Source organism: Streptomyces sp. NPDC017991, assembly GCF_044328075.1.
Taxonomy (GTDB): domain Bacteria; phylum Actinomycetota; class Actinomycetes; order Streptomycetales; family Streptomycetaceae; genus Streptomyces.
The window spans coordinates 170,859-281,894 of record NZ_JBIRGP010000013.1 but is presented as its reverse complement, the minus strand read 5'-3'; the positions used below and the strand labels follow the sequence as shown (position 1 = coordinate 281,894).

Sequence of the window (111,036 nt, the reverse complement as noted above, 5' to 3'; positions counted from 1 at the left end):
GTGTCAGCGAACCGCTCGCGTCGATCCGGCCGAGCAGCGTGTCGGCGACCGCCTTCGGCTGCTCGGCGATCTCCTTGAGCATGAAGTAGTCGTAGCCGCCCTTCTCGGCGGCGGACACGTCCCAGTCGACGTGGTACGAACGGGTCTCGGCCGGCGATCCGTCGAACCCGGTGACGTTCACCCCGTCGCGCCGCAGTTCGACCACCTGGTCCTGCCCCAGCTCGATCGCGGACCGCGTGTGCGCGATGAACGCGGCGACGTCCGAGGCGAGGAAGGCCTCACCCTCCCCGACGCCCACGACGAGGGGCGAGTTCCGCCGGGCGCCGACCACCACGCCCGGCTCATCGGCGTGCGCGGCCACCAGCGTGAAGGCACCTTCGAGCCGCCGGCACACCAGCCGCATGGACTCGGCGAGATCGGCGCACGCGGAGAACTCCTCGGCGAGCAGATGAGCGACGACCTCGGTGTCCGTCTCGGAGGAGAGTGAGTGTCCCCTCTCGGCCAGCTCGGCCCGCAGCTCCGCGAAGTTCTCGATGATGCCGTTGTGGACGACCGCGACCCGCCCCGCGTTGTCGAGATGCGGATGCGCGTTCGCGTCCGTCGGTCCGCCGTGCGTGGCCCAGCGGGTGTGCCCGATCCCCGTCGAACCCGCCGGCAACGGCCGCTCCACCAGCTCCTTCTCCAGGTTGGCGAGCTTGCCGGCCTTCTTCGCCGCGGCCATCCCGCCGTCCGCGAGCACCGCGATGCCCGCCGAGTCGTACCCCCGGTACTCCAGCCGCTTCAGTCCGGCGACCACCACATCGAGCGCCGACTGCGACCCCACGTATCCCACGATTCCGCACATGACGGCAGCCTAGGGCGCGACCGGCGCCCCACCGAGGCACCGCGTGCCCGATATCGGAAATTCCCGAGCCGTGCGCCGGCTACTGCTCCCCGCACTCGATGCGGTCGATCGCGTCCTGCACCATCCCCAGGTACTCGACCTCCTCGCAGCGCGGCTTGCTGCCCATCCGGTACAGGTCGATGCAGTCGTAGAGGTACTCCCCCAGGTCCTCGTCCGGCAGATCGAGCGCCAGTTCGCTGCACACCTGGCCCGCCACGTCGGCCGGACCACGGCCGGATCCACGGCCGGACCCACGCCCGGATCTGCGCCCGGTTCCTCCCCGGGCTCTTCCCCCGACCAGGCCACGCACTCGGAAACGTACGGCCATGACGACCATCCCCACCACCGGCGTCCCGGAAGGCGGCTCGCTCCCGGGTGGGCGGCACGCTATGCCCGTACGCCCGGACGGTCCAGGGTCCGGACGCGCCCGAACAAAGGCCCGGCGTGACGGACTCCACCCGACGCTTCGTTCAAACTCCCGTAACAATGGACTGTGATCTCATCGGTCTCCTCGTTGCCGCGGAGCGCCCACCGGCCCAGGCCGGAGGCGACTCCCTACGTCGACCTCACCCGCGCACAGTGGAGCGCGCTGCGTGAGAAGACACCTCTTCCGCTGACCGCCGAGGAGGTGGAGAGACTGCGGGGTCTCGGCGATGTCATCGACCTCGACGAGGTACGGGACATCTATCTGCCGCTGTCCCGGCTCCTCAACCTCTACGTGGGCGCCACCGACGGCCTGCGCGGCGCCCTGAACACCTTCCTCGGTGAGAAAGGGTCGCAGTCCGGTACGCCATTCGTGATAGGCGTGGCGGGCTCGGTCGCCGTCGGCAAGTCCACCGTCGCCCGCCTCCTCCAGGCCCTGCTGTCCCGCTGGCCGGAGCACCCGCGCGTCGAGCGGGTCACCACCGACGGTTTCCTGCTGCCCACCAAGGAGCTGCAGACCCGCGGTCTGATGTCCCGCAAGGGGTTCCCGGAGTCGTACGACCGCCGGGCGCTGACCCGGTTCGTCGCCGACATCAAGGCGGGCAAGGACGAGGTGACGGCCCCGGTCTACTCCCACCTCATCTACGACATCGTCCCGGACGAGCGCCTCACCGTCCGCCGCCCCGACATCCTGATCGTCGAGGGCCTGAACGTCCTGCAGCCCGCCCTGCCCGGCAAGGACGGCCGCACCCGCGTCGGCCTCGCCGACTACTTCGACTTCAGCGTGTACGTGGACGCGCGGGCCGAGGACGTCGAGCGCTGGTACCTGAACCGCTTCCGCCGGCTGCGCGAGACGGCGTTCCAGAACCCGTCCTCGTACTTCCGCAAGTACACCCAGGTCTCCGAGGAGGAGGCCCTCGACTACGCCCGTACGACCTGGCGGACCGTCAACAAGGTCAACCTGCTGGAGAACGTGGCTCCCACCCGGGGCCGCGCCACCCTGGTGGTCCGCAAGGGCCCGGACCACAAGGTCCAGAAGCTGAGCCTGCGCAAACTCTGACCATCACCCGCTCACCGCCACCCGGCCACCCGGCCACCCGGCCACCCGGCCACCCGGCACGACTACCCTGCCCCCATGCTGCACCTGCGCCTGATCACCCCGTCCGACCGGACCGAGGCGGTGATCCGCCTGATCGAGAAGACCGTCGGCACGACCCATCTGGCGGTCGTGCCGGGCGCCGCCCGCAACCCCGCCGGCGACCTCGTGATGGTCGACGTGGCACGCGAGGCGGGCGACGAACTGATCGGCGGGCTGCGCGAGCTGGAGATCGACAGGGACGGCTCGATCGCCGTCGAGGACATCGACCTGTCGCTGTCGCGGCGCGCCGACAAGGCGGAGGACGACGCCCCCGGCGAGGGCGCCGACGCGGTCCTGTGGGAGCAGCTGGCAGAAGCCACGCACGAGGAGTCGACGCTCTCGGTCACCTACCTCGCCTTCATCACGCTCGCCACGATGATCGCCGCCTGCGGTGTGATCCTCGACAACGCGATCCTGATCGTGGGCGCGATGGCGGTGGGCCCGGAGTTCGGCCCGCTGGCGGGGTTCAGCACGGCCGTGGTCCGGCGCCGGCCACGTCTGGCCCTGCGCTCACTCATCGCCCTGCTGGTGGGCTTCGCCGTGGCGATGGCCGTCACCGTGCTCTTCAGTCTGCTGATGGACGGCCTGGGCCTGTTCACCGAGAACATGCTGGAGGGCGACCGGCCCAACACGGCCTTCGTCTACGCCCCCGACGCGTTCTCGTTCGTCGTGGCGGTCCTCGCGGGCATCGCCGGCACGCTCTCCCTGACCTCGGCCAAGTCGGGCCTCCTGGTGGGCGTGGCCATCTCCGTGACCACGGTCCCGGCCGCCGCCAACGCGGCAGTCGCCCTCAGCTACGGAGACACGTCCCAGACCGCCGGCTCCACGAACCAACTCCTCCTGAACCTGGCAGGCATCATCCTGGCAGGCACCCTCACCCTCCTGACCCAGAAATGGCTCTGGTCCAAGCAGAGCCGACGATCCCCCATCTCCTAGGGGCGCGCTTCAGGGGCGCGGAGAACGGCGCAGTTTTTCGCCTTCAGGGGCGCGGGGAACGGCGCAATCTTTTCGGGGGCGCAGCCCCCAGGGGCGCGGGGAACGGCGCGACCAGCCACAACGCGCCCGCACCCGCACCCGCACCCGCACCCCGCAACGAACCCCCGTCCCCACCCCGGACCCGGGCCGAGCCCAGAACAGGAACCCCGGTTCACCCAAGCGCGGACTTCACCGCATCAGCAAGCCGCCCCGCCACAGCCCGAGCCTGATCGATATCAGCCGCCTCGACCATGACCCGTACAAGCGGCTCAGTACCGGACGGCCGCAAGAGCACCCGCCCCGTGGCGCCAAGCTCCCGCTCGGCCTCGGCCACGGCGGAAGCCAGCTCCGCGGACGTGGACACCCGCGACCGATCGACGTCGGGCACATTGATCAGCACCTGCGGCAACCGCTCCATCACGGACGCGAGCTCCCGCAACGTACGCCCGGTCTGCGCGACCCGGGCCGCCAGCAGCAACCCCGTCAGCGTCCCGTCACCGGTCGTCGCGTGATCCAGGATGATCACGTGCCCCGACTGCTCACCGCCGAGCGCGTAGTCGTGGCTCTTCATCTCCTCCAGCACATACCGGTCACCGACCCCGGTCTGCACGAGGGACACCCCTTCACGCTCCATGGCCAGCTTGAACCCGAGGTTCGACATGACCGTGGCGACAACCGTGTCGGACCGCAGCTCGGACCGCTCCCGCATCGCGAGCGCGAGCACGGCCAGGATCTGGTCCCCGTCGACCTCCGCACCGGTGTGGTCCACGGCGAGGCACCGGTCGGCGTCACCGTCGTGCGCGATGCCGAGATCGGCGCCGTGCTCGATGACGGCGGCCTTCAGCAGACCGAGGTGGGTGGAGCCGCAGCCGTCGTTGATGTTGAGGCCGTCGGGCTCGGCGCCGATGGTGACGATCTCGGCGCCCGCGCGCGTGAAGACCTCGGGCGAGACCCGTGCGGCGGCGCCGTGCGCCTCGTCGAGGACGACCTTCAGACCGTCCAGCCGGTTCGGAACGGCGGCGAGGAGATGGGCCACGTACTTCTCGAAGCCCTCCTCGTACGAGCGGACGCGGCCGACGCCGGAGCCGGTCGGCCGTTCCCAGGGAGCGCCGGTGCGGTGCTCCTCGTAGACGGACTCGATCCGGTCCTCCAGCTCGTCGGCGAGCTTCTGCCCGCCGCGGGCGAAGAACTTGACGCCGTTGTCCGGCATGGCGTTGTGGCTCGCGGAGAGCATCACACCGAGGTCGGCGCCGAGGGCGCCCGTGAGATACGCCACCGCGGGCGTCGGCAGGACGCCGACGAGCAGCACGTCCACCCCGGCGCTGGCGAGGCCCGCGACCACGGCGGCCTCCAGGAACTCCCCGGACGCACGCGGGTCCCGTCCGACCACCGCCGTCGGCCGGTGGCCTTCGAAGGTTCCCGCTTCGGCCAGTACGTGCGCCGCCGCCACGGAGAGGCCGAGCGTGAGCTCTGCCGTCAGATCCGCGTTGGCGACACCACGTACGCCGTCCGTCCCGAAGAGTCGTCCCACTGGTGTCCTCCGAACTTGCTCAGGCTTTGATCAGGCTTTGATCACGCTTGATGAGAATGTGCGGCTCAGAATGTGAGGCTCCGGCCCAGGGTCCGGCTCCGACCCATGTCAGGTATATCCCCCGGGCCTGTATATCTCCCAGACCTGTTCCAAGGCTGTGGCCGAAAGGCCATGACGCCCGGCCAAGACGCCCGGCCTGACGCACGGCCGGGCGGCGCAGTCGTACCGCACAACCTGTGACCCACGAGGGGCACCACAGGTTGTGCCACAGATCGTGAGAATCGCGATAAACGAACGCCCCGGCGACACAGAACGTGCCGCCGGGGCGATTCGTGCAAACAGCGCGCGAGATCGAGCGAGATTTAGCGCTTGCTGTACTGCGGGGCCTTACGGGCCTTCTTGAGACCGGCCTTCTTGCGCTCGACCGCACGGTCGTCGCGCTTGAGGAAGCCGGCCTTCTTGAGGGCGCCGCGGTTGTTGTCCACGTCCGCCTCGTTCAGAGCGCGGGCCACGCCGAGGCGCAGGGCACCGGCCTGACCGGAGACTCCGCCACCCGTGATGCGGGCGACGACGTCGTAGCGGTCGTCGAGCTCAAGCACCTTGAAGGGCTCGTTGACTTCCTGCTGGTGCACCTTGTTGGGGAAGTAGTCCTCAAGGGTGCGACCGTTGATCTTCCACTTGCCGGTGCCCGGGACGATCCGGACGCGGGCGATGGCGTTCTTCCGACGGCCCAGGCCGGCGGCCGGCTGCGGGTCGCCGAAGCGGCCCGCGAGCGACTCCGAGGTGTACTCGCCCTCGACGACGGGGGCCTCGGACTCGGTGGTGTAGCTCTCGATGTCGACAGCCTCGGTCTCTTCGACCGGCTGCTCAACGGTGGTCTCGGCCACGATTTTCCTCAGATTCTGTTCAGTCTTAGGGGGGTGGTGGCCGGAACTACTGCGCGACCTGGGTGATCTCGAACGGCACCGGCTGCTGGGCAGCGTGCGGGTGCTGGTCGCCCGAGTAGATCTTCAGCTTCGAGAGCACCTGACGGCCCAGGGTGTTCTTGGGGATCATGCCCCGGATGGCCTTCTCGACGGCCTTCTCGGGGTTCTTCGACAGCAGCTCGTCGTAACGGACGGAGCGCAGACCACCCGGGTAACCGGAGTGGCGGTACGCCATCTTCTGGGTCCGCTTGTTGCCCGAGAGGTGCACCTTGTCGGCGTTGACGATGATGACGAAGTCACCAGCGTCGACGTGGGGGGCGTAAATCGGCTTGTGCTTGCCCCGCAGAATGTTCGCGGCAGTGGTGGCCAGACGACCCAGGACGACATCCTGGGCGTCGATGACGTACCACTGGCGAGTGATGTCGCCGGGCTTGGGGCTGAACGTACGCACGGTCATGCCTTCGCTTCTTCAGTGAGTGGGTCCTGACAATGGGCCACCACGGACGATGTACGACAGCCCTGGCGGACCTCGGGACGCAACCGAGTCCTGCCGCTGGTCATCGGCCCGGTGGACCGGTGTAAGGGCCCCTCACGTGAGAATGAGCAAGCCAATACACATAACGAACCGCAAGAATACCTTCGGTGGCCCGTACGGGTCAAAACGCGTGCCGGAGGGCAGGCGCTCGCCAGGTTCCGAGAGTACCCGAGGCCTCCGAGATGCCCCCTTGCTCTCATTTTGCTCTCATTCGGGCTTGACACATCGGCGCTTCGAGTGCTGTGCGAGAGGACCAGCGGATCCCTTGTCCCCTTGTCCCGTCTAAGATGCGGCCCATGAGCTTTGGGCAGGGGGGACCCCAGTGGGGTTCCGGGGGATCGGGTTCTCAGCCGCCGCAGTGGAGCAGTCAGTCTCCCGACTGGGCGGCGCTGGCCGAGGCGTCCGAAACGCGCAACCGGCGTCGCAGGTGGATGCTGGTCGGCGGCGGCGCCCTGGCCACCATCGCCGTGGGCGCGGCCGTCGCGGTGGCCATGGTCTCGGCGGACGGCAAGGAGCAGGCCTCCAACAAACCCGCCTCCGAGCTGCCCGCCTCCGCGGACATCCCGTCGGACACCGCCGGGACCGGCCCGTCCTTCGAGGCGACCTCGGCGCCGCCGCCGCTGGACCCGAAGGACTTCATATCCGATGTGAAGAAGGACACCGCGACGCTCGCGCCGGACATCCTCTTCCCGGGCACCCAGCTGACGATGGGCGAGACCGTCTACAAGAAGGGCGCGCTGGCGTCCACGAAGAACTGCGCGTCGGCCGCCCAGGGCACGCTCGGCCCGGTCCTCACCAAGAACGACTGCACCCGCCTCATGCGCGTCACGTACTCGAAGGACGGGGTGGCCGTCACCGTCGGTGTGGCCGTCTTCGACAACGAGGCCAAGGCTCTCAGGGCGAAGACCGACGCCGACAAGCAGAGCGTCGTCCAGTCCCTCTCCGGTGAGGGCGTCCCCGTCTTCTGCCGCTCGGCGATCTGCCGCTCGACGACGAACTCGTACGGCCGCTACGCCTACTTCACGGTCGCCGGCTTCACCAACGGCAAGGACGTGACCGAGAAGGACGCCAAGGTCTTCACCACCGGCGACGACCTGGCCGAATTCACCTTCCGCCAAATCCGCCGCCGAGGCGAGGCCCAGGCATCGGCAGCAGCCAACCAGTAGCCCCCAAGGGGCGCGGGGAACGGCGCAATCTTGCGTCTTTCAGGGGCGCAGCCCCTAAGGGGCGCGGGGAACGGCGCGACCAGCCCCCACCGACCCGCAGCCGACGAACCGCCCTCCGGCACCCCTCTCCCCAGCCGGAGGCCGAAGGTCAGCCCCTCTTGAGACGCAACTTCACCGGCACCAACGCCGACTCCAGCTGCGTACGAAGAGTCATCTTCGAAACCCCCTCGGTCCGCTCCTCGAACCGGATCGGAATCTCCACCGCACTGTGCCCGGCCCGCACAGCCTTGTACTTCAGCTCGACCTGGAAGCTGTAACCAGCGCTGTCCAGCGACCGCAGATCCACATCCTCCAGAGCCCGCGCTGACCACAGATTGAACCCCGCCGTGATGTCACGGATCTTCGTGCCGAGCACAGTCCGCGCGTACCGGTTGGCGAACCGCGACAGAAGCACGCGATGCGCCCCCCAGTCCTCGTCGAGCGAGCCCCCCTCGACGTACCGGCTCCCGATGACCAGCCCGACCCCCGAGGCCACGGCGGTGCCGAGCATCCGCGGCACCGCTTCCACGGGATGGCTGCCGTCGGCGTCCATCTGCACCACGTACGCGGCGCCCTCGTCGACCGCCGCGCTCATGCCCGCCACGTACGCGCGCCCGAGGCCGTCCTTCTCGGTGCGGTGCAGCACGCTCATCCGGCGCCGCCCGTCCGCGTTGTACTTCTCCGCCAGCTCCTCGGCGATCCGCCCCGTACCATCCGGACTGGAGTCGTCCACCACCTTCAAGTGCAGCCCGTTCAGAGGCAGTTGAAGCACCGCCTCGGCCATTCTCGGCAGATTGGCGGCCTCGTTGTACGTGGGCATCACGATCGTGACACCCACGTCGTCGAATGTCTCGTACGTCATGTCCTTACCCCTCCCCACCTGGCGCGGGTCTGCCCAGCGCCCGGAACTCCCAGCCCGCCGCGGCCCAGCTGGCCCCGTCGAGCGTCCCCCTGCCGTCCACGATCCGTGGACGGGAGACCAAGGTGCGGGCCCGCTCGGGAGCGAGCTCGCGGAACTGCGGCCATTCGGTCAGGTGCAGCACGAGATCCGCCCCCCGCAGCGCCTCCTCGGCCGACAGCGCGTACCCGAGCAGCGGAAACGCCTTGCGGGCGTTGTCCATCGCCTCCGGGTCGTAGACCGTGACATCGGCGCCGTCGAGCCGCAGTCGCGCGGCCACGTTCAGCGCGGGCGAGTCGCGGATGTCGTCGGAGTCCGGCTTGAAGGCCGCGCCGAGCACGGCGATCCGCGCCCCGAGCACCGCGCCCCCGCACAGTTCACGGGCCAGCCCGACCACCCGGTCGCGGCGCCGCATGTTGATGGCGTCGACCTCGCGCAGGAACGCCAGGGACACCCCCAGCTCGTCGGCGCGGTGCGCGAAGGCCCGGATGTCCTTGGGCAGACAGCCGCCGCCGAAACCGACGCCGGCCCGCAGGAACTTCTTCCCGATGCGGTCGTCGTGCCCGATCGCCTCCGCCAGGACGGAGACGTCGCCGCCCGTGGCCTCGCACACCTCCGCCATGGCGTTGATGAACGAGATCTTGGTGGCGAGGAAGGCGTTCGCGGCCGTCTTGACCAGCTCGGCGGTCGGGAAGTCGGCGGTGACCACCGGGGTTCCCGCGCCGATGACGGGCGCGTACACCTCGCGCAGCGACGCTTCGGCGCGCGCGGATCCGATGCCGAGGACCAGCCGGTCGGGCCGCAGGGTGTCCTCGACGGCGAAGCCCTCGCGCAGGAACTCCGGGTTCCAGGCGATCTCCACGGCGGTGTGGGTGTCCGCGAGGCGCTGTGCCGTCCCCACCGGCACGGTCGACTTGCCCACCAGGAGCGCGCCCTCGCTCGCGTACCGGGCCATCGACGCGAACGCCGAGTCCACATACCGCAGGTCGGCGCCCTCGGAGTCCCCCCGCTGCGGGGTGCCCACGCAGATGAAGTGCACCTCGCCGAAGGCCGCGGCCTCCTCGTAGGACGTGGTGAAGCGCAGGCGTCCGCTCGCCGTGTGCCTGGCGAGCAGTTCCGGGAGCACGGGTTCGTGGAACGGCACCCGCCCCGCCCGCAGCGCGGCGACCTTGTCCGGGTCGACGTCGACCCCGAGCACCTCGTGCCCGAGTTCCGCCATACAGGCGGCGTGGGTGGCACCGAGGTAGCCGGTGCCGATGACAGTGAGCCGCATGGCACTGCCTTTCGTACGGAAGAGTCAGCTGGTGGCCCCAGCGCGGGAAAACGGAAACGGAAAGCGGGACAGGGGGAACGCCCGGTTCAGGCCGTGTTCAGGACGTCTTGATCCAGATGCGGTAGGTCCCCGTGCCGCTGGAGTTGCGCCACGGCACATCAGCGAGCAGCCGGTAGTGCGGGTTGCCCCTGACGGCCCCGGCGATGACGTCGTCGACCCGCGGGTTGGTGATCCCGTCGAGGACGATCAGGTCGAACTCGCCGTCCCGCAGCGCCGCGCGGTAGGCCTCGTCGCCGGTGTAGTACTTGCCCTTCTTGGCCTTGTACTCCATACCGAAGACGCTCTGCCACTGGCTGTGGTCGGTCTTTTCGCGCAGGTAGTAGACAGGCACCTCGGGCGTGGAGCTGAGGTAGTGCCCCTTGTCGTCCACGTGCGACCGGATCGTCCGGATCATCTTCGAGGAGTCCGGCCAGACGCCGAAACGCCAGTCCGCCTGCGAGATGCCCAGGCACAGCACGGCCGTCCACAGCATGATTCCGAGCTGCGGATAGCGGAAGTGCGCGCCGACGAGCCGGGTCACACCCACCCCGGCCATCGGGGCGGCGAAGAGCAGCCCGAAGCCGACGTGCTTGAACAGCGAGACCACGGTGCCCAGATGGATCTGGTACGCGGATGCCAGTACGGCCGTGCCGCACAGGAGCAGCCCCGTCAGGGCACGCCAGCGCCAGCCGGGGTTGCCGAGCCGCTGAGCCAGCGGCGATTCGTTCATGCGGCTGCGCCGGACGTACGAGATCGCGCCACCGACCGCCGCCAGGAACATCAGCCCGCCCCACTCGACGGAGCGCTGCAGCAGGAACACCGCGCTGTCGGTGCCGTGCGCGCGGTTGGTCGTGGTCTGCTGGATACCCGCGAGCAGGTCGGTGGTGTACATGCCGATCCCGGCCAGCGCGCCCATGCCGAGACCGAGCAGCAGCATGCGGAGCACGGCCGACTTGGCACCGCGGTACGGCCAGGCGGTCAGCAGCGCCAGCACGACGATGGTCGGCAGATAGAGCGCGGCGGCGTACTTCACACCGACGGCGAGGACCGCGACGGGCGCGGCGAGCAGCACCGCGTAGGCCGGCGCCCGGTTCGTGCGGACGACGATCCAGACGGCGAGGGCCAGCAGGAACACGGCGGCGGCGTCGTAGGTGGCGAAGAAGCCCATGACGACGGTCGACTGGACCACCGAGAACAGCGCGGCGGCGGCGAGGGCCGCCCGCTCGTTGAACATCCGCCGCGAGAACGAGTACAGCAGGCCGGTGGTGAAGAGCATGAAGACCAGGCTGAGCACCCGTGCGCCGGTGAGTCCGAACTGGGCGTCCACCAGTGCCGCGAGCACCGGGTAGAGCTGCGGCGATCCCGAGAAGTACGCGGCGTAGTCGATGGGCAGCGGAGCGCCGTTGAGCAGGTGGTCGAGCTCCGCGTGCCCGGCGGCCAGATACAGCGCCTCGTCCTGGAACGCCGTGTTGGACAGCCGCAGCGACAGCACGGTCTGGATCAGCAGGATGCACAGCAGCACGGCCCGGCTGACCCAGGCCCGTCGCCTGCTCGCCGCCATGTCCCAGCCCGCTTCAGGCGTGACGGGTATGTGGTACGAGGGCTCGGCGGGCGTCTCCTCGACGGTGTGCAGCGCGTACGTCGGCTGGTCCTCGCGCTGCCGTTGCTCGGGAATCCCCGGCACGTAACGCTGCTGCTCCAGCTGCTGCGGGTACGCGGCCTGCGTGCCGTACCCATGGCCCTGCGCGGGCTGCCCGTCGGAGTTGAACCAGGAGGCCGAGTCGCTCTCCCCGTAAGGATCGCCGTAAGGATCGGCGTACGGATCGCCGTACTGATCCCCGAACTGGTCCCCGTGCTGCTGGTCGCCGTACAGCCGGCCGCCGTACCGCTGCTCGCCGTACTGCTGCTCGCCGTACGGACCCTGCGGCTGCGGCGGATGATGGTTCTGGCTGCGATTCATCACGGCTTCCGAACGTCGAAGCCGAACAGATCGTCGGCGGCCAGTCGCTTGAACTCCTTGAGGGCCAGCGGGCTGACCTTCAGCCGCCAGTCGGCGCGCTTCTTGTGGTCGAACCACACGAACCCGAGCATGTCGTCGTCCGCCTCGACCCCGGTGAACAGGTTCCGGACGTCGGCCCGGCGGCGCTCGCCCGGCTCGGCGGCCGTCTCCAGGATCAGCGTCGGCTTCTTCGTGAAGGTCCGGATCTCGTCCAGGGTCGGCCCGAAGACACTCTTGTAGGCGTTGTCCTCTTCGAGCGTGAAGTAGCCGATGACGCCCACCCAGTCGACGTAACCGTCGCCCGGGTAGTACGGCTCCAGCTCGACGCTCTTGACCGGGTTGACGATGTTGGGCGACCAGGCCCAGATCACGTTGGAGGCGCCGGCGTCCGTGAACGTGTCGTGGATGTGCTTCCACGCGGAGACGTACTGCTTGGGCGTGACGTTCTTGGTGCCCCACTTCTCCCAGTGGCCGTTCATCTCGTCGGCGAAGGAGATCACGACGGGCAGGTTCAGCTTGCGCACCGACGCCGCGTACTTCTTGAGGTACGCGTCCTTCTCACCGGCCGCGATGTCGGCGAGCGTGACGTCGAACGGCTCCCAGGAGACCAGGGTCAGCGCGCCCTCGGCCCAGGCGTTGCGCACGCCCTGGGCGTCGAAGCCGTCGCCCCAGGCCGCGTAGTACTCGATGAGGTTCGGCTTCTTGCCGGTCATCGCGGTGTAGGTGTCGACGCCCTTCATCGAGTTGGGCGCCCCGTCGACGGCCGCGCCGAAGTACTTCTTGTCGGGCTTGAGCAGGGGCGTCACGTCGTAGGGGATGTCGGCGTCCGTGCCCTGGGAGTCCTCGCCCGCGCCCTGCGAGCCGCCGCCCTCGGACGAGGCCGACGTACCGGAGTCGTCCAGCAGGGAGCAGCCGCTCAGCGTGAACAGCGCGGACAGGGCCAGCGCGCAGCCGGCCACGGTGGTACGTGCACGTGTCAGCAGCATCAGACGGCGCTTTCCGCTCGGGGCTGCACCAGGACACGTCCGACGACCAGGGCGTAGAAGAGTCCGGTGGAAAGGATGAGGGCGAAGTCGGGAGCGTTCATCGTGAACAGCCGCCACACCGCGGCGCCCACCCAGATCAGGGCGCTGCCGCCGCCCCAGACCCACATGCCGATCCAGAAGCGGCGGGTCTTGTTCTTCTTCGCGCCGGCGGATCCGGTGGGCTGCCAGCCCATACGGTTCTTGCGCAGGATGTCGTAGATCGCGAAGAAGTGCGCCCAGCCGTACATCATGCGGGCCGCCCACGCCTCCAGGCGGTAGGGGGCCTTGTGCCACATCGGGAAGATGATCGTGGTGTAGAGGATGCTCGGCAGCACCAGGAGCAGATGCTCGACCTTCAGCTTGTCCGGCATCATCAGCAGCAGCACGACGGGGATCACGGGCGCCGCGAACGTGAACAGCGCCGTGTGGATGTAGTAGAAGAAGCCCGACATGTAGCAGAGCCGGCTGGAGAACCTGATCTTCCGCTGCCAGAACTTCCTGCTGCCCATGAGGCTCATGGACCCCGAGCACCAGCGGTACTGCTGGTTGAAGAAGGCGCCCGCGCTGTCGGGGCACACGCCCGTGGACACGGCGACGGGGATGTACCGCAGGTCCCAGCCGAGGCCGCGCAGGTCGAACCCCGTGTGGACGTCCTCGGAGTGCTCGATCAGCGTCGTACCGCCGTTGTCGTCCAGGGCCGCCCGCCGGTAGATGGCACACGAGCCGACGCAGATCGCGCCGTCGCTGCCCTGCCGGGAGACCTGCACGGAGCGGTAGAACAGCTCCTGCACCGCGCCCGCACCGCGCTCGATCCAGTTCTGCGAGTCCAGGACACGGAAGTACTGCGGCGACTGGACGATCCCGGTCTTCGGGTTCTCGTCCATGTACGGCAGCATCTCTTCGAGCAGGTCCGCGCGCGGGGTGAAGTCGGCGTCGAGGATGAGGATGAACTCCCCGTCCGACTGCTCGAAGCCGAAGTGCATGTTGCCGGCCTTCTTGAACCAGCCGCGGTTCTCCCGGGTCCCGTAGCGGAACCCGAAGTCGTGGGCCATCGCCTCAAGGTCGGCACTCGCGCCGTCGTCGAGCACGAAGGGCACGCAGACGCCGGGATAGCGGTCGGCCATCGCCCGCACATGCGTCCAGGTGTTGTGCAGGACCTCGATGGGCTCGCCGCACACCGGCAGGAAGACGTCCACCGACGGATAGGTCTCGGGCCGCCACTTCGCCACGAGCGCCCGGTGGTGCTTGATGTCGAAGTCCCGGGTGAACCCGTTCACCCGCAGCGAGATCAGGTAGTAGATCACCGTGAAGACAAGGAGCGGTGTGTAGATCCACAGCACGGGAGTCGACTGCGCGAGCTTGAACTGGCTCATGATCAGGCAGCAGAAGCTGATCAGCGAGCTGATCGTCAGGATCCACAGGTGCCGTCTGGCGTAGGAGTACTTCTCCTTCTCCGTCGGCGGCAGAGGCAGCAGCCCGAGCGATGCCTGGCCGCCACGCCCAGCCCTCCGTTTCCCGGTCTGGCGCGTGCTGCGCCGCCCCCCGGTCCGCACAGGACCTACTGATGTCATGAAAAAACCCACCCCCGGGCATGCAGCAGCCCGATGATCCCCGCCCCTTTGCCCGGCCACCCCATTCGAACTACTGGCCGGGCCGCGAAATCATAACCGAGTTTCATGAGCTACGTAAGATTCGCGTGAGGAAGTAAGTCAGACATGACGGCTTACGTCCGTTATAAGACGCCAACATCCGTGTTACGGCTGGATTTCACCGAGGCCCATAAGGGGTGTTCTGCGAAGACGGGCCCGTCGGCGGCCGACAGAGGTCAGCAGCACCCAGCTCCCGGCAGCGTTCGCCGGTTCCGCGCCTCCTTGTTGCGCGCGGCCAGCAGTTCGTCGGCCGGATAGCCGACCTCTTCGAGGGTCAGCCCGTGCGGCCGCACCACGTGCACGGCGGAGTCCCGCACCCCCGCGGCCAGCACCTTCGCCGGCCAGTCGGCCCCCCGGTGCCCGTCCCCCACGAACAGCAGCGCCCCGATCAGCGACCGCACCATGTTGTGGCAGAAGGCGTCGGCCCGCACGGTGGCGGTGATCACCCCGTCGCTCCCCCGTTCCAGCCGCAGCTTCTGGAGCGTACGGATGGTCGTCGCGCCCTCCCGCTTCTTGCAGTAGGCGGCGAAGTCGTACTCACCGAGCAGCCCCTGGGCGGCCTCGTTCATGGCGTCGACGTCGAGCGGCCAGTCGTGCCACAGCACATGGCTGCGCAGGAGCGGGTCGACCCCGCCCGGGTTGTCGGTGACGCGATACGCGTACCGCCGCCACATCGCCGAGAACCGGGCGTTGAACCCGCTCGGCGCCTCGCCCACGGCCCACACCCGCACGTCCTTCGGCAGCCGCCCGGCCATCCGCTTGAGCAGCTTCTCCCGGTGTTCGGCCCACAGCTCCTCGGGCAGATCGACATGCGTCACCTGCCCCCGGGCGTGCACGCCGGCATCGGTCCGCCCGGCCACGGTCAGCTCGTAGTTCGTTCCGCCCGACCGGGTGACGGTCCGCAGCGCGTCCTCGATCTCCCCCTGCACAGTCCTGCGTCCGCCGGCCTGCTTGGCCCACCCGGAGAACTCGCTCCCGTCGTACGAGACATCCATCCGGATACGCACATGACCGGCCGCTACTTCGTCACTCACCTGGAAATCCTCTCAGGAACACGAAAGCGGGCCCGCTCCTGAAAGGAACGGGCCCACTCAGCGCGCCCCGAAGGGGCGCGGGGAACTGCGCGACCAGCCACGACGGCGCCGCAGTCGAAGGACAGCCTCAGGCGTCCTTGGACTCCTCGGCAGCCTCGTCACCCTTGGCCACGTCGACCTTGGCGTCCTCGACCTGAGTCTCCTCGGTCTTGGTCTCCTCGGTCTTGGTCTCGACCTCGGCGTCCTTCGCGGAGCGCTTCGTCGCCGCCTCGGCCTCACCGGTGGCCTGCTGGGCCACGGTCAGGGCCTCCACCAGCTCGATGACAGCCATGGGCGCGTTGTCGCCACGGCGGTTACCGATCTTGGTGATACGGGTGTAGCCACCCGGGCGGTTCTCGTAGCGCGGGCCGATCTCGGTGAAGAGCGTGTGCACGATGCTCTTGTCCGTGATGATCGACAGCACCTGACGGCGGTTGTGAAGGTCGCCCTTCTTCGCCTTGGTGACCAGACGCTCGGCGTACGGCCGCAGACGGCGGGCCTTCGCCTCGGTGGTCGTGATCTTGCCGTGCTCGAAGAGCGACTTCGCGAGGTTCGCGAGGAGCAGCTTCTCGTGCGCGGCACTGCCGCCCAGACGGGCACCCTTGGCAGGCTTCGGCATGGTGTTTCTCCTAGGTGTCTGCCCCGGCCGTATCAGGTACCGAGGTCAGTATCCGAGCAGACGGTTGTCTGTCGAAGATCCGGCCACCTCTTTCAAGGCCCCGGAGGACCCGCGCCCCTGACTTTTCGCCTTCAGGGGCGCGGGGAACTGCGCGACCGGCCACAGCGGCCCGCAGTCACATCTCAATCGGTCCGGCGAAGCGATCTCGCGGAGCGGCTCAGTACTGCTCGGTCTCGACGAAGCCCGCATCCACGTCGTCGTCCGCGCCGAACGCGTCAGCCGCAGCGGTGGGGTCGAACCCGGGAGGCGAGTCCTTGAGCGCGAGACCCATGCCGGCCAGCTTCGCCTTGACCTCGTCGATGGACTTCGCACCGAAGTTGCGGATGTCCAGCAGGTCGGCCTCGGAGCGGGCGACGAGCTCACCCACGGAGTGGATGCCCTCACGCTTGAGGCAGTTGTACGACCGAACGGTGAGCTCAAGCTCCTCGATCGGCAGGGCGAGATCAGCGGCGAGGGCGGCGTCCGTCGGGGACGGGCCCATGTCGATGCCCTCGGCGTCGATGTTGAGCTCGCGCGCCAGACCGAACAGCTCGACCAGGGTCTTACCGGCCGACGCCATGGCGTCACGGGGACGCATGGCCTGCTTGGTCTCGACGTCGACGATCAGCTTGTCGAAGTCGGTGCGCTGCTCGACACGGGTCGCCTCGACCTTGTACGTGACCTTGAGAACCGGCGAGTAGATCGAGTCGACCGGGATGCGCCCGATCTCCTGACCGACCTGCTTGTTCTGCACGGCGGAGACGTAACCGCGACCGCGCTCGACGGTCAGCTCCATCTCCAGCTTGCCCTTGCCGTTGAGCGTGGCGAGGACGAGGTCGGGGTTGTGCACCTCGACACCGGCCGGGGGCGCGATGTCGGCGGCGGTGACCAGACCCGGGCCCTGCTTGCGCAGGTACATCACGACGGGCTCGTCGTGCTCGCTGGAGACGACCAGCTGCTTGATGTTGAGGATCAGGTCGGTGACGTCCTCCTTGACACCCGGCACGGTGGTGAACTCGTGCAGGACGCCGTCGATCCGGATGCTGGTGACAGCGGCACCGGGGATCGAGGAGAGGAGCGTACGACGGAGGGAGTTGCCGAGGGTGTAGCCGAAGCCCGGCTCCAGCGGCTCGATCACGAACCGGGAGCGGAATTCGTCGACGACCTCTTCGGTCAGCGACGGACGCTGAGCAATAAGCATGCTGCGATCCTTCAGTCAGGGGCACCCACTATTTGATGCCCTACTGGTACTGCAAGGGTACGGGCGGCACGCCTCCGAAGAGCCGTACCGCCCGAACCCAGGAAAAACTAAGACAACCGTGCGTCAGACGCGACGGCGCTTGGGCGGACGGCAGCCGTTGTGCGGCGTGGGCGTCACGTCCTGGATCGAGCCGACCTCAAGGCCGGTCGCCTGCAGCGAACGGATGGCGGTCTCGCGACCGGAACCCGGACCCTTCACGAAGACATCGACCTTGCGCATGCCGTGCTCCTGCGCGCGACGGGCGGCCGACTCGGCGGCCATCTGCGCGGCGAAGGGGGTGGACTTGCGCGAGCCCTTGAAGCCGACGTGGCCGGCGGAGGCCCAGGAGATCACGTTGCCCGAGGGGTCCGTGATCGAGACGATGGTGTTGTTGAACGTGCTCTTGATGTGGGCGTGCCCATGAGCGACGTTCTTCTTTTCCTTGCGGCGCACCTTCTTGGCAGCGCCCTGACGACCCTTGGGGGGCATCTATAACTCCTACGGGGAGGTGGTCGGTCCTACAGCGAAGACCGCTGATGAAGCGTTGTCCGCTGAGGACTACTTCTTGCCCGGCTTCTTCTTGCCGGCGATGGCGCGACGCGGGCCCTTGCGGGTACGGGCGTTCGTGCTGGTGCGCTGGCCGTGGACGGGCAGGCCACGACGGTGGCGCAGACCCTGGTAGCAGCCGATCTCCACCTTGCGGCGGATGTCGGCCTGAACCTCACGGCGGAGGTCACCCTCGGTCTTGAAGTTGTTGTCCACGTACTCGCGGATCCGGACCAGCTCCTCCTCGGAGAGGTCACGGACGCGGGTGTTGGGGTTGACGCCGGTGTCGGCCAGCGTCTTCTGCGAGAGGGTCCGGCCGATGCCGAACACGTAGGTGAGGGCAACCTCCACGCGCTTTTCGCGCGGGATGTCAACACCGGAAACGCGTGCCATTCAATGGCTCCAGTTGTCGTTCGGAGGTCTTCCACAGAACCGGCTCCCGCCCGCCGTCGTCTCCTTCGGTGTACACCTCGAAGATTCGGTACGAACCGGGTCCCCGGCCTCCGACCGGGGGTGTCGGATCACTGCGAACAGTCGATCCGGGCTCTGCGTATGAACATGTTCCTGCGTCGCGCGAAGTTCTGCGGGTGCAGAAGGTGCGGTCGTGCGTCAGCCCTGGCGCTGCTTGTGGCGCGGGTTTTCGCAGATGACCATGACCCGGCCGTGACGGCGGATCACCCTGCACTTGTCGCAGATCTTCTTGACGCTCGGCTTGACCTTCATTGGTGAGGTTCTCCGGGTCAGTGCCACCACCCCGCGGAAGCGGGGCACAGGCAAGATCTACTTGTACCGGTAGACGATCCGGCCACGCGTCAGGTCGTACGGAGACAACTCCACCACGACCCTGTCGTCAGGGAGGATGCGGATGTAGTGCATACGCATCTTGCCGCTGATGTGTGCCAGAACCTGGTGGCCGTTCTGGAGCTCAACCTTGAACATGGCGTTCGGAAGAGACTCGACGACAGTGCCCTCGATCTCGATGGCACCTTGCTTCTTGGCCACGCTTCGCCCTTCGAATCGACTACCTTGATCGACTCCGCGCTTACCACATGCAGACATGCGGATGCACGAGAGCCGACGAGTCAGTCTACGCCAGGGCCCCCGGAAAGACGAATCGAGAAAGTCTGCCCCACGAGAAAGATCCCTAAGCAGAAACCCACCCCAAGAGGGACGCACACGAGGGGCGCGGGAACGGCGCAGCCTTCTGTCTTCGGAGGGGCGCAGCCCTCCAGGGGCGCGGGGAACGGCGCAGTCTTTCGTCTCCAGGGGCGCGGGGAACGGCGCAGTCTTTTGTCTTCAGGGGCGCGGGGAACGGCGCAATCTTTCAGGGGCGCGGGGAACTGCGCGACCAGCCCCCACCGAACCCGCACCCGCAAGGGGAACCCACTCCCCCAGGAGTCGCTACGCCAAGGGATCAGGCGCAGCAGTGATCCCGTACTCGGCGAGCTTCGCCCTACCCCCGTCGGGAGACGTAAGAACAAGCGGCCCCTCATCGGTCAGAGCGACAGAGTGCTCCCAGTGCGACGACCACGTCCCGTCCGTCGTGATGACGGTCCAGTCGTCGGACAGCACCTCCGTCCGGGGCGTCCCCAGCGACACCATCGGCTCGATGGCGAGGCAGAACCCGGCCACCAGCTTCGGCCCCTTGCCCCGCCGCCGCTCGACATAGTTCAGCAGATGCGGATCCATGTGCATCTCGGTCCCGATGCCATGGCCGCCGTAGTCCTCGACGATCCCGTACTTGCCGCCACCGGGCTTCGGCTGACGCCGGATGTACGTCTCGATCGCCCGGGAGACGTCGACGAGCCGGTTCCCCAGCTTCATCGCCGCGATCCCGGCCCACATCGACTCCTCGGTCACCCGGGACAGCTCAAGGAGCTCCGGGGCGTGACCGGAACCCACGAAGGCCGTGTACGCCGCGTCCCCGTGCCAGCCGTCGATGATCGCGCCGGCGTCGATCGAGATGATGTCCCCGTCCTTCAGGACGACGTCATCGGTCGGAATGCCGTGGACGACGACCTCGTTCACCGAGGTGCAGATCGTTGCGGGGAAGCCGCCGTAGCCCAGGAAGTTCGACTTCGCGCCGTGCTCGTCGAGCACCTTGCGGGCGACCTGGTCGAGATCCCGGGTCGTGGCACCCGGTACCGCGGCTTCCCGCGTCGCGCGGTGGACGGCGGCGACGACCAGGCCCGCCTCACGCATCTTGGCGATCTGCTCGGGGGTCTTGATCTGCACCATGGGGGCCCGCGCTCTCCGTCTTCTCTGCCTACTGGGTTACGTACACAACAGTACGGCCGCGGCGCCCATGGAGGGCACCGCGGCCGAACCGGTCGGGACGACTACTTGGCGCCGTCGCCCCGGCTGTCGCTCTTGTCCTTGTCGCGCTGGTCCTTGCCCTCGGCCTGACCCTTGAGGGCGTCCATCGCGCGCTTGGTGACCTCGTCCACCTTGCCGAGCGCCGAGATCGTCACCACGAGGCCCTGGGCCCCGTAGTAGTCGATGATCGGCTCGGTCTGGGTGTGGTAGACCTCCAGGCGCTTGCGGACGGTCTCCTCGGTGTCGTCGTCACGCTGGTACAGCTCGCCGCCGCAGACGTCACAGACGCCTTCCTTCTTCGGCGGGCTGTACGTCACGTGGAAGACGTGACTCGACTCGTTGCGGCAGATGCGGCGGCCGGCGATGCGCTTGACCACCTCGTCCTCGGGGACCTCCAGGTCGAGCACCCCGTCGAGCTCCACACCATCGGCCTTGAGGGCCTGGTCCAGCGCCTCGGCCTGCGAGACGTTCCGCGGGAAGCCGTCGAGCAGGAAGCCGTTCGCGGCGTCCGGCTGCTCCATGCGGTCCTTGGCCATCGCGATGGTGACCTCGTCCGGCACGAGGTTACCCTCGTCCATGTACGACTTCGCCAGTTTGCCCAGGTCGGTCTGCTGGCTGATGTTCGCACGGAAGAGGTCGCCCGTGGAGATGTGCGGGATCGACAGGTTCTTGGCGAGGAACGCGGCCTGCGTTCCCTTGCCCGCCCCGGGCGGCCCGACGAGGACGATTCGCATCAGCGGAGGAACCCTTCGTAATTGCGCTGCTGGAGCTGGCTCTCGATCTGCTTCACCGTCTCCAGACCGACACCCACGATGATCAGGATGCTGGTGCCACCGAACGGGAAGTTCTGGTTTGCCCCGAAACCAACCAACGCCATCGTCGGTACGAGAGCGATCAGGCCCAGATACAGCGAACCCGGCCACGTGATCCGGTTGAGTACGTATCCCAGGTACTCAGCGGTCGGCCGGCCGGCCCGGATGCCCGGGATGAAGCCACCATACTTCTTCATGTTGTCCGCGACTTCTTCGGGGTTGAAGGAGATGGCCACGTAGAAGAAGGCGAAGAACACGATCAGCAGGAAGTAGGTGGCGATGTAGATCGGGTGGTCGCCCTTGGTGAGGTTCTGTTCGATCCAGGTCTTCCAACCCGAGGTCCCACCTGCGAACTGAGCCACCAGCGCCGGAATGTAGAGCAGCGACGAGGCAAAGATCACAGGGATGATGCCCGCCTGGTTCACCTTCAGCGGGATGTACGTGGACGTGCCGCCATAGGACCTGCGGCCGATCATCCGCTTCGCGTACTGGACCGGGATGCGGCGCTGGGCCTGCTCGACGAAGACCACCAGGCCGACCATGACGAGGCCGACCGCGATGACCGTGCCGAACTCGATCCAGCCGTCCGCCAGGTTGCCCTGCTGCTTGATGGCCCACAGCGCCGACGGGAACGTGGCGGCGATCGAGATGAACATGAGGATCGACATGCCGTTGCCGATGCCGCGGTCGGTGATGAGCTCACCGAGCCACATGACGACGGCCGTACCGGCGGTCATGGTGATGACCATCGTGATGGTGACGAAGATCGACTGGTCCGGCACGATCTGGTTGGCCACCGGGCAGCTGGTGAAGAGCGCGCCGCTGCGGGCGGTGGCCACCAGGCCGGTGCCCTGCAGGATGGCCAGCGCGACCGTCAGATAACGCGTGTACTGCGTGATCTTCGCCGTACCCGCCTGGCCCTCCTTCTTGAGGGCTTCCAGGCGCGGGATCACCACGGTCAGCAGCTGCAGAATGATGCTCGCCGTGATGTACGGCATGATGCCCAGTGCGAAGATCGTGATCTGCAGCAGAGCGCCACCGCTGAACATGTTCACCAGACCGAACAGGCCCTGGTTCTGGCTCGCGTTGTCGATACAGGTCTGGACGTTCTTGTAGTCGACACCGGGGATCGGGACGTGCGTACCCACCCGATAAACCACGATGATGCCGAGCGTGAAGAGCAGCTTCTTGCGCAGGTCGGGCGTCTTGAACGCCCGGGCGAACGCGGTGAGCACGGTGCCTCCTGCGACCCCCGCGCAAGTGCGCCAGAGGTGACGGTCTTGAGGTTCGACGAATAAGTAACGGACAGCTAACTAACAGTCAGAAGCCACCTGGAGTTCCCTGACGGCACACCGGGCGAAAATTAGCAGCGCAGGCCACCTTACCGGCGACACCGCTCCCCTAGGAACGACCAACCGGGGATGCCCCTTTTGTGGGGCACCCCCGGTCGGGATCGCTCAGTCATCGAATCGCCTGAAGAGATCAGATCAGCTCGGTGACGGTACCGCCGGCGGCGGTGATCTTCTCCTTGGCGGAGCCGGAGACGGCGTCGACCGTCACCTGCAGTGCCACGGAGATCTCGCCCTGGCCGAGGACCTTGACGAGGCTGTTCTTGCGAACCGCACCGTTGGCGACGAGTCCCTCGACGGTGACCTCGCCACCCTCCGGGTACAGCGACGCCAGCTTGTCGAGGTTCACGACCTGGTACTCGGTCTTGAACGGGTTCCGGAAGCCCTTGAGCTTCGGAAGACGCATGTGGAGGGGCATCTGGCCACCCTCGAAGCGCTCCGGAACCTGGTAACGGGCCTTCGTGCCCTTGGTACCACGACCGGCCGTCTTACCCTTGGACGCTTCACCACGACCGACTCGCGTCTTCGCGGTCTTGGCGCCCGGGGCGGGACGGAGGTTGTGGATCTTGAGCGGGTTGTTCTCCGCCATGATCAGTCGACCTCCTCAACCGTCACGAGGTGGCGGACGGTGTGAACCATTCCGCGGAACTCGGGGCGGTCCTCCTTGACGACCACATCGTTGATCCGCTTGAGACCAAGCGAACGAAGGGTGTCACGGTGGTTCTGCTTGCTGCCGATGAACGACTTCTTCTGCGTGATCTTGAGCTGAGCCATGATTACGCACCCGCTCCCGCACGTGCACGCAGGAGAGCCGCGGGGGCGACGTCCTCAAGGGGCAGACCGCGGCGGGCCGCGATCTCCTCGGGACGCTGCAGGCCCTTGAGGGCCGCCACGGTCGCGTGCACGATGTTGATCGCGTTGGAAGAGCCGAGCGACTTCGACAGGATGTCGTGAACGCCGGCGCACTCCAGGACAGCACGCACCGGGCCACCGGCGATGACGCCGGTACCGGGGGAGGCAGGCTTGAGCAGGACGACGCCCGCGGCCTTCTCGCCCGTGATCGGGTGCGGGATGGTGCCCTGGATACGGGGGACCTTGAAGAAGTGCTTCTTGGCCTCTTCAACACCCTTGGCGATCGCGGCCGGCACCTCCTTGGCCTTGCCGTAACCGACACCCACGGTGCCGTCACCATCGCCCACTACGACCAGCGCAGTGAAGCTGAAGCGACGACCACCCTTCACAACCTTGGCGACACGGTTGATCGCGACGACACGCTCGACGTACGCGGTCTTCTCGGCAGCTGCGCCGCCGTCACGGCCCTTCCGGTCCCGCCGCTCGCCGCCACCGGCACCGCTTCCGCGGCGCTGGGGTCCAGCCATTGGAATTACCTCTCTCTGTTTCCGCTAGCTACGCAGCGTCAAATAGTCGCTGCGCGAACGGGCAGGACTCAGAACTTGAGTCCGGCTTCGCGGGCGGCGTCCGCCAGAGCGGCAATGCGCCCGGCGTACTGGTTTCCACCACGGTCGAATACGACAGCCTCGACACCGGCGGCCTTGGCGCGCTCGGCGACCAGGGCGCCGACCGACTTGGCCTGCTCGGACTTGTCGTTCTCGCCGCCGCGGATGGACGTGTCCAAGGTGGACGCGGACGCGAGGGTGTGACCCTTCACGTCGTCGATCACCTGGGCCACGATGTGGCGGTTCGAGCGCGTCACGACCAGGCGAGGCCGCTCAGCCGTACCGGAGATGTGCTTCCGGATGCGGATGTGACGTCGCTTGATGGCAGCACGCTTGTAAGCGTCGCCCTTAGCAATCTTGACACCGTATGCCATGGCTTACTTACCCGCCTTTCCGACCTTGCGCCGGACGACTTCGCCCTCGTACTTGACGCCCTTGGCCTTGTACGGGTCGGGCTTGCGCAGCTTGCGGATGTTGGCCGCAACCTCGCCGACCTTCTGCTTGTCGATTCCCTCGACCGAGAAGTGTGTCGGGTTCTCGACCTTGAACGAGATGCCCTCGGGCGCCTCGACCGTGATCGAGTGGCTGTAGCCGAGCGAGAATTCCAGGTTGGAACCCTTCGCCAGGACGCGGTAACCGACACCGCTGATTTCGAGCTTCTTCACGTAACCCGTGGTCACGCCGGTGATCATGTTCGCCACCAGCGTGCGGGACAGGCCGTGGAGGGCCTTGTTCTGACGCTCGTCGTTCGGGCGGGTGACATTGAGAATGCCGTCCTCGCCCTTGGCGACCTCGATCGGCGCCGCGACGGTGTGGGAGAGGGCGCCCTTGGGGCCCTTCACCTGAACCGTACGGCCGTCGATGGTGACGTCCACGCCGGCGGGAACCGTGATGGGGAGCTTGCCAATACGCGACATAGCTGTTTCCTCCGTTCCCTTCCGCTACCAGACGTAGGCGAGAACTTCTCCGCCTACGCCCTTCTTGCCGGCCTGCTGTCCGGTGAGGAGACCGTGCGACGTGGAGATGATCGCCACGCCGAGGCCACCGAGCACCTTGGGCAGGGAGGTGGACTTCGCGTACACACGCAGACCCGGCTTCGAGATCCGCTTGATGCCCGCGATGGAGCGCTCACGGTTCGGACCGAACTTCAGCTCAAGGACGAGCTTCTTGCCGACTTCGGCGTCCTCGACCTTCCAGCCGGTGATGAAGCCCTCCTGCTGGAGGATCTCCGCGATGTGCGACTTGATCTTGCTGTGGGGCATCGCGACGTCGTCGTGGTACGCCGAGTTCGCGTTACGCAGACGAGTAAGCATGTCTGCGATGGGATCAGTCATGGTCATGAATTGGCCTTCGGCCTCTCTCGCCGGGGTTTCCTGTATGCGCCATCCCTCTCCCCACTCAGTGGCGGGACGGGTGCGGTGCGGGGACCTACGGCGTAGTAAGCGTTAACTAGTGGGCTGTACCCACGTGCGTTCGGGCGGCAGACGCCCAACCCTCCTAGCCTAAGCCATGAAGGAGAGGGCCTCTGCCAACCCACTGCTTACCGAGAGCGTCCGGATCGTCCCGAGTAGGGGACTACCAGGAGCTCTTGGTCACGCCCGGGAGCTCTCCACGGTGAGCCATCTCACGAAGGCACACGCGGCAGAGACCGAACTTGCGGTACACGGAGTGCGGGCGGCCGCAGCGCTGGCAACGGGTGTAGCCACGCACACCGAACTTGGGCTTACGAGCAGCCTTGGCAATCAGAGCCTTCTTCGCCATCTCGCTTACGCCTCCTTGAAGGGGAAGCCGAGGTGACGGAGAAGGGCACGGCCTTCGGCGTCGTTGGTCGCCGTGGTGACCACGGTGATGTCCATACCCCGGACGCGGTCGATCTTGTCCTGGTCGATCTCGTGGAACATGACCTGCTCGGTGAGACCGAAGGTGTAGTTGCCACGACCGTCGAACTGCTTGGGAGACAGACCACGGAAGTCGCGGATGCGCGGAAGCGCCAGCGACAGGGTGCGGTCCAGGAACTCCCACATGCGGTCGCCACGAAGCGTGACGTGGCAACCGATCGGCTGTCCCTCACGCAGCTTGAACTGCGCGATGGACTTGCGGGCCTTGGTGACGGCCGGCTTCTGACCGGTGATCGTGGTGAGGTCGCGGATGGCGCCCTCGATCAGCTTGGAGTCGCGGGCGGCGTCGCCCACACCCATGTTGACCACGATCTTGACGAGGCCCGGGGTCTGCATGACGTTCTCGTACGAGAACTCTTCCTGCAGCTTGCCCGCGATCTCCTCGCGGTACTTCGTCTTGAGACGCGGAATGGTGGTGGTAGCCATCAGATGTCCTCACCCGTCCGCTTGGCAACGCGGATCTTGTTGCCCTCGTCGTCGAAGCGGAAACCGACGCGCGTGACGACCTTGTTGCCGTCCTTCTCAACGACCAGCTGGACGTTGGAGACGTGGACGGGCGCCTCGGTCGTGACGATGCCACCGGCCTGCGAACCGCGAGCGGTGGGACCGGCCTTCGTGTGCTTCTTGACCCGGTTGACACCCTCGACCAGGACGCGCTCGTCGCGCGGGTAAGCGGCAATGACCTTGCCCTGCTTGCCCTTGTCCTTACCGGTGATGACCTGAACCAGGTCGCCCTTCTTGATCTTCATGCTTACAGCACCTCCGGCGCGAGCGAGATGATCTTCATGAACTTCTTCTCGCGCAGCTCACGGCCGACAGGGCCGAAGATACGGGTGCCACGAGGGTCGCCGTCGTTCTTCAGAATGACGGCGGCGTTCTCGTCGAAGCGGATGTACGAGCCGTCGGGACGGCGACGCTCCTTGACGGTGCGAACGATGACCGCCTTGATGACGTCACCCTTCTTCACATTGCCGCCGGGGATCGCGTCCTTGACGGTGGCGACGATGACGTCGCCGATGCCCGCGTAGCGGCGACCGGAGCCACCGAGCACACGGATGCAAAGGATTTCCTTCGCACCAGTGTTGTCGGCGACACGCAGTCGCGACTCCTGCTGGATCACGTCTATCTCCTGATTGTCTGCCGGTTCCCGGCGAGAAGCGTGAATGTTTCACGCTTCTCGCCGAGCCTGGCGGAACCAACCTGCGGGAAACCCCTCAGGTACTTACTACTTGGCCTTTTCGAGGATCTCGACGATGCGCCAGCGCTTCGTCGCAGACAGCGGACGGGTCTCCATGATGACAACCCGGTCGCCGACGCCGGCGGCGTTCTGCTCGTCGTGAGCCTTGAGCTTGTTCGTACGGCGGATGACCTTGCCGTACAGCGCGTGCTTCACGCGGTCCTCGACAGCGACGACGACGGTCTTGTCCATCTTGTCGCTGACGACCAGACCCTCACGGGTCTTGCGGAAACCGCGGCTCGTCTTGGTCTCTTCGGTCACGTTGTTCTCGCTCATCAGGCGCTCTCCACCGTCTCGATGCCCAGCTCGCGCTCACGCATGAGGGTGTAGATCCGCGCGATGTCCTTGCGGACGGCCTTGAGCCGCCCGTGGTTTTCGAGCTGACCGGTCGCCGCCTGGAAGCGGAGGTTGAACAGCTCTTCCTTGGCTTCGCGGAGCTTCGCGAGAAGCTCCTCGTCACCCAGTTCGCGCAGCTCGGACGCCTTGGTACCGGCCGACATCACGCTTCACCTGCCTCGCGCTTGACGATCCGGCACTTCATCGGCAGCTTGTGGGCTGCGCGAGTGAGGGCCTCACGGGCGATCTTCTCGTTGGGGTAGGACAGCTCGAACATGACCCGACCCGGGTGCACGTTCGCGATCCACCACTCGGGGGATCCCTTACCGGAACCCATGCGGGTCTCGGCGGGCTTCTTGGTCAGCGGGCGGTCCGGGTAGATGTTGATCCAGACCTTGCCGCCACGCTTGATGTGGCGGGTCATCGCGATACGAGCCGCCTCGATCTGGCGGTTCGTGACGTACGCCGGCGTGAGGGCCTGAATGCCGTACTCGCCGAACGAAACCTGCGTACCGCCCTTGGCCTGACCGCGGCGCTTCGGGTGGTGCTGCTTGCGGTGCTTGACCCTACGAGGGATCAGCATTTCGGTCAGGCCTCCGTTCCGGTGCTCTCGGCCGGAGCGGCAGCGGCGGCGGGAGCGTCGGCCTTGGGGGCCTCGGCTGCCGGCGCGGACTGCTGCTGCGGCTTGCGGCCACGGCCGCCACGCTCGCCACCACGACCGCCACGTGCCGGGCGGTCGGCGCCGCCACCGGCTCCACCACGGGCCGGGCGGTTACCCGCACGGGCCGCGGCGTTCTCGGCGCGGACCTCGGCGATGTTCTTGACATCGCCCTTGTAGATCCAGACCTTCACACCGATACGGCCGAAGGTCGTCTTGGCCTCGAAGAAGCCGTAGTCGACGTTCGCGCGGAGCGTGTGCAGGGGCACACGGCCCTCGCGGTAGAACTCCGAGCGGGACATCTCGGCGCCGCCGAGACGGCCACCACACTGGATCTTGATGCCCTTGGCGCCGGCCTTCATCGTGCCCTGCATGCTCTTACGCATGGCGCGACGGAAGGAGACGCGGGAGGACAGCTGCTCGGCGACGGCCTGGGCCACCAGCTGAGCGTCCGTCTCCGGGCTCTTGACCTCAAGGATGTTCAGCTGGACCTGCTTGCCGGTCAGCTTCTCCAGGTCACCGCGGATGCGGTCGGCCTCGGCGCCGCGGCGGCCGATGACGATGCCCGGGCGCGCGGTGTGGATGTCCACACGGACGCGGTCACGGGTGCGCTCGATCTCCACCTTCGAGATGCCGGCGCGCTCCATGCCGGACGTCATCATCCGACGGATGGCGACGTCTTCCTTGACGTAGTCCTTGTACAGCTTGTCGGCGTACCAACGGGACTTGAAGTCCGTGGTGATGCCGAGCCGGAACCCATGCGGGTTAACCTTCTGGCCCATTACCGGGTTCCTTCCTTGCTGCTGACGACCACGGTGATGTGGCTGGTCCGCTTGCGGATCCGGTAGGCGCGGCCCTGGGCGCGCGGACGGAACCGCTTCAGGGTCGGACCCTCGTCGACGTACGCCTCGGAGATGACGAGGCTGTCGGCGTCGGTGTGGTCGTAGTTGTGTGCGGCGTTGGCGATGGCGCTGTCAAGCACCTTGCCAACCGGCACGCTCGCGGCCTGCGGGGCGAAACGCAGGACCGCCTGAGCCTCCGTGGCATCCATGCCACGGATAAGGTCCACCACACGGCGGGCCTTCATGGGCGTGACGCGGATGTACCGCGCCTGGGCCCTGGCTTCCATGGTTGTCCTTCCAGTGTCTGTCATGGTCGATTCCACCCCGCGTTAGCGGCGCTTCGACTTCCGGTCGTCCTTGACGTGACCCCGGAAGGTGCGCGTCGGCGAGAACTCGCCGAGCTTGTGGCCGACCATCGACTCGGTGACAAACACCGGAATGTGGGTCTTGCCGTTGTGCACCGCGATCGTGTGGCCGAGCATGGCCGGGATGATCATCGAGCGACGGGACCAGGTCTTGATGACGTTCTTGGAACCGGCTTCGTTCTGTACGTCCACCTTCTTGATCAGGTGGTCGTCGACGAAGGGCCCCTTCTTGAGACTGCGCGGCATCTAAACCCGCTCCTAGCGCTTCTTGTTCGTCTTGCGGCGGCGGACGATGTACTTGTTCGATGCCTTCTTCGGCGAACGAGTACGACCCTCCTTCTGACCCCACGGCGAGACCGGGTGACGTCCACCGGAGGTCTTGCCTTCACCACCACCGTGCGGGTGGTCAACCGGGTTCATCGCCACACCGCGAACGGTCGGGCGGACGCCCAGCCAGCGCTTGCGGCCGGCCTTGCCCCAGTTGATGTTCGACTGCTCGGCGTTGCCGACCTCGCCGACGGTGGCGCGGCAGCGCACGTCGACCAGGCGGATCTCTCCGGACGGCATGCGCAGGTGGGCCATCTGGCCCTCCTTCGCGAGCAGCTGCACGGAGGCACCGGCGGAGCGGGCGAACTTGGCACCGCCACCGGGACGGAGCTCGATCGCGTGGATCGTGGTACCGACCGGGATGTTGCGGAGGGCCAGGTTGTTGCCCGGCTTGATGTCGGCCCCGGGACCGTTCTCGACGCGGTCGCCCTGCGACAGGTTGCGGGGGGCGAGGATGTAGCGCTTCTCGCCGTCCGCGTAGTGAAGCAGCGCGATGCGCGCGGTGCGGTTGGGGTCGTACTCGATGTGCGCGACCTTCGCCGGCACGCCGTCCTTGTCATGACGACGGAAGTCGATGACACGGTAGGCGCGCTTGTGTCCACCACCCTGGTGGCGAACGGTCACACGACCGGAATTGTTACGGCCGCCCTTGCTGTGCAGCGGGCGAACCAGCGACTTCTCCGGCGTGGACCGCGTGACCTCGACGAAGTCGGCGACGCTGGAGCCACGACGGCCCGGCGTAGTCGGCTTGTACTTGCGGATTCCCATTTCTCAGTCCTCGTCCGATATTCGGACCAGGGCGCTCCGTTAGGAGGCCTGGCCGAAGATGTCGATACGGTCGCCCTCAGCGAGGGTCACGATGGCGCGCTTGGTGTCAGCACGCTTGCCGAAACCGCTCTTGGTCCGCTTGCGCTTTCCCTGGCGGTTGATCGTGTTGACCCCGGTGACCTTGACCGAGAAGACCGCCTGGACGGCCTGCTTGATCTGGGTCTTGTTGGCGCCCGGCGCGACGACGAAGGTGTACTTGCCCTCGTCGAGCAGCGCGTAGCTCTTCTCGGAGACGACCGGCTTGATGAGGACGTCACGGGGGTCCGTGAAGCTCTTGCTGATCGGCGTCTCAACGGTGTTCTTGCCCTCGGCCTCGTGGCGCTTCGCCTTGGCGACGCGCGCGGCCTTGGCGGCCTTGGCCGCCTTGGGGGCAATGCTCGGGTGACGCGTAGCCATCAGGCTTCGCTCCCTTCGGTGTCAGCGGCCTGGGGGCCAGACACGAAGGACTCGAAAGCGGCCTGGGTGAAGACCACGTCGTCCGAGACGAGAACGTCGTACGTGTTCAGCTGGCCCGGCTCCAGGATGTGGACCTGGGGCAGGTTGCGCGCGGAGAGCAGCGCGGCCTCGTCGGCACGATCGATGACCAGGAGCACGTTCTTGCGCTCCGAGATCTTGGCGATCAGGACCTTCGCGGCCTTGGTGTTCGGGGTGTCGCCCTCGATCACGCCGGAGACGACGTGGATACGAGCGTTGCGGGCCCGGTCGGTGAGGGCGTGGCGCAGGGCCGCGGCCTTCATCTTCTTCGGGGTCCGCTGCGAGTAGTCACGCGGCTGCGGGCCGTGGACGACGCCACCGCCGACGAACTGCGGGGCGCGGGTCGAGCCCTGGCGCGCACGGCCGGTGCCCTTCTGACGGTAGGGCTTCCTACCGCCACCACGAACCTCGGCGCGCGTCTTGGTCTTGTGCGTGCCCTGGCGGGCAGCGGCCAGCTGGGCGACTACGACCTGGTGAAGCAGCGGGATGCTGATCTTCTCGACGTCGAAGATCTCCGCGGGGAGCTCGACCGTCCCGGTCTTGTCGCCTGCCGGCGAAATGATGTCAACAGTGCTCATCGTTACCTCAGGCCCCCTTGGCCGCGGTGCGGACCAGGACGAGGCCGCCGTTCGGACCGGGGATGGCTCCCTTGATGAGGAGCAGTCCCTTCTCCGCGTCAACGGCGTGGACGGTCAGGTTCTGGGTGGTGACCCGCTCATGACCCATGCGACCCGCCATGCGCATGCCCTTGAAGACACGGCCGGGGGTGGCACAGCCACCGATGGAGCCGGGAGAGCGGTGCTTGCGCTGGACGCCGTGTCCGGCGCCGAGGCCATGGAAGTTGTGACGCTTCATGACACCGGCGAAGCCCTTGCCCTTGCTCGTGCCGGTCACGTCCACCTTGACGCCGGACTCGAAGGTCTCAGCGGTGATCTCCTGGCCGAGGACGTACTCGCTGGCGTCAGCGGTACGGATCTCGACGAGGTGACGACGGGGGGTGACGTCGGCCTTGGCGAAGTGGCCCTTGAGGGGCTTGTTCACCTTGCGCGGGTCGATCTCGCCGAAGGCGATCTGGACCGACTCGTAGCCGTCGGCAGCGTTCGTACGGACCTGGGTCACGACATTGGGGCTGGCCTTGACGACGGTGACCGGAACAACACGGTTGTTCTCGTCCCACACCTGCGTCATGCCGAGCTTCTCGCCCAGGATGCCCTTGATCTGCTTAGCCATTCTCAGACCACATCCCTTAGAGCTTGATCTCGATGTCGACACCGGCCGGGAGGTCGAGTCGCATCAAAGAGTCAACGGTCTTGGGGGTCGGGTCGAGAATGTCGATCAGGCGCTTGTGCGTGCGCATCTCGAAGTGCTCGCGCGAGTCCTTGTACTTGTGCGGCGACTTGATGACGCAGTACACGTTCTTCTCAGTGGGCAGCGGCACCGGGCCCGCGACCGACGCACCAGTGCGCGTCACCGTCTCGACGATCTTCTTCGCCGAGGAATCGATGACCTCGTGGTCGTAGGCCTTGAGCCGGATGCGGATCTTCTGTCCCGCCATGGCTACTCAGTAGTCCTTTGTCTCGTAAAAACCGCTCTGCGACCCGGGGGTTCGCGTTCCCGCTCTCCGACCCACGCGGTCGGGTGTGTCGCGTCCTCACCGCAGAAATATCCACCTTCGGATTTCCCTACCAGGGACACGGCCCATCCCAAAGACGACCGCAGGACCGGGGGCCGAACACCCACCGGGTGCCTGGTCTGCACCCCGCTGACACTTCCCGGAAGATTCCCGTACGTCCGCCCCAGCGCTGCCCTGGGGCAGTTTGGGCGACGAGTACTGTGGGACTCGCTTCCGGTCCTCCCGGCGGGAGGCGCGCAGCATCGGCACTCAACCGAGCAACCCCGACAGTCTGCCACACGGGGTGCGGAGCTGGCGAATCGAGCCGGAGAGGATACCCCCGGGGGGACGCTGGTCAAACACAGGCTCGCCCGGACGCCGCCGGTGCCGCCTCCTGCCGTACCGGCTCGGTCGACGCCTGGGCCACCACCACACCCGCCGCACAACATCCGTGCGGAATTTCCTCGCCGCTCTCCTCCTGTTGGCCTGGTCTGGCTACCTTCGCCCCGCCCGGTCCGGTACAGGAGAGGTACGTCCATGAGCACCCCGATCCACCGCACCTCGACACGGCAGTCCGCGGCCGTCCAGACGTCGGCACAGCAGCGTGGCCGAGGGAGCAGGACCGGGAACACGTCCGCACGCTCGCCGGAGCGCGCCCTCCTGGAGATGCAGTCCCGCGCCGGAAACCGGGCCACGACCGCGACGGTGCAGCGCGCCCGGGACACCGCGGGCGGCGGTGCGGCGGAGAACGGCGGCGCGTCCGCCGGAGCGAAGAAGAAGAACTACCGCGACCGGATCGCCGCGCTCCTCGACAGGTTCAAGAAAAATCTCGAACCCATCGACACCTTCATCAAGGGCTTCCAGACCCCCACCAACGCGGCCTTCACCCAGCAGGCCGCCGTCGCCGCCAACGAGGGCGTCAAGCACTCCGCCGCCGCCTCGGGGACCTCCGCGGCGTCGGGGAACCTCCTCACGGAGGCCGCCGGCACCGTGGTCAGTGGCATGGACGCGTACAAGAACATACAGGACGCCAAGCAGCACGAGACCGGGGCCAAGCACCACACGGCGAAGAAGAAGGCCAGAACCAAGGGGACCGACGCGGTGGTCGGCGCCACCAGCTCGGGAAGCTACAGCGCCGCCATCGCCAAGGAGGCGACCAAGGTCCAGAAGGCGGCGGACGCCGCGGTGGCGTCCGAGGTGAGCGGTGCCGCCAGCGCCTCCATCGGCCTGATCAAGGGCGCTCGGGCCGCCTTCCGCGTCGGGAAGACGGCCCGCAAGTACCACGAGGTCAAGAAGCTCGGCGATCCCCACCTCGTCCACGCGGCGTCACTGGCCCGGCTGAACGAGTCGCGGGAGCAGGCCGGCTGGGCCGCGGCGGAGGCGTACGTCTCGCTGGACGCGTACTGGGCCCATGCGGACGGGGGCCAGGGACGGCTGGAACTCATCTCCGAGGCCATCGACGCCGCCTGGGACTCGATGGGCGAGGCCCGCGACGCCGCCGAAAGCCTCCAGCAGGCCGAAAAGGACGTGGAAAAGCTGAGCACGGTGCAGGGGTACGCGAAGAAGAAGCAGCTCACCAAGATCGGCAAAGAGACGGTCGGCGGCGCGGTGGGCGAGTCCACCAAGGCCGCGGCCGGCATCGTGACGGCGGTCGCGGCGGGAACGGCCGGGCTGGCGTCCAACCCGGTCGGATGGGGTCTCGCCGGGGCAGGGGCGGGCCTCGTCCTCAGCGTCACCCTGTACAAGGCGCTCCGCGCCGCCACGAAGCGTTACGAAGAGGTCCACCACCCCGAGCGCTGGGCGCCGCAGGGCGAGACCCCGGCGGAGGCCGCGTCCCGCAAGGAGTCACTGAAGCACGCGCTGAAGTTCTGGAAGAAGGTGTCGAAGGGCGAACGCCAGGCCATGGCGCGCGAGATCTACGCCCTGGCGGCGGGCCCCGACATCTCAGGGAACACGACGGAGGAGATGCGGGAGTCCGCGAGGTCCCTGCTCACCGCCCTCAAGTCCGGCCCCGCCAAGCACAAGCTGGAGCCGGACGCGTGGGCCGAGACCCTCAACGACCCGGCGAAGACCTCCGGTTGGATCGCGGAGATAGCGGAGCAGCTGGCTTCGGGGTGACCCGGTCTACCGGACCGACGACAGGGGCGCCACGAAGGCCGCCCACGCGGCGGGGCCGAGGGTGAGCCGGGGGCCGTCGGCGTTCTTGGAATCACGGACGTGGATGGCGGCGGGGGCTTTGGCTGTTTCGACGCAGTCGTTGATATCGCCGCTGTCGCTGTAGCTGCTTTTGAACCAGCGAAGTTCCGTAGTGCTCATAGCTCTCCTAGCGTGCGTTCGATGAAGGCCAGCGACTCCCTCGGCGTGAGAGCCTGCGCCCGAATCATGCCGTAGCGGAGTTCCAGGATACGAAGGGCCCGGGGATCGGAAACCGGGCGACCGTTGAACGCGCCCGGGCACCGACCCACGGCCGTGCCGTCGGCGAACTTCAGCACCTGGATCAAGCCGTGCACTCCGCCGTGCTCCTCGCACTGGGTTGGCATGACCTGAAGCGTGACGTGGCGCATCTGCGCTACCTCCAGCAGGTGCTCAAGCTGCCGTCGCAGCACCATTTTCCCACCTAGTGGGCGCTCCAGTGTTACCTGTTCCTGGACAAAATTGACCGTCGGCGGGGACTCGCTCTCGAAGATCGCCTTCCGTGCCATACGCCCGGCGATGCCTCGCTCCACCTCATCCGGCGAGTACGCAGGCAGCACCATCTCAAAGAGCGCCCGCGCGTACTCCGGTGTCTGCAACAACCCCTGGATGTTGTGGTTGCTGTACTGCAGCAACTCGACCGCCCGGTCCTCCAACTCCTTGAGTTCGCGCACCTTCTTCGGGTACCGGGCCCTTTCCACATCCTCTCTGAACGCCTTGAGGTGGCCGCTCGCATTCAGGACCTCGTCCGCCCGATCCAGGAACTCCGGTCGGGGAATCCGCGCGCCGCGCTCGATCTTGCGGATCATGTCCTCGCCGTACCCCAGGGCCGCACCGAGGTCGGCGACCCGCATCCCGGCCGCCTCCCGGCAGATCCTGACCAGCCGCCCGACGGCCTCCACCAACGGCGCGCTCTCATCCCCCCGGTTCGAGGTCCCAGCCCGCCTCGTCCACACCTTCACCACTCATGCCCACCCACCTCCAACGCCGACCCGTACCCGCACGGCACCCAAGACAGCCAAGACAGAACGGGACAACAGCGCGACAGTCCCGATACGCACAGTCGCGATCTCTTCGCAGAATACGCACGCTCGGCCACGCTGAGTGACGTGAATCAAGAAACCGTCCGCAGCTTCAGCCTGCTCCTGTCCGCCACACCGCGTGGCGCCCGCCTGGCCCGCCGGTTCACGACCGAGCAAGTGCGCTCCTGGGGACTCCCGTTGGACCCCGATCGCGCGGAGCACATCGTGGCCGAGCTGGCGGCCAACGCCATCACGCACGGCCGCGTACCCGGCCGCGACTTCCGCCTCACGCTGTACGTGATCGGCGGCACCCTCCGCATCGAGGTGACCGACACCCGCGGCGACCGGCGAACGCTGCACCCGCAACACCCGGGCCCCGCCGACGAGTCGGGGCGCGGCCTCGTCATCGTCGAGGCGCTTTCCGACCGTTGGGGCGTCACACCCGGCAGACCCCCGCGCAAGACGGTCTGGGCCGAGCTCAACTTCGTACCGCAGCCGCCTCCGAACGCGATGCTGACGCCGACGCCGAACCCCGCCCTCACCGGCCCCCGGATTCTGCCGTCCCGGTAAACGGCCGACCGGTGCCGCACGGCATCAAATGCTTTTCAAGAACTCCGGGAGAGAACCCACCGAACCCAACCCCACCCAGCCCTCCCGCGGCCTCTCGTCAGCACCGTGAGCCCGCGTCGCCCACAAGGGTGACAAATCCCAAATCATCTTCATTTACGTCCAGTTGCCGGGCATATGCTCGCCCCGCGACAACCCGAACAACCCGAACGCAACACTCCAGAACATGCGACGGCCCCCGGCCGGGACTGGACTCCCGATCGAGGGCCTGACCACCTAGGAAGAAGGAAGCTTCCCAATGGATACGCAGCACCCTAGCGCGCCCCCGTGCGCCCAGCCCTGGATTCCGCATCAGCTTGCGCAGCCGCATGCACGAGGCATCACACACGTCACAGTCCGCCACACCGCCCGCTTCACGGTGATCGGCAACCACCTCGCGCAGCACCCGCGGCTGTCAGCGCTCGCGATCGGGCTCGGCGTCCACATCCAGTCGCTGCCCACGGGTGCCCGCGCCGACATCAGGACGCTCGCGGACCGCTTCCCCGAGGGCGAGACGAGAATCGCGTCGGCCCTGCGGGAGCTGGAGGCCCACGGTTATCTGGCCCGCACCCGCCACCGCCTGCCGAGCGGGCATCTCGTCACACGAACGGTGTCGTACAACCAGCCGGGAGCCACGGCGGTCACGGTCGAGAGGCCCCGCCCCACCCCGCCGCCGAGGCCCGCGCCCGCGCCTACTCCTGCCGTGGCCCCCACCCTCGTACAACCGGCCGTCGAAACTCCCCCGCCCCCGGCCACACCGGCCGCCACTCCCCCGGCCCCGGCTCCGGCCACAGCCGCCCACCGCACAGCCACCGCCCTCCTGGCGAGCCTGCACCGCGACGACCCCCGCCTGCTCCTCCCGGAGCGAGTCGTCCACCACCTCGCCCCTGCGGTCACCGCCTGGCTGGACCGCGGCGCCGCCCCCGAAGCCGTACGCCGCACCCTGACGGCGGGCCTCCCCGAGGGCACCCTCCGCCACCCGGCCGGCTTCCTTGCCCACCGCCTCGCGGAACTGCTCCCGCCCCGGCTCCCCACCATCACGACAGCCAGGACCACACCACCCGAGCAGCCCTCCCCCCTGCGGAACTGCGACGGCTGCGACCGTGCCTTCCGCTCCCCGGAACCAGGACACCGCTGCCGTGACTGCCGATCCGATCCCCAGGAGGCCGCCTAGCATGAAGGGGACGATCCCTACCCCCGGGCACACCACACGAGGAGCGAGCGCCATGACCATCGCCTCAGACGACACACGGCCCGGCGCTCACCACCGCTACCAGGCAATGCGCGAATTCCTTGAGTCGATGGACGACACGCTCCCCGGGAAATTCGAGATCACCAAGGAAGGGATCGTCCACGACATGATGTCGCCGGGAGGGCCGCACGAAGTGACGGCAGCACTCGTCAGCCGCCGACTGGAGAAGGTCATGCCGGACGAGCTACTGGCTCACACCGGCACGCCAGATGTGGAGGACGAGCCGGAGGGCATCATGCGCCACCCGGATGTGATGCTGATCGCGTGGGACGACCTCAACGTTGAGGGCTCCATCGACTCCCGAACCCTTATCGCCGCCATCGAAGTGGTCTCCCGTTCGAATCCCGAGAACGACTGGGCCGGCAAGGCGCGTGATTACCCACTACTCGGCATCCCCATCTACGCGATCTTCGACCCCCGTACGGGCACGGGCGCCGTTCTCACCGACATCCACCCCACCCCCGACGGCCCCCGTTACGCGACCCGCAAGGACTTCCTGTACGGGGAGGACGTCACCATCGCCGAGTGGACCATCTCCACCGCCGACCTGCCGCGCTACCCCGCCAAGGACTGACGGCGACACCGGAATCTCCCCGGGCCCAGGGCAGGCCGGCTGGCCGGCTCAGCACAAGGCGAGCTCAGGTGAGCGCGCTCAGAGCACACGCCGACTCTCCCGCGGCCCCAGATACGTCGGCGTCAACCCACCCGTGTCGATCACCAACCGCTGCACCACCACCGTCGGATCGACCGCCCAGAACTTCAGCCGGTGCACCCCCGCAGCCCCGATCATGTGGCGCGTAGACGTGCGGTTGACGTTGTCCGATGTGTTGCGGGCCCACTCCACGTTCATCAGCCCGTCGTCGGCCCCGGTCACCGCGTGGATGTCGACGATCTGCGGCGCTTCCCCGTCGAACGAGACCCCGTACCGCAGCCCGGCACCCGTCGACAACGCCGGATTCCGCGGCGACAGATACACCCACACAACGGCCGCCCCCGCCGACAGCAGACTCACCTCGTACTCCAACCGCGGCGACGAACCTCCCGGGGTCCAGCCGGGAGCCGTCACCGGCCACGGCGTCACGCCCGCCCCCGTACGCCCGATCCCGTCGATACGCCGCCACGTCCCCACCGAGCGCGCGAAGTGCCCGGCGTCGACGGCGACGTAACCGCCCGCCTCGACGAACCCCCGCAGCCCGCGCGCCACACGTACCGACGGCTGCTCCGCGATCACCCCGATCTCCACCACCTCCCCCGCCCCCTCCACGGTCACCGACGCCTCGGTCCGCCCCCGCGGAGCCCTCGCCCAGTCCACCCTCAGCACGACCCGTACCTGCTCCCGGACCCGCCCCCGCGGCCGGTCGGCCACGAGCCACGGCACGGACGGCGTGATCCGGTAGTCGAAGGCCGTACGCCCCCGGTTGAACACCTCGATGTACTGGTCGGGCCGCGTCTGATACGGACTGAACACCGGCAGCACAGCCGAAGCCACCCCCGAACCCGCCCCCGGCCACCACCCCTCCGCCCCATCCACCGCCACCCCCAGCTCCGCCCCCGCCGGCACCTCGATCCGCTTCACCGCCGGGAAGATCTCGTCCGGCAACGCCACGTTGTCCCGCTCGGGCTGCTGCCAGGGCGCGTTCGGGCCGTAGCGCTCCACATCCCCGTACCCGATGTGCGGCTGGGTCTGGAAGCCCCGCCATTTGCCGCCCGCCACCCGCGAGTTGAAGCGTTCGGCGAGCGCGAGGTCCCGGGCAAGACCCGCCTCCGCCTCGGCGGCGAGGCCGTTCGTCGCGGCCCGCCCCTGCCCCGCGTACAGCAGGTTCGTGAACTCCGCCGCCCGCAGCCCGTACAGGTTGGCCGTCGCCGCCACCTCGTACCCGACCAGCTCGAACCACGCGTCCTGGTCCGCGGCCGGCAGCCGTCGCCCGATCCGCGCCGCCTCCTCGCCCAGCCGCCGCCACTCCTCCGTGACCCGCTCCAGTTCACGGTGGCCGAAGTGGAACGGCGTCTGCTGGTCGTCGTACACGACCCGCCCGTCCACCAGCGTGATCCTGCGGTTCAGCAGCTCGGGCTTGCGCCGCGACTGGAGCCGCCCGTACGCCGCCAGCACCTCCGCGATCGCCTGCGCGGTGTCTCCCGACCGCGCGCCACCGAAGTTCTGCCGCGCAAACCGCCGCTCCCACTCCCCCAGCCTCTCCAGCGGCCACCGCCCCGGGTCCCACGCGCAGTCGAGGAAGAACTCCGTCGGCAGCTCGTTGCCCTTCAGATCACCGACGTTCGTGACCCACAGCTCCCGGTTCCCGTACGCGATCGCCTGGTGGAGCTGGTCCCACAGATTCGGCAGCGACGTGGTGTCCACCCACTTGTAGTTGCGGCCGACGCCGACATAGTCGAAGTGGTAGTAGAGGCCGTATCCACCTCCCCGCTCCCCCTCCGCCCGCGACGGATGCTTGCGGATGTTGCCCCAGTTGTCGTCCGTCAGTACGACGGTCACGTCGTCCGGCGCCCGCAGCCCGCGGTCCCAGTAGCGCTGGACCTCCTTGTAGAGCGTCCACACCTGCGGGGTCTCGGCGGCGGCCCGGCCGGTGACGTCCTCGATGATCGACCGCTGTGTCGCGATGATCTCCCGCATCAGCTCGATGCCGTCGCCGTCCGGCAGGCCGGTGTCCCCGTTGCCCCGCATACCGAGGGTGACGACCCCCTCGAAGTCCTGGTCGACCATCCGCTCGACGCCGTCGCGCCAGTACGCCTTGACCGCCTCCGCGTTCCGCCGGAACGACCACTCGCCGGTGCCGCCGTACGGGTCCCGCCCCGGTGTCACGATGTTCCCCGCGCTGTCGCGCACGGCCGGCACGGCATGCCGGTTCCACTCCTCGATGCCCCGCATCATCGGCGCCTCGTGAGACGTGCCCATGACAATCCCGTACGCCTTCGCCCGCGCGTGGTTCTCCGGGTCGTCCTCCGCGAACGCCCGCCCCCACACCGCCGGCCACAGACAGTTCGCCTTCAGCCGCAGCAGTACCTCGAAGACCTTCGCGTAGAAGTCCGCGGTGAAGCCGCCGGGGTGGCCGGGAGCCTTACCCGGCCCGAAGAACCCGGGCGCCCAGGTCCCCAGCGCCGGATTCTCGTCGTTGATGAAGACACCCCGGTACTTCACGGCCGGCGTGCCCTGACCGAAACGCCCCCGCCGCACATACACCTCGCGGCGCCGCACCGGCCGCACGTCGTCCCACCAGTACCAGGGCGAGACCCCGATCCCGTACGAGACGTCGTACGCCCCGAAGATCGTGCCGCGCTGGTCGCTGCCGGCGATCACGAACGCCCGCTCCACCCCGGGCATCGGCCGTTCGACCACGGTCTGCAGCGAGGTCTCCCACCTGCCCCGGATCCCGTCGACGTCGAGCTTCCCGGCCGCGACCAGCCCGTCGATCAGCGGACTGCGCCCGATCGTCCCCACCAGGACCACCTCGCGTGCGGCCGAGCCCCCCGGCCGCACCCCCGTGACCCGCTCGATGTCGTCCCGCAGATCCCCCGCCACCCGTACGACTCCGGGGTGGTCGTCCGCGCTGACCACGACCGGGGCGCCCACGAGCCGAAAGGCCCCCGGCTCCGGCGAGAAGGAGATGTACGCGCCCCGCTCCGACGAGGTCCGTGACGCGTCCTCCGCCCACGCGACCCCCGACAGTCCGGACAGCTCCGACAGCGCGGGCAGCGCGGCCCCCGCCCCGAGAACGGCTCTACGGCTGACTCCTCCGGACATGCCACACCCCTCGAACGTCTCGTCCTGTCATCCCGAATGCACCCACCGGCATGACAAACGGTGACGGGAGTGACCCCTGAGGGGGAACCGGTCGTCACCGCCGAACACTTTCGTGACGAATCATTTCGACGCGCGCGGCAGAGCGCACGACAGCCCGCACGGCAGAGCGCACGACAGCCCGAGACCGCACAGCAAAGGGCCCGTACGACCGAAGTCGTACGGGCCCTTCAGGAGCTCTTCGCGGAGCAGTACCGCTATGGAGCTACCAGGCGTTCAAGCCCAGCAAGCAGCCGAGACTACTTGTTGATCTTGGTGACCTGGCCGGCGCCGACGGTCCGGCCACCCTCACGGATGGCGAACTTGAGGCCCTCCTCCATGGCGACGGGCTGGATGAGCTCAACGGTCATCTCGGTGTTGTCGCCCGGCATGACCATCTCGGTGCCCTCGGGGAGGGTCACCACGCCCGTCACGTCCGTCGTACGGAAGTAGAACTGGGGACGGTAGTTGTTGAAGAACGGCGTGTGACGGCCGCCCTCGTCCTTGGACAGGATGTACGCCTGCGCCTCGAACGAGGTGTGGGGCGTGACCGAGCCCGGCTTGATGATGACCTGGCCGCGCTCGACGTCCTCGCGCTTGATGCCACGGAGGAGCAGACCGACGTTCTCACCGGCCTGGCCCTCGTCGAGCAGCTTGCGGAACATCTCGATGCCGGTGACCGTGGTGGTGGTCTTCTCGGTCTTGATGCCGACGATGTCGACGGTCTCGTTGACCTTGAGGACACCACGCTCGATACGACCGGTGACGACGGTGCCACGACCGGTGATCGTGAAGACGTCCTCGATCGGCATCAGGAACGGCTTGTCGACGTCACGCTCGGGCTGCGGGATGGACTCGTCGACGGCCTTCATCAGGTCGAGGACGGACTTGCCCCACTCGGCGTCGCCCTCAAGAGCCTTGAGCGCCGAGACCTTGACGACCGGAAGGTCGTCGCCCGGGAACTCGTACTCGGAGAGGAGCTCACGGACCTCAAGCTCGACGAGCTCCAGGATCTCCTCGTCGTCCACCATGTCGGCCTTGTTCAGCGCGACGACGATGTACGGAACGCCGACCTGGCGGGCCAGGAGCACGTGCTCCTTGGTCTGCGGCATCGGGCCGTCCGTGGCGGCGACGACGAGGATGGCGCCGTCCATCTGCGCCGCACCCGTGATCATGTTCTTGATGTAGTCCGCGTGACCGGGGCAGTCGACGTGGGCGTAGTGCCGCGTCTCGGTCTGGTACTCGACGTGCGCGATCGAGATCGTGATACCGCGCTGGCGCTCTTCGGGAGCCTTGTCGATCTGGTCGAAGGCCGAGGCCTCGTTCAGGTCCGGGTACGCGTCGTGCAGCACCTTGGTAATGGCGGCCGTGAGGGTCGTCTTACCGTGGTCGATGTGACCGATGGTGCCGATGTTGACGTGCGGCTTAGTCCGCTCGAACTTTGCCTTCGCCACTGAATCCTCCTGCGGAGTGGTTCTGGTACGCCTTACTCATCGGCGCCAGGGTGATCTTTGCTGGGATGCCGCCCGCCGAGGTCCTCGCCGGTCCGGGACGATCCCTCGTCCCCTGCCGGTTCGCGACCCGGGCGGTCGGTGTCAAGCCTAAAGCGTGTAAACGGTGTGTGTTACTCGCCCTTGGCCTTCGCGATGATCTCCTCGGCGACGTTCCGGGGAACCTCGGCGTAGGAGTCGAACTGCATCGAGTAGCTTGCGCGACCCGAGGTCTTGCTGCGGAGGTCGCCGACGTAGCCGAACATCTCCGAGAGGGGCACGAGGCCCTTCACGACGCGGGCACCGGCACGCTCCTCCATGGCCTGGATCTGGCCACGGCGGGAGTTGATGTCGCCGATGACCTCGCCCATGTAGTCCTCGGGCGTGGTGACCTCGACGGCCATCATCGGCTCAAGGAGCACGGGGCTGGCCTTGCGGGCAGCCTCCTTGAAGGCCTGTGAACCGGCGATCTTGAACGCCAGCTCGGAGGAGTCGACCTCGTGGTAGGCACCGTCGAGAAGCGTGATGCGGACACCCGTCATCTCGTACCCGGCGAGGATGCCGAACTGCATGGCCTCCTGCGCACCGGCGTCCACCGACGGGATGTACTCCCGCGGGATACGGCCACCGGTCACCTTGTTCACGAACTCGTACGCCGGGCCGTCGGCCTCGGTGATGGGCTCGATCGCGATCTGCACCTTGGCGAACTGACCGGTACCACCGGTCTGCTTCTTGTGGGTGTAGTCCACGCGCTCGACGGCCTTGCGGATCGTCTCACGGTAGGCGACCTGCGGCTTACCGACGTTGGCCTCGACCTTGAACTCACGGCGCATACGGTCGACCAGCACCTCAAGGTGCAGCTCGCCCATACCACCGATGATGGTCTGGCCGGTCTCCTCGTCCGAGTGAACCTGGAAGGAGGGGTCCTCCTCCGCGAGACGCTGGATGGCTACACCCAGCTTCTCCTGGTCACCCTTGGACTTGGGCTCGATGGCGACCTGAATGACCGGCGCCGGGAAGTCCATGGACTCCAGGATGACCGGGTTCTTGTCGTCGGAGAGCGTCTCACCGGTGGTGGTCTGCTTCAGGCCCATCACGGCGACGATGTCGCCGGCGCCCACCGCCTCGATCTCCTCACGCTTGTTCGCGTGCATGCGGTAGATCTTGCCGATGCGCTCCTTCTTGCCCTTGACGGAGTTCAGCACAGCAGTGCCGGACACCAGGCGGCCCGAGTAGACCCGGACGAAGGTGAGCTTGCCCAGGTGCGGGTCGCTCATGATCTTGAACGCGAGGGCGGACAGCGGCTCGTCCACGGACGGCTTGCGCTTGATGACGACCTCGGGGTCCTTCACGTCGTGGCCCTCGATGGCCTCGACGTCAAGCGGGGTCGGCAGGTAGCGCACGACCGCGTCGAGCAGGGGCTGGACGCCCTTGTTCTTGAACGCGGTGCCACAGAACACCGGGGTGACCGTGGTGTCGTTGGACTTGCCGGACGCGATGGTGATGCGACGGATCGCGGCGTACAGCTGCTCCTCGGAGGGCTCTTCGCCCTCCAGGTACAGCTCCATGATCTCTTCGTCGTTCTCCGCGACGGCCTCGATCAGCTTGCCGCGGTACTCCTCGGCGGCCTCGGCGTGCGTGGCCGGGATGTCGACGACGTCGTACATCTCGCCCTTGGCGGCCTCGACGGGCCACACGAACGCCTTCATGGTGACGAGGTCGACGACGCCCTTGAAGTCGGCCTCGGCACCGATCGGAAGCTGCATGACCAGCGGCTGCGCACCGAGGCGGTCCGAGATCATGTCGACGCAGCGGTGGAACTCCGCGCCGGTCCGGTCGAGCTTGTTCACGAAGCAGATGCGCGGCACGCCGTAACGGTCGGCCTGACGCCACACCGTCTCGGACTGCGGCTCGACACCCGCGACACCGTCGAACACCGTGACGGCACCGTCGAGGACGCGGAGCGAACGCTCCACCTCGACCGTGAAGTCCACGTGCCCCGGGGTGTCGATGATGTTGATGGTGTAGTCGTTGTCGTCGAGCGGCCAGTGACAGGTGGTCGCAGCAGAGGTGATCGTGATGCCACGCTCCTGCTCCTGCTCCATCCAGTCCATGGTCGCGGCGCCGTCGTGGACCTCACCGATCTTGTAGCTGACGCCGGTGTAGAAGAGGATCCGCTCGGTGGTGGTCGTCTTACCCGCGTCGATATGCGCCATGATCCCGATGTTGCGGACCTTGGCCAGGTCAAGTGAAGTGGTAGCCATAAGGCTTCGGTCTTCTCTCGGTCTCGATGTGGGTGACGACTACCAGCGGTAGTGCGCGAAGGCCTTGTTGGACTCGGCCATCTTGTGGGTGTCCTCGCGCTTCTTCACAGCGGCACCAAGGCCGTTGGAGGCGTCGAGAAGCTCGTTGAGCAGACGCTCGGTCATGGTCTTCTCGCGGCGGGCGCGGGAGTAACCGACGAGCCAGCGCAGCGCGAGCGTGCTGGCGCGACCGGGCTTGACCTCGATCGGGACCTGGTACGTCGCACCGCCGACTCGGCGGGACTTGACCTCAAGGGTCGGCTTGATGTTCTCCAGAGCGCGCTTGAGCGTGATGACCGGGTCGTTGCCGGTCTTCTCGCGCAGGCCCTCCATGGCGCCGTAGACGATGCGCTCGGCGGTGGAGCGCTTTCCGTTCATCAGCACCTTGTTGATGAGCGACGTGACAAGAGGAGAACCATAGACCGGGTCGATGATGACCGGGCGCTTCGGGGCGGGGCCCTTACGAGGCATTTCTACTTCTCCTTCTTGGCGCCGTAGCGGCTGCGGGCCTGCTTGCGGTTCTTGACACCCTGGGTGTCGAGAGAACCGCGGATGATCTTGTAGCGAACACCGGGCAGGTCCTTCACACGGCCGCCGCGCACGAGCACGATCGAGTGCTCCTGCAGGTTGTGTCCCTCACCCGGAATGTAAGCAGTGACCTCGATCCCGCTGGTCAGACGCACACGCGCGACCTTACGCAGGGCCGAGTTCGGCTTCTTCGGGGTGGTCGTGAACACACGCGTGCAGACGCCGCGCCGCTGGGGCGAACCCTCTAGCGCGGGCGTCATGTTCTTCTTGACCTTGTCCTGCCGGCCATTCCGGACCAGCTGCTGGATCGTAGGCACTACTTCTCCGGTTTCTGTGTGCCGAATGGTGAAGCTAACCTGGAACACCGCCGACCCACGCGGTCGGGTGTGTCGAACACTGCGGATTCCCGCCGCGAAGCGGGAGGGGCGCAGATTGCGGTGGCCGGTGTTGACTCCCCTAGTGCGGTTGAAGGCACGCACGGGAGCCAGGGCACACCCCAGGCACAAGGTCTGAGCGTACCTACCTCATAGGCTGCGGTCAAAACAAATGGACCGCACTGGCATCCCTGAGCGGACCATGCCAAACCGCAGCCCCTTCGACGATCTTCGTCAGGACGTCACCACGGCGACGAACAGCAAGGTCACCAGCAGCGCCCAGCCCGCGGTGGACAGCCAGCCGAAGACCAGTCCCGTGAGCGCGAGACCTTCGCCGCCCTCGCCCGTGTGCCGCATCTCGGAGCGGGCGCTGTGGCCCAGGATCACCGCCGGAATGCCGGTGAGGCCGACGGTCACCAGACAGAGCACACCGCAGATCGCCGCCCCGACGGCCTTCTCGTTCGTCTTGGGCGGCACGGAGACGGGCAGGAACGTCCGTGGCACGGGCCCAGAGGCCGCCGGAAGCGGTACGGGCCCCTGCGGGAGGTCGGACACCAGCAGGGCCAGCTCGCCCACCGTACGGGCCGCGTAGGCCCGCGCCACCCGCTTCTCGAACTCGGGCTGCTGCATCCGCCCCTCGCCGAACCCGGCTCTGAGCACATCCACGGCCCGCTCCCGATCGGCGGTAGACGCGAGCATCGAGTGCCCGGCGGCCTGCTGCTCCTGCCAGGCACGCGGCTGATTCCACCCCTGCCCCGACTGCCCCGGCTGCCACGGCGACGGATACGACACGGGAGCACCTCCCCCGACGACTGGGTCTCCACGGATCTCCATCATGCTCCAACGCGGCAATACGGGCACAGGTTCCCGCTGCACTCATGTCAGGAATTCCCGACGCCGCGAAGACCGGCCGGCCGGCCCCGGAACGCCGCCGGGAACGCCGAGGGACGGCTCGGGAACGCCGAAGGGCGGTCACCCCGGAAGGTGACCGCCCCTCTGCACTCAGGCGCCTTGTTCAGGCGACCCGCCTACTGGTTGTACGGACCGTAGTCGTAGTCCTCCAGCGGAACGGCCTGGCCGGAGCCCGTGCCGAACGGCGAGTAGTCGATGTCGTCGTAGCCGACGGCCGAGTACATCGCGGCCTTGGCCTCCTCGGTCGGCTCGACCCGGATGTTGCGGTAGCGGGACAGACCCGTACCGGCCGGGATGAGCTTACCGATGATGACGTTCTCCTTGAGGCCGATCAGGGAGTCGGACTTGGCGTTGATCGCCGCGTCCGTCAGAACCCTGGTCGTCTCCTGGAAGGACGCCGCCGACAGCCACGACTCGGTGGCGAGCGAGGCCTTGGTGATACCCATCAGCTGCGGACGGCCGGAGGCCGGGTGGCCGCCTTCCTGCACCACACGACGGTTCTCGGTCTCGAACTTCGACCGCTCGACGAGCTCGCCGGGCAGCAGCTCCGCGTCGCCCGACTCGATGATCGTCACGCGGCGCAGCATCTGCCGGATGATGATCTCGATGTGCTTGTCGTGGATCGACACGCCCTGCGAGTTGTAGACCCGCTGGACCTCTCCGACCAGGTGGACCTGGACGGCACGCTGACCCAGGATGCGCAGCACGTCGTGCGGGTTGGTGGCACCCACGGTGAGCTTCTGGCCCACCTCGACATGCTCGCCCTCGCTGACCAGGAGTCGGGCACGCTTCGAGATCGGGAACGCCGTCTCGTCGCTGCCGTCGTCCGGGGTGACGACGAGCTTCTTGGTCTTCTCGGTCTCCTCGATCCGCACGCGGCCGGAGGCCTCGGAGATCGGGGCGACACCCTTGGGCGTACGAGCCTCGAAGAGCTCGACGACACGGGGCAGACCCTGGGTGATGTCGTCACCGGCCACACCACCGGTGTGGAAGGTACGCATCGTCAGCTGCGTGCCGGGCTCACCGATGGACTGGGCGGCGATGATGCCGACCGCCTCACCGATGTCGACCAGCTTGCCGGTGGCCAGCGAACGGCCGTAGCACATGGCGCAGGTACCGACGGCGGACTCGCAGGTCAGGACCGAGCGGGTCTTGACCTCCTTGATGCCGTGCTTGACCAGCTCGTCGATGAGGACGTCGCCGAGGTCGGTGTTGGCCGGGGCCAGCACCCGCCCGTCGACGGTGATGTCCTCGGCCAGCGCACGTGCGTACACGCTGGTCTCGACGTTCTCCGCCTTGCGCAGGACTCCGTCGGCGCCGACCTCGGCGATCTCCAGACGCAGACCGCGGTCGGTGCCGCAGTCCTCCTCGCGGATGATGACGTCCTGCGAGACGTCCACCAGACGACGGGTGAGGTAACCCGAGTCGGCGGTACGCAGGGCGGTGTCCGCCAGACCCTTACGGGCACCGTGCGTGGAGATGAAGTACTCCAGGACGGACAGGCCCTCACGGAAGGACGCCTTGATGGGACGAGGGATCGTCTCGTTCTTGGCGTTCGACACCAGACCACGCATACCCGCGATCTGACGCATCTGCATCATGTTTCCGCGAGCACCGGAGTTCACCATCATCGAGACCGGGTTGGTCTTCGGGAAGTTCGCGTTCATCGCCTCGGCAACCTCGTTGGTCGCCTTGGTCCAGATCGCGATGAGCTCCTGCGTGCGCTCGTCCTTGGTGATCAGACCGCGCTCGTACTGCTTCTGGACCTTCTCGTCCTGGTCCTCGTAACCCTTGACGATCGCGCGCTTCGCGTCGGGAACGACGATGTCGGAGATGGCCACGGTGACGCCGGAACGGGTCGCCCAGAAGAAGCCGGAAGCCTTCAGGTTGTCGAGCGTCGCCGCCACGATGACCTTGGGGTACCGCTCGGCGAGGTCGTTGACGATCTCGGAGAGCTGCTTCTTGCCGACCTCGTAGTCGACGAACGGGTAGTCCTCGGGCAGCAGCTCGTTGAAGAGCGCGCGGCCCAGGGTGGTGTTCAGGCGGAAGGTGTCACCCTGCTGCCACTCCGGCTCGCCCTCCTCGCGGGCCGGCGGGGTCCAGCCGCGCGGCGGGATGGTGCCCACCGGGAAGCGGATGTCCACGCGCGACTGCAGCGAGAGCTCGCCGGCGTCGAACGCCATGATCGCCTCGGCCGTGGAGCCGAACGACCGGCCCTCGCCCTTGACGTCCCGCAGCTCGCCGTCGGTGGTGAGGAAGAACAGACCGAGGACCATGTCCTGGGTCGGCATCGTCACCGGACGGCCGTCGGCGGGCTTGAGGATGTTGTTCGAGGACAGCATCAGGATGCGGGCCTCGGCCTGCGCCTCCGCGGAGAGCGGCAGGTGCACGGCCATCTGGTCACCGTCGAAGTCCGCGTTGAACGCGGTGCAGACGAGCGGGTGGATCTGGATGGCCTTGCCCTCGACCAGCTGGGGCTCGAAGGCCTGGATGCCGAGGCGGTGCAGGGTGGGAGCACGGTTCAGCAGAACCGGGTGCTCGGCGATGACCTCTTCGAGGACGTCGTACACGACCGTGCGGCCGCGCTCCACCATGCGCTTGGCGCTCTTGATGTTCTGCGCGTGGTTCAGGTCCACCAGGCGCTTCATCACGAACGGCTTGAAGAGCTCCAGCGCCATCGCCTTCGGCAGACCGCACTGGTGCAGCTTGAGCTGCGGACCGACGACGATCACGGAACGCGCGGAGTAGTCCACGCGCTTGCCGAGCAGGTTCTGACGGAAACGACCCTGCTTGCCCTTGAGCATGTCGCTCAGGGACTTCAGCGGGCGGTTGCCGGGACCGGTGACCGGGCGACCACGACGACCGTTGTCGAAGAGGGCGTCCACGGCCTCCTGGAGCATGCGCTTCTCGTTGTTCACGATGATCTCGGGCGCACCGAGGTCGAGAAGCCGCTTCAGACGGTTGTTGCGGTTGATCACACGGCGGTACAGGTCGTTCAGGTCGGAGGTCGCGAAGCGGCCACCGTCCAGCTGCACCATCGGGCGAAGGTCCGGCGGGATGACCGGGACGCAGTCGAGGACCATGCCCTTGGGGCTGTTGGAGGTCTGCAGGAACGCGGACACAACCTTCAGCCGCTTCAGCGCACGGGTCTTCTTCTGGCCCTTGCCGGTACGGATGATCTCGCGGAGCCGCTCGGCTTCCTCGTCCAGGTCGAAGGACTCCAGGCGCTTCTGCAGCGCCGCGGCACCCATCGAACCGTCGAAGTACGTACCGAAGCGGTCCCGCAGCTCGCGGTAGAGCAGCTCGTCGCCTTCGAGGTCCTGGACCTTGAGGTTCTTGAAGCGGGTCCACACCTCGTCGAGACGGTCGATCTCGCGCTGCGCACGGTCGCGCAGCTGCTTCATCTCGCGCTCGGCGCCTTCGCGCACCTTGCGGCGCACGTCGGCCTTGGCACCCTCGGCCTCAAGCTCGGCCAGGTCGGTCTCAAGCTTCTTGGCGCGGGCCTCAAGGTCGGAGTCGCGACGGTTCTCGACCTGCTGACGCTCGACGGAGACGTGCGCCTCCAGCGAGGGCAGGTCACGCGTACGACGCTCGTCGTCGACGTACGTGATCATGTACGCGGCGAAGTAGATGACCTTTTCGAGGTCCTTCGGGGCGAGGTCGAGCAGGTAGCCCAGCCGCGACGGAACGCCCTTGAAGTACCAGATGTGGGTGACGGGAGCGGCCAGCTCGATGTGGCCCATCCGCTCACGACGCACCTTGGCGCGAGTGACCTCGACGCCGCAGCGCTCGCAGATGATGCCCTTGAAGCGGACGCGCTTGTACTTACCGCAGTAGCACTCCCAGTCCCGGGTCGGACCGAAGATCTTCTCGCAGAAGAGTCCGTCCTTTTCGGGCTTGAGGGTGCGGTAGTTGATGGTCTCCGGCTTCTTGACCTCACCGTGGGACCACTGACGAATGTCGTCAGCGGTAGCAAGGCCGATCCGCAGCTCGTCGAAGAAGTTGACGTCGAGCACTTGTCGTCAATCCCTCTTTCGGGGTCGATTCTTCACTGGTCTGACTGGGGTCCGGGGTTGGTTAGCCGGGGCTCGTGTTCAGCGAGCCCCGGCCAGACCCGTCAGACCTCTTCGACGCTGCTCGGCTCGCGCCGGGACAGGTCGATACCGAGCTCCTCCGCGGCGCGGAAGACGTCCTCGTCCGTGTCGCGCATCTCGATGGACATGCCGTCCGAGGACAGCACCTCCACGTTGAGGCAGAGCGACTGCATTTCCTTGATGAGCACCTTGAAGGACTCGGGAATGCCGGGCTCAGGAATGTTCTCGCCCTTGACGATGGCCTCGTAGACCTTCACGCGGCCGGTCACGTCGTCGGACTTGATGGTCAGCAGTTCCTGGAGGGCGTAAGCGGCGCCATAAGCCTCAAGCGCCCACACCTCCATCTCACCGAATCGCTGGCCACCGAACTGGGCCTTACCACCCAGCGGCTGCTGGGTGATCATCGAGTACGGACCGGTCGAGCGGGCGTGCAGCTTGTCGTCGACCAGGTGGTGGAGCTTGAGGATGTACATGTAGCCGACCGAGACCGGCTCCGGGAACGGCTCGCCGGAGCGGCCGTCGAACATCCTGGCCTTGCCGGACGGGAGGACCATGCGGTCGCCGTCGCGGTTGGGAATCGTGTGCTGGAGCAGACCCGCGAGCTCGTCCTCACGCGCACCGTCGAAGACGGGGGTGGCGACGTTGGTCCCCGGGGCGACCTGGTCGGCCCCGATGCCCTGCAGGCGCTGCGCCCACTCCTCACCGAGCCCGGAGACGTCCCAGCCGCGGCTGGCGAGCCAGCCGAGGTGGATCTCCAGAACCTGTCCCGGGTTCATTCGGGACGGGACACCCAGCGGGTTGAGGATGATGTCGACCGGCGTGCCGTCCTCAAGGAAGGGCATGTCCTCGATCGGAAGGATCTTGGAGATGACACCCTTGTTGCCGTGCCGGCCGGCGAGCTTGTCGCCGTCCGTGATCTTGCGCTTCTGCGCCACGTAGACACGAACCAGCTGGTTCACGCCCGGCGGCAGCTCGTCGCCCTCTTCACGGTCGAAGACGCGGACGCCGATGACCTTGCCGATCTCGCCGTGCGGCACCTTCAGCGAGGTGTCGCGCACCTCGCGCGCCTTCTCACCGAAGATCGCGCGGAGCAGGCGCTCCTCCGGGGTCAGCTCGGTCTCGCCCTTGGGCGTGACCTTGCCGACCAGGATGTCACCGGCGACGACCTCGGCACCGATACGGATGATGCCGCGCTCGTCGAGGTCGGCGAGGACCTCCTCGGAGACGTTCGGGATGTCCCGGGTGATCTCCTCGGGGCCGAGCTTGGTGTCACGGGCGTCGACCTCGTGCTCCTCGATGTGGATCGAGGAGAGGACGTCGTCCTGCACGAGGCGCTGCGACAGGATGATCGCGTCCTCGTAGTTGTGACCCTCCCAGGGCATGAAGGCGACGAGCAGGTTCTTGCCCAGCGCCATCTCGCCTTCCTGGGTGGCCGGACCGTCGGCGAGGACCTGGTCCTCGACGACCCGGTCGCCCTCGTCCACGACGACCTTCTGGTTGACCGAGGTCCCCTGGTTGGAGCGGGAGAACTTGGCCACCCGGTAGGTGGTGTAGGTGCCGTCGTCGTTGGCCACCGTGACGTAGTCCGCGGAGACCTCCTGGACCACACCCGTCTTCTCGGCCTTGATGACGTCACCGGCGTCGACGGCGCAGCGGTACTCCATGCCCGTACCGACGAGGGGGGCCTCGGCGGTGATCAGCGGCACGGCCTGGCGCATCATGTTCGCGCCCATGAGGGCACGGTTGGCGTCGTCGTGCTCCAGGAAGGGGATCATCGCGGTCGCGACGGACACCATCTGGCGCGGCGAGACGTCCATGTAGTCGACGTCGTCACCGGGGACGTAGTCGACCTCTCCGCCACGGCGGCGGACCAGGACGCGGGCCTCGGAGAAGCGCATGTCGTCGTTGAGCACGGCGTTGGCCTGCGCGATGACGAAGCGGTCCTCCTCGTCGGCGGTCAGGTAGTCGACCTCGTCGGTGACGACACCGGCGGTGACCCGTCGGTACGGCGTCTCGACGAAGCCGAACGCGTTGACCCGGCCGTAGGAGGCGAGCGAGCCGATCAAGCCGATGTTCGGGCCTTCGGGGGTCTCGATCGGACACATGCGGCCGTAGTGCGAGGGGTGCACGTCACGGACCTCGAAGCCGGCCCGCTCACGGGAGAGACCACCCGGGCCAAGAGCCGACAGACGGCGCTTGTGGGTGAGACCCGACAGCGGGTTGTTCTGGTCCATGAACTGCGACAGCTGGCTGGTGCCGAAGAACTCCTTGATGGAGGCGACGACCGGCCGGATGTTGATCAGGGTCTGCGGCGTGATCGCCTCGACGTCCTGGGTCGTCATGCGCTCGCGGACGACTCGCTCCATACGCGCCAGACCCGTACGGACCTGGTTCTGGATGAGCTCGCCCACGTTGCGCAGACGGCGGTTGCCGAAGTGGTCGATGTCGTCGGTCTCGACGACGATCGAGGTGCCGTTGTTCCCGACGGTCTCGGTCTCACCGGCGTGCAGCTTCACCAGGTACTTGATCGACGAGATGATGTCCTCGACGGTCAGGATCCCGGCGTCGAGCGGGGCTTCGCCGCCCAGCTTCTTGTTGACCTTGTAGCGGCCGACCTTCGCGAGGTCGTAGCGCTTGGGGTTGAAGTAGAGGTTCTCAAGCAGCGTCTGCGCGGCCTCACGGGTCGGCGGCTCGCCCGGACGCAGCTTGCGGTAGATGTCGAGCAGCGCGTCGTCCTGGCCCTGGGTGTGGTCCTTCTCCAGGGTGGCGCGCATGGATTCGTACTCGCCGAACTCCTCAAGGATCTGCTCGGTCGTCCAACCGAGAGCCTTGAGCAGGACGGTGACGGACTGCTTGCGCTTGCGGTCGATGCGGACACCGACCATGTCGCGCTTGTCGATCTCCATCTCCAGCCAGGCACCCCGGGACGGGATGACCTTCGCGGAGAAGATGTCCTTGTCGGACGTCTTGTCGATGGAGGAGTCGAAGTAGACACCCGGCGAACGGACCAGCTGCGACACCACGACACGCTCGGTGCCGTTGATGACGAAGGTGCCCTTGTTCGTCATGAGCGGGAAATCACCCATGAAGACGGTCTGGGACTTGATCTCGCCGGTCTCGTTGTTGGTGAACTCGGCGGTGACGAAGAGCGGCGCGGCGAACGTGAAGTCGCGCTCCTTGCACTCGTCGATCGAGTTCTTGGGAGGCTCGAAGCGGTGGTCGCGGAACGTCAGGGACATCGACCCTGAGAAGTCCTCGATCGGGGAGATCTCCTCGAAGATCTCCTCCAGACCGGACTTCCTGGGGACGTCCTGTCCACTGTCCAGAGCCGCCTCGACACGAGCCTTCCACGCGTCGTTGCCGAGCAGCCAGTCAAAACTTTCGGTCTGCAGCGCAAGAAGGTTCGGAACCTCAAGGGGCTCCTTGATCTTTGCAAAGGAGATGCGCAGCGGGGCGGTGCTGGCGCCGTTGTTCGTATTCGCGGTCGAGGCAGTGCGCGAGGCGGCCAAGAGGGGGTCCTTCCGAGGGCTCGGACTCACTACGCGCGTACCGGTCCCAAGCGGGGCACCAGGAAGGTCATCTTCCGAACCGGTCGAATACGACCAGGTCAGAGTCAGTTCCATCCACGATGCTCAAGCGAGGGTATGCCCCTGGTGACGGGCAGGAGGCAGCTAACAGGCAGCGCAAAGGGTCAGTGTAGCCACTAGGCCCACTGATGTCCAGTGCGGGTTTTTGAAGACCCTCGTTGTTCTCAACCCCTGCTGCAAGCCACGCCCTCGATGCACATCGATACTGCCCTCTTCGCCGCCGATCCATGCCTCGGATCCGGATCGTTGTGACGACGCGTCCTGAGAATTGCGCGCTGCGTGCGGTTCGTCAAGGCCCCCCAAGCCCGAACCGGGTGCTGCCACCGTCACTTGCAACCTGTCGTGCAGCCCGTCACGGGCGGCTGGAGGCACGAACGAAGATCACCATACTCGTCGCGACCGACAGCGCAAGGCAGTCGCCGCACGGCCCCCTCGAACGCCGAAGAGCGACCACCCAGATGGGTGATCGCTCTTCGGTGCGTCAGCGTTACACCGCTACGAAAGCGGCTCTACGCGGCTCGCAGGAGTCCTGGCGGACTCGTCGGGTCACTTGACCTCGACGGAGGCGCCGGCGCCCTTGAGGGACTCGGCAGCCTTCTCCGCGGCGGCCTTGTCGACCTTCTCCAGGACGGGCTTCGGAGCGCCGTCGACGAGGTCCTTGGCCTCCTTCAGACCCAGCGAGGTGAGCTCACGCACGACCTTGATGACCTGGATCTTCTTCTCGCCGGCACCCGTGAGGATGACGTCGAACTCGTCCTGCTCGGCCTCGGCCTCGGCCGGGGCGGCAGCGGCGGCGGGGCCGGCGGCGACCGCGGCGGCGGCGGTGACGTCGAACTTCTCCTCGAAGGCCTTCACGAACTCGGAGAGCTCGATGAGGGTGAGGTTCTCGAACTGCGCGAGCAGCTCTTCCTGGGACAGCTTCGCCATGATGGCGTCCTTCCACTAATTCGGCAGGTGCCGGGATGTACTGGTGAGGCGGGCGTACGTTCGGCCCGCTGCGACCGTCGCCTCAGGCGGCGGTCAATGCGCGAGCCGAGTTACTCGGCACCGCCCTGCTCTTCGAGCTTGACGCGAAGCGCTTCCGCGGTGCGGACGAACTTCGACGGGAGCGCCTGGAAGAGGGAGGCAGCCTGGGACTGCTTGCCCTTCATGGCGCCCGCCAGCTTGGAGAGCAGAACCTCGCGGGACTCAAGGTCCGCGAGCTTCTTGATCTCGTCGGCGGACAGCGCCTTGCCGTCAAGGACACCGCCCTTGATGACGAGGTTGGGGTTGTCCTTGGCGAAGTCACGAAGACCCTTCGCCGACGTCACCGGGTCACCGGAGATGAAGGCAACCGCTGTCGGACCGTTGAACAGGTCGTCGAGCGTGGAGATCCCGGCCTCGTTGGCCGCGATCTTGGTCAGCGTGTTCTTCACCACGGCGTACTGGGCGTCTTCACCGAGCGAACGACGCAGCGTCTTGAGCTGCGCCACGGTGAGACCCCGGTACTCGGTCAGCACAGCGGCGTTCGAGCTACGGAACTGGTCCGCGAGCTCGGCTACCGCGGCAGCCTTGTCGGGCCTTGCCATAAGCGTGGCCTCCTTCCGGGTGATGAGGACCGCTCAGAAGGAGACTGGGAAAACGAAACGCCCCGGCGCAGGCGCACGGGGCGTGGCTCTACCAGACGGAATCCGTACGAAGTACGGGACTGTCCGGGAGCTCATCCACAGTCACCTGCGCGGGTCGTCCGCAATTCAGCGGATCCTTCGGTCACCGCGTCCTCTGATGAGAGCACGGCAACGACCAGCGGTCTTTGGCTTCTGTGGAAGATTACGTGAACGGGGCACTGTCAAGCAAATCCGTGCCCCCGGGGCCGTCAGCCCTCCAGGTCACCCATCATCTCGGCCAGGTCCATGACGTCCTTGGCCGGCGGGGCCTCGACGGTCACGGGCTTGTTGTAGTCGAGGAAGGTGATGGTCATGTCGAGCTTGCCCTTGTCGGCGTCGCCCTGCATACGGAACTGCTTGGTGTGGTCCTCGCCGTCGACCCACATGTCCATCGTGAGCGCGTCCAGGCCCAGCTTCTCGTACTGCTCAAGGCTCTTCTCCCGCTGCTCACGGGTGGCCTTGCTCTCGGTCTTGAGGGACTTGCGGAACTCGTCGAGGGTGACCGTGCCCTTGTAGTGGGTGGTCTCGACGCCCTCGACCTTCTCGGTGCCGACCTTCTTCACATCCTTGGAGCCGGTGAGGAAGGTGGACTCCTGCGCCGGGTTCTTGTCGGCCGTCCCCGCGCCCGGGGCCCCGCCGCCGCCCAGCGCGTCGTCACCCAGCGTGGACATGTCGAACTTGATCCAGCTCTTGCCGTCCATCTCCTTGGCCGCCGCGGCGCCCCCGCCGATGTACATCGCCTCGTCGACCAGGCGGATCTCGGCGTTGCCGTCCTTCCCCTGGTCGAGGGCGGTCATCTTCATGCTCATGGCGACGTCGGGCTTCATACGCATCTGGGCCTCGGCCTTGATGCGCCCCTCCTCCGGGGTCCTGCCGGTCATCCGGTAGCTGAGGGAGGTGATGTCCTCGGTCTTCTTCGCCGCCTTGGCAACGGCCGCGGCGGGCGTCATCTCGGGGGACTTCTCGTCCCCCTTGGAACAGCCGACGGCTCCCCCGCCGAGGACGAGCGCGGCGACGACCGCGCCCGTCGCCCTGTGACCTGCAGATGTGTGCACAGAAAGCTTCATGGTTCCCCCCAAGGAACAGACAAGCGACTCACAGACAAGCCGCGAGCGTATCCCAGCGGGGTTCGGCCGGTCCTGCGAGTTATCGCGTGACCTGTGTGACGCCTGTGACGCCTGTGACGGCCGCGGAGGGAGGCGAGTCGGATGCCGAACCGGCCGGTGCGGGCGGCGGCCGGGCGGCCTCAGCCTGTCGGTTGGCTCCGCATGAGGTCCTTGAAGTCGGCGGTGTCGCCCGCCGCGGGCTCCTCGGCGGCGACCTCGACGCCGTAGTCGCTGTAGTACGCCGTCGAGGACATCGAGCCGGTCGCCAGTTCGCCCTTCTCGGCCTTCTTGACCAGCAGGTCCTTGTCGTTCACCCAGATGTCGATGGTCTCGGTGGTCACACCTGCCTGCTCCAACTGGCTTTTCAGGTCGGCCAGTTGACGCGCGGAGAGGGATGAGCTCCGGCCCGCGAGATCCGCGACGTCGACCGTGCCCGAGTAGTGCGTGGTGTCCTCGCCGCGCACCTTCTCCTCGCCGACCTTCTCGACGTCCCCGGAGGCCAGCAGCAGCTTCACCGACTGGTTCGGCGTGGTGTTCTGCATCTGGTCCTTCATGTACGCTCCCGATCCGCCGGCGAGCTCCGCCAGGTCGTCGTAGTCGTACTTGATCCAGTGCTTGCCGCCGGACTGCTCGGCGAACTTGTCGCCCATCTTCGCGTAGTAGGCGTCCGGCAGATAGCGGGCCTCCATGGAGGTGGTGCCCAGCTGGCGCATCTGGTCGGCCATCGTGCCGCCGGTGTACGTGATCGTCAGGTTTCCGGTGAGCCCGTCGGCCCAGCCGAGGGCGCCGTCCGCCTCCATCGACATCATCGTGCCCATGGTCGTGGTGGACTCGACCTTGGCGGAGTCCGCGCCGTCGGTGCTCTTCTCCACGGAACGAAGGGCCACGATCGCGTCCGTCAGGGTCCTGGCCCCGCCGTCGCTCCTGCCGTCCCCCGCCGAAGCCTCGCTGTCCCCTCCGGAACCCCCGTCGGAGTCCGAGCCGCTACAGGCCGCGACTCCGGTCAGAGCGGCGGCCACCGCTATCGAGACGGTCACCCGGCGCACGATCGAGCTCATCAGTCGTCCCCCTATGCGATTCCTGTGCCCCGCACGCTAGCGCAGGCCACCGACATCCGACCCGGAAACGGGCACTGGGCACTGGGCACCGGACGCCGGACTCCCGTCACCCGGCCCCTTCCCCGTCCCCGCCCCCGTCCCCGCCCCCCGGACACAGAGACGGGCCCCGCACCTCGAAAGGTTGCGGGGCCCGTCCTGAAATCGCGTCTGCGACGCGGCTACCGGTGAGCGTCAGGCTCAGACGGCGGCCGGGTCCTCCTCGACGAGGAGGTTGCGGGTGCGGTTCGAGTCGATCGTGATGCCGGGGCCGATCGTGGTGCTGATCGTGGCCTTCTTGATGTAGCGACCCTTGGCGGCCGACGGCTTCAGACGAAGGATCTCGTCGAGCGCGGCGCCGTAGTTCTCCACCAGCTGCGTGTCGTCGAACGACGCCTTGCCGATGATGAAGTGCAGGTTCGAGTGCTTGTCGACGCGGAACTCGATCTTGCCGCCCTTGATCTCGGTCACGGCCTTGGCCACGTCCGGGGTCACGGTGCCCGTCTTCGGGTTCGGCATCAGACCACGCGGGCCGAGGACACGGCCCAGGCGGCCGACCTTGCCCATGAGGTCCGGGGTGGCGACGACGGCGTCGAAGTCCAGACGCCCCTTCGCCACCTCGTCGATGAGTTCGTCGGAACCGACGATGTCGGCGCCGGCGGCAGTCGCGGCCTCGGCACGGTCACCGGTCGCGAAGACCAGGACCCGGGCGGTCTTGCCGGTGCCGTGCGGGAGGTTCACGGTGCCGCGGACCATCTGGTCGGCCTTGCGCGGGTCGACACCCAGACGGAAGGCGACCTCGACGGTGCCGTCGAACTTGGAGGTGGAGGTCTCCTTGGCGAGACGGACGGCTTCGAGCGGGGCGTACTGCTTCTCCCGGTCGATCTTGGCGTCCGCAGCGCGGAGAGACTTGCTGCGCTTGCTCACTACTGCTCCTGTGTGCTCTGAGGAGTCGTGGTAGGGGCCGAGCAGGCCCTGCCACGGTGTTCTGCGAAGGTGGGGATCAGCTCTCGACCGTGATGCCCATGGAACGGGCGGTGCCGGCGATGATCTTCGACGCGGCGTCCAGGTCGTTGGCGTTGAGGTCGGCCATCTTGGTGGTGGCGATCTCGCGGACCTGGGCCTGGCTGATCTTGGCGACCTTGGTCTTGTGGGGCTCGCCGGAGCCCTTCTCGACACCAGCGGCCTTGAGGATCATCTTCGCGGCCGGCGGGGTCTTGGTGATGAAGGTGAAGGAGCGGTCTTCGTAGACCGTGATCTCCACCGGGATGACCCAGCCGCGCTGCGACTCGGTCGCCGCGTTGTAGGCCTTGCAGAACTCCATGATGTTGACGCCGTGCTGGCCCAGCGCGGGGCCGACCGGCGGCGCCGGGTTGGCCGCACCGGCCTGGATCTGGAGCTTGATAAGCCCCGTGACCTTCTTCTTCTTGGGAGGCATTGCTCTCTCCGGGTCCTAGTGAGAGTTTCCGGCCATCCATTCCGGATCATCCGGATGGAGGCATACCGCACAACGATAACGGGTATCGGTGCGCAGCCTGAAACCGAGCAGGTCAGACGGTCCCTCGCAAGCGGGAGATACTCCCAGCGAGAGCCTGTCTGACCTGGTCGGAAGCGTACGGTCCGAAAGAACGTCAGTTCTTCTGGATCTGGTCGAAGCTGAGCTCCACCGGAGTCTCGCGGCCGAAGATCTCGACGAGGCCCTTGACCTTCTTCGAGTCGGCGTTGATCTCGTTGATGGTCGCCTGCAGCGTCGCGAACGGGCCGTCGGTGACGGTGACCGAGTCGCCCACCTCGAAGTCCAGCACCTGGACCTCAAGCTTGCGGGACGGCGCGGGCTTGCCCTCGGCCTCGGCGGCCTCGCGGGCGGCCTTCTCTTCGGCCTCGGGGGCGAGCATCTTGACGATCTCGTCCAGCGTCAGCGGGTACGGGTCGTAGGCGTTGCCCACGAAGCCGGTGACGCCGGGGGTGTTGCGGACGACACCCCAGGACTCGTTCGTCAGATCCATGCGCACCAGCACGTAGCCGGGGAGCTTGTTCTGCTTGATGGTCTTGCGCTCGCCGTTCTTGATCTGCGCGACCTCTTCTTGCGGCACCTCGGCCGCGAAGATGAAGTCCTCGACGTTCAGCGAGACGGCACGCTGTTCGAGGTTGGTCTTCACGCGGTTCTCGTAACCGGCGTACGTGTGGATGACGTACCACTCGCCGGGCAGTGCGCGCAGTTCCTCACGAAGGGCGGTGACGGGGTCGACCGGCTCGGCCTCCTCCGCCTCCTCCTCGTCGGACTCGGCGCTCTCGTCCTCGTCGACCGCGGCGTCGGCAGCCTCGACCTCGTCCTCGACGGCAGAGGGAGCCTGGGCGGTGTCGCCCTCGACGTCCCCGCCGGACTCGTCCTCGACGTGCAGCGCGGCCTCTTCGGCGGGCTCGCCCGCCGCGGCGTCGGCAGCCTCGACCTCGTCCTCGACGTCCGCGCCCTCGACGATGTCGAGTTCGTCGTCACGGGACTCGACCGACTCGACGGCATCGTTCAGGTTCGGGTCAGACACGGTGGCTGCTTCTTCCTGGATCATGGGGGTGGAACACGCGAAAGCGGGCGCCGGGTACGGCGCCCTTCGCGCTTGGCCTAGCCGAAGACGTACTTGGCGGCCTTGTCGAGTCCGAAGTCAATCACAGTCACCAGACCGATCATGATGACAACGAACACAATCACCACTGTGGTGTACGTCGTCAGCTGATTACGGGTCGGCCAGACAACCTTGCGGAGTTCCGCGACGATCTGGCGGTAGAAGAGGGCGAGGCGCTTCAGCGGGCCCTTCTTGGCACGCTTACCGCCCTTGCGGCCCTTCTTCTGGGACTCCGGCGCCTCATCCTGGGCATCAGGCATGTCGATGGAGCCCACGGCGTCCGTCACTCGTCCTCACCTGATTCCGGGTCGTGGCCGTGCCGCGCCCGGTGTGAGCCGCACGACGGTGCAATGCAGTACGTACATGTGCACACATCCTGGTGAAAGGAGTGTGTAGCAGGGCCGGAGGGACTTGAACCCCCAACCGCTGGTTTTGGAGACCAGTGCTCTACCAATTGAGCTACGACCCTTTGCTTCCCCCACAACGTACCGCATCCGCCCGGGTGCTCGGAGTGCACCGGAAGAGTGCGGCCGGTGAAGGCCAACGAGGTGAGAGTGTACGTGGTCGGCGGCCGGTCGTCGAACAGAAAGTGTCCGTACGGACTTTGTGCGTGCCCGGCCCCGGGTCCGTCCGGCGTTGCCCAGTCTGTGAAACCGGTGTGCCGGGGACGTTTCCGGTCTGAAACGATGGGCCCATGAGCGCTGCAATCCCTCCCACCGAGCGCCGGGTCTCCGCCCGAGTCGGCGCGATTTCCGAGTCCGCCACCCTCGCCGTGGACGCCAAGGCCAAGGCCCTCAAGGCCGCCGGACGTCCGGTGATCGGCTTCGGCGCCGGTGAGCCCGACTTCCCGACCCCGGACTACGTCGTCGACGCCGCCATCGAGGCATGCAAGAACCCGAAGTACCACCGCTACACGCCGGCCGGCGGGCTTCCCGAGCTGAAGGCGGCGATCGTCGCCAAGACGCTGCGTGACTCCCACTACGAGGTGGACGCCTCCCAGGTCCTGGTGACCAACGGCGGCAAGCAGGCCATCTACCAGGCGTTCGCCGCGATCCTCGACCCGGGCGACGAGGTCATCGTCCCGGCCCCCTACTGGACGACGTACCCCGAGTCGATCCGTCTCGCCGGCGGTGTCCCGGTGGATGTCGTCGCGGACGAGACGACCGGCTACCGCGTCTCGGTCGAGCAGTTGGAGGCGGCCCGTACGGAGAAGACCAAGGTCGTCCTCTTCGTGTCGCCCTCCAACCCGACCGGTGCCGTCTACAGCGCCGAGGACACCGAGGCCATCGGCCGCTGGGCCGTCGAGCACGGCCTGTGGGTGATGACGGACGAGATCTACGAGCACCTGGTCTACGGGGACGCGGAGTTCACCTCGCTGCCCGCAGTACTTCCTGAGCTGCGCGACAAGTGCATCGTGGTCAACGGCGTAGCGAAGACGTACGCGATGACCGGCTGGCGGGTCGGGTGGCTCATCGGCCCCAAGGACGTGGTGAAGGCCGCGACCAACCTGCAGTCCCACGCCACGTCGAACGTGTCGAACGTGGCCCAGGCCGCTGCGATCGCCGCCGTCTCGGGCGACCTGACGGCCGTCGCCGAGATGCGCGAGGCCTTCGACCGGCGCCGCAAGACGATCGTGCGCATGCTCAACGAGATCGACGGCGTGCTCTGCCCGGAGCCCGAGGGCGCTTTCTACGCGTACCCCTCGGTGAAGGCCCTCCTCGGCAAGGAGATCCGCGGCAGGCGCCCGCAGGACTCCGTCGAGCTGGCCGCGCTGATCCTGGAGGAGGCCGAGGTCGCGGTCGTCCCGGGCGAGGCCTTCGGTACGCCGGGCTATCTGCGGCTGTCGTACGCGCTGGGTGACGAGGACCTCGTCGAGGGCGTCTCGCGGATCCAGAAGCTCCTGGCGGAGGCCAGGGCCTGAACCCGCACACGACAGTAAGTACTGCGAGCCGCTTCCCTACGGGGAGGCGGCTCGTTTCTTCGTGCGAGCAAGACCACGTTCAGGGAAAGCGCTACCGATACGGCGCCGCCGTGCGGCAGGATCCTTGAATGGAGCACGTACGTAAGGTCTCTGAGCTGCCCAAGGCTCATCTGCACCTGCATTTCACCGGTTCGATGCGGCACACCACCCTGCTGGAACTGGCCGACAAGCACGGGATCCACCTGCCCGACGCGCTGACGAGCGGCGAGCCGCCCAAGCTGCGGGCGACGGACGAGCGCGGCTGGTTCCGCTTCCAGCGTCTGTACGACGCGGCGCGGTCGTGCCTGAGAGATCCCGAGGACATCCAGCGGCTCGTGCGCGAGGCCGCCGAGGAGGACCTCAAGGACGGCTCGGGGTGGCTGGAGATCCAGGTCGACCCCACGTCGTACGCGCCGCGCCTGGGCGGTCTGATCCCCGCCCTGGAGGTCATCCTGGACGCGGTGGACACCGCCTCGCGCGAGACCGGGCTCGGTATGCGGGTCCTGGTCGCCGCGAACCGGATGAAACACCCCCTGGACGCCCGCACGCTGGCCCGTCTGGCCGTGCGGTACGCGGACCGGGGCATCGTCGGGTTCGGGCTCTCCAACGACGAGCGGCGGGGCATGGCGCGGGACTTCGACCGGGCCTTCGCGATCGCCCGGGAAGGCGGGCTGCTGGCCGCGCCGCACGGCGGTGAGCTGACGGGCCCCGCGTCCGTCCGCGACTGCCTGGACGACCTGCACGCCTCACGGATCGGACACGGGGTGCGGGCCGCCGAGGACCCGCGGCTGCTGAAGCGGCTCGCGGACCGCGGCATCACCTGTGAGGTCTGCCCGGCCTCGAACGTCGCCCTGGGGGTCTACGAGAAGCCGGAGGACGTCCCCCTGCGCACGCTCTTCGAGGCGGGCGTGCCCATGGCGCTCGGCGCGGACGACCCGCTGCTGTTCGGCTCCCGGCTGGCCGCCCAGTACGACATCGCGCGCCGCCATCACGGCTTCTCCGACGCCGAACTGGCCGAACTGGCACGGCAGTCGGTACGCGCCTCGGCGGCCCCGCCCGACATCAGGCAGAAGCTGCTGTCCGGGGTCGACGACTGGCTGACCGCCCCGGTCGCCTGAAGCGGCCACGGGGCGGGCGTGGGCGGCGGCCTCGGCGCCTCAGAGGCTGACGCCCACGGTCACCGGTTCGTTGACGAGCGTGATCCCGAAGGCCCCGTGGACTCCGGCGACGACCTCGCGGGCGAGCGCGAGGAGGTCCTCCGTGGTGGCCCCGCCCCGGTTGGTGAGGGCCAGGGTGTGCTTGGTGGAGATACGGGCGGGACCGGTGCCGTACCCCTTGGTGAAGCCCGACTTGTCGATCAGCCAGGCCGCGGAGGTCTTGGTGTGTCCGTCGCCCGCGGGGTAGGCGGGCGGGATCACTCCGTCGCCCAGCCGCTGTGCCACGCGCGCGTGGAAGACGGCGAACTCCTCGTGCGTGAGGATCGGGTTGGTGAAGAACGAGCCGGCCGACCAGGTGTCGTGGTCCTCGGGGTCGAGCACCATGCCTTTCCCGGAACGCAGCTTCAGGACGGTCTCACGGGCCGCGTCCACGGGCACGCGGTCACCGGGTCCGACCCCGAGCATGCGGGCCGTCTCGGCGTACCTCAGCGGCGCGGACAGCCCGGCGGCGTCCTCCAGCTCGAACCGGACGCGCAGCACGACGAACCGCTCGGGATCGCTCTTGAAACGACTGTGCCGGTACGAGAAGGCGCACTCGGCGTTCGACATGGTGACCGTCTCGCGGCTCTCACGGTCATAGACGATCACTTCGGTGATCGTCGACGACACTTCCTGGCCGTACGCGCCCACGTTCTGGATCGGTGTCGCACCGGCGGAGCCCGGGATTCCGGCGAGGCACTCGACGCCCGCGAGCCGGGCCTCGACGGTACGGGCGACCGCGTCGGTCCACACCTCCCCGGCGGCCAGCTCCAGCCGCGTGCCGTCCAGCTCGAAGCCGCGCGTGGCGATGCGCAGGGCGGTGCCCGGGAAGCCCTTGTCGCCGATGACGAGGTTGGATCCGCCGCCGATCAGCAGCAGCGGCGTACCGGAGTCGTCGGCCTCGCGGACGGCGGCGATCACCTCGTCGTCGGTGGTCGCGGTGATCAGCCGGGCGGCGGGGCCGCCGAGCCGGAAGGTGGTCAGCGGGGCGAGGGGGGTGTCGTGGAGTTCCTGCACGTGCCCAGAGTACGAGAACGGCCCCGCCGGGTCGGGCGGGGCCGTTCTCAGGGGGTGCGGGTGCCTCCGGTCACCGGTGTCGCGTGTCCGTGCGGGCCGGTGGGGGCGGAAGCCGGGGCGCAGCCCCGCTTGTGAGGGGCGCGGGGAACCGCGCGACACGCGCCCCCACCGGCCCGCAGACTCAGCGCGGCGCCGTCTCCGGTACGGGTGCGGGCGCCTCCGTGACCTCCTCGGACCCGGCCTCGGGCCGTCGGCTCGGGATGTACAGCGCCCCGAGGGCCGCCAGGGCCACCGCTGCGGAGCCGACCCACAGAGCGGGCCGGATGCCGTCCACGAAGGTCTGCGCGCTCTCGTAGCCGCCCTGCGCGGAGAAGATCGAGGCCATCACCGCGATACCGAGCGCCCCGCCGACCTCACGCAGCGCGTTGTTGGCGCCGGACGCGATCCCCTGCTCCTGTGCCCGGACGCTGGACATGACCAGGCTGGAGGCGGGGGCGAAGAAGAGGGACATCCCGATTCCGCTGATGATCAGGGCCGGCAGCTGCGCGGCGTACGAGGTGTCGGCCTCGACCACGACAGCGAACCACCCGAGCCCGACGGCCTGCAGGAACAGCCCCGCCGCGACGACGGGACGTCCACCGATCCGGTCCGACAGATAGCCGGCGACCGGCGCGACGAGCATCGGCATACCGGTCCACGGCAGCATGCGCAGTCCCGCCTCGGTGGGCGAGTAGCCGAGCACGCCCTGCATGTACTGGCTGAGCAGGAAGATCGAGCCGAACATCCCGAGGAACATCAGCAGGCTCGCCGCGTTGATCCCGGCGAAGGCACGGCTACGGAAGAGCCGCATCGGCAGCATCGGGTTCTTGGCCCGCATGCCGTGGAACACGAAGCCGGTGAGCAGAGCCGTACCCCCGGACAGGGCGAGCAGGACCACGACGTCGCTCCAGCCGACGACAGGCGCGCGGACCAGTCCGTACACGATTCCGAAGAGTCCGCCGCTGGCGAGCAGGGTGCCGCGGATGTCGAGCGGGGCGCCGGTGCCGAACGACTCCGAGAGACGCAGCCGGGCGAGCGGCAGCAGGGCGAGACCCAGCGGAACGTTCAGCCAGAAGATCCACTGCCAGGACAGGTGTTCGGTGAGGCTGCCACCGATGAGCGGTCCCGAGGCGACCGCGAGACCGTTGACGGCACCCCATATCCCGTACGCCATCCCGCGCTTGGCGGCCGGGACGGCGGCCGTCAGCAGGGTCAGGGTCAGCGGCATCATGATGGCCGCGCCGACGCCCTGGACCGCGCGGGCGGCGATCAGTGAGTCGATGCCGGGCGCCATGGCCGCCGCGGCGGACGCCCCGGTGAAGACGGTGATGCCGACGAGGAAGAGCCGGCGGCGGCCGAACCGGTCGCCCAGGGCCGCGCCGAACATCAGCAGCACGGCGAAGGTGAGCGTGTACGCGCTCACGGTCCATTCCAGATCGTCGAGCGCTCCCCCGAAGTCCTTGCGGATCGAGGGCAGAGCGGTGGTGACGACGAGGTTGTCGAGGGCCGCCATGAATCCGGCGACGCTGGTGATGACGAGGGCCCAGACGGCTCCCCCGCGACGTTCGGTCTGCTGTGACATCGCTCCCCCAGCGGGTTATCGCTAGCTTCGGTTGGTGCTTCGGTTGATGCTTCGGTTAGTTATTGCTGACTAACTTTCGAGGTCATGAAAAGGCGCGGGTCCCCGCCGCCTTCCGCTTCAGTGTTCGAGTCGGCCCTTGACCTGGGCCGACGGATAGAGCCCTTCCCACACCCGGTGCTGGGGCGGGAACCCCATGGCCACCAGGCAGTTGATGAGCATGCCGTGGGCCAGGAAGGTCGTGGTCTCGCCCATGTCCGCGCCGAGCGGCAGGTGAACGGTGTCCCACAGCCGCATCCAGCCGGCGCGCACCGCCTCACCGAGTTCGTGATCACCGGCCTGTTCGGCCGCGGCCACCGCGACATACAGCTGCATCTGCATGAGCAGCCGCTCCGGCTCCTCCGCGATGACCCTGGTGTACGCGTCCGCCATGGAGTGCAGGGCCTCCTCGCCCCGCAGCCCCTCGGAGGCCGCCTCGAACGTGCGCCTGGTGTCGTCCAGACAGCGCTCCGCGGCCGCGAGGAAGATCGCTTTCTTGCCGGGGAAGAGCCGGAAGAGGTACGGCTGCGAGACCCCCACGCGCTTGGCGATCACCTCGGTGGACGTGCCGTAGTAGCCGCCCCGGGCGAACTCGCTCATCGCCGCGCGAATGACGCTCTCACGCCGTTCCTCTGCGCTCATCCTGACCATACGACGAAGTTAGTACTCAATCACTAACTAAGTCAAGAGGGCGGCTCGGAGACGCAGAGAGAAGGGGCGGAGGTGCGCAGAGGATGTGCGCGGGAGAAGAGTAAGGAGCGCCCGCAACGGCGGGCGCCCCTTACTCGCAGTGCTGCTGCCTGAGCCTGGTCAGGCCAGTCGCACGACGGCCCGGGACATGCCCAGCACCTTCTGGCCCGCGCTCATCGCGACGAGGTCGACGCGGACGGTGTTGTCGTCGAGCTTGACGGCGACCTTGCCGCTGACCTCGATCGTGGCGCCCTCGTCGTCGTTCGGGACGACGACGGGCTTGGTGAAGCGGACGCCGTACTCGACGACCGCGCCCGGGTCGCCGGTCCAGTCGGTGACGACCCGGATCGCCTCGGCCATGGTGAACATGCCGTGCGCGATGACGTCCGGGAGGCCGACCTCCTTGGCGAACTTCTCGTTCCAGTGGATCGGGTTGAAGTCCCCCGACGCGCCCGCGTACTGCACCAGCGTGGCGCGGGTCACTCCGAAGGTCTGGGCCGGCAGCTCCGTGCCGACCTCGACGTCGTCGTACGCGATCTTCGCGGTCATCGGTTCACGCCCCCTCTGCCGCACGGGACACGAGCTTGGTCCAGGCGGTCACCACGTGCTCGCCGGACTCGTCGCGGACCTCGCCGCGAATGTCCAGGATGTCGTTGCCCGCCATCGACTTGATCGCCTCGATGGTGGACGTGACCGTGAGCCGGTCCCCCGCGCGCACCGGGCGCCGGTGGACGAACTTCTGGTCGCCGTGCACGACCCGGCTGTAGTCGAGACCCAGTTGCGGGTCCTGGACGACCTGTCCCGCGGCTTTGAAAGTGATCGCGAACACGAAAGTCGGCGGCGCGATCACATCGGGGTGACCGAGGGCCTTGGCCGCGTCCGGGTCCGTGTAAGCGGGATTTGGATCTCCCACCGCTTCCGCGAATTCACGGATCTTCTCCCGGCCGACCTCGTACGGGTCGGTGGGCGGGTAGGACCGCCCTACGAAGGACTGGTCGAGCGCCATCGGCTCGGCACCTCCTGGTTCGCACTGGTTCGCAGCTGGTGTTCAACGACGCGAGGCCGCCCCCCGATTACAGGGGACGGCCTCGTGAACGAGCCTTTTTTATCGCGTTTCGCGGTGCGCAGTGTGCGAGTTGCAACGCGGGCAGTGCTTCTTCATCTCCATGCGATCCGGGTTGTTACGCCGGTTCTTCTTGGTGATGTAGTTCCGCTCCTTGCACTCCACGCAGGCCAGCGTGATCTTCGGGCGGACGTCGGTGGCAGCCACGTGAGTGCTCCTTGCCGGACGGATGGGACATGGATTAACGCATAGAAGAGTAACCGATCGAAGGACCGACCCCGCAATCGGCTACCGTCAGTAGCGGTGACCGGACTTGAACCGGTGACACAGCGATTATGAGCCGCTTGCTCTACCGACTGAGCTACACCGCTTTGATGTGATCAGTTCCCGTCTTTCGACGGGAACCTCCCACACCAGAGCCCCAATACGGAATCGAACCGTAGACCTTCTCCTTACCATGGAGACGCTCTACCGACTGAGCTATTGGGGCGAGCGATGAAGACATTACACGCTGGGCAGCCGATCGCCCAAATCCGTTTCGCGGCACCGGCCCCGGCCCGTTCCCGGGTCCGCACCGGCTGTTCCACCCGCCTCTCCGGCACGACGGACCACACCGGTACGACTATTCCGCTCCTCCTCGATGCGCGCCGATCGTCACCCTAGGCTCGACTCACGCTGCGTGATCTTGTGCCCCTCCTGCGCAGCCGCCGAGTCACAGGAGCGCGATGCCAGACAGTCAGCCGCAGCCGCACCACTCCTCGTCGAGCTCCTCGTCGTCGTCGGGCTCCTCGGGTCCCTCGGGCTCGCCCGGCCGGGCCAACGGCTCCGACCTGCTGCTCTGCGGTGCGCGGCTCACCGACGGCCGGCTCGTGGACGTACGGCTGGCCGACGGACGCATCGAGGCGGTCGGCACGGCGGGCAGTCTCACCGCTCACATCGCGCGCGTGGACCTCTCCGGCCATCTGCTCCTGCCGGCCCCGGCCGAGCCCCACGCCCACGGCGACACGGCCCTGTCGGCCGACGGCGAGGGCCCGGTCTCGTACGAGGGCCAGGAGGTCCAGCGCCGTACGACCGAGGCCGCTCTCCTGCAGCTCGGGCACGGGGCGACCGCCGTCCGCTCGCACGTGCGCGTGGGCGACGTGCAGGGGCTGGGCCCGATGGCGGCGGTGCTCCAGGCGCGGCGCGCGCTGCGAGGGCTGGTCGAGCTGACGGTCGTGGCGATGCCCCGGGTACTCACCGGACTCGCCGGGGCCGACGGACTGGCGATGCTGCGGGACGCGGTGAAGATGGGCGCCTCCGTAGTGGGCGGTTGTCCAGATCTGGACCCGGATCCGACGGGATATGTGGAAGCGGTCCTGGAGGTCGCCGCGGAGCAGGGCTGCCCGGTCGATCTGCATACGGACGGTGACGATCCGGCCCGGCTCGGGCGCCTCGCGGCGATGGCGGGCGGGTTGCGGCCCGGGGTGACGCTGGGCCCCTGCGGAGGGCTGAGCCGGCTGCCCTCGGAGGTGGCCTCGCGATCGGCCGACCAGCTCGCCGCGGCCGGCGTGACCGTCGTCTGCCTGCCCCAGGGCGGCTGTTCGGGCGTGGATCGCCGAGGAACGGCTCCGGTACGGCTGCTGCGGGCGGCCGGCGTACGGGTCGCGGCCGGGAGCGGCGCTCTGCGGGACCTGTCGAATCCCGTGGGCCGCGGGGACCCACTGGAGGCGGCGTATCTGCTGGCCTCGCGGTACGGGCTGCGGTCCGCCGACGCGTACGACGCGGTGAGTTCGTCGGCGCGGGCGGTGCTGGGGCTGCCCGAGGTGCGCGTGGAGGCCGGCTTCCCGGCGGAACTGCTCGCGGTGCGCGGGGACCGGCTCGACGGTGCGCTGTCGCTGGCGTACAGCCGGATCGTGGTGCACCGGGGGCGCGTGGTGGCGCGGACGAGCGCGGTGCGGGAGTACTGCAACTCGGCGGCGACCGTGGCGCTGGACCTGCCGCGCCAGGGGCGTACGGGGCAGGCGTGAGCTGCGGAACGCGGTGGGGTGCGCGGTGGGGTGAGCGCGCGGCACGCGCGCGTGGGGGCCGTTGGCCTTCACGCGCGCGCGCGTGCGGGCGTCTGCTGTTGCGGCGAATTCAGAGGCCGGCGAACAGAGTGTCAGAAGCCGCCCAGCAGACCACTGGTGAACGGGTTGCCCGGACCGCCGAACTCTCCAGCGGGCAGCTTCTTGGCGCCGGAGGGGGCGCTGATGTCGCCGGCTTCGCCGAACTTGACGACCAGGGGGACCTTGGCGCCCTTCGGGTCGTCCGCCAGGGTGGCGAGGTCGATGGAGACGCGGGTCAGATCACCGTTCTTCAGGGTGAAGTCGACGGCGACCTTGTTGTCCGGAGCGTCCTTCAAGTTCTCGTCGGTGGGCAGTTCGACGCCTGCCGGGAGTTCGTCGGCCAGCGGTCGCAGCTTGTCGAGGATGCCGGTGAGCAGGTCGCGGAACGAGGCCTTGGCGACGACCCGTTCGACGCCGTCGCTGCCGCCCTTGTCGCTGAAGGTGACCTCACGGGCGACGACCGAGCGGACGGCCTTGAGAATCTTCTGCTGGGTCCCACTGTCGATCTCGTCGGCCTTGCCCTTGCCGTCCTCGCCGCCCTTGCCGGGGGCGTCCTGCGCGGCGCGGTCGAGTTCGCGGTTGTCGATCTTGACCCACTTGCCCTCAAGTACCGGCCTGAGCTCCTTCTCGCTCCCGGGGAGCTCGTCGGCGGTCGGCAGGGGGAAGCCCATCGCCTCGCCGAACGCCTTCATGTCGGCCCGGTAGTACGTGTAGTCGCCGACGAGGCGGTATTCGGCGAGGACACCGTCGGGCCCCGAGACCGACATTGCCGTACCGACGAGATCCTTCTCACCCGAATCGGCGAGCCGCTTGCGCGACTCGACGGACACCTTGACCCGTACTCCGGTGAACAGTTTCGCGAGCTCGGGCGGCATCTCCTCGCCGGGCTCCTCCTCTCCGGCCAGCTTCACGAGTGCCGAGGGCTTGGCGTCGAGCCCCAACTCGAAGGCGAGTGACTTCTTTTCGCCGAGCCCGTCGACGGCCTGGTCCACCTTCTGACCGGCGGTGAGGTTCTCCACCGTGCCGCAGGCGGCCACTCCGGAGAGCAGGGCGGTGCTGCAGCCGACCGCGGTGAGAGTCCTGCGTATGACAGGGCTCCTGCGGGCGGCGGGGCTCATGCGTGTGGCGGTGATGACGGTCTCCTTATGACGCCTGACGGCGTCCCCCTCGTGCAACGTGATCTCTCAAGAGACTCACGAGTTATCCACAGGGTTGTGCGGCGAGTGTCCCCGTCCGGGCGTACGGTCGGAAACATGCGCATTGTTATCGCTGGAGGTCATGGTCAGATCGCGTTGCGGCTTGAGCGGTTGCTCTCCGCGCGCGGTGACGAGGTCGCGGGGATCATCCGCCGAGCCGAACAGGGCGACGATCTGCGGGCGGCCGGCGCCGAGCCGGTGCTGTGCGATCTGGAGTCGGCTTCGGAGGAGGAGGTCTCCGCGCATCTGCGGGGCGCGGACGCCGCGATCTTCGCGGCGGGCGCGGGCCCGGACAGTGGGGCGGCCCGCAAGGAGACCGTGGACCGGGGCGCCGCGGTGCTCTTCGCGGACGCGGCGGCCCGGGCCGGGGTACGACGCCATGTGGTCGTCTCCTCCATGGGCGCGGATCCGGAGCACCCCGGGGACGAGGTGTTCGACGCGTATCTGCGCGCCAAGGGCGAGGCCGACTCGTACGTACGCGCTCACCGCGGCCTGGACTGGACGATCCTGCGTCCTGGAATGCTGACGACCGACGCCGGCACGGGCCTCGTCCGTCTGGAGGCCGCCACGGGCCGCGGGCCGGTCCCGCGCGACGACGTCGCCGCGGTCCTCGCGGAGCTGGTGGACACCCCCGCGACAGCCGGTCTGACCCTGGAACTGATCAGCGGTTCCACACCGGTGTCGGTGGCGGTCAAGTCGGTGGCCGGTAACTGACGGGCAGGTGGCCCTGACCTGAGCTGGGACGCCGCGCCGCCGGTGAGGGGCGGGCCCGGCAGGCACGGCCGCTCAGAAGCCGGCAGACCGCAAGAACGCAAGAACGTACGAGTCCGAAGAGCGCAGGAGTCAGAGAGCGCAGGAGTCAGAAGAGCGGAAGCTGGCCGGGGAAGTCCGCCACGACGTACCCGTCCAGCGCCGGCTGAGAGGCCCCGAGCTCCGCATGCCTGCGCGACCCCGGGCAGGACACGAGTTCCCCGCTCCCCCGGGCCCCCGCCGGGTCGTGCCGAGCGAACCGCCCGGCGACGACAGCGATCTCGCGACGGCACTCGGGGCAGATCCGGCGACGTGAGGACATGGGTTCAGGGTACGGAGCGAACGCGGGGCACCGGTGCGGGGGCGCTCCGCGTTCCCGTGGTTCACAGCCCTGGAACGGTCGGGCCGCCGGCCACCGGGCCCGGGGCTGTCCGAACACGAAGAAACCCTCTCTGAAATGCGTACTCGCATTTCAGAGAGGGTTTCTTCTCTCAGCGTGGCGGCGCCAGGGTTCGAACCTGGGTAGGCTGAGCCGGCAGATTTACAGTCTGCTCCCTTTGGCCGCTCGGGCACACCGCCGGGTTTGCTGCCGTTCGAACCGTCTTTCGACGGCGCTCTGTGGCAACGACGTAAACGATACCCGATGCTCGGGGGTGCTTCGCCACTCGATTGATCGGTGCCCGGAGGGGAGGGGGTGGCTAGGCTTATGCGGATGCGGCCCGGAACCGAAGCGGGTTCGGCGGCCGCCACTACGCACCCCGATACAAGGAGCCACAGGACATGGCCGACTCCAGTTTCGACATCGTCTCGAAGGTCGAGCGGCAGGAGGTCGACAACGCCCTCAACCAGGCCGCCAAGGAGATCTCGCAGCGCTACGACTTCAAGAACGTGGGCGCCTCCATCTCCTGGTCCGGCGAGAAGATCCTCATGGAGGCGAACTCCGAGGAGCGGGTCAAGGCCATCCTCGACGTGTTCGAGACCAAGCTGATCAAGCGCGGTATCTCGCTGAAGGCACTGGACGCCGGTGAGCCGCAGCTCTCCGGCAAGGAGTACAAGATCTTCTCTTCGATCGAGGAGGGCATCTCCCAGGACAACGCGAAGAAGGTCGCGAAGATCATTCGCGACGAGGGCCCGAAGGGCGTGAAGGCGCAGGTACAGGGTGACGAGCTGCGGGTCAGCTCGAAGAGCCGTGACGACCTGCAGGCCGTGCAGGCCCTGCTCAAGGGCAAGGACTTCGACTTCGCACTGCAGTTCGTCAACTACCGGTGACCTGCCGGTCGTTCCACGGGCGCCGGCCGCGCGTACGAGAAAGGGTGGGCACCTCGGGTGCCCACCCTTCTCGTCTGCCGGCTGCGGCCTTGGAGGCGCGCACTCAGTCGCGCGAGTTGCCGAACAGGATGCGGTAGCCGATCAGCAGAACCAGCGCGCCGCCGATCGCGGCGGCCCAGGTGGCTCCGTCGTAGAAGTCCTTGGCGATCGGGTGGTCCAGCCAACGGGCGGATATCCAGCCGCCGATGAACGCGCCCGCGACGCCGATCAGTGTCGTGCCGATGAAGCCACCCGGATCGCGTCCCGGCAGCAAGAACTTGGCGATGGCTCCGGCCAGCAGCCCCAGAATGATCCAGCTGATGATGCCCATGCCGTGAACCTGCCCCTTCGCGCTGTACCTGTGCTGTGATCCTGCTCGCACAACCCTGTGGTCATACCGCTCTCGGCTGTTTCTGTCGTTCTGTGTTTCGCTCTTCTGTTCACCCCTTGTTGGTGAGGAGGACGTCGGCACGACGGTGACCGGTTGCACTGATCAGTAGGGTGCAATTCATGACACAGTCCGATCCCGCCCGGCCGGGTTCGTCCGGGTCCGGTTCTGGATCCGCTTCTCGATCCGCTTCTGGATCCCCGAGCGGCGCGGCGGAACTGCGGCGGACCCTCGGCGTCGGTGACGCCGTGGTCATCGGCCTCGGCTCGATGATCGGTGCGGGAATCTTCGCCGCGCTGGGGCCCGCGGCAAGGGCCGCGGGATCCGGACTGCTCCTTGCGCTGGGGATCGCCGCCGTCGTCGCCTACTGCAACGCGACCGCTTCGGCACGCCTGGCCGCCCGGTATCCCGCGTCGGGCGGAACGTATGTGTACGGCCGCGAGCGGCTCGGCGAGTTCTGGGGATATCTGGCGGGCTGGTCGTTCGTCGTGGGGAAGACCTCCTCGTGTGCGGCGATGGCGCTCACCGTGGGCACGTACGTGTGGCCGGGTCAGGCGCACGCGGTGGCCGTCGGGGCGGTGGTGGCCCTGACCGCGGTGAACTACGGCGGTGTGCAGAAGTCCGCGTGGCTGACGCGGGTGATCGTCGCGGTGGTCCTCGCGGTCCTCGCTTCCGTCGTGGTCGTCTGCCTGACCTCGGGGCACTCCGATGCCGGGCGGCTCGGCACGGGCGCCTCCGGGGGCGCCGGAGGCGTGCTTCAGGCGGCCGGACTGCTGTTCTTCGCCTTCGCCGGATACGCGCGGATCGCGACCCTCGGCGAGGAGGTACGGGATCCGGCGCGCACCATTCCGCGCGCGATCCCGCTCGCTCTGGGTATCGCACTGGTCGTGTACGCGGCTGTGGCGGTGGCTGTCGTCTCCGTGCTGGGGCCGGCGGGTCTCGGGCAGGCGACGGCTCCGCTCGCCGAGGCGGTGCGCGCCGGCGGGGCACCGGGGCTCGTCCCGGTCGTACGGGTGGGCGCCGCGGTGGCGGCGCTCGGCTCCCTTCTCGCGCTGATCCTGGGGGTGTCGCGGACGACGCTGGCCATGGCCCGCGACCGGCATCTGCCGGGCGGGCTGGCCGCCGTGCATCCGCGCTTCCGGGTGCCCCATCGGGCGGAGCTCGCCGTCGGGGCGGTGGTCGCGGTGCTGGCCGCGACGGTGGATGTGCGGGGTGCGATCGGCTTCTCCTCCTTCGGGGTGCTGGTGTACTACGCGATCGCCAACGCCGCGGCCTGGGCACTGGGTCCGGCGGCTGTGTCACGGGTCCTGCCCGTGGTGGGGCTGGCCGGGTGCCTGACACTGGCTTTCGCCCTGCCGTGGATGTCCGTGGCCGTGGGGGTCGGCGTGCTGGGGTTCGGGGCGGTCGCGTACGGGGTGCGGTGGCGGCTTCGCGCGCGTTGATCGTGCGCGCGTCGCCTTCACGGGCGGGGGGGAGTGCCGGGGATCGTCGGTGAGTGAGTGCTGGCCGGTAGGGGCCGAGTGTGCAGTTCCCCGCGCCCTTGAAGGGCCGGAGGCCGGAAGTTTGGAGGCCGGGAGTTTGGAGCTGGGAGCCGCACGCTACGACGCTCGTGCCGCTCCCGTCCGTATGCGGAAGTCGTCCCAGGGCTCCAGGTCCGTGTCGTCGTTCAGCTCGTCGTACCAGCCGGTGCCTTGGAGCCACGCGTCGAGCCAAACCGTGAGGGTGGGTGCGTCCACGTACCAGGCGTGGTCGGCGTCGTCGGCGTTCGGCTCGAACAGGAGCACCGTGGCGTCCGGCGCACGGCAGTCCACGCATGCGTACATTCCGCAGCCCCAGTGGGATATCGGCAGGATGCCTTCCGGCCAGGGCCAGTCGGGATCCTTGCGGCCGCTCTCGCGGAGGGCGAGGTACTGCGCGACGACCGCCGGCTCCCCCGAGGGCGGGCTGTCGAGCAGCGGAAGCAGACCGTACTCCGGGCCGAATCCTCCGTCCCCTATCCGCAGATAGAGCGCGGCGAGCAGCGGCGGTACGGAGAAGCCGAGGGCGGACTCGGCGCGGGCAAGCGTGGCGGCGTCCACGGGCTCGGGGAGCGAAGGCCAGCCCCACGGCCGGGAGTTGCGTGCCTCAGCGAGGACACGTACCAGCAACTGCTCGATCTCGGTCATGCGTTCATGATGCAGCGCGCCTCTGACAATGGGACCGGCCTGTGGATAACCCTCGGACGAGCGGCTCTCAGGCGGGACGGACGTCGGTGCCCTTGTCCACGAGGAAGGCGAGGAGTTCCTCGAACGTCCACGGGCGGCGGTCGGTGCGCGGGACGAGGCCGAGGCCGGTGCGGGCGACCTCCGCGTCGTGCCAGATCAGGGTGAAGGGCCGTCGGGTGCCCCAGCGGCCACGGAGGCAGTCGTCGAGGGCGTCGAGATTCCGGCCGAAGTAGCCTCCCGGTGCGTTGACCGCCTCGCCGAGCGCGCAGAAGAAGCCCGGCTCGTCGATGATGTGGTGGCCGTCGAGGTGACAGGTACGGCCGGGTTCCGCGTTGGGTCTGTCGGCGTCGGGTCTGTCGGCGTCGTAGCGGTCCAGTGCCGTCGTCAGCCAGTGGCGGCGGCCCTCCGCACCGGGCCCAGAGAGCGGGCTCGGCGGGCCTGCCGGTGTCCCACAGCTCCCCTACCTCCTCGGCCGCGGTCGGCGGCCGGTCCGATCAGGGCTCCAGCGTGAGGTCCACCGGGCCGGGGCCGCGTGCCGAGGGAATTACGCGACGAGTTCGCCCTCGACGGCGGACTGGACGGGACGGCCCGCCCTGTCGACGCGTATCAGCTTGGCGTGTCCGAGGTCCTCCTCGCCCGCGTCCAGGGCCGTGCGGAGGGCTCCGCCGGGGGGGGGAGCAACCGAGCAGCCGCACGGGTGGTTCGAGAAGGTCCGGCCGCCTGTCCGGAATGTGCGCCAGGTCCCGGCAACCGCCCCAGGGTTCGGCCTCCGTACCCCGGGCGCCGCCCTACCGGACCGACGACGTGAACGGCTGGTCCGTACGCACGATCTCGCGTCCCAGGGGGAACAGCGAGACCGGGATCAGCTTGAAGTTGGCGATGCCCAGGGGGATGCCGATGATCGTGACGCACTGGATGAGGCCCGTGACGATGTGCGCGAGGGCCAGCCACCAGCCGGCGAGGATCAGCCACAGGACGTTGACGACGAAGGACGGCGCCCCCGCGTCACGGCGCTCGACCGTCGTCCGGCCGAAGGGCCACAGCGCGTAGGTGCCGATACGGAACGCGGCGACGCCGAACGGGATCCCGATGATCGTGATGCAGAGCAGCACGCCCGCGAGCAGGTAGCCGAGGAACAGCCAGAAGCCGCTCAGGACGAGCCAGATGATGTTGAGGATTGTCTTCACTGGTGGCGACCTGCCATCTGTTCGAGCCGGGCGATGCGCTCCGCCATGGGCGGGTGCGTTGAGAACATCTTGGAGAGTCCCTGGCCCGGGCGGAAGGGGTTGGCGATCATCATGTGGCTCGCAGTCTCGATGCGCGGCTCCGGAGGCAGCGGCAGCTGCTTCGTGCCCGCCTCCAGTTTGCGCAGGGCGCTCGCCAGGGCCAGCGGGTCGCCGGTGAGCTGGGCGCCGGACGCGTCCGCCTCGTACTCCCTGGAGCGGCTGATGGCGAGCTGGATGACGGACGCGGCAAGCGGGCCGAGGATCATGATCATCAGCATGCCGAGCAGGCCGGGACCGTCGTCGTCGTTGGAGCGGCCGATCGGGATCAGCCAGGCGAAGTTGACCAGGAACATGATGACGGAGGCCAGGGCGCCGGCGACGGACGAGATGAGGATGTCGCGGTTGTAGACGTGGCTCAGTTCGTGGCCGATGACGCCGCGCAGCTCCCGCTCGTTCAGGATGCGCAGGATGCCCTCGGTGCAGCACACGGCGGCGTTGCGCGGATTGCGGCCCGTGGCGAACGCGTTCGGTGCTTCCGTCGGGGAGATGTACAGGCGGGGCATGGGCTGGCGGGCCTGCGTGGAGAGTTCGCGGACCATCTTGTAGAGCGCCGGGGCCTCGAATTCGCTCACCGGGCGCGCGCGCATCGCGCGTAGAGCCAGTTTGTCGCTGTTCCAGTACGCGTACGCGTTCGTGCCGATCGCGATGGCCAGTGCGACGACGAGGCCCATACGCCCGAAGAAACTGCCGATGACGATGATGAGTGCGGACAGTCCCCCGAGGAGTACGGCGGTCCTGAGCCCGTTGTGCCGGCGGTGCACGGTACGCCCTCCAAATCGTGCGGCAGGGGAACCCTTGCTTGTCGATCTCTGACGTCACTGGTTCCGTGACTCCACGGTCCAGTGGACCCTCCCTCACTGGTCAACGCCAGGCGGGGAGCACTAGTTCCCTTGTGCGCACGGGGTCGCGCGTCGGCTGTCCGGGTGATGTGCGACCACACGCACGCGCGTGTGCGGGGCTGCTGACCCGCACACGCGCGTGAAGGCTGCGGGAATGGCGTCAGAAAAGACCGGTGTCCGAGAAGCGCAGAATGAGCTGAGGTGCCCCCGAGAGCGCGACGCCGAGGACGGCGGTCAGGGCGATCGCCGCGGTGAGGGGGGCCGGGACGCGGTGCGTCTCGGGTTCGCCCTCGGGTGCGCGGAACAGCAGGGTCGTCCACTGGAGGTAGTAGAAGAGCGCGATCACGACGTTGACGGCCATGACCACGGCGAGCCAGCCGAGGCCCGCCTCGACGGCCGCCGAGAAGACGGTGACCTTCGCGAAGAGGCCGATGATGCCCGGCGGCAGACCGGCCAGGCAGAGCAGGAAGAAGCCGAGGACGAGCGCGGCGAGGGGGCGGGAGGCGTACAGGCCGCGGTAGTCGCTGATCCGGTTCAGCGGCTTCGTACGGGCCACCAGGGCGGCCACCGCGAAGGCTCCGAGGTTCACGGCGGCGTACATGAGGGCGTACGCGACGGTGGAGCCGATGGCTTTCCGGGCGTCCTCGGAGTACGCGGCGGCGGCGATCGGCACCAGGAGGTAGCCGGCCTGTCCCACGGAGGACCAGGCGAGGAGCCGTACCGCGCTGTACGCGCGCGTGGCCCGCTGCCGCAGGGCGCCGACGTTGCCGATCGTCATGGTGAGGGCGGCCAGGGCGGCGAGTGCCGGGCCCCAGACGTCCGCGTACGACGGGAGGGCGATCACGGTGACGAGGATCAGGCCGGAGAAGCCGACCGCCTTGCCGACGACCGACAGGTAGGCGGCGACCGGGAGAGGGGCTCCTACGTAGGTGTCGGGCACCCAGAAGTGGAACGGCACGGCGGCGGTCTTGAAGGCGAAGCCGACGAGGGTGAGGACGACGCCCGCCTGGGCGAGCGTGTGCAGTTGGGCGTCGACGTCCTCGATCCTGGTGGCGATCTCCGTGAGGTACAGGGTGCCTGTCGACGCGTAGACGAAGCTGACGCCCATGAGGCTCACGGCGGTCGCGGTGACCGAGGACAGGAAGAACTTCAGGGCCGCTTCGGAGGACTTCCGGTCACCGTGCTTGATGCCGACGAGGGCGAAGGCGGGGAGGGAGGCGACCTCCAGGGCGACGATCAGTGTGGCGAGATCACGCGAGGCGGGCAGCAGGGCGGCACCCGCGGCCGAGGAGAGAAGCAGGAACCAGAACTCCCCTTCGGGGAGTTCCTTGTCGGTGTCTCCACCGGCGTCCTTGCCCGCGTCCTTCAGGGTGGTCATCGACAGGAGTGCCGCGAGGAGCGCGCCGCCGAGGACGAGGAACTGGATGACCAGCGTGAACCGGTCCGCGGTGTAGCTGCACACGTCCGCGTCGCCCGTCAGGCAGAACGTGGAGCGGTCGCCGTCCAGGAGGGGCAGCAGGGCGAGCCCGGCGAGGGCGAGCCCCGCGACGGAGACCCAGCCGAGCAGGGCCTTCTTCTTGCCGTCCACGAAGAGGTCGGCCACGAGCACCGCGAGTCCGACGACCGCCGCGATGGTGGGCGGGGCGATCGCGAGCCAGTCGACGGACTGGACCAGGGACTGGGCCTGGGGGCTCATCGGTTGCCTCCTGAGAGGAGCTGCTGCACGGCCGGGTCGGTCAGGCCGAGGAGTGCCTTGGGCCAGAGCCCGGCGACGACGGTGAGGACGACGAGCGGGGTCCAGGCGGCGAACTCGTACGTCCGGACGTCGGCGAGCTTCGGGCTCCCCTGCTCCGAGTGCTCCGCGTGCTCCGGGTGCTGCGAGGTGTCGCCCATGCAGACACGGCGGACCACGACGAGCATGTACGCGGCCGTGAGCAGGGTGCCGAACGCGGCGATCGCCATGAACGTCAGGAACGCGGGCCGGCTGAGGCCGTCGGCGGGGTCGAACGCGCCGAACAGCGTGAGCATCTCGCCCCAGAACCCGGCGAGGCCCGGCAGTCCGAGCGAGGCGACGGCGGCGAAGGCGAGCAGGCCGCCGAGGCGCGGGGCACGGCCGTAGAGCGCGGCTCCGGTCGTCTTCGCGAGAGCGTCGAGGTCGGTCGTGCCCGTGCGGTCCTTGAGCGCGCCGACGAGGAAGAAGAGCAGGCCGGTGATGAGGCCGTGGGCGATGTTCGCGAACAGCGCGCCGTTCACGCCGGTCGGGGTCATCGACGCGATGCCGAGGAGCACGAAGCCCATGTGGCCGACCGAGGAGTACGCGATGAGGCGTTTGAGGTCGCCCTTCGCGCCCTGCTTGGCGAGCGCCAGGCAGGCCAGCGAACCGTAGATGATCCCGACGACCGCGAAGGCCCCGAGATACGGGGCGAAGGTGCTCATGCCGTCGGGCGTGACGGGCAGCAGGATGCGGACGAACCCGTACGTGCCCATCTTCAGCAGGACCCCGGCCAGCAGGACCGAGCCGACGGTCGGGGCGGCGGTGTGCGCGTCCGGCAGCCAGCTGTGGAGCGGCCACATCGGCGTCTTGACCGCGAGCCCGATCCCGATCGCCAGAACGGCGATGACCTGCACCGATGGGGTCAGCGCGGGGTGATTGTCAGTGGCGAGTGCCACCATGTCGAAAGTGCCCGCCTTGATTCCGATCAGGAGCAGGCCCAGCAGCATGACGACGGACCCGAGCAGGGTGTAGAGGATGAACTTCCAGGCCGCCTGGGTTCGTTGCTCACCGCCCCAGCGGGCGATGAGGAAGTACATCGGGATGAGCACCATCTCGAACGCGAGGAAGAACAGCAGCAAGTCGAGGACGGCGAAGGTCGCGAGGGTGCCGGACTCCAGCACGAGGACGAGCGCCACGAATGCTTTCGGGGACGGGCCCGACGGCATTTTGAAGTAGGAGTACAGCGCGCACAGGAAGGTCAGGAGCGCGGTCAGCACGAGGAGAGGGAGGGAGATGCCGTCGATGCCGAGGTGGATCCGTACGTCGAGTGCGGGGATCCAGCTGATGTCCGTCGTGGCCTGCATCCGCTGTGCCTTGACCGGAGTGTCGTGGTCGAAGCCGAGCGCGAGGACGATGGCGGCGATGAGTACGGCACCGGTGACGGTCGTGCCGTGCCGCAGCACGGCCTGCTCGGGCGACTTCCCCTTCAGCCCGGGCGGGGCCGGCAGGAGAGCGGCGGCGGCCCCGATGAGCGGGGCGACGACGATGAACGCCAGAAGAAACTGCATCACGGACTCGTTGATATCGATCACGCCTGCTCACGCTCCCGCGGTGGCGACGAGGAGGGCGGCGACCACCAGGACGACGGTGCCGGCGAGCAGCGCGCTCACATAGGTCTGCAGATTGCCGGTCTGGGCGCGCCGGACGGCCGCGCCCAGCCAGCGGGGCAGGGCTCCCGCGCCGCGTACGTAGGTGTCGACGACCTCGCGGTCGAGGAACCGGACGAGGGTGGCCGCGGCCTGGACCGGGCGGACGAAGAGCGCCGCGTACACCGCGTCGAGGTGGAAACCGACGGCCGCGTGACGGTGCAGCGGGCCGAGCAGCAGGCGGCCCGGATCCGCCGGGTCGGGTGCGGAGGCCACGTTCCCGTAGGCGGGTTCGTGGCTGGCGATGGCCTCGGCCTCGACCAGGCCGCCGTCGGCGTCCGGGTGGGCCGCGACCGCGCCCAGCGGGACACGGCCGGCCATGGCGGTGGTGTGCCGCCACGCGCCGTACGTGACGATGCCGCCTACCAGGGCGACGCCCGTACCGAGGACGGCGGTGGTGAGGGTCGGGGTCAGGTCCCGGCCGTCGAACCAGTCGGGCAGCAGGCCCGTGGCGAGTCCGAAAGCGAGTGAGGGGAGGGCGAGCAGCCACAGCACGGAGTTCATGGCGACGGGCTGCTTGCCGTGGTCGGGGGCCTCGGTGCCGTGGCCGTGGAAGGCGAGCAGCCACAGGCGCATCGCGTAGGCGGCGGTGAGCAGGGCGGTCACCAGGCCGGAGACGAGGACGATCCAGCCCGCGGCTCCGGGGACGCTCTCGGCGTGGCCGACGGCGGCGTGCTCGGCGGCTCCGAGGACGGACTCCTTGGAGAAGAAGCCGCTGAAGGGCGGGATCGCGGCGAGTGCGAGGAGCGCCACGGTCATCGTCCAGTAGGCGTCGGGGACGCGGGCGCGCAGGTCCTTCATCCGGGACATGGCGGCCAGCGAGTTGGTGCCGGCGGCGTGGATGATCACGCCGGCCGCGAGGAACAGCAGCGCCTTGAAGGCGCCGTGGGCGAGGAGGTGGAAGACGGCGGCACCACGGTCGCCGACGGCGAGGGCGCCGGTCATGTAGCCGAGCTGGCCGATCGTCGAGTACGCGAGGACACGCTTGATGTCGTCCTGGGCGAGCGCGGCGAGGGCCGAGCCCGCCATCGTCACGGCGGCCATGACGGCGAGGACGACCAGTGCGGCCGCGGAGGCGGCGAAGACCGGGAGGAGCCGGGCGATGAAGTAGACACCGGCGGCGACCATCGTCGCGGCGTGGATCAGCGCGGAGACGGGTGTGGGGCCCGCCATCGCGTCGGGGAGCCAGGTGTGGAGCGGGAACTGCGCCGACTTGCCCGCCACACCGGCGAGGAGCAGCAGGGCGATCAGGGTCGGGTGGTCGAGTCCGCCGCTCGCGACGTTGCCGAGGATCTTCGTGATGCGGAACGAACCGGTGTCGGCGGCGAGCGCGAACAGACCGATCAGGAAGGGGACGTCGCCGAGTTTGGTGACGAGGAAGGCCTTGATGGAAGCGGCGCGTGCTTCCGGGGTCTCCCAGTAGTGGCCCACGAGGAAGTACGAGCAGATGCCCATGATCTCCCAGCCGACCAGCAGCACCATCAGGTCGCCGGAGTAGACGACGAGCAGCATGGCGGAGGTGAAGAGGGAGACGAGAGCGGCGTACGAGGTGTAGCGCGGGTCGTCGCGCAGGTAGGCCGTCGAGTAGATCTGCACACAGGTCGCGACCAGGCCGACGAGGATCGCGACGAGGGCGGCGAAGCCGTCGATGTGCAGGGCGAGTTCGACGGGGACCGAACCGGTGGGGGTGAGCTCGGTCGCCGCGTCCACGGCCTGTCCGCCGCCCTGGCGTACGGCGACGACCGCGGCGAGTGCGAGGGCGGCGACGGAGGGCAGGACGGCGAGGGGACGTGCGAAGCCGGGGGCGGTGCGGCCCAGGAGCAGGCCGGCCGCGGCGCCCAGGAACGGGAGGAGGGGGACGAGGACGGCGAGGGTGGTCGTGGTCACGCGGTGGCCTCAGCCTTCTCGGCCGGTTCGCTCCGGGCGGTCTCGGAGTCGCCGTCGAAGCCGTCATCGGAGTCGTCGTCGGGGTCGTCGTCATCGCCGGGCTCGGCGGTGTCGCGGAGCCTGTCGATGTCCGCGGTGCCGCGGTTGCGGTGGACGGCGAGGACGATCGCCAGGCCGATGCCGATCTCGGCGGCGGCGATGGCGATGGTGAACAGGGTCAGGGCCTGGCCGGAGTGCAGGGTGTCCTGGGCGGTCTTGCTGAGCCAGACGTCGAAGGCGACGAGGTTGAGGTTGACGGCGTTGAGCATCAGCTCGACGGACATCAGGACCAGGATCGCGTTGCGGCGGGCCAGGACGCCGTAGAGGCCGGTGGAGAAGAGGAGGGCGGAGAGTACGGCCGGGTAGGCGAGGTGCATCAGCGGGCGCCTTCCTTGTCGCTCCGGGGGGCAGCGCTTCGGGTGGCGTCGGTTCGCGGGGTCAGGGGGGTCAGGGGGCGCGCGGTGGTCGCTCCCCCGGCCGCTTCCTTCGCCTTCGTCCTCGCCTTGCGGGAGAGGACGATCGCACCGACCAGCGCGGCGAGCAGCAGGACCGAGAGGGCCTCGAAGGGGAGCACCCAGCTCTGGAAGAGGCTCGCGCCGGTGACCGCGGTGGAGCCGGCGGCGGCGCCGTCCAGGTCGATCCACGTCGTCCGGAAGGCGTCGACGACCACCCAGACGAGGGCGGCGGCCGCGGCGAGCGCGACGGTGAGGGCGGCCCAGCGGTTGCCGGAGTCGGCGTCCGGGGAGCGGCCGATGGGGGCCCTGGTGAGCATCAGACCGAAGAGGAGGAGGACGACGACGGAACCGACGTAGATGAGGACCTGCACCCAGGCGATGAACTCGGCCGTGAGGAGGAGGTATTCGACGGCGAGGCCGCCGAGGGCGACGACCAGCCACAGGGCGGCGTGCACCAGTTGCTTCGTGGTGACCGTGACGACGGCGGCGCCGAAGGTGACCAGGCCGACGAGGAGGAAGGCGATCTCGACGCCGGTCGGGGAGAGGAAGCCGTGGGCCTCGGCGGCGGTGGTCGTGGCCTGTGCCGCCGAGACGGTGGCCGCGGCGGGAGTCACGATGCGCCTCCCTGCGGAGGATCGGTGGGGTCGGGCTGCGCCTGCGTCTGTCCCTGCCGCGCCGCCTGTGCCGCTTCCTCAGCGTCTGCCTGGGCCTGGGCCTGGGCCGTGGCGAGTTTCTCGGCGGTCTTGCGGGCGGCGGCGATCTCCTTGGGTTCCTCGGCGCCGGGGTCGAGGGCCGGCGGGGCCGGGACGGTCCACATCCAGTCGCGGAGCTTGTCGCGTTCGTGGGTGAGTTCGTGGATGTCGGTCTCGGCGTACTCGAACTCGGGGGACCAGAAGAGGGCGTCGAAGGGGCAGACCTCGATGCAGATACCGCAGTACATGCAGAGGGAGAAGTCGATGGCGAAGCGGTCGAGGACGTTGCGGCTGCGTTCGCGGCCACCGGGAGCGGCGGCCGGGACCGTCTCCTTGTGGGAGTCGATGTAGATGCACCAGTCCGGGCACTCGCGGGCGCACAGCATGCAGACCGTGCAGTTCTCCTCGAAGAGCCCGATGACGCCGCGGGTGCGGGGCGGGAGTTCGGGCTGCGCGTCGGGGTACTGCGCGGTGACGGTCTTCTTCGTCATCGTGCGCAGGGTGACGGCCAGGCCCTTGGCCAGGCCTGAGCCGGGAAAGGGGGACATGGTTACGCGATCACCACCTTGACGATGCCGGTGAGGGCGATCTGGGCGAGGGAGAGGGGGACGAGGACGGTCCAGGCGAGTTTCTGGAGCTGGTCCTCGCGCAGGCGGGGATAGGTGACGCGCAGCCAGATGACGACGAAGGCGAGGACGGCCGCCTTCAGCAGGGTCCAGACCCAGCCGAGGCCGTCGGCGCCCCACGGGCCGTGCCAGCCGCCCAGGAAGAGCACGGTGGTCAGGCCGCACAGGACGACGATTCCGGCGTACTCGGCGAGGAGGAACAGGGCGAAGCGGAGGCCCGTGTACTCGGTGTAGGCGCCGAAGATGATCTCCGAGTCGGCGACCGGCATGTCGAAGGGCGGGCGCTGGAGTTCGGCGAGGCCCGCCACGAAGAAGACGATCGCGCCGACGATCTGCCACGGCAGCCACCACCACTCGAAGGCGTCGACGATGCCGGGGAGGGAGACCGTGCCGGCCGCCATGGCGACCGAGGCGGCGGTCAGCAGCATGGGGAGTTCGTAGGCGAGGAGCTGGGCGGCGGTGCGCAGACCACCGAGGAGGGAGAACTTGTTGGCCGAGGCCCAGCCCGCCATGAGCGAGCCGAGGACGCTGACGCCCATCACCGCGAGGACGAAGAAGATGCCCGCGTCGACGACCTCGCCGACCGCGCCCTCGCCCGGGCCGATCGGGATGACGAGGAGGACCATCAGGTACGGGAGGAGAGCCACTGCGGGGGCGAGCTGGAAGATACGGCGGTCCGCGGCTGCCGGGACCACGTCTTCCTTCTGGGCGAACTTCACGCCGTCCGCGACGAGTTGGGCCCAGCCGTGGAAGCCGCCCGCGTACATGGGGCCGAGGCGGCCCTGCATATGGGCCATCACCTTGTGCTCGGCCTGACCGACGATCAGGGGGAACGTCAGGAACACGACGAAGACGACGAGGAGTCGCAGGGCGACGTCGAGCGCGTCGTTCACTGCGCGCCTCCTGTGGGGCTTTCGGAATCGTCGGGACCGTCGGGGTGCTCTGCATCCGGCGCCGGTTTCGGCTCCGGTGCCGGCTTCGGCTCCGGTGCCGGCTTCGGCTCCGGTGCCGGCTTCGGCTCCGGTGCCGGCTTCGGCTCCGGTGCCGGCTTCGGCTCCGGCTCCGGATCGTCGGGCTGTGGGTTCGACGGTGGTCCGGGCTCGTCGAAGGCCGGGCGGGCCTGGTGCCACGGGGCGTCCGCACCGCGTGACGCCGTGGGCGGCTTCGGTTCGGTGGGCGCCTTCGGCCCGGTCGCAGCGGTCGGCTCGGCCGGCGCCGTGGGTGCGGGCGCAGGCGTAGGCGTGGCCGAAGCCGTCGGGGGCGGCGGCGGTGGCGCGTCCGGCGTGGGGCCGGTGGGCAGCGCTCCCGTGCCGCCGGCCCCGGACTCCGGCGCCGGCGCGGATTCCGGCGAGGCGGGCGTCGTCGTCCGGCTCGCCGAGCCGTCGGCCGCCGTGCGGGGCCGTCGTGCCGGGCGGTCGCCGGTCGCGGCGGGTCCACCCGCCGCTCCCCTCGCAGCCCCTGCTCCTCCCGCCGCTCCCCTCGCAGCCCCTGCTCCTCCCGCTCCCCTCGCACCCGCCGCGCGGCCCGCGCCTCGGACCGGGCGGGCGGGGGCCGGGGGGAGTTGGCCCTTGAGGGGGCCCCATTCGTTCGGGTCGGGGACTCCTGGCGGGAGCATCTGGCGGCGTTTCGGGCCGCCGTGCTCCGACTCCCCCGGCTCCTTCGCGCCCGGCCAGGCCTTCGCCACGCGCGCCGCCAGGACGAAGTCCTTGCGGAGGGGGTGGCCCTCGAAGCCCTCGGGCAGGAGGAGCGGGTCCAGGCCGGGGTGGCCCTCGAAGGTGACGCCGAACATCTCGTGGGTCTCGCGTTCGTGCCAGGCGGCGCCCGCGTAGACCTCGACGGCGGAGGGAAGGGCGGGTGCGGAGTGCGGAACCGTCGTGCGGACGAGGAGACGGCGTACGGGGGCCAGCGCCACGACGTGGGCCGAGACGCGGAAGCCGCCACCCGGTTCCGTACCGGGCTCCGAACCCGGTTCCGTACCGGCAGCCGAGCCGGACGCCGCACCGGAAGCCGCGCCGGAAGCCGCGCCCGGTTCGTCGACGGCGCTCAGCCAGTCGAAGTAGGTGCAGCCCAGGGTGTCGCGCGCGCTCCGCAGGGAGGCGAGCCAGGACTGCGGGGGCACGTCGACCGTCAGGAGCTCGTACGACTCCTCGGCCGTGGCGTCGGGGCCGAAGAGTTCCTCCACGGGAGCGGGGAGCCATCCGGTCGTCCCGGTCATCGGGCGTCCCCCTGGGCCGGCGGCTGGACGAGGCCGCTCTGCAGCGCGGCCACGGAGGGACGGCCGGCGCCGGAGGACGCGTACCGCTCTCCCAAAGACTCCTGGGCGATCTTCTCCTGGAGCTTGAGGATGCCCTGGAGCAGCGCCTCCGGGCGGGGCGGGCAGCCCGGGACGTACACGTCGACGGGGATGATCTGGTCGACGCCCTTCGTCACGGAGTACGAGTCCCAGTACGGGCCGCCGCAGTTCGAGCAGGCGCCGAACGAGATGACGTACTTCGGCTCGGGCATCTGCTCGTACAGGCGCTTCACGGCCGGGGCCATCTTGTCCGTGACCGTGCCGGAGACCACCATCAGGTCGGCCTGGCGCGGGCCCGGGGCGAACGGGATGACGCCGAGGCGGATGAAGTCGTGACGGGCCATCGACGCCGCGATGAACTCGATCGCGCAGCAGGCGAGTCCGAAGTTGAAGACCCAGAGCGAGTAGCGGCGGCCCCAGTTCAGGACCACCTTCATCGGCTCGGGGGCCAGCCGGGCGAGCGCGCCCAGACGCTTCGGCTCCGGCAGCAGCACCGGCTCCGGAGCGGAGGGGACCGAGGACGTCGCGGAGACCGGGGACGTCGACGGGGTCGAGGCGGCCCTGGGGGTCACGTCCATGTGAGGACGCCCTTCTTGTATGCGTACAGCAGTCCGACGGCCAGGAAGCCGAGGAAGATGAACATCTCCACGAGCGTCGCCGCGCCGTATCCGGGCGCCGCGAAGACCGTCGCCCAGGGGAAGAGGAAGATCGAGTCGACGGCGAAGATCACGTACAGGAACGCGTAGACGTAGTAGCGGACCTGGGTGTGGGCCCAGCCCTCGCCGACGGGGTCGACTCCGCACTCGTACGTCAAGAGTTTCTCGGGGGTCGGGACGACGGGGCGCAGCAGGCGGCCCGCTCCGAAGGCGACGGCGACGAACAGCACGCCGACCACGGCGAGCAGTCCGACGACCGAGTAGGACTGGAAGTAGTCGGCCGCGAGGGAGGTACCGGTGGCCGCGGTATCGGCCCCGGTTCCCGTGGTTCCGGTCGCCGCGACCATGGTCGGTTCCGGCACGTCCGCCCTCGCTCCCTGGCCTGGATGACCTCGTGTGACCTGGTGTGATCTCGTACAACAAGTGCGTACGACCACGTACGACGGGCCCGTACGAGTCCGTAGGACCACGCGTGCGCCTGCGTGCGCGCCGTGCGATGCGCCGCGTTCGACGATCTGTACGCACCGGAGTCTAGGGCCTGCTAAAGAGACCGTAAGCAGCCCGTCACGGTTAGGCATGGTGCAGTTGGGTTCCCCGGCCGCGGTCGACGAGGGCCGGAGCCGCCGATGGTGGGGTTTTCCCCCGGAGACGGAGGCGGCCCACCTCATGGCGCCGCGGGCCGCGGTTGGGCAAGGTGGCGCCTATGACCGAACGCATTGCGGCCGTCGACACCCTGGGCACCGGCACCGACAGGCCGCCACCCCCGCGCTTCGCCTACGACCGGCACACCTGGAAGGAGATCTCGCATCTCCTGGCCAACCTGCCGTCGTCCCTCTTCGGGTTCGTCTACGTCGTCACCGTGCTGTTCCTGGGAGCCGGGCTGACGGTGACGGTGATCGGGTTGCCGGTACTGGCGTTCGGGCTCCTGGGCGCGCGCCAGATCGGGAAGTTCGAGCGGATGCGGGCCAGGGGCCTGCTCGGGGTACGGGTGGACGAGCCGAGCCCCCTGCCGTTGCGCGGGCGGGGCGGGTTCTTCGGCTGGTTGTGGATGGCGTTGAAGGATCCGGTCGGCTGGCGGACGGTGCTCTACGAGTTCATGCGGCTGCCGTGGAGCATCGTCACCTTCACCCTCACGCTGACCTCGTTGTTCGTGCTGTGGCCGGTGCTGCCGTTCATCGCGCGCGGCCTGGCCAACGCCGACCGGGCCATGGTGCGCGCCCTGCTGTCGCCCTCCGACGAGCTGGAACAGCGGATCGCCGAGCTGGAGTCGGACCGGGGGGTGGTCGTCGACACGGCCGCGGCCGACCTGCGGCGCATCGAGCGGGACCTGCACGACGGGGCGCAGGCCCGGCTGGTGAACCTCGCGATGGGGCTCGGCCTGGCGAAGGAGAAGCTGCTGGAGGGGCAGGCCGACGAGACCGTCGCCGCCATGGTCGACGAGGCGCACGGCGAGGTGAAACTGGCGTTGCAGGAACTGCGGGACCTGGCACGCGGTATCCACCCGGCCGTGTTGACCGACCGGGGTCTGGACGCCGCGCTGTCCTCGGTCGGCGCCCGCTGCACGGTGCCGGTGAAGGTGACGGCCGACCTGCCGGCCCGCCCGGCCGCGGCCATCGAGGGCATCGCGTACTTCACCGTCTCCGAGCTCCTGCAGAACGTCAGCAAGCACAGCGGTGCGCGGTCCGCCTCGGTCGACGTGTGGCGTGCGGAGAACCGCCTGCTCATACAGGTCTGGGACGACGGCCGCGGTGGCGCCTCCCTCGACGGCGGTACGGGGATGGCGGGGCTCGCGGACCGGCTCGGCGCGGTGGACGGCCTGTTCGTCATCGACTCGCCGGTCGGCGGGCCTACGACGATCACGGCGGAGCTGCCCTGGCGGGACCGGACGGGGGGCGCCGGAGGGAAGCCCTGAGCTGCGGGTTTCCCTGAGGAGGGCGACGCCCCCGACCGCCTCTGACGAGGGCGCGTTCGGGGGCGTACGTGTGTACACCCAGGTCACTCGGGTCACTCGGGTCACTCAGGCCACCGGGCCATCCGGCCACCCGGATCGCTTCGTCGCCCGTCCGCCGCCGCCGCCCGTCCGCCGCCGCCCGTTCGCCGTCGCCCCCGGCCGGGGTAGGGAAAACCCCCGGCCCTAGACGCCGACGCGCTGCATGTTCCGCGGGCGCCGCACGCAGCACAGTGGAGGTACACCAGCGGACGAAGCAGCTGAGCGAACTGCAGCGGCTGACGAACAGAAACGGACGGCGGCCATGGCCACGGAGTACGGACAGGGATACGGGTGGGACGACGGCCCCGGATTCCGGGGGGAGGGCACCGGGGAGCGGTGGCACCGGCTCCCCACCGCGCTGCGGGCGCCGATCGAGCCCCGCAGCCTGCGTGAGTTCGCCTATCTGATGCTGAGTCTGCCGATCAGTGTCTTCATGTTCACCTTCGCCGTGACGATGATGTCGCTCGGCGCCGGCCTGCTGATCACCTTCCTCGGCGTCCCGGTACTCGCCGCGGGACTCGCCGGCTGCCGCGGACTCGGCGCGCTGGAACGAGCGCGCGCCCGCGGCCTGCTGGGGCTCGACGTCGCCGCGCCGGAACCGCTGCGGATGCGCAAGCAGACCCCGATGGGATGGATAGGGGCCACGCTGAAGAGCGGCGCGTCCTGGCGCCACCTCCTCTACACGGTCATGCACTTCCCGTGGGCGGTGTTCGCCTTCTCCGTGGCCATCACCCTCTGGACGACCGGCTGGACGCTGCTGACATATCCGCTGTGGTTCTGGGTCTTCCCCATGTCCGGTGGACAGGACGGACTGCAGCTGTACGGGGACGAGGGGCACCGGGTCTATTTGGACAACCCCTTCGAGATCACCGTCACCGCGCTCGTCGGGCTGCTGCTCACGCTGGCGACGCCGTGGATCGTACGGGCGCTGACCCTGGTGGACCGGGTTCTCGTGGGCGGGCTGCTGGGCCCTTCGAAGCTGGCCACCCGCGTGGTGGAGCTGGAGTCGGACCGGGGTGTCGTGGTCGACACGGCGGCGGCCGACCTGCGGCGCATCGAGCGCGACCTGCACGACGGGGCGCAGGCCCGGCTGGTGGCGCTGGCGATGGATCTGGGGCTCGCGAAGGAGAAGCTGACGGAGGATCCGGAGGAGGCGGCGCGGATGGTGGGCGAGGCGCACGGTGAGGTGAAGACGGCGCTTCAGGAGCTGCGGGATCTTGCCCGCGGGATCCATCCCGCCGTGCTGACCGACCGCGGGCTGGACGCGGCGCTGTCCTCGGTCGCCTCCCGGTGCACCGTGCCCGTGCAGGTCGAGGTCGATCTGCCGGCCCGGCCGGCGCCCGCCATCGAGGGGATCGCGTACTTCACGGTGTCCGAACTGCTGCAGAACGTCAGCAAGCACTCGCGGGCCACGCGGGCGACGGTCGATGTCTGGCGGATCGAGAACCGGCTGATGCTTCAGGTCGTCGACAACGGGGTCGGGGGGGCGGACGCCGGGGCGGGGTCCGGGCTGGCGGGGCTTGCGGGGCGGCTCGACGCGGTGGATGGCATTCTCGTGGTCGATTCGCCTGCGGCGGGGCCTACTCGGGTGACCGCGGAGCTGCCCTGGCGGGCGGCCTGAGTTTTCGCGGGGCCGGGGAGGTGGGGTTCTCCTCCCCGGCCCCGCCCCTTCCCGAAACCGGGGGCTTCGCCCCCGGGCCCCCGAAGCGGAAAGATTGCGCAGTTCCCCGCGCCCCCTAAAGGCAGCTCCGTGCCGCCTCTCCGAGGGGAAACGTGCCGCGTACCGGCCCCGATGCTGGGATGCTGGGCGCTGACGTATGTGCCGGGCGTGGGCGGGGATCGACCCGGTGCGCTGTCCGGGACGGGCTGGGGGGCCGAGAATCGTGGAGGACAGAGTGCGCGTGGTCATCGCCGAGGATTCAGTGCTGCTGCGGGAGGGCCTGACCCGGTTGCTGACCGACCGCGGGCACGACGTGATCGCAGGCGTCGGGGACGGGGAGGCGCTGATCAAGACGATCACGGAGTTCGCGGCGCAGGACGCGCTGCCGGACGTCGTGGTCGCGGACGTCCGGATGCCGCCGACCCACACCGACGAAGGCGTGAAGGCGGCCGTGCAGTTGCGCAAGCAGCACCCGGGGCTCGGCGTCCTGGTGCTGTCGCAGTACGTGGAGGAGCAGTACGCCACCGAACTGCTGGCCGGTTCCACCACCGGCGTCGGCTATCTCCTCAAGGACCGGGTAGCCGAAGTGCGGGAGTTCGTGGACGCGGTCGTCCGTGTGGCCCGCGGCGGCACCGCTCTCGACCCCGAGGTCGTCGCGCAGTTGCTCGGGCGCAGCCGCAAGCAGGACGTCCTCGCGGGGCTCACCCCGCGCGAGAGGGAGGTCCTGGGACTGATGGCCGAGGGACGGACGAACTCCGCGGTCGCCCGGCAGCTCGTGGTCAGCGACGGCGCGGTCGAGAAGCACGTGAGCAATATCTTCATGAAACTGGGCCTGTCCCAGAGCGACGGGGACCACCGGCGTGTTCTCGCGGTCCTCACCTATCTGAAATCTTGATCACCTGTCTGAGTTCCTGTTCCGGGGATACAGCACGGTGCGAGTGTGAGAACCGAGAATGTGCGCGGAGCGTCTTCACAGGTAACGCCGGGGGGGCGGAGCGATCGTGACAGAAGAGGGTGTACGACAGTCTCGAAACGGCGTCCGTCATGAAAGCTTCCCGGGGCGGGCACCCCTTGCCGACGTAGGGTTGGGCCCCGGGTGGAGGCCTGCGGGAGGGCCTCACCCGGACAGCCGCCTCGAAGGAGGTTCACTTCAGTGACCAGTCAGGTCAGCAGTCCAGCTGAGCAGGCCGACGGAGCCGTCGTAGGAGAACAGCGCAAACCGGCGGGTGAGAAGGACGTACGCCGGCTCGATCGGGTGATCATCCGGTTCGCGGGGGACTCGGGTGACGGTATGCAGCTCACCGGAGACCGCTTCACCTCCGAGACGGCATCGTTCGGAAACGATCTTTCGACACTGCCGAACTTCCCCGCCGAAATCCGCGCGCCCGCAGGAACACTGCCGGGCGTTTCTTCTTTTCAGCTGCATTTCGCCGACCACGACATCCTCACGCCCGGCGACGCGCCCAACGTTCTCGTGGCGATGAACCCGGCCGCGCTGAAGGCGAACATCGCGGACGTTCCGCGCGGCGCGGAGATCATCGTCAACACGGACGAGTTCACCAAACGGGCGATGTCGAAGGTCGGATACGCGGCCAGCCCGCTGGAGGACGGTTCGCTGGACGGGTTCTCCGTCCACCCGGTGCCGCTGACCACGCTGACCGTCGAGGCGCTCAAGTCGTTCGACCTGTCCCGCAAGGAGGCGGAGCGCAGCAAGAACATGTTCGCGCTGGGCCTGCTGAGCTGGATGTACCACCGGCCGACCGAGGGCACCGAGAAGTTCCTGCGGACCAAGTTCGCCAAGAAGCCCGACATCGCGGCGGCCAACGTCGCCGCGTTCCGGGCGGGCTGGAACTTCGGCGAGACGACCGAGGACTTCGCCGTCTCGTACGAGATCGCCCCCGCCACCCAGGCCTTCCCGACGGGCACCTATCGGAACATCTCCGGGAACCTGGCGCTGTCCTACGGGCTGATCGCCGCCTCCCGGCAGGCCGACCTGCCGCTGTACCTGGGCTCGTATCCGATCACGCCCGCCTCCGACATCCTGCACGAACTGAGCAAGCACAAGAACTTCGGTGTACGCACCTTCCAGGCCGAGGACGAGATCGCGGGGATCGGGGCGGCGCTGGGCGCGGCCTTCGGCGGATCGCTGGCGGTGACCACGACGTCCGGTCCGGGTGTGGCGCTGAAGTCGGAGGCGATCGGGCTGGCCGTCTCCCTGGAGCTGCCGTTGCTGGTGATCGACATCCAGCGCGGCGGGCCCTCGACCGGGCTGCCGACCAAGACCGAGCAGGCCGACCTGCTCCAGGCGATGTACGGGCGCAACGGCGAGGCGCCGGTCCCGATCGTGGCCCCCCGTACGCCCGCCGACTGTTTCGACGCGGCCGTCGAGGCGGCCCGGATCGCACTCGCGTACCGCACGCCGGTGCTGCTGCTCTCGGACGGCTACCTGGCCAACGGCTCGGAGCCGTGGCGGATCCCGGAGACCGACGGACTTCCCGATCTGCGGGTGCAGTTCGCGCAGGGGCCCAACCACACGCTGGACGACGGCACCGAGGTCTTCTGGCCGTACAAGCGCGACCCCAAGACGCTGGCCCGTCCGTGGGCGATCCCTGGCACGCCCGGCCTGGAGCACCGCATCGGCGGCATCGAGAAGCAGGACGGCACGGGCAACATCTCGTACGACCCGGCCAACCACGACTTCATGGTCCGTACGCGGCAGGCCAAGATCGACGGCATCGACGTACCCGATGTGGAGGTCGACGACCTCACCGGGGACGCGAACACCCTCGTACTCGGCTGGGGTTCGACCTACGGGCCGATCACCGCGGCGGTACGCCGGCTGCGCGCGGCCGGGGAGCACATCGCGCAGGCCCATCTGCGCCACCTCAACCCCTTCCCGCGGAATCTCGGCACCGTGCTGAGGCGTTACGACACAGTGGTCATCCCCGAGATGAACCTCGGTCAGCTGGCCACGCTGGTCCGGGCGAAGTACCTGGTGGACGCCCACTCGTACAACCAGGTGAACGGCATGCCGTTCAAGGCTGAGCAGCTCGCCACGGCTCTCAAGGAGGCCATCGATGGCTGAGACGACCACGGAAGGCTCGGGCACGATCGAGGCGCTCACTCTGGTGCCCAAAGCCGAGGCCAAGCAGTCCATGAAGGACTTCAAGTCCGATCAGGAAGTGCGCTGGTGCCCCGGCTGCGGCGACTACGCGGTCCTCGCCGCCGTACAGGGCTTCATGCCCGAACTCGGCCTGGCGAAGGAGAACATCGTCTTCGTCTCGGGCATCGGGTGCTCGTCCCGCTTCCCGTACTACATGAACACGTACGGGATGCACTCCATCCACGGCCGCGCGCCCGCCATCGCGACCGGCCTCGCCTCGTCGAGGCGGGATCTGTCGGTGTGGGTCGTCACGGGTGACGGGGACGCGCTGTCCATCGGCGGCAATCACCTGATCCACGCGCTGCGGCGGAACGTGAACCTGAAGATCCTGCTGTTCAACAACCGGATCTACGGGCTCACCAAGGGCCAGTACTCCCCGACCTCCGAGGTCGGGAAGATCACGAAGTCCACGCCGATGGGCTCGCTCGACGCGCCCTTCAACCCGGTGTCGCTGGCGATCGGCGCGGAGGCGTCCTTCGTGGCGCGGACCGTGGACTCCGACCGCAAGCACCTCACCGAGGTCCTGCGGCAGGCGGCGGCCCATCCGGGCACGGCCCTCGTCGAGATCTACCAGAACTGCAACATCTTCAACGACGGCGCCTTCGAGGTCCTCAAGGACAGGCAGCAGGCCGAGGAGGCGGTGATCCGCCTGGAGCACGGGCGGCCGATCCGCTTCGGCACTCCGCTGGAGGACGGCCTCGGTTCGAAGGGCGTCGTGCGCGACGCGGTGACCGGGGATCTGAGGGTCGTCACCGTCACCCCGGAGAACGAGTCGCTGATCCTGGTCCACGACGCGCACTCCGCGTCGCCGACGACAGCGTTCGCGCTGTCCCGTCTCGCCGATCCCGACACGCTGCATCACACGCCGATCGGGGTGCTGCGGGCCGTGGACCGGGCGGTCTACGACACGCAGATGGCCGATCAGCTGGACTCCGCGATCGAGCAGAACGGCAAGGGGGACTTGTCGGCGCTGCTCACCGGCGGGGATGCCTGGACGGTTGTGGGCTGACCCCGGTCGGCCGACCGCCGCGCTGAGCAGGCAGTGATTTGTCCGCGGGTGCGTCGTGGCCGGGCCCGGTCGGTGTGCTTACGACCGGGCCTCGTCGTATGCCTGCCTGGCCTTCTCCACCGCGTCCATCCGCTGCTCGGTCCACAGCGCCAGGGCCAGGACCTGTTCGGCGGCCTCCCGGCCCAGGTCGGTGAGGGAGTAGTCGACGCGTGGCGGGATGACCGGCTTGGCGTCGCGGTGCACGAGGCCGTCGCGTTCCAGGGTCTGCAGGGTCTGGGTGAGCATCTTCTCGCTGACCCTGCCGATCGCCCGGCGCAGCTCGCTGAAGCGGAACGGACGCTCCCTCAGCTCGATCAGGACGAGGACGCCCCAGCGACTGGTGACGTGCTCCAGGACGAGGCGGTACGGACACATCCCCTCGCCGAGGGAGTACTTGTCCACCACCGGACTCGCCACCGGACTCGCCGCCGGACCGTTCGTTGCCGGACCGTTCGTTGCCGGGCCGGTCACTGCCAGGCCGTTCACTGCCGTGCCGGTCGTTGCCGAGCTGCTTACCGTCATGGAGGTACCTTACTTCAAAGTGGGTACTTTCCCAGAGTTAGTGCAGCTCCTATGGTGAGTGTGTATCCACCCCACAAGGAGTTGTTTCCACCATGAGCATCGTCGTCACCGGAGCCACCGGACACCTCGGCCGGCACGTCATCGAGGCACTGCTGGAGAAGGTCCCGGCCGACCAGGTCGTCGCCGTCGTCCGCAGCAAGGAGAAGGCCGCGGACCTCGCCGCCCGCGGCGTGCGTATCGCGGTCGCCGACTACAACGCTCCCGAGACCTTCGACAGCGTCTTCTCCGCCGGCGACCGGGTGCTGCTCGTCTCCGGCAACGAGTTCGACAAGGGCCGTGTCGCCCAGCACAAGGTCGTCCTCGACGCCGCCAAGGCCGCCGGGGTGGCGCTCTTCGCGTACACCAGCGCCCCCGGCGCCCTGACCGCCGCGCTGGCCGACGACCACCGGGGCACCGAGGCGGCGATCCTGGAGTCCGGTGTGACATACACCCTGCTGCGCAACGGCTGGTACAACGAGAACTACACCGAGAACCTGGCCCCCGTCCTCGAACACGGCGCCGTCGTCCAGGCGGCCGGCGCGGGCCGGATCTCCGCCGCCTCCCGTGCGGACTACGCGGCCGCCGCCGTGGCCGTGCTGACCGGTGAGGGGCACGAGAACAAGACGTACGAGCTGGGCGGCGACACCGCCTTCAGCTTCGCCGAGTACGCCGCCGCGGTGTCGCAGGCGTCCGGCAAGGAGATCGCGTACAACTCCGTCCCCGCCGAGACGTACAAGGGCATCCTGACCGGTGCCGGTCTGCCCGGGCCGTTCGCCGAGATCCTGGCCGGTGTGGACGAGTCCATCGAGAAGGGCGAGCTGGTCGTCAGCACGGGCGACCTCTCCCGGCTGACCGGCCGTCCGACCACGCCGATCGCGGAGTCGGTCGCGGCGGCGCTCAAGGGCTGAGGCCCCGCGCCGGGCCCGGTGGGTCTCGGCGCCGGCCGGCCCCGGTCCCGGTCCCGCCCGGGACGCGTACCCCCGCCTGTCATGACCGTATGGCGATACGGACATGACGTGCGGGAGTTCTTGGCGCTACCTTCTTGGAGCTTGAGCTTGAGTTCGGGCTTGAGCTTGCGCTTGAGGCGAGAAAGAAGGAGGGGCCGTGCCGGTGGAGTCCGAGGGCGAGCAGCACATAGGTCCGAACGTGGGTCCGGAGCCCAGAGGCGAACAGCGGATCGGTCTGCTGAACGGTTTCGCGGCGTACGGCATGTGGGGGCTCGTCCCTCTCTTCTGGCCGTTCCTCGAACCCGCGAGCGCCGGAGAGATCCTCGCCCACCGCATGGTCTGGTCCCTCGGTTTCGTGCTGATCGCCCTCGTGGTGACGCGGCGCTGGTCCTGGGCCCTCCCCCTGCTGCGCCAGCCGCGCAAGCTGGGCCTGATCACCGTCGCGGCGGCCGTGATCACCGTCAACTGGGGCGTTTACATCTGGGCCGTGAACAGCGGCCATGTGGTGGAGGCGTCACTCGGTTACTTCATCAATCCCCTCGTCACCATCGCCATCGGCGTCCTGCTCCTGAAGGAGCGACTGCGGCCCGCCCAGTGGGCGGCGGTCGGTACCGGCTTCGCCGCGGTGCTCGTCCTGACCGTCGGCTACGGCCAGCCGCCGTGGATCTCCCTCTGTCTCGCCTTCTCCTTCGCCACGTACGGGCTGGTCAAGAAGAAGCTCAACCTCGGCGGCCTGGAGTCGCTGGCAGCGGAGACCGCCGTCCAGTTCCTGCCCGCGCTCGGCTATCTGGTGTGGCTGTCGGCCCGGGGCGACGCGACCTTCGGCGGTGAGGGCGCCGGGCACGCGGCGCTGCTGGCCGCGACCGGTGTGGTCACCGCCCTGCCGCTCGTGTGCTTCGGCGCGGCGGCGATCCGGGTGCCGCTGTCCACGCTGGGACTGCTGCAGTACCTGGCGCCCGTGCTGCAGTTCCTGCTGGGCGTCCTGTACTTCCACGAGGCGATGCCTCCCGAGCGGTGGGCCGGGTTCGCCCTGGTGTGGGCCGCGCTGTCGCTGCTGACCTGGGACGCGCTGCGCACGGCCCGCCGGTCGCGGACGACCCTGCGGAACGCGGCGATCGCCGCCGCCTCGGCGACCGCGGAGGCCGCGACGGCGGAGGCGGCGGCCGGGGAGGCGGCGACCGGCGCGCCCGCAACCGAAGGGCCCCGGCAGGAGCAGATAAGCCGCCGTCAGTAGTCGGTGTCCCTCAGTAGTCGGTGTCCCTCAGTAGTCGGTGTCCTTGCCGAGGAACAGTTCGGCGAATCCGGCCGCGGCGGCGGGCGAGCCGAGGGTCCGCCGCATCCTCGCCCGCGCGATCCCCGCACGGAACGGATCGCCGGACGAGACACCGTGGTACACCTCGGACAGCCACTGCGAGAACTCCTGGTACTGCCACACCCGCCGCAGGCACCTCTGCGAGTAGCCGCGCAGCCCGCTGTCGTCCCCCTTGCCGTAGTGGGCGACGAGCGCGTCGCCGAGCAGCAGGGAGTCGTGGATGGCGAGGTTCATGCCCTTCGCGCCGATCGGTGCGAGCAGATGGGCCGAGTCCCCCACCAGATACAGCCGCCCGTACGCCATCGGCTCCACCACGTAGTTGTGCATGGCCAGGACCCGCTTCTCGATCAGCTCGCCCTCGACGAGCGGCCGGGCCCCGTCCGCCGCGAGCCGTTCGTGCAGTTCGGACCAGACGCGGTCGTGGGACCAGTTCTCCGGGTCGTCGCCCGGCGGGCATTCCAGGTAGTAACGGGTGACCTGCGGACTGCGGGCCATGTGCCCGGCGAACCCGCGCGGATGGATCCCGAAGACGACGCAGTCGGAGGACGGCGGCGCCTCGGCGAGGAGGGCCAGCCAGCCGACGCCGAGGTCGTGCCGGGCGATCGTGACGTGCTCCGACGGCAGGTGGTCGCGGGTCACACCGCGCGCGCCGTCGCACCCCGCGACGAAGTCGCAGTCGAGCCGCACGCGTTCACCCGTCTCCGGATCCGTGTACGCCACCGAGGGCCGGTCGGTGTCCGTCCCGGCCGGCTCGACGTCACGGACGCCGAACCGGATGTCGCCGCCGCGGACGTCCGCGTACTCCCGTACCAGGTCCGTCACCAGGAGCGGCTGCGGATAGACGTAGTGCCGCTGCCCCGACACACCCGTGTACGGGAACCGGTGGCTCTCCCCGGCGAACCGGAACTCGCACTCGGTGTGCACCACCGTGTTCCGCAGCAGCCGGTCCGCGAGGCCCCGACCGTCCAGCGCACGGACCGCCCACTCCTCCAGGAACCCCGCGCGCGGACGCTGCTCGATGAACTGCCTGCCCTCGTTCTCCAGCACCACGCAGTCCACGGAGGCGGCCCGCAGGATGTTGGCCAGGGTGAGCCCGGCGGGACCTGCGCCGACGATGACGACTCGGGTGCGCTGAACGGAGACAGGGGCGGCTGCGGTCATACGAACAGTATGGCGAAATCGGCTGCCCCAGTCGTCAACTCGGCCTCGGGGGCACAGCCCGCCTTTCAGGGGCGCGGGGAACTGCGCGGCCAGCCCCCACCGGGCCGAACCCGTGGACGAAACCCTCAGCCCCCTTAGTCCCCTTCGGCCCCCTTAGTCCCCCTCGGCCCGCCGAGCCCGATGCGCCCGCACCTTGTGCAAGGTGCCGCAGTGCTCCATCGCGCACCACCGCCGCCGCCCCGGCCGCGACGTGTCGACGAACAGCAGCCCGCAGTTGCCCGACCCGCACTCCCGGAAGCGGTCCGCGTACGGCCCGGTGAGCAACTCGACCGCCTCACGCGCCACGGTGGCCAGCAGCCGCGCCACCGTGGCCCCCGGCGCCCACCCGCGCGAACCGTCCGCCTCGATACGCGCGGCGAGCGGCGCCCCGGCCGCGACGAGGTTGACGGCGTCGAGTTCACGGGCCCCCGGGGGCCGGCCATGAACGCGGTCGGTGATGACCTGGAACAGCGCATCACGCAGGGCTCGCGTTTCCGCCAACTCCCTTTCCGTGACCGGTATTTCGAGCCCGCCCGGCAGACGGCTCCGCTCCACCCAGCGCAGCAGGTCGGCCGGCTCGTGCAGCGACTCGTAGCGCGCGAACTCCCCCGGCCCACCCGTCGTCAGCAACTCCGTGCACAGCGCCCCGGCATCGAAGCGGTACCGCTTCCCCCCGTGCGACACGAGAGTCAGTCCGGACGGTTTCATTGCAGGCTCGCTCACGTAACCACTATAACTGGTTACCATGACAGAGCCCTCCGCACCTCGGTCCGCGCCCGCGTCCACGCCTGTGCCCGCATCCACGCCCACGCCCGCACCCCTGCACTGGAAACTCGTCGTCGACAGCGCCGACCCGCACTCCCAGGCCGACTTCTGGGGCGCCGCCCTCCACTACCTGGTGGAGGACCACAGCCCGTTGATCGAGCGCCTGCTGAGCATCGGCGCCGCACCCCCCGAGCTGGTCGTCGAGTCGCACGGCCGCCACGCCTGGCGGGACGCGACCGGCGTACGGCACCCCCAGGACCCGTACGAGGAGGAGAGCGGGGTGGGGCTGGGGCGGCGGCTGCTGTTCCAGCGCGTACCGGAGCCGAAGACCGTGAAGAACCGGCTGCACATCGACCTGCACAGCGAGGGCGGAGCGCGGGCGGCGGAGGTCGCACGGCTGACCGGGCTCGGGGCGACGGTCGTCCGCGAGGTGAAGGAGCCGTCGGGCGAGTGGGTGGTGATGGCGGACCCGGAGGGCAACGAGTTCTGCCTCCACTGAGACGCAACCGGTACGCATCGCTGTCGGCGCGGCCTCCGGCCGGTGAGCGCCTCGCGTCCGCTATGCGAACGCGGCTGACCGGATTGCGCTCTTGACGGAACGTCAGCCTCAGCTTCACCATCAGGCACCCATTTCCGCAAGGAATCCAAGGAATCCAAAGGAATTCGGAGCCCCCCACATGAAGCTCTCTGTTCCCGGACGCGCCACGGGTGCCGCCGCCATGGCGATCGCCGCGTTGCTCACGACGAGCGCGATAGCCGACGCCGCGCCCGCGCGCGTGGCCGCCGCACCGGACATACCCGTGGCCAACGTCAAGGCCCATCTCACCCAACTGCAGTCCATCGCCACCGCCAACGGCGGCAACCGCGCCCACGGCCGCACCGGCTACAAGGCCTCCCTCGACTACGTGAAGGCCAAGCTGGACGCGGCCGGATTCACCACCGCCATCCAGCAGTTCACCTCCTCCGGCAGCACCGGCTACAACCTGATCGCCGACTGGCCCGGCGGCGACGCCAACCAGGTCGTCATGTCGGGCTCCCACCTCGACAGCGTCTCCGCGGGGCCCGGCATCAACGACAACGGCTCCGGTTCGGCGGCCGTCCTGGAGGCCGCGCTCGCCGTGTCCCGGGCGCAGTACCAGCCCACCAAGCATCTGCGGTTCGCCTGGTGGGGAGCGGAGGAACTGGGCATGGTCGGCTCGCGCTACTACGTCAACAGCCTCACCACCGCCAACCGCGCGAAGATCAGCGGCTATCTGAACTTCGACATGATCGGGTCGCCGAACCCCGGCTACTTCGTCTACGACGACGACCCGGCCATCGAGAAGACCTTCAAGGACTACTTCACCGGTCTCGGCGTCGCGACCGAGATCGAGACCGAGGGCGACGGCCGCTCGGACCACGCCTACTTCAAGAGCGCGGGCATCCCCGTCGGCGGCCTCTTCACCGGCGCCAGCACCCGCAAGACCGCGGCACAGGTGACCAAGTGGGGCGGCACGGCGGGCGTGGCGTTCGACCGCTGCTACCACTCCTCGTGCGACACGACGACGAACATCAACGACACCGCCCTGAACCGCAACAGCGACGCCCTCGCGTACGCGGTGTGGGAGCTGTCGGAGTAGAGCGGGCCCGGCCCACTGCGGGGGTAGCCGACGACTGCATGCGTGTGCATATACTGCATACGCGTGTAGTCGTCGGACGCCCTACATGACGGAGCCCTCATGACCCGCCACTTCCTCTTCCTCCTGGGCAGCAGCCGCGACAACGGCAATACGGAGCTGCTGGCCCGCAGGGCCGCCGAGCAGCTGCCCGCCGATGTCACCCGGCGCTGGATCGATCTGGCCGAGCACCCCCTCCCCGACTTCGAGGACCTGCGCCACGACAGCGACCACGTCCGGCCGTCCGGAGACCACACGGCGACGCTCCTCGACGCGACGCTCGCGGCTACGGACCTCGTCATCGCCTCACCGCTGTACTGGTACTCCGTGTCCGCGTCCACCAAGCGCTACCTCGACCACTGGTCGGGCTGGCTGCGCACCCCCGGCGTCGACTTCAAGGAGACGATGGCCGGACGCACCCTGTGGGGTGTCACCGCCCTCGCGCACGAGGAGGAAGAGGTCGCCGGTCCTCTCATCGGCACCCTCAACCACTCGGCCGCCTACCTGGGGATGCGCTTCGGCGGAGTCCTCCTCGGCAACGGCAGCAAGCCCGGGGACGTGCTGAACGACTCCGGCGCCCTGGCCGCCGCCAAGACGTTCTTCGCCCAGGAACCCCCGCTCGCCCGCTTCCCCTACGAGGTCCCCGACGAGGTTCCTGACGCGGTCCCCGACGAGGTCCCCGACAAGAGCTGAGCCGGCTCCGAGGGTCCGCGCCGCCCGCTACGCGGTGATGTCCTTCGCCGTGAACCGCGCCCAGGCCGCCGCGCCGAACACCGCCGCGTACAGCGCCTGGAGTTCCAGGTTGCGTATCAGGTCGTCCCAGTAGACGGGGTCGCGCATGAGGTCGGCGAAGGACAGCCAGTAGTGCGAGAAGATGTACGGCTGGATCGCGTGCAGTTGGGGGATCTGGTCGAGGATCTGCACGGTGATGAGCAGACCGACGGTCGTCGCCATCGCCGCGATCCCGCTGTTCGTGAGGGTCGAGACGAACAGCCCCAGCGCCGCGATCCCGATCAGTGACGCGGCCACGATCAGCGCGATCAGCAGGGCCCGGCCCAGCCCCTCGCCGAAACTGATGCGGGTCCCGGAGATCGTCGTCAGCTCGCCCAGCGGGAACAGGAGCGCCCCGACGACGAGCGCCGAGGTCGCCACGACGAGGGTGGCGATGACACAGAAGGCCAGCGTGGTCGCGTACTTGGTGATCAGCAGGCGCGTACGCCCCGCCGGTGCGACCAGCAGATAGCGCAGCGTCCCCGCGTTGGCCTCGCCCGCGATCGCGTCGCCCGCGATGACGCCGACCGCCATCGGCAGGAAGAACGGCAGCGTGGCGGCCAGTGCGGTGAACACCAGGAACAGTCCGTTGTTGGTGATCTGCGCGATGAACGCGGGCCCCTCTCCCCCGCCGCCTCCGGCGGACGACCCGTCGCTCGTCTCGATCTTTACCGCGATGCCGACCAGCACCGGCACCGCGGCGAGCACCCCGAGCAGTGCGATCGTCCGCCAGCGGCGCAGCGTGGTGCTCAGTTCGTTGCCCAGCAGCCCGAGGGTCCACAGCGGGCTCGGCGCCCGTCCCGCGGCGGCTTTTCCGGTGCGCTTCTCCGCCGCCGACGGCTCGGCGGTCTCAGCCCGCGACATCGAAGCCCTCCCCCGTGAGCGCCACGAACGCGTCCTCCAGCGAGGCCCGCTCGATCCCGAAGCCGCGGACGCGGACGCCCGCCGTGACCAGTGCCGCGTTCACCTCGGCGAGGTCGCGGTCCGGTGGATCGGCGCTCACCCGGTCCTCGGCGACCACGACGTCGCTCATGCCCTGTTCCTTCAGCACCCGGGCCGCCTCGCCCGGATCGGGTGTGGTCACGACGAGCCGGCTGCGCGCGCCCGCCGCGAGCTCGGCCACCGGCCCCTGGGTGATCAACCTGCCCTGCGCCATCACCGCGGCGTGGGTGCAGACCTGCTCGATCTCGTCGAGCAGATGCGAGGAGAGGAACACGGTCGTGCCGTCCGAGGCCAGCTCACGGACCAGGGCGCGGATCTCACGCATCCCCTGCGGGTCGAGCCCGTTGGTCGGTTCGTCCAGCACGAGCAGTTTCCGGGGCTGCAGCAGCGCGGCGGCGAGGCCGAGCCGCTGCTTCATCCCGAGCGAGTAGGCCTTCGCCTTCTTGCCGGCGGCTGCGGTCAGCCCGACCCGGTCGAGCGCCGTGGCCACCCGGGCACGCCGGGTGCGCGGGTCGGCGGCCGGGTCGGCGGAGTCGTAGCGCAGGAGGTTGTCGCGGCCGGAGAGGAAGCCGTAGAGGGCGGGGCCCTCGATGAGCGCGCCCACGTGCGGCAGGACGGTGCGCGTGGCGCGCGGCATGGGCCGGCCCAGGACGCGGGCCGTGCCGGAGGTCGGCTCGATCAGGCCCATCAGCATTCTGATGGTGGTGGTCTTCCCGGAGCCGTTCGGTCCGAGGAAGCCGAAGACGCTGCCCGCCGGGACGGCCAGGTCGAGGCCGTCGACGGCGAGCTGTCCACCGCGGTAGCGCTTGGTCAGCGCGCGGGTGGCGATCACGGTGTCACCCGTATCGCCCGTGGCACGTGGGTCACGTGGGTCCACCGTGCCGCCGTCCCCCGTCGGGTCCCCGTCCCCCGTCGTGTCCCCGTCCGCGGTGGACAGTTCCGCCATCGACTCCCTCACTTCGCCTTGCCCTCGGGAACCCCCGCCGTCGGGGAACCCCGCCGTCGGAGGCCCGACAGGTACGCGACCTACTTCGCCGCGTTGGCCGCCTTCACCAGCGCGTCCTTGGTGACCGCGCCCGCGTAGACCTTGCCGTCGTCCGTGATCAGCGCGTTCACCAGGCGGGTCGAGAAGACCGTGCCCGAGCCGAACGTGCCGCTCACCTGGTCGCCCAGCGAGTCCAGGAAACGGCCCGCGTCGCCTCCGCCGGACCCCTCCGAGGGCAGGCCCTCGCCGCCGGTGTCGAACCGGGCGATGGAGCTCCAGCCCTCACCTATGACGTTCAGGCCCTGGAAGTCCTTGCCCAGGTCCTCGCCGCCCTTGCCGCTGCCGGGACGTGCCTTGTCACCCTTGTCGGCACCGCCCTTGCCTACTTCACCCCGGTCCGCCGGGCCGTCGGACTTCAGCTCGTCGCCCTCGGTGACCTTCGCGCCCTTCGGCGGGCTGAAGTCGAAGGTGGACGCCGCCGGCCTGGAGAAGTCGACCTTGGTGAAGCCCGCGTCGACGACGGCCGCGCCGCCGCTCGCCGGGGTGAGCGTGAACTTCAGCGGCAGACCGGTCTTCGCGTCCACGGCGATGGAGATCGCGCCGACCGTCGAACCGGACTGCTTCGGCTCGATCAGCAGCTTGTAGGCGTCCCGCCCGGCGATCCGCGCCGTACCGTCGACGGTCACGGACGTCGTGTCGTCCGACGCCTTCAGCGCCTCCTCGGCCAGCTCCTTGGGCGTGGCCGGCACGTCCTCGGACCTGCCCTTCGTCCCCTTCTCCGCGGAGTCGGAGGAAGCGGCGGAGCCGTCCTTCATGTGGTACGCCTCGTTCGACGCGCTGTCGTACGCCCACACCTCGTCGCCGTTGTGGATCACGCTGTACTCGGCGGCCTTGTCGAGGAGCGACAGCTTCTGCTTGTCCTCGCCGTCGGAGGCGACCCGCAGTGTGTGCGTACCGGACGCCAGTTCCATCAGCTTGGACGACGGGTCCGCGGACGAACCCGAGCCGCCGCGCCCGCCGGCCGCGGCACCGCCGAGGCTGCTCTCCAGGCCGCCGAGATCCGGCAGGCCGAGGTCCGTGCTGATCTTCACCGTGCCGGACAGCTGCTGTACGTCCGAAGCGGCGATCCTCTCGATGAGCTGCTGGGCGCTGACCTTCGGCAGGTCGGGGTCGCCGGAGCCCGCGAACGCCGGGACCAGCCCGATGGTCGCCGCCGCCACCCCCACCACCGCGACGGGAACGACATAGCGCGCGGCCTTCTGCCTGCCGCCGCGCCTGTCGTCCGCCTCGTCCTCGGTCGTGCTGTCGTCGGATCCGTACGGTGCCATGTGTGCCCTACCTCCGTTGTCGGCGGCGGCTGACCGTCCTCGCACTCGTCCACCCTGGCCGCCATTGTCACCCGAACTGCTGTGAAGTGGTGTGTCCCATCCGACCAAATCGGTCGGCCGAAAGCGTCAGACCTCGGAGCCAACTCCTCGTACACCTGGGGTATGACACGGAGGGACGGCGCCTCCCCCGACCCGTAGGGGTCGTACGGGCGAGACGCCGTCCGTGCAACTCGGCGAAGCGCGATGAACGAGGCCGCGGCTCAGCCCGCGCGGTGCACCACCGCGTCACACAGTTCCACCAGAGCCGCCTTCGCGTCGCACTCCGGGAGCGGCGCCAGTGTGGCGCGGGCGTCCTGCGCGTACCGCACGGTGTCGCGGCGGGCCTGGTCCAGCGCGGGGTGGACACGCAGCCTGGCCAGCGCCTCCGCGTGCCGTGCGTCGTCCGTCAGGTCGGAGGCGAGCAGTTCGGCGAGGGCGATGTCCTCGGCGAGTCCCAGCCGCTCGACGCGCTCGCGCAGCCGCAGGACGGGCATCGTCGGAATGCCCTCGCGCAGATCCGTGCCCGGCGTCTTGCCGGACTCGCGCGAGTCGCTCGCGATGTCCAGCACGTCGTCGGCGAGCTGGAAGGCGACGCCGAGCCGCTCCCCGTACTGCGTCAGCACGTCGACGACCGTCTCGTCGGCGCCCGACATCATCGCGCCGAACCGGCCGGCCACGGCGATCAGGGAGCCGGTCTTGCCGCCGAGCACATCCATGTAGTGGTCGACCGGGTCGCGTCCGTCGCGCGGTCCCGCCGTCTCCAGGATCTGGCCGGTGACCAGCCGCTCGAACGCCTCCGCCTGGACCCGTACGGCCTCGGGGCCCAGGTCGGCCAGGATGTGCGAGGCGCGCGCGAAGAGGAAGTCGCCGGTGAGGACCGCGACCGAGTTGTCCCAGCGGCTGTTGGCGCTGGGCACGCCGCGGCGCACGTCCGCCTCGTCCATCACGTCGTCGTGGTACAGCGTGGCGAGGTGGGTCAGCTCGACGACGACCGCCGAGGGCACGATCCCCGGCGCGTACGGGTCACCGAACCGGGCGGCGAGCATCACGAGCAGCGGCCGGAACCGCTTGCCGCCCGCGCGCACGAGGTGCTGCGCGGCTTCCGTGATGAACGGGACCTCGCTCTTGGTCGCTTCGAGCAGTCCCTCCTCGACAGCCGCCAATCCGGCCTGGACATCGGCTTCGAGAGCCTGGTCCCGCACGCTCAGCCCGAACGGCCCGACGACGGTCACGAGGGTCTCCTGTCTGCTGACGCTCTCAACGGCGGTCTCTGGATGCTCTGGGTGTGCTCTGTGCTGTGGGTGTTTGTCGATGTGTCGCTGCTGGCACTCAAGTCAGCGTATCCGGTCGTCTTTCGATCACGATGAGCGCCCGCCCGTCCCCCGCCACCACCCTGCCGGACACCTCCGGCTGATCCCTTTTGCACCTTCGACCAGGCCGGGCGGTATCGAACCACGGAAGGTATGTTCGTGATCTGCCGATATGACCGATAACTGACCGATACCTCCTGGAACTGACACCTCCTGAAACAGGACGGCTTCCCAGGAACAGGAAGTGGTGCGGGAAGTGGTGGATCTTGTCCCACAGTGCGATCGACACCGGTTCCGCACCCGGCCCGGAGCCCGGGGACGAACCCCCTGACCCCGCCGACGACCACGCCTTCTTCGGCCAGCCCAGAGGCCTGCTCACCCTCTCCGGCCTTGAGGTCTGGGAGCGCTTCTCGTTCCTGGGGATGCAGGCGATCCTCGTCCTGTACTTCGCGGACACGGTCGCCCACGGAGGCATGGGCATGTCCGCCGGAACGGCCGCCTCCGTGTCGGCCGCGTACGGGACGCTGGTCTATCTGGTCTCGGTGGCCGGCGGCTGGCTCGCCGACCGGGTCCTCGGCTCGTACCGGGCGGTCCTGTGGGGCGGGATCCTGATCGCCTGCGGCCACTACGCGATGGCGGTGCCCACCGCGGCGGCCACCTGGGCCGGCCTCGGTCTGATCAGCGCGGGCACGGGCCTGCTGAAGCCCAACGTCGCCACCATGGTCGGCAAGCTCTACGGCACCGACGACGACCGCCGTGACGCGGGATTCGCGCTCTACTACATGGCCATCAACACGGGCGCCTTCGCGGGCCCGCTGATCACCGGCTGGCTGGGCGACCACCGGGGCTGGCACTGGGGCTTCTCGGCGGCGGCCGTCGGCATGACCCTCGGGCTGATCCAGTACGTGGCGGGCCGCCGTCACCTGGCCGGGCGCGGACGGGCGGCCGAGTTCGCGCTGCCGCCCCGCGCGATGCGCCGCGCGGTCCGGCTGATCGTCCTGGGGCTCCTGGTGGCGGCGGTTCTCGCCGTCCTGTCGGCCCTCTCCGGAGTGCTGACCATGGACCGCTTCGTGGACCTGCTGACGCTGATCTCGGTGATCGCGCCGGTGGTGTACTTCGCGGTGATGTTCAGGAGCCCGCGGGTGACCCCCGAGGAACGGGGCCGGCTGCGCCCGTACATCGTCCTGTTCCTGGCCTCCACGGTCTTCAACTTCATCCTCTTCCAGGCGTACTCGACGATGATCCTGCTGGCCGCCTCGAACGCCGGGACGACGATCCTCGGCTTCGACTTCCCCGCCGGCTGGTACGCGTCCGCCCTGGGCGCCTTCGAGGTCGCGCTGGCCCCCGTGGTGGCCGCGCTCTGGGTGCGGATGGGGCACCGCCAGCCGCACGCCTCCAACAAGATCGCGTTCGGTGTGGTGCTCGGAGGGCTGTCGTTCCTGCTGATGGTCCTGCCGACCTCCGGCCACGACGGCGACGACTACCTGATGTCCGTCTGGTGGATCGTCGGCTCGTACTTCCTGCTGGGGCTCGGCGACATCCTCCTGGAGACCTCCGGCATGTCGGCCACCACGAAGCTCGCCCCGAAGGCCTTCGCCGGCCAGACGATGTCCCTCTGGTTCCTCTCGCTGGCCCTCGCCAACGGCATCCAGGCCCAGACCGTGAAGCTCTACGACGACGTCTCCAAGCCCGCGTACTTCGGCGTCAACGGCGCGATCGCCGTGGCCGCCGGTCTGCTCGTGATCGCCGCGGCGCCCTGGCTGCGCCGCACGATGCACCCCGTCCACTGAGGTGACACCCATGCGCATCCGTACGTCCTTCCCCTACGAGACGTTTCACGAGGACATCCGCGTTCCCCTCGCGGACGGAACCAAGCTCTACGCGCGCGTGTGGCGTCCGCTCACCGAAGAACCCGTACCGGCCCTGCTCGAATACCTCCCCTACCGGCTGACCGACTGGACCGCCCCGCGCGACCGGCAGCGCCACCCCTGGTACGCGGGCCACGGCTACGCCTCCGTGCGCGTGGACGTCCGCGGGCACGGCAACTCCGAGGGCCTGCCGGGCGACGAATACTCCGCGACGGAGCTGGCCGACGGGGTCGAGGTCGTCGACTGGCTCGCCGACCGGCCCTGGTGCTCCGGCAAGGTCGGCATGTTCGGCATCTCCTGGGGCGGCTTCAACTCCCTCCAGATCGCGGCCCTCGCGCCCGAGCCGCTCAAGGCGGTCGTCACGGTCTGCTCGTCGGACGACCGCTACGACAACGACGTGCACTACATGGGTGGTTCCGTACTCGCCGTCGACATGCACGCGTGGGCGGCGACCATGCTCGCGTTCGTCGCGCGCCCGCCCGATCCGGCGTACGTGGGCGAGTCCTGGCGCGACCTGTGGGTGGAACGACTGGAGTCGGTCGATCCGTTCCTGCACACCTGGCTCGCCCACCAGACGAGGGACGAGCAGTGGCGCCGCGGCAGCGTCCGCGAGGACTACTCGGCGATCCGGGCGG

General features: G+C 68.5%; 113 protein-coding genes, 4 tRNA genes and 1 pseudogene (2 of these 118 running past the window's edge). 25 read left to right on the top strand and 93 right to left on the bottom strand.

Translation table 11 applies throughout. The features are described from left to right. Together glmS and ACH4DZ_RS33590 are read right to left on the bottom strand one after the other, a co-directional pair. Nucleotides 1-844, bottom strand: the start of a protein-coding gene (glmS, locus tag ACH4DZ_RS33595; protein ID WP_398291524.1) for a glutamine--fructose-6-phosphate transaminase (isomerizing). It extends 1,004 nt beyond the left edge of the window; the window shows 844 of its 1,848 coding nt (coding positions 1-844); the start codon lies at nucleotides 842-844; its stop codon lies beyond the left edge, outside the window. A gap of 79 nt (nucleotides 845-923) precedes the next feature. Further along, nucleotides 924-1,100 (bottom strand): hypothetical protein, encoded by a 177-nt coding sequence (locus tag ACH4DZ_RS33590; RefSeq protein WP_398291522.1) that lies wholly within the window; start codon nucleotides 1,098-1,100, stop codon nucleotides 924-926. Between the two features lie 276 nt (nucleotides 1,101-1,376). Here ACH4DZ_RS33590 and coaA point away from each other — a divergent pair, with 276 nt between their 5' ends. Together coaA and ACH4DZ_RS33580 are read left to right on the top strand one after the other, a co-directional pair. Continuing rightward, nucleotides 1,377-2,366, top strand: a complete 990-nt coding sequence (coaA, locus tag ACH4DZ_RS33585; RefSeq protein WP_398291520.1) for a type I pantothenate kinase — start codon at nucleotides 1,377-1,379, stop codon at nucleotides 2,364-2,366. Nucleotides 2,367-2,441: 75 nt separating this feature from the next. Continuing rightward, nucleotides 2,442-3,380 (top strand): DUF389 domain-containing protein, encoded by a 939-nt coding sequence (locus ACH4DZ_RS33580; protein WP_398291518.1) that lies wholly within the window; start codon nucleotides 2,442-2,444, stop codon nucleotides 3,378-3,380. 211 nt (nucleotides 3,381-3,591) lie between these two features. Here ACH4DZ_RS33580 and glmM read toward each other — a convergent pair whose 3' ends face one another. From glmM to rplM, 3 genes are all read right to left on the bottom strand, one after another. Next, nucleotides 3,592-4,950, bottom strand: coding sequence for a phosphoglucosamine mutase (glmM, locus tag ACH4DZ_RS33575; RefSeq protein WP_398291516.1), 1,359 nt, complete (start codon nucleotides 4,948-4,950; stop codon nucleotides 3,592-3,594). 362 nt (nucleotides 4,951-5,312) lie between these two features. Next, nucleotides 5,313-5,837, bottom strand: coding sequence for a 30S ribosomal protein S9 (rpsI, locus tag ACH4DZ_RS33570; RefSeq protein WP_398291514.1), 525 nt, complete (start codon nucleotides 5,835-5,837; stop codon nucleotides 5,313-5,315). 46 nt (nucleotides 5,838-5,883) lie between these two features. Beyond that, the gene (rplM, locus tag ACH4DZ_RS33565) at nucleotides 5,884-6,327 is read right to left on the bottom strand and encodes a 50S ribosomal protein L13 (RefSeq protein WP_362775375.1); all 444 of its coding nucleotides are present in this window, start codon (nucleotides 6,325-6,327) and stop codon (nucleotides 5,884-5,886) included. 380 nt (nucleotides 6,328-6,707) lie between these two features. On the opposite strand from rplM, the gene ACH4DZ_RS33560 reads away from it, so the two are divergent. Then, complete coding sequence (locus ACH4DZ_RS33560; RefSeq protein WP_398291512.1) at nucleotides 6,708-7,577, top strand: hypothetical protein; 870 nt, start codon at nucleotides 6,708-6,710, stop codon at nucleotides 7,575-7,577. Between the two features lie 148 nt (nucleotides 7,578-7,725). On the opposite strand, the gene ACH4DZ_RS33555 is transcribed toward ACH4DZ_RS33560, so the two are convergent. From ACH4DZ_RS33555 to rpsJ, 36 genes are all read right to left on the bottom strand, one after another. Further along, entirely contained in the window at nucleotides 7,726-8,478 is a 753-nt protein-coding gene (locus ACH4DZ_RS33555; protein WP_398291510.1) for a polyprenol monophosphomannose synthase, read from the bottom strand. A 4-nt stretch (nucleotides 8,479-8,482) separates the two neighbouring features. Next, the gene (locus tag ACH4DZ_RS33550; protein ID WP_398291508.1) at nucleotides 8,483-9,787 is read right to left on the bottom strand and encodes a UDP-glucose dehydrogenase family protein; all 1,305 of its coding nucleotides are present in this window, start codon (nucleotides 9,785-9,787) and stop codon (nucleotides 8,483-8,485) included. Nucleotides 9,788-9,884: 97 nt separating this feature from the next. Continuing rightward, complete coding sequence (locus ACH4DZ_RS33545) at nucleotides 9,885-11,786, bottom strand: ArnT family glycosyltransferase (RefSeq protein WP_398291506.1); 1,902 nt, start codon at nucleotides 11,784-11,786, stop codon at nucleotides 9,885-9,887. Further along, nucleotides 11,786-12,811 carry a glycoside hydrolase family 26 protein gene (locus tag ACH4DZ_RS33540; RefSeq protein WP_398291504.1) on the bottom strand — a complete coding sequence of 342 codons (1,026 nt, stop codon included), beginning with the start codon at nucleotides 12,809-12,811 and terminating at the stop codon, nucleotides 11,786-11,788. Before ACH4DZ_RS33540 ends, ACH4DZ_RS33545 begins: the two co-directional genes overlap by 1 nt. Continuing rightward, a complete protein-coding gene (locus ACH4DZ_RS33535; RefSeq protein ID WP_398291502.1) occupies nucleotides 12,811-14,421 on the bottom strand; it encodes a glycosyltransferase family 2 protein in 1,611 nt (536 codons plus the stop codon). Before ACH4DZ_RS33535 ends, ACH4DZ_RS33540 begins: the two co-directional genes overlap by 1 nt. A gap of 254 nt (nucleotides 14,422-14,675) precedes the next feature. Continuing rightward, nucleotides 14,676-15,533 carry a tRNA pseudouridine(38-40) synthase TruA gene (truA, locus tag ACH4DZ_RS33530; protein ID WP_398291500.1) on the bottom strand — a complete coding sequence of 286 codons (858 nt, stop codon included), beginning with the start codon at nucleotides 15,531-15,533 and terminating at the stop codon, nucleotides 14,676-14,678. Between the two features lie 127 nt (nucleotides 15,534-15,660). Further along, complete coding sequence (rplQ, locus tag ACH4DZ_RS33525) at nucleotides 15,661-16,191, bottom strand: 50S ribosomal protein L17 (RefSeq protein ID WP_398291498.1); 531 nt, start codon at nucleotides 16,189-16,191, stop codon at nucleotides 15,661-15,663. A 217-nt stretch (nucleotides 16,192-16,408) separates the two neighbouring features. Next, the gene (locus tag ACH4DZ_RS33520; protein WP_019055532.1) at nucleotides 16,409-17,431 is read right to left on the bottom strand and encodes a DNA-directed RNA polymerase subunit alpha; all 1,023 of its coding nucleotides are present in this window, start codon (nucleotides 17,429-17,431) and stop codon (nucleotides 16,409-16,411) included. Nucleotides 17,432-17,554: 123 nt separating this feature from the next. Continuing rightward, the gene (gene rpsK, locus ACH4DZ_RS33515) at nucleotides 17,555-17,959 is read right to left on the bottom strand and encodes a 30S ribosomal protein S11 (protein WP_003956432.1); all 405 of its coding nucleotides are present in this window, start codon (nucleotides 17,957-17,959) and stop codon (nucleotides 17,555-17,557) included. Between the two features lie 69 nt (nucleotides 17,960-18,028). Beyond that, nucleotides 18,029-18,409, bottom strand: coding sequence for a 30S ribosomal protein S13 (gene rpsM, locus ACH4DZ_RS33510; protein ID WP_107022207.1), 381 nt, complete (start codon nucleotides 18,407-18,409; stop codon nucleotides 18,029-18,031). Nucleotides 18,410-18,625: 216 nt separating this feature from the next. Beyond that, nucleotides 18,626-18,739: a 50S ribosomal protein L36 gene (gene rpmJ / locus ACH4DZ_RS33505; protein ID WP_003998809.1), complete on the bottom strand. Its 114-nt coding sequence runs from the start codon at nucleotides 18,737-18,739 to the stop codon at nucleotides 18,626-18,628. A gap of 57 nt (nucleotides 18,740-18,796) precedes the next feature. After that, nucleotides 18,797-19,018 (bottom strand): translation initiation factor IF-1, encoded by a 222-nt coding sequence (infA, locus tag ACH4DZ_RS33500; RefSeq protein ID WP_003948620.1) that lies wholly within the window; start codon nucleotides 19,016-19,018, stop codon nucleotides 18,797-18,799. Nucleotides 19,019-19,417: 399 nt separating this feature from the next. Next, nucleotides 19,418-20,254: a type I methionyl aminopeptidase gene (gene map, locus ACH4DZ_RS33495; RefSeq protein ID WP_398291495.1), complete on the bottom strand. Its 837-nt coding sequence runs from the start codon at nucleotides 20,252-20,254 to the stop codon at nucleotides 19,418-19,420. 101 nt (nucleotides 20,255-20,355) lie between these two features. Beyond that, the gene (locus ACH4DZ_RS33490) at nucleotides 20,356-21,066 is read right to left on the bottom strand and encodes an adenylate kinase (protein WP_398291493.1); all 711 of its coding nucleotides are present in this window, start codon (nucleotides 21,064-21,066) and stop codon (nucleotides 20,356-20,358) included. After that, nucleotides 21,066-22,379 carry a preprotein translocase subunit SecY gene (gene secY, locus ACH4DZ_RS33485; RefSeq protein ID WP_398291491.1) on the bottom strand — a complete coding sequence of 438 codons (1,314 nt, stop codon included), beginning with the start codon at nucleotides 22,377-22,379 and terminating at the stop codon, nucleotides 21,066-21,068. The genes ACH4DZ_RS33490 and secY overlap by 1 nt, the downstream gene beginning before the upstream one ends. Before the next feature lie 247 nt (nucleotides 22,380-22,626). Further along, nucleotides 22,627-23,082: a 50S ribosomal protein L15 gene (gene rplO / locus ACH4DZ_RS33480; protein ID WP_107022203.1), complete on the bottom strand. Its 456-nt coding sequence runs from the start codon at nucleotides 23,080-23,082 to the stop codon at nucleotides 22,627-22,629. A gap of 2 nt (nucleotides 23,083-23,084) precedes the next feature. Beyond that, nucleotides 23,085-23,267, bottom strand: a complete 183-nt coding sequence (rpmD, locus tag ACH4DZ_RS33475) for a 50S ribosomal protein L30 (protein ID WP_107022202.1) — start codon at nucleotides 23,265-23,267, stop codon at nucleotides 23,085-23,087. 2 nt (nucleotides 23,268-23,269) lie between these two features. After that, nucleotides 23,270-23,872 (bottom strand): 30S ribosomal protein S5, encoded by a 603-nt coding sequence (rpsE, locus tag ACH4DZ_RS33470; protein WP_055513610.1) that lies wholly within the window; start codon nucleotides 23,870-23,872, stop codon nucleotides 23,270-23,272. 68 nt (nucleotides 23,873-23,940) lie between these two features. Continuing rightward, nucleotides 23,941-24,324: a 50S ribosomal protein L18 gene (gene rplR / locus ACH4DZ_RS33465; protein WP_189776125.1), complete on the bottom strand. Its 384-nt coding sequence runs from the start codon at nucleotides 24,322-24,324 to the stop codon at nucleotides 23,941-23,943. A gap of 3 nt (nucleotides 24,325-24,327) precedes the next feature. Next, complete coding sequence (gene rplF, locus ACH4DZ_RS33460) at nucleotides 24,328-24,867, bottom strand: 50S ribosomal protein L6 (RefSeq protein ID WP_055513607.1); 540 nt, start codon at nucleotides 24,865-24,867, stop codon at nucleotides 24,328-24,330. Nucleotides 24,868-24,891: 24 nt separating this feature from the next. Further along, nucleotides 24,892-25,290 carry a 30S ribosomal protein S8 gene (gene rpsH, locus ACH4DZ_RS33455; protein ID WP_081218894.1) on the bottom strand — a complete coding sequence of 133 codons (399 nt, stop codon included), beginning with the start codon at nucleotides 25,288-25,290 and terminating at the stop codon, nucleotides 24,892-24,894. A gap of 235 nt (nucleotides 25,291-25,525) precedes the next feature. Further along, on the bottom strand, nucleotides 25,526-25,711 hold the full coding sequence (locus tag ACH4DZ_RS33450; protein WP_003948630.1) for a type Z 30S ribosomal protein S14: 186 nt from the start codon (nucleotides 25,709-25,711) through the stop codon (nucleotides 25,526-25,528). Nucleotides 25,712-25,716: 5 nt separating this feature from the next. Continuing rightward, nucleotides 25,717-26,274 (bottom strand): 50S ribosomal protein L5, encoded by a 558-nt coding sequence (gene rplE, locus ACH4DZ_RS33445; protein ID WP_398291487.1) that lies wholly within the window; start codon nucleotides 26,272-26,274, stop codon nucleotides 25,717-25,719. Further along, nucleotides 26,274-26,597, bottom strand: a complete 324-nt coding sequence (rplX, locus tag ACH4DZ_RS33440) for a 50S ribosomal protein L24 (RefSeq protein WP_055513601.1) — start codon at nucleotides 26,595-26,597, stop codon at nucleotides 26,274-26,276. Before rplX ends, rplE begins: the two co-directional genes overlap by 1 nt. A 2-nt stretch (nucleotides 26,598-26,599) precedes the next feature. Continuing rightward, a complete protein-coding gene (gene rplN / locus ACH4DZ_RS33435; protein WP_003992364.1) occupies nucleotides 26,600-26,968 on the bottom strand; it encodes a 50S ribosomal protein L14 in 369 nt (122 codons plus the stop codon). A gap of 105 nt (nucleotides 26,969-27,073) precedes the next feature. Then, on the bottom strand, nucleotides 27,074-27,361 hold the full coding sequence (rpsQ, locus tag ACH4DZ_RS33430) for a 30S ribosomal protein S17 (RefSeq protein WP_107022197.1): 288 nt from the start codon (nucleotides 27,359-27,361) through the stop codon (nucleotides 27,074-27,076). Then, on the bottom strand, nucleotides 27,361-27,585 hold the full coding sequence (gene rpmC, locus ACH4DZ_RS33425; RefSeq protein WP_003998824.1) for a 50S ribosomal protein L29: 225 nt from the start codon (nucleotides 27,583-27,585) through the stop codon (nucleotides 27,361-27,363). Before rpmC ends, rpsQ begins: the two co-directional genes overlap by 1 nt. Continuing rightward, nucleotides 27,585-28,004 carry a 50S ribosomal protein L16 gene (rplP, locus tag ACH4DZ_RS33420; RefSeq protein ID WP_010986348.1) on the bottom strand — a complete coding sequence of 140 codons (420 nt, stop codon included), beginning with the start codon at nucleotides 28,002-28,004 and terminating at the stop codon, nucleotides 27,585-27,587. The genes rpmC and rplP overlap by 1 nt, the downstream gene beginning before the upstream one ends. Nucleotides 28,005-28,009: 5 nt before the next feature. Then, a complete protein-coding gene (rpsC, locus tag ACH4DZ_RS33415) occupies nucleotides 28,010-28,861 on the bottom strand; it encodes a 30S ribosomal protein S3 (RefSeq protein WP_398291484.1) in 852 nt (283 codons plus the stop codon). Next, nucleotides 28,861-29,208: a 50S ribosomal protein L22 gene (rplV, locus tag ACH4DZ_RS33410; RefSeq protein ID WP_030619142.1), complete on the bottom strand. Its 348-nt coding sequence runs from the start codon at nucleotides 29,206-29,208 to the stop codon at nucleotides 28,861-28,863. Before rplV ends, rpsC begins: the two co-directional genes overlap by 1 nt. Nucleotides 29,209-29,250: 42 nt before the next feature. Beyond that, nucleotides 29,251-29,532 carry a 30S ribosomal protein S19 gene (gene rpsS / locus ACH4DZ_RS33405; RefSeq protein WP_006376029.1) on the bottom strand — a complete coding sequence of 94 codons (282 nt, stop codon included), beginning with the start codon at nucleotides 29,530-29,532 and terminating at the stop codon, nucleotides 29,251-29,253. 12 nt (nucleotides 29,533-29,544) lie between these two features. Further along, nucleotides 29,545-30,381, bottom strand: coding sequence for a 50S ribosomal protein L2 (rplB, locus tag ACH4DZ_RS33400; RefSeq protein WP_055614926.1), 837 nt, complete (start codon nucleotides 30,379-30,381; stop codon nucleotides 29,545-29,547). A gap of 39 nt (nucleotides 30,382-30,420) precedes the next feature. Then, complete coding sequence (gene rplW, locus ACH4DZ_RS33395; RefSeq protein ID WP_307539697.1) at nucleotides 30,421-30,837, bottom strand: 50S ribosomal protein L23; 417 nt, start codon at nucleotides 30,835-30,837, stop codon at nucleotides 30,421-30,423. Next, nucleotides 30,837-31,493: a 50S ribosomal protein L4 gene (gene rplD / locus ACH4DZ_RS33390; protein WP_398291482.1), complete on the bottom strand. Its 657-nt coding sequence runs from the start codon at nucleotides 31,491-31,493 to the stop codon at nucleotides 30,837-30,839. Before rplD ends, rplW begins: the two co-directional genes overlap by 1 nt. A 7-nt stretch (nucleotides 31,494-31,500) precedes the next feature. Beyond that, nucleotides 31,501-32,145: a 50S ribosomal protein L3 gene (gene rplC, locus ACH4DZ_RS33385; RefSeq protein WP_398291480.1), complete on the bottom strand. Its 645-nt coding sequence runs from the start codon at nucleotides 32,143-32,145 to the stop codon at nucleotides 31,501-31,503. A 16-nt stretch (nucleotides 32,146-32,161) separates the two neighbouring features. Next, nucleotides 32,162-32,470 carry a 30S ribosomal protein S10 gene (gene rpsJ / locus ACH4DZ_RS33380; RefSeq protein WP_003948644.1) on the bottom strand — a complete coding sequence of 103 codons (309 nt, stop codon included), beginning with the start codon at nucleotides 32,468-32,470 and terminating at the stop codon, nucleotides 32,162-32,164. Between the two features lie 594 nt (nucleotides 32,471-33,064). Here rpsJ and ACH4DZ_RS33375 point away from each other — a divergent pair. Further along, entirely contained in the window at nucleotides 33,065-34,645 is a 1,581-nt protein-coding gene (locus tag ACH4DZ_RS33375; protein WP_398291478.1) for a hypothetical protein, read from the top strand. A gap of 6 nt (nucleotides 34,646-34,651) precedes the next feature. On the opposite strand, the gene ACH4DZ_RS33370 is transcribed toward ACH4DZ_RS33375, so the two are convergent. Beyond that, the gene (locus ACH4DZ_RS33370; RefSeq protein WP_398291476.1) at nucleotides 34,652-34,843 is read right to left on the bottom strand and encodes a DUF397 domain-containing protein; all 192 of its coding nucleotides are present in this window, start codon (nucleotides 34,841-34,843) and stop codon (nucleotides 34,652-34,654) included. Then, nucleotides 34,840-35,689: pseudogene (locus ACH4DZ_RS33365) on the bottom strand (helix-turn-helix domain-containing protein). Before ACH4DZ_RS33365 ends, ACH4DZ_RS33370 begins: the two are co-directional and overlap by 4 nt. Nucleotides 35,690-35,829: 140 nt before the next feature. Between ACH4DZ_RS33365 and ACH4DZ_RS33360 the strand changes: the two are divergent. The 3 genes from ACH4DZ_RS33360 (at nucleotide 35,830) to ACH4DZ_RS33350 (ending at nucleotide 38,174) form a co-directional block, all read left to right on the top strand. Next, nucleotides 35,830-36,312, top strand: coding sequence for an ATP-binding protein (locus ACH4DZ_RS33360; RefSeq protein ID WP_398291474.1), 483 nt, complete (start codon nucleotides 35,830-35,832; stop codon nucleotides 36,310-36,312). A 415-nt stretch (nucleotides 36,313-36,727) separates the two neighbouring features. Continuing rightward, complete coding sequence (locus ACH4DZ_RS33355; protein ID WP_398291472.1) at nucleotides 36,728-37,522, top strand: helix-turn-helix domain-containing protein; 795 nt, start codon at nucleotides 36,728-36,730, stop codon at nucleotides 37,520-37,522. 52 nt (nucleotides 37,523-37,574) lie between these two features. Beyond that, a complete protein-coding gene (locus ACH4DZ_RS33350) occupies nucleotides 37,575-38,174 on the top strand; it encodes a Uma2 family endonuclease (protein ID WP_398291470.1) in 600 nt (199 codons plus the stop codon). A 78-nt stretch (nucleotides 38,175-38,252) separates the two neighbouring features. Here ACH4DZ_RS33350 and ACH4DZ_RS33345 read toward each other — a convergent pair whose 3' ends face one another. The 17 genes from ACH4DZ_RS33345 to ACH4DZ_RS33265 all read right to left on the bottom strand — a co-directional run bounded on the left by ACH4DZ_RS33345 (nucleotide 38,253) and on the right by ACH4DZ_RS33265 (nucleotide 61,620). Continuing rightward, nucleotides 38,253-41,360 (bottom strand): glycosyl hydrolase 115 family protein, encoded by a 3,108-nt coding sequence (locus tag ACH4DZ_RS33345; RefSeq protein WP_398291468.1) that lies wholly within the window; start codon nucleotides 41,358-41,360, stop codon nucleotides 38,253-38,255. Between the two features lie 296 nt (nucleotides 41,361-41,656). Beyond that, nucleotides 41,657-42,850, bottom strand: a complete 1,194-nt coding sequence (gene tuf / locus ACH4DZ_RS33340; protein WP_107020991.1) for an elongation factor Tu — start codon at nucleotides 42,848-42,850, stop codon at nucleotides 41,657-41,659. Nucleotides 42,851-43,020: 170 nt separating this feature from the next. Beyond that, complete coding sequence (gene fusA, locus ACH4DZ_RS33335; protein WP_398291466.1) at nucleotides 43,021-45,150, bottom strand: elongation factor G; 2,130 nt, start codon at nucleotides 45,148-45,150, stop codon at nucleotides 43,021-43,023. 39 nt (nucleotides 45,151-45,189) lie between these two features. Then, nucleotides 45,190-45,660, bottom strand: coding sequence for a 30S ribosomal protein S7 (gene rpsG / locus ACH4DZ_RS33330; RefSeq protein WP_055517367.1), 471 nt, complete (start codon nucleotides 45,658-45,660; stop codon nucleotides 45,190-45,192). Between the two features lie 2 nt (nucleotides 45,661-45,662). Continuing rightward, entirely contained in the window at nucleotides 45,663-46,034 is a 372-nt protein-coding gene (gene rpsL / locus ACH4DZ_RS33325; protein ID WP_050372972.1) for a 30S ribosomal protein S12, read from the bottom strand. 291 nt (nucleotides 46,035-46,325) lie between these two features. Further along, complete coding sequence (locus ACH4DZ_RS33320; RefSeq protein WP_398291463.1) at nucleotides 46,326-46,883, bottom strand: DUF1707 and DUF4190 domain-containing protein; 558 nt, start codon at nucleotides 46,881-46,883, stop codon at nucleotides 46,326-46,328. Nucleotides 46,884-47,119: 236 nt separating this feature from the next. Next, entirely contained in the window at nucleotides 47,120-51,019 is a 3,900-nt protein-coding gene (locus ACH4DZ_RS33315) for a DNA-directed RNA polymerase subunit beta' (protein ID WP_189776114.1), read from the bottom strand. Nucleotides 51,020-51,120: 101 nt separating this feature from the next. Next, the gene (gene rpoB / locus ACH4DZ_RS33310; protein WP_398291461.1) at nucleotides 51,121-54,606 is read right to left on the bottom strand and encodes a DNA-directed RNA polymerase subunit beta; all 3,486 of its coding nucleotides are present in this window, start codon (nucleotides 54,604-54,606) and stop codon (nucleotides 51,121-51,123) included. A 624-nt stretch (nucleotides 54,607-55,230) separates the two neighbouring features. After that, entirely contained in the window at nucleotides 55,231-55,611 is a 381-nt protein-coding gene (rplL, locus tag ACH4DZ_RS33305; protein ID WP_107020986.1) for a 50S ribosomal protein L7/L12, read from the bottom strand. 110 nt (nucleotides 55,612-55,721) lie between these two features. Beyond that, nucleotides 55,722-56,252 (bottom strand): 50S ribosomal protein L10, encoded by a 531-nt coding sequence (gene rplJ / locus ACH4DZ_RS33300; RefSeq protein WP_107020985.1) that lies wholly within the window; start codon nucleotides 56,250-56,252, stop codon nucleotides 55,722-55,724. Between the two features lie 287 nt (nucleotides 56,253-56,539). Then, on the bottom strand, nucleotides 56,540-57,397 hold the full coding sequence (locus tag ACH4DZ_RS33295; RefSeq protein WP_398291459.1) for a DUF1396 domain-containing protein: 858 nt from the start codon (nucleotides 57,395-57,397) through the stop codon (nucleotides 56,540-56,542). A 179-nt stretch (nucleotides 57,398-57,576) separates the two neighbouring features. Beyond that, on the bottom strand, nucleotides 57,577-58,497 hold the full coding sequence (locus ACH4DZ_RS33290) for a hypothetical protein (RefSeq protein ID WP_398291670.1): 921 nt from the start codon (nucleotides 58,495-58,497) through the stop codon (nucleotides 57,577-57,579). A 234-nt stretch (nucleotides 58,498-58,731) separates the two neighbouring features. After that, nucleotides 58,732-59,457: a 50S ribosomal protein L1 gene (gene rplA / locus ACH4DZ_RS33285; RefSeq protein WP_398291457.1), complete on the bottom strand. Its 726-nt coding sequence runs from the start codon at nucleotides 59,455-59,457 to the stop codon at nucleotides 58,732-58,734. A gap of 76 nt (nucleotides 59,458-59,533) precedes the next feature. After that, nucleotides 59,534-59,968 carry a 50S ribosomal protein L11 gene (rplK, locus tag ACH4DZ_RS33280; protein WP_398291455.1) on the bottom strand — a complete coding sequence of 145 codons (435 nt, stop codon included), beginning with the start codon at nucleotides 59,966-59,968 and terminating at the stop codon, nucleotides 59,534-59,536. 193 nt (nucleotides 59,969-60,161) lie between these two features. Next, the gene (gene nusG, locus ACH4DZ_RS33275; RefSeq protein ID WP_398291453.1) at nucleotides 60,162-61,073 is read right to left on the bottom strand and encodes a transcription termination/antitermination protein NusG; all 912 of its coding nucleotides are present in this window, start codon (nucleotides 61,071-61,073) and stop codon (nucleotides 60,162-60,164) included. Between the two features lie 77 nt (nucleotides 61,074-61,150). Beyond that, nucleotides 61,151-61,438 (bottom strand): preprotein translocase subunit SecE, encoded by a 288-nt coding sequence (gene secE / locus ACH4DZ_RS33270; RefSeq protein ID WP_055610500.1) that lies wholly within the window; start codon nucleotides 61,436-61,438, stop codon nucleotides 61,151-61,153. A gap of 109 nt (nucleotides 61,439-61,547) precedes the next feature. Next, nucleotides 61,548-61,620: transfer RNA gene (locus tag ACH4DZ_RS33265), tRNA-Trp, on the bottom strand. 225 nt (nucleotides 61,621-61,845) lie between these two features. Between ACH4DZ_RS33265 and ACH4DZ_RS33260 the strand changes: the two genes are divergently transcribed. Together ACH4DZ_RS33260 and ACH4DZ_RS33255 are read left to right on the top strand one after the other, a co-directional pair. Beyond that, nucleotides 61,846-63,072 carry a pyridoxal phosphate-dependent aminotransferase gene (locus ACH4DZ_RS33260; protein ID WP_398291451.1) on the top strand — a complete coding sequence of 409 codons (1,227 nt, stop codon included), beginning with the start codon at nucleotides 61,846-61,848 and terminating at the stop codon, nucleotides 63,070-63,072. 128 nt (nucleotides 63,073-63,200) lie between these two features. Further along, the gene (locus tag ACH4DZ_RS33255) at nucleotides 63,201-64,229 is read left to right on the top strand and encodes an adenosine deaminase (RefSeq protein ID WP_398291449.1); all 1,029 of its coding nucleotides are present in this window, start codon (nucleotides 63,201-63,203) and stop codon (nucleotides 64,227-64,229) included. Between the two features lie 39 nt (nucleotides 64,230-64,268). Here the strand turns inward: ACH4DZ_RS33255 and ACH4DZ_RS33250 are convergent, their stop codons facing one another. The 8 genes from ACH4DZ_RS33250 to ACH4DZ_RS33215 form a co-directional block, all read right to left on the bottom strand. Beyond that, the gene (locus ACH4DZ_RS33250; RefSeq protein WP_398291447.1) at nucleotides 64,269-65,324 is read right to left on the bottom strand and encodes a UDP-N-acetylmuramate dehydrogenase; all 1,056 of its coding nucleotides are present in this window, start codon (nucleotides 65,322-65,324) and stop codon (nucleotides 64,269-64,271) included. 181 nt (nucleotides 65,325-65,505) lie between these two features. Further along, on the bottom strand, nucleotides 65,506-66,945 hold the full coding sequence (locus ACH4DZ_RS33245) for an MFS transporter (RefSeq protein ID WP_398291445.1): 1,440 nt from the start codon (nucleotides 66,943-66,945) through the stop codon (nucleotides 65,506-65,508). A 117-nt stretch (nucleotides 66,946-67,062) separates the two neighbouring features. Then, nucleotides 67,063-67,632 (bottom strand): TetR/AcrR family transcriptional regulator, encoded by a 570-nt coding sequence (locus ACH4DZ_RS33240; RefSeq protein ID WP_398291443.1) that lies wholly within the window; start codon nucleotides 67,630-67,632, stop codon nucleotides 67,063-67,065. A gap of 159 nt (nucleotides 67,633-67,791) precedes the next feature. Next, nucleotides 67,792-68,220, bottom strand: coding sequence for a MaoC family dehydratase (locus ACH4DZ_RS33235; protein ID WP_189776102.1), 429 nt, complete (start codon nucleotides 68,218-68,220; stop codon nucleotides 67,792-67,794). Nucleotides 68,221-68,224: 4 nt separating this feature from the next. Continuing rightward, nucleotides 68,225-68,677 (bottom strand): MaoC family dehydratase N-terminal domain-containing protein, encoded by a 453-nt coding sequence (locus ACH4DZ_RS33230; RefSeq protein WP_387328434.1) that lies wholly within the window; start codon nucleotides 68,675-68,677, stop codon nucleotides 68,225-68,227. A 99-nt stretch (nucleotides 68,678-68,776) separates the two neighbouring features. Beyond that, on the bottom strand, nucleotides 68,777-68,941 hold the full coding sequence (rpmG, locus tag ACH4DZ_RS33225; RefSeq protein WP_007265873.1) for a 50S ribosomal protein L33: 165 nt from the start codon (nucleotides 68,939-68,941) through the stop codon (nucleotides 68,777-68,779). A gap of 91 nt (nucleotides 68,942-69,032) precedes the next feature. After that, nucleotides 69,033-69,105: transfer RNA gene (locus tag ACH4DZ_RS33220), tRNA-Met, on the bottom strand. A 46-nt stretch (nucleotides 69,106-69,151) separates the two neighbouring features. After that, nucleotides 69,152-69,224 (bottom strand) — tRNA-Thr (locus ACH4DZ_RS33215). 235 nt (nucleotides 69,225-69,459) lie between these two features. Here ACH4DZ_RS33215 and ACH4DZ_RS33210 point away from each other — a divergent pair. Then, nucleotides 69,460-70,740, top strand: a complete 1,281-nt coding sequence (locus tag ACH4DZ_RS33210; RefSeq protein WP_398291441.1) for an amidohydrolase family protein — start codon at nucleotides 69,460-69,462, stop codon at nucleotides 70,738-70,740. 131 nt (nucleotides 70,741-70,871) lie between these two features. On the opposite strand, the gene ACH4DZ_RS33205 is transcribed toward ACH4DZ_RS33210, so the two are convergent. After that, nucleotides 70,872-71,936, bottom strand: coding sequence for a hypothetical protein (locus ACH4DZ_RS33205; protein WP_398291439.1), 1,065 nt, complete (start codon nucleotides 71,934-71,936; stop codon nucleotides 70,872-70,874). Nucleotides 71,937-72,071: 135 nt separating this feature from the next. Here ACH4DZ_RS33205 and ACH4DZ_RS33200 point away from each other — a divergent pair, with 135 nt between their 5' ends. Beyond that, nucleotides 72,072-72,728 carry an NAD(P)H-binding protein gene (locus ACH4DZ_RS33200; protein ID WP_398291437.1) on the top strand — a complete coding sequence of 219 codons (657 nt, stop codon included), beginning with the start codon at nucleotides 72,072-72,074 and terminating at the stop codon, nucleotides 72,726-72,728. Between the two features lie 145 nt (nucleotides 72,729-72,873). Here the strand turns inward: ACH4DZ_RS33200 and ACH4DZ_RS33195 are convergent, their stop codons facing one another. Then, complete coding sequence (locus tag ACH4DZ_RS33195; RefSeq protein WP_189776098.1) at nucleotides 72,874-73,086, bottom strand: hypothetical protein; 213 nt, start codon at nucleotides 73,084-73,086, stop codon at nucleotides 72,874-72,876. Between the two features lie 175 nt (nucleotides 73,087-73,261). Beyond that, a tRNA-Tyr gene (locus ACH4DZ_RS33190) sits at nucleotides 73,262-73,343 on the bottom strand. A gap of 201 nt (nucleotides 73,344-73,544) precedes the next feature. Between ACH4DZ_RS33190 and ACH4DZ_RS33185 the strand changes: the two genes are divergently transcribed. Further along, a complete protein-coding gene (locus ACH4DZ_RS33185; RefSeq protein ID WP_107020968.1) occupies nucleotides 73,545-74,033 on the top strand; it encodes a YajQ family cyclic di-GMP-binding protein in 489 nt (162 codons plus the stop codon). A gap of 103 nt (nucleotides 74,034-74,136) precedes the next feature. Here the strand turns inward: ACH4DZ_RS33185 and ACH4DZ_RS33180 are convergent, their stop codons facing one another. Then, on the bottom strand, nucleotides 74,137-74,403 hold the full coding sequence (locus tag ACH4DZ_RS33180; protein WP_189776097.1) for a GlsB/YeaQ/YmgE family stress response membrane protein: 267 nt from the start codon (nucleotides 74,401-74,403) through the stop codon (nucleotides 74,137-74,139). 179 nt (nucleotides 74,404-74,582) lie between these two features. Between ACH4DZ_RS33180 and ACH4DZ_RS33175 the strand changes: the two genes are divergently transcribed. Then, nucleotides 74,583-75,902: an APC family permease gene (locus tag ACH4DZ_RS33175; RefSeq protein ID WP_398291434.1), complete on the top strand. Its 1,320-nt coding sequence runs from the start codon at nucleotides 74,583-74,585 to the stop codon at nucleotides 75,900-75,902. Nucleotides 75,903-76,058: 156 nt separating this feature from the next. Here the strand turns inward: ACH4DZ_RS33175 and ACH4DZ_RS33170 are convergent, their stop codons facing one another. The 14 genes from ACH4DZ_RS33170 to ACH4DZ_RS33105 form a co-directional block, all read right to left on the bottom strand. Further along, nucleotides 76,059-76,625 carry an SMI1/KNR4 family protein gene (locus tag ACH4DZ_RS33170; protein ID WP_398291432.1) on the bottom strand — a complete coding sequence of 189 codons (567 nt, stop codon included), beginning with the start codon at nucleotides 76,623-76,625 and terminating at the stop codon, nucleotides 76,059-76,061. A 67-nt stretch (nucleotides 76,626-76,692) separates the two neighbouring features. Beyond that, on the bottom strand, nucleotides 76,693-76,953 hold the full coding sequence (locus tag ACH4DZ_RS33165) for a barstar family protein (protein ID WP_398291668.1): 261 nt from the start codon (nucleotides 76,951-76,953) through the stop codon (nucleotides 76,693-76,695). 499 nt (nucleotides 76,954-77,452) lie between these two features. Beyond that, entirely contained in the window at nucleotides 77,453-77,851 is a 399-nt protein-coding gene (locus ACH4DZ_RS33160; protein ID WP_398291430.1) for a YccF domain-containing protein, read from the bottom strand. Further along, nucleotides 77,848-78,711: a zinc metalloprotease HtpX gene (htpX, locus tag ACH4DZ_RS33155; RefSeq protein WP_398291428.1), complete on the bottom strand. Its 864-nt coding sequence runs from the start codon at nucleotides 78,709-78,711 to the stop codon at nucleotides 77,848-77,850. Before htpX ends, ACH4DZ_RS33160 begins: the two co-directional genes overlap by 4 nt. Nucleotides 78,712-78,949: 238 nt before the next feature. Continuing rightward, the gene (locus tag ACH4DZ_RS33150) at nucleotides 78,950-80,485 is read right to left on the bottom strand and encodes an NADH-quinone oxidoreductase subunit N (RefSeq protein WP_398291426.1); all 1,536 of its coding nucleotides are present in this window, start codon (nucleotides 80,483-80,485) and stop codon (nucleotides 78,950-78,952) included. Then, nucleotides 80,482-82,095 carry a NuoM family protein gene (locus ACH4DZ_RS33145; RefSeq protein ID WP_398291424.1) on the bottom strand — a complete coding sequence of 538 codons (1,614 nt, stop codon included), beginning with the start codon at nucleotides 82,093-82,095 and terminating at the stop codon, nucleotides 80,482-80,484. The genes ACH4DZ_RS33150 and ACH4DZ_RS33145 overlap by 4 nt, the downstream gene beginning before the upstream one ends. A gap of 6 nt (nucleotides 82,096-82,101) precedes the next feature. Then, nucleotides 82,102-84,096: an NADH-quinone oxidoreductase subunit L gene (locus ACH4DZ_RS33140; protein ID WP_398291422.1), complete on the bottom strand. Its 1,995-nt coding sequence runs from the start codon at nucleotides 84,094-84,096 to the stop codon at nucleotides 82,102-82,104. Continuing rightward, complete coding sequence (nuoK, locus tag ACH4DZ_RS33135) at nucleotides 84,093-84,512, bottom strand: NADH-quinone oxidoreductase subunit NuoK (protein ID WP_398291420.1); 420 nt, start codon at nucleotides 84,510-84,512, stop codon at nucleotides 84,093-84,095. Before nuoK ends, ACH4DZ_RS33140 begins: the two co-directional genes overlap by 4 nt. After that, nucleotides 84,512-85,204, bottom strand: a complete 693-nt coding sequence (locus ACH4DZ_RS33130) for an NADH-quinone oxidoreductase subunit J (protein ID WP_398291418.1) — start codon at nucleotides 85,202-85,204, stop codon at nucleotides 84,512-84,514. Before ACH4DZ_RS33130 ends, nuoK begins: the two co-directional genes overlap by 1 nt. Then, on the bottom strand, nucleotides 85,201-85,830 hold the full coding sequence (locus ACH4DZ_RS33125) for a NuoI/complex I 23 kDa subunit family protein (protein WP_398291416.1): 630 nt from the start codon (nucleotides 85,828-85,830) through the stop codon (nucleotides 85,201-85,203). The genes ACH4DZ_RS33130 and ACH4DZ_RS33125 overlap by 4 nt, the downstream gene beginning before the upstream one ends. A 2-nt stretch (nucleotides 85,831-85,832) precedes the next feature. Next, nucleotides 85,833-86,801 (bottom strand): NADH-quinone oxidoreductase subunit H, encoded by a 969-nt coding sequence (locus tag ACH4DZ_RS33120; protein WP_398291414.1) that lies wholly within the window; start codon nucleotides 86,799-86,801, stop codon nucleotides 85,833-85,835. After that, the gene (locus ACH4DZ_RS33115; RefSeq protein ID WP_398291412.1) at nucleotides 86,798-88,123 is read right to left on the bottom strand and encodes an NADH-quinone oxidoreductase subunit C; all 1,326 of its coding nucleotides are present in this window, start codon (nucleotides 88,121-88,123) and stop codon (nucleotides 86,798-86,800) included. Before ACH4DZ_RS33115 ends, ACH4DZ_RS33120 begins: the two co-directional genes overlap by 4 nt. Continuing rightward, on the bottom strand, nucleotides 88,120-88,779 hold the full coding sequence (locus ACH4DZ_RS33110) for an NADH-quinone oxidoreductase subunit B (protein ID WP_398291410.1): 660 nt from the start codon (nucleotides 88,777-88,779) through the stop codon (nucleotides 88,120-88,122). The genes ACH4DZ_RS33115 and ACH4DZ_RS33110 overlap by 4 nt, the downstream gene beginning before the upstream one ends. Then, complete coding sequence (locus ACH4DZ_RS33105; RefSeq protein WP_398291408.1) at nucleotides 88,770-89,219, bottom strand: NADH-quinone oxidoreductase subunit A; 450 nt, start codon at nucleotides 89,217-89,219, stop codon at nucleotides 88,770-88,772. The genes ACH4DZ_RS33110 and ACH4DZ_RS33105 overlap by 10 nt, the downstream gene beginning before the upstream one ends. A 341-nt stretch (nucleotides 89,220-89,560) precedes the next feature. On the opposite strand from ACH4DZ_RS33105, the gene ACH4DZ_RS33100 reads away from it, so the two are divergent. From ACH4DZ_RS33100 to ACH4DZ_RS33080, 5 genes are all read left to right on the top strand, one after another. Next, nucleotides 89,561-90,769 (top strand): sensor histidine kinase, encoded by a 1,209-nt coding sequence (locus ACH4DZ_RS33100; protein WP_398291406.1) that lies wholly within the window; start codon nucleotides 89,561-89,563, stop codon nucleotides 90,767-90,769. 340 nt (nucleotides 90,770-91,109) lie between these two features. Then, on the top strand, nucleotides 91,110-92,468 hold the full coding sequence (locus ACH4DZ_RS33095) for a sensor histidine kinase (RefSeq protein ID WP_398291404.1): 1,359 nt from the start codon (nucleotides 91,110-91,112) through the stop codon (nucleotides 92,466-92,468). Between the two features lie 262 nt (nucleotides 92,469-92,730). Then, the gene (locus tag ACH4DZ_RS33090) at nucleotides 92,731-93,402 is read left to right on the top strand and encodes a response regulator transcription factor (protein ID WP_328495850.1); all 672 of its coding nucleotides are present in this window, start codon (nucleotides 92,731-92,733) and stop codon (nucleotides 93,400-93,402) included. A gap of 258 nt (nucleotides 93,403-93,660) precedes the next feature. Beyond that, on the top strand, nucleotides 93,661-95,592 hold the full coding sequence (locus ACH4DZ_RS33085; protein WP_398291402.1) for a 2-oxoacid:acceptor oxidoreductase subunit alpha: 1,932 nt from the start codon (nucleotides 93,661-93,663) through the stop codon (nucleotides 95,590-95,592). Continuing rightward, complete coding sequence (locus tag ACH4DZ_RS33080) at nucleotides 95,585-96,679, top strand: 2-oxoacid:ferredoxin oxidoreductase subunit beta (protein ID WP_398291400.1); 1,095 nt, start codon at nucleotides 95,585-95,587, stop codon at nucleotides 96,677-96,679. The genes ACH4DZ_RS33085 and ACH4DZ_RS33080 overlap by 8 nt, the downstream gene beginning before the upstream one ends. A gap of 78 nt (nucleotides 96,680-96,757) precedes the next feature. On the opposite strand, the gene ACH4DZ_RS33075 is transcribed toward ACH4DZ_RS33080, so the two are convergent. Further along, nucleotides 96,758-97,093, bottom strand: coding sequence for a winged helix-turn-helix transcriptional regulator (locus ACH4DZ_RS33075; protein WP_398291666.1), 336 nt, complete (start codon nucleotides 97,091-97,093; stop codon nucleotides 96,758-96,760). A 239-nt stretch (nucleotides 97,094-97,332) separates the two neighbouring features. Between ACH4DZ_RS33075 and ACH4DZ_RS33070 the strand changes: the two genes are divergently transcribed. Next, nucleotides 97,333-98,187 (top strand): SDR family oxidoreductase, encoded by an 855-nt coding sequence (locus ACH4DZ_RS33070; protein ID WP_398291398.1) that lies wholly within the window; start codon nucleotides 97,333-97,335, stop codon nucleotides 98,185-98,187. A gap of 301 nt (nucleotides 98,188-98,488) precedes the next feature. Next, a complete protein-coding gene (gene rarD, locus ACH4DZ_RS33065) occupies nucleotides 98,489-99,460 on the top strand; it encodes an EamA family transporter RarD (protein ID WP_398291664.1) in 972 nt (323 codons plus the stop codon). A gap of 27 nt (nucleotides 99,461-99,487) precedes the next feature. On the opposite strand, the gene ACH4DZ_RS33060 is transcribed toward rarD, so the two are convergent. Then, nucleotides 99,488-100,699 (bottom strand): 4-hydroxybenzoate 3-monooxygenase, encoded by a 1,212-nt coding sequence (locus ACH4DZ_RS33060; RefSeq protein ID WP_398291397.1) that lies wholly within the window; start codon nucleotides 100,697-100,699, stop codon nucleotides 99,488-99,490. A 153-nt stretch (nucleotides 100,700-100,852) separates the two neighbouring features. Then, complete coding sequence (locus ACH4DZ_RS33055; RefSeq protein ID WP_398291662.1) at nucleotides 100,853-101,446, bottom strand: CGNR zinc finger domain-containing protein; 594 nt, start codon at nucleotides 101,444-101,446, stop codon at nucleotides 100,853-100,855. 37 nt (nucleotides 101,447-101,483) lie between these two features. Here ACH4DZ_RS33055 and ACH4DZ_RS33050 point away from each other — a divergent pair, with 37 nt between their 5' ends. From ACH4DZ_RS33050 to ACH4DZ_RS33040, 3 genes are all read left to right on the top strand, one after another. Beyond that, nucleotides 101,484-102,002, top strand: a complete 519-nt coding sequence (locus ACH4DZ_RS33050) for a VOC family protein (RefSeq protein WP_398291395.1) — start codon at nucleotides 101,484-101,486, stop codon at nucleotides 102,000-102,002. Nucleotides 102,003-102,180: 178 nt separating this feature from the next. Next, complete coding sequence (locus tag ACH4DZ_RS33045; RefSeq protein ID WP_398291393.1) at nucleotides 102,181-103,122, top strand: M28 family metallopeptidase; 942 nt, start codon at nucleotides 102,181-102,183, stop codon at nucleotides 103,120-103,122. Nucleotides 103,123-103,221: 99 nt separating this feature from the next. Then, nucleotides 103,222-103,851 carry a flavodoxin family protein gene (locus tag ACH4DZ_RS33040; RefSeq protein WP_398291391.1) on the top strand — a complete coding sequence of 210 codons (630 nt, stop codon included), beginning with the start codon at nucleotides 103,222-103,224 and terminating at the stop codon, nucleotides 103,849-103,851. A gap of 27 nt (nucleotides 103,852-103,878) precedes the next feature. Here the strand turns inward: ACH4DZ_RS33040 and ACH4DZ_RS33035 are convergent, their stop codons facing one another. From ACH4DZ_RS33035 to ACH4DZ_RS33020, 4 genes are all read right to left on the bottom strand, one after another. Next, nucleotides 103,879-104,793, bottom strand: a complete 915-nt coding sequence (locus tag ACH4DZ_RS33035) for an ABC transporter permease (protein ID WP_398291389.1) — start codon at nucleotides 104,791-104,793, stop codon at nucleotides 103,879-103,881. Continuing rightward, a complete protein-coding gene (locus ACH4DZ_RS33030) occupies nucleotides 104,780-105,817 on the bottom strand; it encodes an ABC transporter ATP-binding protein (protein ID WP_398291387.1) in 1,038 nt (345 codons plus the stop codon). The genes ACH4DZ_RS33035 and ACH4DZ_RS33030 overlap by 14 nt, the downstream gene beginning before the upstream one ends. 80 nt (nucleotides 105,818-105,897) lie before the next feature. Continuing rightward, a complete protein-coding gene (locus tag ACH4DZ_RS33025) occupies nucleotides 105,898-107,184 on the bottom strand; it encodes an outer membrane lipoprotein carrier protein LolA (protein ID WP_398291385.1) in 1,287 nt (428 codons plus the stop codon). Nucleotides 107,185-107,444: 260 nt separating this feature from the next. Beyond that, complete coding sequence (locus ACH4DZ_RS33020; protein WP_398291383.1) at nucleotides 107,445-108,455, bottom strand: polyprenyl synthetase family protein; 1,011 nt, start codon at nucleotides 108,453-108,455, stop codon at nucleotides 107,445-107,447. A 344-nt stretch (nucleotides 108,456-108,799) separates the two neighbouring features. Between ACH4DZ_RS33020 and ACH4DZ_RS33015 the strand changes: the two genes are divergently transcribed. Further along, nucleotides 108,800-110,323: a peptide MFS transporter gene (locus ACH4DZ_RS33015; protein ID WP_398291381.1), complete on the top strand. Its 1,524-nt coding sequence runs from the start codon at nucleotides 108,800-108,802 to the stop codon at nucleotides 110,321-110,323. 10 nt (nucleotides 110,324-110,333) lie between these two features. Beyond that, nucleotides 110,334-111,036 carry the start of a CocE/NonD family hydrolase gene (locus ACH4DZ_RS33010; protein ID WP_398291379.1) on the top strand. Its footprint extends 1,346 nt past the window's final position, so the window shows 703 of its 2,049 coding nt (coding positions 1-703); it begins with the start codon at nucleotides 110,334-110,336; the stop codon falls past the right edge of the window.

Bases quoted from the DNA above. Each gene is read 5' to 3' on its own strand.
- ACH4DZ_RS33580 (WP_398291518.1), top strand. From the start codon at position 2,442: ATGCTGCACCTGCGCCTGATCACCCCGTCCGACCGGACCGAGGCGGTG.
- ACH4DZ_RS33560 (WP_398291512.1), top strand. From the start codon at position 6,708: ATGAGCTTTGGGCAGGGGGGACCCCAGTGGGGTTCCGGGGGATCGGGT.
- ACH4DZ_RS33555 (WP_398291510.1), bottom strand. From the start codon at position 8,478: ATGACGTACGAGACATTCGACGACGTGGGTGTCACGATCGTGATGCCC.
- ACH4DZ_RS33550 (WP_398291508.1), bottom strand. From the start codon at position 9,787: ATGCGGCTCACTGTCATCGGCACCGGCTACCTCGGTGCCACCCACGCC.
- ACH4DZ_RS33545 (WP_398291506.1), bottom strand. From the start codon at position 11,786: ATGAATCGCAGCCAGAACCATCATCCGCCGCAGCCGCAGGGTCCGTAC.
- ACH4DZ_RS33540 (WP_398291504.1), bottom strand. From the start codon at position 12,811: ATGCTGCTGACACGTGCACGTACCACCGTGGCCGGCTGCGCGCTGGCC.
- ACH4DZ_RS33535 (WP_398291502.1), bottom strand. From the start codon at position 14,421: ATGACATCAGTAGGTCCTGTGCGGACCGGGGGGCGGCGCAGCACGCGC.
- rplQ (WP_398291498.1), bottom strand. From the start codon at position 16,191: ATGCCGAAGCCTGCCAAGGGTGCCCGTCTGGGCGGCAGTGCCGCGCAC.
- ACH4DZ_RS33520 (WP_019055532.1), bottom strand. From the start codon at position 17,431: ATGCTTATTGCTCAGCGTCCGTCGCTGACCGAAGAGGTCGTCGACGAA.
- rpsK (WP_003956432.1), bottom strand. From the start codon at position 17,959: ATGCCCCCCAAGGGTCGTCAGGGCGCTGCCAAGAAGGTGCGCCGCAAG.
- rpsM (WP_107022207.1), bottom strand. From the start codon at position 18,409: ATGGCACGCGTTTCCGGTGTTGACATCCCGCGCGAAAAGCGCGTGGAG.
- rpmJ (WP_003998809.1), bottom strand. From the start codon at position 18,739: ATGAAGGTCAAGCCGAGCGTCAAGAAGATCTGCGACAAGTGCAGGGTG.
- map (WP_398291495.1), bottom strand. From the start codon at position 20,254: ATGGTGCAGATCAAGACCCCCGAGCAGATCGCCAAGATGCGTGAGGCG.
- ACH4DZ_RS33490 (WP_398291493.1), bottom strand. From the start codon at position 21,066: ATGCGAATCGTCCTCGTCGGGCCGCCCGGGGCGGGCAAGGGAACGCAG.
- rplO (WP_107022203.1), bottom strand. From the start codon at position 23,082: ATGGCGGAGAACAACCCGCTCAAGATCCACAACCTCCGTCCCGCCCCG.
- rpmD (WP_107022202.1), bottom strand. From the start codon at position 23,267: ATGGCTCAGCTCAAGATCACGCAGAAGAAGTCGTTCATCGGCAGCAAG.
- rpsE (WP_055513610.1), bottom strand. From the start codon at position 23,872: ATGGCTGGACCCCAGCGCCGCGGAAGCGGTGCCGGTGGCGGCGAGCGG.
- rplR (WP_189776125.1), bottom strand. From the start codon at position 24,324: ATGGCATACGGTGTCAAGATTGCTAAGGGCGACGCTTACAAGCGTGCT.
- rplF (WP_055513607.1), bottom strand. From the start codon at position 24,867: ATGTCGCGTATTGGCAAGCTCCCCATCACGGTTCCCGCCGGCGTGGAC.
- rpsH (WP_081218894.1), bottom strand. From the start codon at position 25,290: ATGACCATGACTGATCCCATCGCAGACATGCTTACTCGTCTGCGTAAC.
- ACH4DZ_RS33450 (WP_003948630.1), bottom strand. From the start codon at position 25,711: ATGGCGAAGAAGGCTCTGATTGCCAAGGCTGCTCGTAAGCCCAAGTTC.
- rplE (WP_398291487.1), bottom strand. From the start codon at position 26,274: ATGGCTACCACCACCATTCCGCGTCTCAAGACGAAGTACCGCGAGGAG.
- rplX (WP_055513601.1), bottom strand. From the start codon at position 26,597: ATGAAGATCAAGAAGGGCGACCTGGTTCAGGTCATCACCGGTAAGGAC.
- rpsQ (WP_107022197.1), bottom strand. From the start codon at position 27,361: ATGAGCGAGAACAACGTGACCGAAGAGACCAAGACGAGCCGCGGTTTC.
- rpmC (WP_003998824.1), bottom strand. From the start codon at position 27,585: ATGTCGGCCGGTACCAAGGCGTCCGAGCTGCGCGAACTGGGTGACGAG.
- rplP (WP_010986348.1), bottom strand. From the start codon at position 28,004: ATGCTGATCCCTCGTAGGGTCAAGCACCGCAAGCAGCACCACCCGAAG.
- rpsC (WP_398291484.1), bottom strand. From the start codon at position 28,861: ATGGGCCAGAAGGTTAACCCGCATGGGTTCCGGCTCGGCATCACCACG.
- rplV (WP_030619142.1), bottom strand. From the start codon at position 29,208: ATGGAAGCCAGGGCCCAGGCGCGGTACATCCGCGTCACGCCCATGAAG.
- rpsS (WP_006376029.1), bottom strand. From the start codon at position 29,532: ATGCCGCGCAGTCTCAAGAAGGGGCCCTTCGTCGACGACCACCTGATC.
- rplB (WP_055614926.1), bottom strand. From the start codon at position 30,381: ATGGGAATCCGCAAGTACAAGCCGACTACGCCGGGCCGTCGTGGCTCC.
- rplW (WP_307539697.1), bottom strand. From the start codon at position 30,837: ATGGCTACGCGTCACCCGAGCATTGCCCCCAAGGCGGCCAAGGCCGCC.
- rplD (WP_398291482.1), bottom strand. From the start codon at position 31,493: ATGAGCACTGTTGACATCATTTCGCCGGCAGGCGACAAGACCGGGACG.
- rplC (WP_398291480.1), bottom strand. From the start codon at position 32,145: ATGGCTAAGCAGATCAAGGGCATCCTGGGCGAGAAGCTCGGCATGACG.
- rpsJ (WP_003948644.1), bottom strand. From the start codon at position 32,470: ATGGCGGGACAGAAGATCCGCATCCGGCTCAAGGCCTACGACCACGAG.
- ACH4DZ_RS33375 (WP_398291478.1), top strand. From the start codon at position 33,065: ATGAGCACCCCGATCCACCGCACCTCGACACGGCAGTCCGCGGCCGTC.
- ACH4DZ_RS33370 (WP_398291476.1), bottom strand. From the start codon at position 34,843: ATGAGCACTACGGAACTTCGCTGGTTCAAAAGCAGCTACAGCGACAGC.
- ACH4DZ_RS33350 (WP_398291470.1), top strand. From the start codon at position 37,575: ATGACCATCGCCTCAGACGACACACGGCCCGGCGCTCACCACCGCTAC.
- ACH4DZ_RS33345 (WP_398291468.1), bottom strand. From the start codon at position 41,360: ATGTCCGGAGGAGTCAGCCGTAGAGCCGTTCTCGGGGCGGGGGCCGCG.
- fusA (WP_398291466.1), bottom strand. From the start codon at position 45,150: ATGGCTACCACTTCACTTGACCTGGCCAAGGTCCGCAACATCGGGATC.
- rpsG (WP_055517367.1), bottom strand. From the start codon at position 45,660: ATGCCTCGTAAGGGCCCCGCCCCGAAGCGCCCGGTCATCATCGACCCG.
- rplL (WP_107020986.1), bottom strand. From the start codon at position 55,611: ATGGCGAAGCTGTCCCAGGAAGAGCTGCTCGCGCAGTTCGAGAACCTC.
- rplJ (WP_107020985.1), bottom strand. From the start codon at position 56,252: ATGGCAAGGCCCGACAAGGCTGCCGCGGTAGCCGAGCTCGCGGACCAG.
- ACH4DZ_RS33295 (WP_398291459.1), bottom strand. From the start codon at position 57,397: ATGAAGCTTTCTGTGCACACATCTGCAGGTCACAGGGCGACGGGCGCG.
- rplK (WP_398291455.1), bottom strand. From the start codon at position 59,968: ATGCCTCCCAAGAAGAAGAAGGTCACGGGGCTTATCAAGCTCCAGATC.
- ACH4DZ_RS33260 (WP_398291451.1), top strand. From the start codon at position 61,846: ATGAGCGCTGCAATCCCTCCCACCGAGCGCCGGGTCTCCGCCCGAGTC.
- ACH4DZ_RS33255 (WP_398291449.1), top strand. From the start codon at position 63,201: ATGGAGCACGTACGTAAGGTCTCTGAGCTGCCCAAGGCTCATCTGCAC.
- ACH4DZ_RS33245 (WP_398291445.1), bottom strand. From the start codon at position 66,945: ATGTCACAGCAGACCGAACGTCGCGGGGGAGCCGTCTGGGCCCTCGTC.
- ACH4DZ_RS33240 (WP_398291443.1), bottom strand. From the start codon at position 67,632: ATGGTCAGGATGAGCGCAGAGGAACGGCGTGAGAGCGTCATTCGCGCG.
- ACH4DZ_RS33235 (WP_189776102.1), bottom strand. From the start codon at position 68,220: ATGACCGCGAAGATCGCGTACGACGACGTCGAGGTCGGCACGGAGCTG.
- ACH4DZ_RS33230 (WP_387328434.1), bottom strand. From the start codon at position 68,677: ATGGCGCTCGACCAGTCCTTCGTAGGGCGGTCCTACCCGCCCACCGAC.
- ACH4DZ_RS33210 (WP_398291441.1), top strand. From the start codon at position 69,460: ATGCCAGACAGTCAGCCGCAGCCGCACCACTCCTCGTCGAGCTCCTCG.
- ACH4DZ_RS33205 (WP_398291439.1), bottom strand. From the start codon at position 71,936: ATGAGCCCCGCCGCCCGCAGGAGCCCTGTCATACGCAGGACTCTCACC.
- ACH4DZ_RS33200 (WP_398291437.1), top strand. From the start codon at position 72,072: ATGCGCATTGTTATCGCTGGAGGTCATGGTCAGATCGCGTTGCGGCTT.
- ACH4DZ_RS33195 (WP_189776098.1), bottom strand. From the start codon at position 73,086: ATGTCCTCACGTCGCCGGATCTGCCCCGAGTGCCGTCGCGAGATCGCT.
- ACH4DZ_RS33185 (WP_107020968.1), top strand. From the start codon at position 73,545: ATGGCCGACTCCAGTTTCGACATCGTCTCGAAGGTCGAGCGGCAGGAG.
- ACH4DZ_RS33180 (WP_189776097.1), bottom strand. From the start codon at position 74,403: ATGGGCATCATCAGCTGGATCATTCTGGGGCTGCTGGCCGGAGCCATC.
- ACH4DZ_RS33175 (WP_398291434.1), top strand. From the start codon at position 74,583: ATGACACAGTCCGATCCCGCCCGGCCGGGTTCGTCCGGGTCCGGTTCT.
- ACH4DZ_RS33170 (WP_398291432.1), bottom strand. From the start codon at position 76,625: ATGACCGAGATCGAGCAGTTGCTGGTACGTGTCCTCGCTGAGGCACGC.
- ACH4DZ_RS33150 (WP_398291426.1), bottom strand. From the start codon at position 80,485: ATGAGCCCCCAGGCCCAGTCCCTGGTCCAGTCCGTCGACTGGCTCGCG.
- nuoK (WP_398291420.1), bottom strand. From the start codon at position 84,512: ATGCACCTCGCCTACCCGGCCGTACTCTCCGCCCTCCTCTTCTCCACC.
- ACH4DZ_RS33125 (WP_398291416.1), bottom strand. From the start codon at position 85,830: ATGTCCCCCTTTCCCGGCTCAGGCCTGGCCAAGGGCCTGGCCGTCACC.
- ACH4DZ_RS33115 (WP_398291412.1), bottom strand. From the start codon at position 88,123: ATGACCGGGACGACCGGATGGCTCCCCGCTCCCGTGGAGGAACTCTTC.
- ACH4DZ_RS33110 (WP_398291410.1), bottom strand. From the start codon at position 88,779: ATGGACGTGACCCCCAGGGCCGCCTCGACCCCGTCGACGTCCCCGGTC.
- ACH4DZ_RS33100 (WP_398291406.1), top strand. From the start codon at position 89,561: ATGACCGAACGCATTGCGGCCGTCGACACCCTGGGCACCGGCACCGAC.
- ACH4DZ_RS33095 (WP_398291404.1), top strand. From the start codon at position 91,110: ATGGCCACGGAGTACGGACAGGGATACGGGTGGGACGACGGCCCCGGA.
- ACH4DZ_RS33080 (WP_398291400.1), top strand. From the start codon at position 95,585: ATGGCTGAGACGACCACGGAAGGCTCGGGCACGATCGAGGCGCTCACT.
- ACH4DZ_RS33075 (WP_398291666.1), bottom strand. From the start codon at position 97,093: ATGTGTCCGTACCGCCTCGTCCTGGAGCACGTCACCAGTCGCTGGGGC.
- ACH4DZ_RS33070 (WP_398291398.1), top strand. From the start codon at position 97,333: ATGAGCATCGTCGTCACCGGAGCCACCGGACACCTCGGCCGGCACGTC.
- rarD (WP_398291664.1), top strand. From the start codon at position 98,489: ATGTGGGGGCTCGTCCCTCTCTTCTGGCCGTTCCTCGAACCCGCGAGC.
- ACH4DZ_RS33060 (WP_398291397.1), bottom strand. From the start codon at position 100,699: ATGACCGCAGCCGCCCCTGTCTCCGTTCAGCGCACCCGAGTCGTCATC.
- ACH4DZ_RS33055 (WP_398291662.1), bottom strand. From the start codon at position 101,446: ATGAAACCGTCCGGACTGACTCTCGTGTCGCACGGGGGGAAGCGGTAC.
- ACH4DZ_RS33050 (WP_398291395.1), top strand. From the start codon at position 101,484: ATGACAGAGCCCTCCGCACCTCGGTCCGCGCCCGCGTCCACGCCTGTG.
- ACH4DZ_RS33045 (WP_398291393.1), top strand. From the start codon at position 102,181: ATGAAGCTCTCTGTTCCCGGACGCGCCACGGGTGCCGCCGCCATGGCG.
- ACH4DZ_RS33040 (WP_398291391.1), top strand. From the start codon at position 103,222: ATGACCCGCCACTTCCTCTTCCTCCTGGGCAGCAGCCGCGACAACGGC.
- ACH4DZ_RS33035 (WP_398291389.1), bottom strand. From the start codon at position 104,793: ATGTCGCGGGCTGAGACCGCCGAGCCGTCGGCGGCGGAGAAGCGCACC.
- ACH4DZ_RS33030 (WP_398291387.1), bottom strand. From the start codon at position 105,817: ATGGCGGAACTGTCCACCGCGGACGGGGACACGACGGGGGACGGGGAC.
- ACH4DZ_RS33025 (WP_398291385.1), bottom strand. From the start codon at position 107,184: ATGGCACCGTACGGATCCGACGACAGCACGACCGAGGACGAGGCGGAC.